Consider the following 113,103-nt stretch of genomic DNA (forward strand, 5'->3'; position numbering starts at 1 on the left):
TTCCCGACCCCATCTGGTTCAAGGACACCGAGGGCCGCTACCTGGGCGCCAACCACGCCTTCGCCGAATGCCTGGGGCTGCCGGCCGAGGACGTCATCGGGCGCAGCGACGCCCAGCTGTTCAGCGATGCCGCCAGCGCCGGCCGCGGCGAGCGCGACCGCCAGGCGCTGTCGGCCAGCCAGCCGTTCGCCAGCGAGGGCTGGGTGGTCTACCCGGACGGCCGGCGGGTGCTGTTCGACACCCTGCGCAGCGCCTTCCACGACGACCACGGCGGGTTGCTCGGGCTGGTCGGGGTGAGCCGCGACATCACCGCGCGCAAGGCCACCGAGGAGGCCCTGGCCCAGGCCCGCGACCTGGCCGAGCAGGCGGCGCGGCTGAAGAGCGAGTTCCTGGCCAACGTCAGCCACGAGATCCGCACGCCGCTGAACATCATCATCGGCCTTGCGCATCTGCTGGAGCAGACCGCCCTGGACCCGCAGCAGCGCGACTACCTGGGCAAGATCCAGGGCTCGGGCCAGTACCTGCTGGAGCTGATCAGCGACATCCTCGACCTGTCCAAGGTGGAGGCCGGCCGCCTGGAGTTCGAGCACCTGGACTTCGACCTGGAGCGCCTGCTCGGCGAGCTGGTCGACCTGCTGGCGATCCGCGCCGCGGGCAAGGGCCTGAGCCTGGAGTGCCACATCGACCCGCGGCTGCCCTCGCACCTGCTGGGCGACTCGCTGCGCCTGCGGCAGATCCTGATGAACTACGGCAACAACGCGCTCAAGTTCACCGAGCGCGGCGGGTTGCAGCTGGAGGTGCGCCTGGACATGCAGGCCGGCGACGAATACTGGCTGTACTTCGGCCTGCGCGACAGCGGCATCGGCATCAGCCAGGCGCAGCAGGAACGGCTGTTCGAGTCCTTCCGCCAGGCCGACAACTCCATCACCCGCCGCTACGGCGGCTCCGGCCTGGGCCTGGCGATCTGCAAGCGCCTGGCCGAGGCCATGGGCGGCGAGGTCGGGGTGGACAGCGCGCCGGACCAGGGCAGCCTGTTCTGGTGCCGCCTGCCCATGGGCCGGGTGGAGGACGCGCGGCCCATCGACCTGTCGCGCATCCTGCGCTCGCCCCCGGCGCCGCTGCTGCAGGCGCCGGAACCGGCGCCCGCGCAGGCCCGGGAGGAATTGCCGACGGAACAGCGCCAGCAGGCCGAGCAGGTGGTGCGCCGCCTGGCCCACCTGCTGGCCGCCGACGACCCTCGTGCCGGACGGCTGGTCGGCGAGCGCGCGGGCCTGCTGCGCAGTATCTTCAATGACGGGTACGACGACGTCGCGGCGAGCATCCGTCGCTTCGAGTTCGAGCGGGCCCTGGAAAAACTGCTGGTGTTGTCGCGCGAGCGCGACATCCGCATCTGACCGTAGAGGAGTGAGGCCATGGACAGCATGCTGGACCGGCCGGACCAGGAAGTGATCCTGGTGGTCGACGACCAACCCGACAACCTGATGCTCATGAGCGAGCTGCTCATGGGCCAGTACCAGGTGCGCGTCGCCGGCAGTGGCGCCAAGGCCCTGCGCCTGGCCGCCAGCGAGCCGCGGCCGGACCTGGTGCTGCTCGACATCATGATGCCGGAGATGGACGGCTACGAGGTCTGCCGCCAGCTCAAGGCCGACCCGCTGACCGCCGAGATCCCGGTGATCTTCCTCACCGGCATGGTCAGCACCGCCGACGAGCAGCGCGGCCTGGACCTGGGCGCGGTGGACTACATCACCAAGCCGATCAGCCCGCCGGTGACCCTGGCGCGCATCCGCGCGCACCTCAAGCTCAAGGCCAACGCCGACTTCCTGCGCGACAAGAGCGAATACCTGGAGCTGGAAGTGCGCCGCCGCAGCCGCGAGCTGCAGGCGGCCCAGGACGCCACCCTGGAGGCCATGGCCACCCTCTGCGACCTGCGCGACAACCCCCACAGCCGCCACCTGCTGCGCATCGAGCAGTACATGCGCCTGCTCGCCGACGCCCTGGCCCGCCGCGAGGGCGAGGCCGGCGGCCTGGACCTGGAGCAGATCGAGCTGCTGGCGCGCTCGGCGCAGCTGCACGACATCGGCAAGGTGGCGGTGCCCGACCGCGTGCTGCTCAACCCCGGCCAGCTCAGCCCCGAGGACCTGCTGCTGATGCAGAGCCACACGCGCATCGGCCACGACGCCCTGGCCGCCGCCGAGCGCCGCCTGGGCACCCCGGCGGAATTCCTGCGCTACGCCAAGGAGATCGCCTACGGCCACCACGAGCGCTGGGACGGCACTGGCTACCCGCGGGGCCTGCGCGGCGAGCAGATCCCGCTGTCGGCGCGCCTGCTGGCGCTGATCGACTGCTACGACGAGCTGACCAGCCGCCATCCCTACCACGCGACCTTGTCGCCGGATGAGGCCCGCCAGCAGATCCTCGCCGCCAGCGGCAGCCACTTCGACCCGCAGGTGGTGGAGGCCTTCGCCGAGGTTGCCGACGGCTTCGCCGCCATCGCCATCCGCTACGCCGACGACGACCAGGCCCTGGGCAGCGAGATCGAGCGCATGGCCGACGCCCTGGGGGAAAGCATCGAAATGACCACGACGCCACCATGATTCCGGCGGTCGGTGCTGGGCGCCACCCGGCGCATGTCGTATAAGGGGCGGCTGCGGCCGCTTGGGCCGGATATGAACGACGACGGAGCCTGATGAAGACACCCAAACGCATAGAGCCGCTGATCGAGGACGGCCTGGTCGACGAAGTGCTGCGCCCGCTGATGAGCGGCAAGGAAGCGGCGGTCTACGTGGTGCGCTGCGGCGAGCAGCTGCGCTGCGCCAAGGTCTACAAGGAGGCCAACAAGCGCAGCTTCCGCCAGGCCGCCGAATACCAGGAGGGCCGCAAGGTGCGCAACAGCCGCCAGGCCCGGGCCATGGCCAAGGGCTCGCGCTACGGCCGGCGCGAGCAGGAGGAGGCCTGGCAGAACGCCGAAGTGGCGGCGCTGTTCCGCCTCGCCGGCGCCGGCGTACGGGTGCCCAAGCCCTACGACTTCCTCGACGGCGTGCTGCTGATGGAGATGGTCGCCGACGAAGACGGTGACGCCGCGCCGCGCCTGAACGACGTGGTGCTGGAGCCGGAGCAGGCGCGCGAATACCACGACTTCCTCATCCGCCAGATCGTCATGATGCTCTGCGCCGGGCTGGTGCACGGCGACCTCTCGGAGTTCAACGTGCTGCTCGGCCCCGACGGCCCGGTGATCATCGACCTGCCCCAGGCGGTGGACGCGGCGGCCAACAACCACGCCTTCCGCATGCTCGAGCGCGACGTCGGCAACATGGCCGCCTACTTCGGCCAGTTCGCCCCGGAGCTCAAGGACACCCGCTACGCCAAGGAGATGTGGGCGCTGTTCGAAGACGGCAAGCTGCAGCCGGACACCCCGCTGACCGGCCACTTCGACGAGCCGGAGGAAGAAGCCGACGTCGACGCGGTGATGCGCGAGATCGCCGCTGCCCTGCGCGAACAGGAGCGCCGCGAGGCGGCCCGCGCCGAGCAGGATGGCCCGCCGCGCGCCGAGGAACCGCCACCGCCGCCGTGGTTGCAGTGACTCCGCAGGCGGCGCGCCTGATCGCGCTGCTCGCCGCCTGTCCGCAGCGCATGGGCCTGCTGCGCGCCCTGCGCGAATACGGCCCGCCCGGCGCCTGGATCGGCGCCGGCTTCGTGCGCAACGCCGTCTGGGACCACCTGCACGGCCTGGCGCCCGGCACCCTGGCGGACGTGGACGTGCTGTATTTCGACGGGGGTAGCCTGCAGGCCGAGGCCGACGAGGCTTTCGAGCGGCGCCTGGCCCGGGCCTGCCCGCAGGCGCCCTGGTCGGTGCGCAACCAGGCGCGCATGCACCTGCGCAACGGCGACGCACCCTATGCCGACGTCGCCGACGCCATGCGCCACTGGCCGGAAGTCTGCACCGCGGTGGCGGTGCGCCTGGCCGACGAGGGCCTGGAACTGCTGGCGCCGCTGGGCCTGGACGACCTGTTCGGCCTGCGCGTCCGCCCCACCGAACACTTCCGCGGCAAGCCCGAGGCCTACCGCGATCGCCTGCGCCGCAAGAACTGGCCGAGGCGCTGGCCGAAGCTGGAGGTAGAGCGGTTGTAGCGACGCTGTATGCGTTTTTTCCGCGGCAACTGTGTACATACACCCCGCAGCGGCCCTGCTAGCGTGGCACGATCCCACCCGGAACCACCGCCATGCCCTTGCCGCACATCCTCCTCGCCCTGCTGGTCACGCTGATCTGGGGCGTCAACTTCGTCATCATCAAGGTCGGCCTGCACGACTTCCCGCCGCTGCTGTTCTGCGCCCTGCGCTTCGCCCTGGCGGCGCTGCCGCTGGTGTTCCTGCGCGGGCCGCTGCCGGCGCCGTTCTGGCGCATCGTGCAGATCGGCGTGCTGCTCGGGGTGGTCAAGTTCGGCCTGCTGTTCGTCGGCATGCACCTGGGCATGCCTGCCGGGCTGTCGTCCCTGGTGTTGCAGAGCCAGGTGTTCTTCACCGTGCTGATCGCCGCCGCCTTCCTCGGCGAACGCCCCAGCCGCCGCGCCCTGGCGGGCCTCGCCGTGGCCGCCGCCGGGTTGCTGCTGATCGGCCTGGAACGCCCCCTGGGCGACAGCCTGCTGGCCTTCGCCCTGGTGATGGCCGCGGCCCTGGCCTGGGCCTTCTCCAACATCGCCACCAAGCGCTCCGGGGCCAGCGACATGCTGCGCCTGATCAGCTGGGTGAGCCTGATCCCGCCGTTGCCGCTGCTGGCCCTGTCGTGGGTCTTCGAAGGCCCGCAGGCCATCTCGGCGGCGCTGACCAGCATCAGTTGGGAAGGCATGGGCGCGCTGCTCTACATAGCCTTCCTCGCCACCACCGTGGGCTTCGGCCTGTGGAGCTTCCTGCTGCGCCGCTACCCGGCCAGCCAGGTCACCCCCTTCGCCCTGGCGGTGCCGGTCTCCGGCCTGCTGTCCGGCTGGCTGCTGCTGGGCGAACGACTCACCGCCCAGGACTGGCTGGCCTGCGCGCTGGTCTTCGTCGGCCTGGCGGTGACGGTGCTGCCGGCTTCGGTGTGGCGGCGTGGCGCGGTGGCGCAGGTTCGTGGCTGATTCCGCTCAGGCGGCCGCTGCGGCCCAGTCGTAGGGCGCATAACGCCAACGGCGTTATCCGCCGATGGCGGCGGATAAAGCGTTCCGCTTTATGCGCCCTACGGTGGAGTCCAGCCCAGTGACAGCGACTCTCTCGATTCCGGTCCTTTCGCTGGCCGGCAGCCGTAGTGGTTGCCGACGTGATGCATTTCCCTTCTCGGCACGGACTAGCCCCTCTCCCTTCAGGGAGAGGGTTGCGGACTCCGACGATGCTCCGGAGCCTGGCTTGACTCCGCACCCCCTCCCTAACCCTCCCCCGCAAGCGGGAGAGGGGACCGTTGGGCAGAATGAAGGGCCCTGGCGTCAGCCGGAGGCATCTGCGATCGATTCCGGGCCAACCGGCGAGCGACGAGCTGCCCGAGTGCTCCGAACGGCCCCCTCTCCCTTCAGGGAGAGGGCTGGGGAGAGGGTTGCGGACTTCGACGATGCTCCGGCGCGTGGCTTGACTCTGCACCCCCTCCCTAACCCTCCCCCGCAAGCGGGCGAGGGACCGTTGGGCAGAATGAAGGGCCATGGAGTCAGCCGGAGGCATCTGCGATCGATTCCGGGCCAATCGGCGAGCGACGAGCTGCCCGAGCGCTCCGAACGGCCCCCTCTCCCTTCAGGGAGAGGGCTGGGGAGAGGGTTGCGGACTTCGACGATACACCGGCGCTGGGCTTGGCTCCGTCCCCCACCCTAACCCTCCCCCGCAAGCGGGAGAGGGGACCGTTGGGCAGAACGAAGGGGCATGGAGTCAGCCGGAGGCATCCGTGATCGATTCCGGGCCAACCGGTGAGCGACGAGCTGCTCGAGCGCTGCGGACAGCTCCCTCTCCCGCTTGGGGAGAGGGTTGCGGACTTCGACGACACGCCGGCGCTGAGCTTGGCTCCGTCCCCCTCTCTAACCCTCCCCCGCAAGCGGGAGAGGGGACCGTTGGGCAGAACGAAAGGCACTGGCGTCAGATGGTAGGTCCGTTCGCGAGCAAGCTCGCTCCTACGAAAGACTCGCCGTGCCTCGATCCGTAGGGCGCATAACGCCAACGGCGTTATCCGCCGATGGCATCGCTCAGTGACAGCAGCTCCCCGACTCCAGGTCCCTGAGGATCGGGCAGTCCGGGCGGTGGTCGCCCTGGCAGTGGTCGTGGAGTTCCTGCAGGGTGTCGCGCAGGGCGGTGAGTTCGGCGATCTTGCGCTCCAGTTCGGCGATGTGCTGGCCGGTCAGCGCCTTGACGTCGGCGCTGGCGCGGCCGTGGTCCTGCCAGAGGGCGAGCAGGCGGCCGACTTCTTCCAGGGAGAAGCCGAAGTCCCGCGAGCGGCGGATGAACGCCAGGCGGTGCAGGTCCTGCTCGCTGTAGTGGCGGTAGCCGCTGGCGCTGCGCCCGGCGGGGGCGAGCAGGCCGATGGATTCGTAGTAGCGGATCATCTTCGCCGACAGGCCGCTCTTCTTCGCCGCTTCACCTATGTTCATCGTCGCCTCCGCTTGCGTTCGCGCCGTGCGCCGGCTTCCAGCGCTTGAGCAGCAGGGCGTTGCTCACCACGCTGACGCTGGAGGCGGCCATTGCGGCGCCGGCGACCATCGGGTTGAGCAGGCCGAAGGCGGCCAGGGGCACGCCGACCAGGTTGTAGATGAAGGCCCAGAACAGGTTCTGGCGGATCTTCGCGTAGGTGCGCCGGGCGATGTCCAGGGCCTCGGGGACCAGCCGCGGGTCGCCGCGCATCAGGGTGATGCCGGCGGCGTGCATGGCCACGTCGGTGCCGCCGCCCATGGCGATGCCGACGTCCGCCGCGGCCAGCGCCGGGGCGTCGTTGATGCCGTCGCCGACCATGGCCACCACCTTGCCGCCGGCCTTCAGCTGCGCCACCACCACGGCCTTGTCCGCCGGCAGCACTTCGGCGTGGACGTCGTCCAGGCCCAGGGCCTGGGCCACCACCCGTGCGCTGCCGCGGTTGTCGCCGGTGATCAGGTGGCTGTCGATGCCGCGTTCGTGCAGCGCCTGCACCGCCTCGGCGGCGCCGGGCTTCAAGCTGTCGCCGAAGGCGAACAGGCCGAGCAGGCGCGGCTGCGGCTGCAGTTCGAGCAGCCAGGACAGGGTGCGGCCCTGGCCCTCCCATTCGACGGCCTTGCCTTGCAGCTCGCCGGCGGCCAGGCCCTGCTCGTCGAGCAGGCGGCGGTTGCCCAGGGCCAGCAGGCGTTCGCCGACCTGGCCCTGGATGCCGCGCCCGGCCAGGGCCTGGCTGTGGCTCACGATGGGGACGCGCAGGTGCTGCTCGGCGCAGGCGCCGAGCACCGCCTTGGCCAGCGGGTGCTCGCTGCCGCGCTGCAGGGCGCCGGCCAGGGCCAGGGCGGCGTCGGGCTCGCCCTCGGCCACGGCGAAGTGCACCAGGCTGGGCGTGCCCGAGGTGAGGGTGCCGGTCTTGTCGAAGGCCACCGCGCTCACCGCGTGGGCCACCTCCAGGGCCTCGGCGTCCTTGATCAGGATGCCGTGGCGCGCGGCCACGCCGGTGCCGGCCATGATCGCCGTCGGCGTGGCCAGGCCCAGGGCGCAGGGGCAGGCGATGACCAGCACGGCCACCGCGTTGATCAGCGCGGTTTCCACCCCGGCGCCGGCCAGCAGCCAGCCGGCCAGGGTGAGCAGGGCGATGCCGATCACCACCGGGACGAAGACGTTGCTCACCTTGTCCACCAGCTTCTGGATCGGCGCCTTGGCCGCCTGGGCGTCTTCCACCAGGCGGATGATGCGCGCCAGCACGGTTTCCCCGCCCAGGGCGGTGGCGCGGATGGTCAGCAGGCCCTCGCCGTTGATGGCGCCGCCGGTCACCGCGTCGCCCGGGCCCTTGGGCACCGGCAGGCTTTCCCCGGTGATCAGCGCCTCGTCGGCGTGGCTGCGGCCGTCGAGTACCTTGCCGTCCACCGGGAAGCGTTCGCCCGGGCGCACCAGCAGTTCGTCGCCCAGGCTCAGTTCGGCGATGGCGACGTCTTCCTCGTGGCCGTCGCGGATGCGCGTGGCGCGTTCCGGGCGCAGCGCCTCCAGGGCGCGGATGGCCGCGGCGGTCTGGCGCTTGGCGCGGCTTTCCAGGTACTTGCCGAGGAGGACCAGGGCGATCACCACGGCGCTGGCCTCGAAGTACAGGTGCGGCATGGCGCCGGGGGCGGCGCTCAGCCACAGGTACAGGCTCAGGCCGTAGCCGGCGCTGGTGCCCAGGGCCACCAGCAGGTCCATGTTGCCGCTGCGGGCGCGCAGCGCCTTCCAGGCCGAGACGTAGAAGCGCGCGCCTATGACGAACTGCACCGGGGTCGCCAGGAGGAACTGTACCCAGGCCGGCAGCATCCAGTGCAGCCCGGCCCATTCGGCGAGCATCGGCAGCACCAGGGGCACGGCCAGGACGATGGCCGCCAGCAGGAACCAGCGCTCGCGGGCCAGGCGCGCCAGGGCCGGGTCTTCGGCGGGGCGCTCGGGTTGCAGCAGGCGGGCGTGGTAGCCGGCCTTCTCCACCGCGGCGATGAGCGTGGCCGGCTCGACCGGGCCGAGCAGGTCCAGGCGGGCGCGCTCGCTGGCCAGGTTGACGCTGGCCTCGCGCACCCCGGGGACCTTCTTCAGCGCGCGCTCCACGCGGCCCACGCAGCTGGCGCAGGTCATGCCGTCGATGGCCAGTTCCAGGCTGTGGCTGGGTACCTGGTAGCCGGCGTTCTCCACCGCGGCCACCAGGGCCGGCAGCTGTTCGGGCGAGTCGAGGCTCACCCGCGCCTGCTCGCTGGCCAGGTTGACGCTGGCCGCCAGCACCCCCGGTACCTTCTTCAGGGCCCGTTCGACGCGGCCGACGCAGGACGCGCAGGTCATGCCGGTCACCGGCAGGTCGAGTTCGATGGGGCTGTTCATGGACGCTCCTCCTGATGTCCGCGGCCCGGCTCCGGCGGGGCGGCGGTCACGATCCGACGATGCCCAGAGGATGAACCTTGCCACGAGGGCAAGGTCAAGCCCTGGTTCAGGGAAGGTTGACCGGCGTCAGGAACAGCCCGCCCTCGCGGTAGCCGATGCGGTAGCTGCGGATCTCCCCGGCGCGCAGGCGCAGCGTCTGCGTCTGCTGTTGCTGCATGCCGTCGCGGCAGGCGCCGGTGGAGGAGACGGCGAGGCGGATGGGCACCTCGCCGGGGGACAGGTTCAGCGCCACCGCGCCTTCGGGCTGCAGGCGCGTCAGCAGTTCGCCGCGCACGTAGAGGTCGATGTCGCAGGCGCTGCCGCTCTGCAGGCCCTGGCGGCTGATGTTGAGCACGGCGTAGCCGGGCGGTGGCGGTTCCTGCTGCGGCCAGGCCTGCACCATGGGCGGGTCGGCGGCCAGGGCCAGGGCGGGCCAGAGCAGGCAGGGCAGGGCGCGGAGCAGGCGGCGCATGGGGGGCTCCCGGTAGGGCTCGGATGCGCAGAGCTTGGCCGAGGGCGGCGCCGGGGGCAAGCCCGCGGCGCGGTGCCGCAGGGGGCTTGACCTTGCCACGGTGGCAAGGTCGACACTGCGCCCATCGTCAACCGAACCCGAGGAGTTCGACCATGCAAGCGTTCAGTGTGAAAGGCATGTCCTGCGGCCACTGCGTGCGGGCCATCACCCAGGCGATCCAGGCCCGCGACGGCGCCGCCGAGGTCCAGGTGGACCTGGCCGGCGGCGAGGTGCGGGTGGCCAGCCGCCTGGCGGCCGAAGAGGTGCTGGCGGCGATCCGCGAGGAAGGCTACGAGGCCGCGCTGGCCTGAGCCGCGCCGGCCTGGCTCCAGTCGCGGACCAGGCCGCGGAACAGCGGCTCGAAGAGCGACTCGGCGTCCTGCAGCGGGTCGAACAGCTGCGGGTCGCGCAGCCAGTCGTTGATCAACCCCAGGATCAGGCCGTGGACCGCCCGCGAGGCGGTCTTCGGCGTCACCCCGGGCAGCAGCCGCACCCGGCATTTGTCGCGGGCGAAGAGCTGCTCGCAGAGGTCGATGAACTGGCGGATGAAGGCGTTGTGGCGAAGGATCGCCTCGCGCAGCTCCTCGGTGAACTCGCAGCGCTGCAGCAGGATGGTCAGCACCCGGCGCTTCTGCGCGTTCTGCGCCAGGCTCTGCACCACCTCCACGCAGAGGTCGAACAGCGACTGCAGCGGGTCCACCCCGTCGCAGCCGGACAGGCGCAAGGCCAGTTGCTCCGGCGGCAGGCGCACCTGGGCGAGCAGCTCGTTGAACAGGTGGGCCTTGTTCTCGAAGTGCCAGTACACCGCGCCCCGCGTGACCCCGGCGTTGCGGGCGATCTCCTCGAGGCTGGTGCTGGAAACGCCGTTTTCCAGGAAAAGCGCCTCCGCCGAGTCGAGGATCGTCTGGCGGGTCCTTTCCGAATCTTCTTTAGTTCTTCTCATGGCGCGGCTTGCTATACGGGCTAGGCTCACTAAGTGTTCCCGCAGTTTACTGAAATTTCGAGTGGGAACCGTGAGTTACTGGCGGATGGCAGTTTTCCCCCGACAACCGTACCGAATCATCCCAGCCGACATTTCCATGGAGAGGTTCTATGCCGTTCACCCCGCGCGTGTCCGCCGCCCTGGCCCTGTGTGCCCTGGTTGCTGCGCAACCCGTACTGCCAGCCCTGGCGGATGAGGCGGGCGCGGCGCCACCGCCACCGGAGGTCACGGTGGAGGTGGCCAAAAGCGCCAGCCTGCCGCTGAGCCTGGAATACTCGGCGCGGGCGGCCGGCTACCGCGAGGTGGAGGTGCGCGCCCAGGTCAGCGGCATCCTGCAGAAACGCACCTATGAGGAAGGCCGGCCGGTGAAGCAGGGCCAGGTGCTGTTCCAGATCGACCCGCGCCCCTACCAGGCCGCCCTGGGCCAGGCCAAGGGCGCCCTGGCCCAGGCCCAGGCGCGCTACCGCCAGACCGACCGCGACCTCAAGCGCATCCGCGAGCTGCAGCGCAAGGGTTTCGCCAGTGCCAGCGAGCTGGACCGCTACACCTCCGACTACGAGCAGGCCAAGGCTGACGTCGAGGCGGCCAAGGCCAACGTCGATGCCAAGCAGATCGACCTGGACTACACCACGGTGAAGGCGCCCATCTCCGGCATGGCCAGCAAGGAGACCCGTTCCGAGGGCAGCCTGGTCACCGCCAGCGACCCCAACACCAGCCTGCTCACCGAACTGACCCAGCTCGACCCCATCTACGTCAACTTCGCCTATTCCGACACCGAGGCCGCGCGCCTGCGCGACGGCGTGCAGCAGGGCCGCCTGGTGCTGCCCGAGCACGGCAAGTTGCAGGCGCAGATCTTCTTCGGCGATGGCAGCCGCTACCCCATCGACGGCGTGGTGGATTTCACCGACAGCTTCGTCAACACCGGCACCGGCACCATCAACGCCCGCGCCGTGGTGCCCAACCCGGACACCCACCTGATCCCCGGCCAGTTCGTCCGCGTGGTGATCTCCGGCATCACCCGCAAGGCCGCGGTGACCGTGCCCGAGCGGGCCCTGGCCCAGGGCCCGCGGGGACCTTCGTCTACGTGGTGGACAAGGACGGCTTCGCCCGCGTGCGCCAGGTGTCGGCCTCGCAGATGGTCAACCAGCGCTGGGTGATCGATTCGGGCGTCGACGACGGCGACAGGGTGATAGTCGACGGCCTGCCCAAGGTCCGCCCGGACCAGCCGGTGAAGGCCGTCGAGGCGCCCGCCGCGCCGGCGCAGCAGGCCCCCGCCGCGCAAGCCCAGTCCTGAAGGAGCGGCCATCGTGATCTCGCGCTTCTTCATCGACCGCCCCGTGTTCGCCATGGTGATTTCCATCGTCATCCTGCTCGCCGGCCTCGCCGCCCTGCGCGCGCTGCCGGTGGCGCAGTACCCGGAGATCCTGCCGCCGCAGGTGTCGGTGACCGCTTCCTACCCCGGCGCCAGCTCCCAGGTGATCGCCGAGACCGTGGCAGCGCCCCTGGAGCAGGAAATCAACGGCGTCGAGGGCATGATCTACCAGCTGTCCAACTCCGACAGCAGCGGCGCCATGAGCCTGACCGTGTACTTCCAGGTGGGCACCGACCCGGACCAGGCCACCATCAACGTCAACAACAAGGTCCAGGCCGCCCTGGCCAAGCTGCCGGAGGAAGTGCGCCGGCAGGGCGTGAAGGTGCAGAAGAAGTCCTCCGACATCCTCCAGGTGGTGACGCTGTATTCCCCGGACGGCTCGCGCGACCCGGTGTTCATCAGCAACTACGCGCTGATCAACGTGATCGACGAGCTCAAGCGCATCCCCGGCGTCGGCGACGTCACCCAGTTCGGCTCCAAGGACTACGCCATGCGCATCTGGCTGCGCCCGGACAAGCTGGCGCAGTACAACCTCACCCCCAGCGACGTGGTCGACGCCATCCGCGAGCAGAACTCGCAGTTCGCCGCCGGCAACTTCGGCAAGGAGCCGCTGAACACCCCGCAGGACTTCACCTACACGGTGAGCACCCAGGGCCGCTTCACCGACCCGAAGGAGTTCGAGGGCGTCATCCTGCGCACCGACAGCACCGGCGCCAGCCTGCGCCTGAAGGACGTCGCGCGCATCGAGCTGGGCGCCCAGGACTACTCGATGAAGACCACGCTGAACGGGAAGCTCAACGCGTCCTTCGGCGTCTACCTGCAGCCGGGCGCCAACGCCCTGGACACCGCCGAGGCGGTGAAGAGCACCATGGCGCGGCTGGCCAAGCGCTTCCCCGAGGGCGTGGTGTACAAGATCCCCTACGACACCACCACCTTCGTCAAGGTGTCCATCGAGGAGGTGGTGCACACCTTCTTCGAGGCCCTGGTGCTGGTGATGTTGGTGGTCTACATCTTCCTGCAGAACCTGCGCGCCACCCTGATCCCGGTGCTGGCCATCCCGGTCTCCCTGGTCGGCACCTTCGCCGGCATGTACCTGCTGGGCTTCTCCATCAACCTGCTGACGCTGTTCGGCATGGTGCTGGCCATCGGTATCGTGGTGGACGACGCCATCGTGGTGCTGGAGAACGTCGAGCGGGTGATGCGCACCGAGAAGCTGCCGCCGCGGGAGGCGGCGATCAAGGCCATGGAGGAGGTGACCGGGCCGATCGTCGCCATCGTCCTGGTGCTCTGCGCGGTGTTCGTGCCGGTGGGTTTCCTCGGTGGCCTGGCCGGGCAGATGTACCAGCAGTTCGCGATCACCATCGCGGTCTCGGTGGTGATCTCCGGGATAGTCGCGCTGACGCTTTCGCCGGCGCTCTGCGCGCTCATCCTCAAGCCCGAGCACAAGGAGCCGGCGGCGCCGTTCCGCTGGTTCAACCGCATGTTCGACGCGGCCACCGCGGCCTACGGCGCCGGCGTGCAGTTCTTCCTCAAGCGCGTGCTCATCGGCCTGCTGGTGTTCGGCGGGATGATCGCGCTGATGGTGCTGCTGTTCGGCCGGGTGCCCGGCTCGCTGGTGCCCGACGAGGACCAGGGCTACGTGATCAACGCCTACCTGCTGCCGCCGGCGGCCTCGCTGTCGCGCACCTCGGCGCTGACCGACGCCGTCTCGCAGCAACTGGAGAAGCACCCGGCGGTGCAGGACGTGCTGACCTTCGCCGGCCTGAACATCCTGACCAACGCCAACACCACCAGCGCCGGGGTGTCCTTCGTCACCCTCAAGGACTGGAAGGAGCGCCAGGCCCCCGAGCTGGACGCGCGCAACCTGACGCGCACCTTCATGGCCATGGGCGCCAGGCAGCAGGATGGCCTGGTGATGAGCTTCAACCCGCCGCCGATCACCGGCATGAGCACCACCGGCGGCTTCGAGGCGTACATCCAGGACCGCAGCGGCGGCACCTCCGGGCAGCTGGAGCAGATGGTCCAGAAGTTCATGGCGGCGGCGGCCAAGCGCCCCGAGCTGGCCGGGGTGACCAGCACCTTCAACGCCAACGTGCCGCAGTACTTCATCAACCTCGACCGCACCAAGGCGCGCTCGCTGGGGGTGGCGATCAACGACGTGTTCACCGCCATGCAGGCGACCTTCGGCGCCTACTACGTCAACGACTTCACCCTCTACGGGCGCACCTGGAAGGTCAACCTGCAGTCCGAGGCGGACTTCCGCCGCAAGCCCGAGGACCTGACCCAGGTGTACGTGCGTTCCTCCACCGGCGACCTGGTGCCGCTGTCGGCCCTGGTCAGCGTGCAGCGCACCCTGGGGCCGGATTCCTACGCGCGCTTCAACGTGTTCCCCGCGGCCAAGCTGCTCGGCGGCCCGGCGCCGGGCTACAGCTCCGGCCAGGCCCTGGCGGCGATGCAGGCGGTGGCCGACCAGACCCTCGGCGACAGCTACTCGCTGGCCTGGATCGGCTCGGCCTACCAGGAACTGGAGACCCAGGGCTCGGGCAGCACCGCCTTTCTCTTCGGCCTGATCCTGGTGTTCCTCATCCTCGCCGCCCAGTACGAGCGCTGGACCCTGCCGCTGGCGGTGGTCACCGCGGTGCCCTTCGCGGTGTTCGGCGCCATACTCGCCATCTGGCTGCGCGGGCTGAGCAACGACGTGTACTTCCAGGTCGGCCTGGTGACGCTGATCGGCCTGGCGGCGAAGAACGCCATCCTGATCATCGAGTTCGCCGTGATGATCCGCGAGGAGCAGGGCCTGGGGCCGCTGCAGGCGGCGCTGGAGGCGGCCAAGCTGCGCTTCCGGCCGATCGTCATGACCTCCCTGGCGTTCATCCTCGGCTGCGTGCCGCTGGCCATCAGCAGCGGCGCGGGCTCGGCCAGCCGCCATTCGATCGGCACCGGGGTGATCGGCGGGATGCTCGCCGCCACCGTACTGGCGACCTTCCTCATCCCCATGTTCTACATGCTGGTGGAGTCGGCCGCCGACCGCCTGGGCAAGCGCAAGGCCAAGGCCCAGCCGGCCGCCGCAGCGGCCCAGGGCGAAGGCCCGGCGCACTGACGGGCAGCGGGCGCCGGCCGCCTGGCCGGTGCCCGCGCAGCCTGTCGAAGCCTCGTGGATTTTCTATTCGGCCCTGCCCCGGCGGCGGCGAATTGCTATGCTTGGCGGCGTTTCGTTAGCCTGCTTCCAATCAATCCGCCCGAACCTTCCAGGCCCCGTCCCGCACCGGCGGCGCCCACGGTGCTCCATGAACTTTCGCATCCTGCTGATCCTCGGCGCGCTGAGCGCCTTCGGCCCCATGGCCATCGACTTCTACCTGCCCAGCTTCCCGGCGTTGGCCGCGGCCTTCGGCACCGACGTCGAGCACGTGCAGATGAGCCTGTCGGCCTACTTCGCCGGCCTGGCCATCGGCCAGCTGCTCTACGGCCCGCTGGCCGACCGCTACGGCCGGCGCCTGCCGCTGGTGCTGGGGTGAGCATCTTCACCGCGGCCTCGCTGGCCTGCGCCTTCGCGCCGAACCTGGAATGGCTGATCGGCGCGCGTTTCGTCCAGGCCCTGGGCGGCTGCGCCGGCATGGTCATCTCGCGGGCGGTGGTGCGCGACCTGTGCGACCCGATAGCCGCGGCCAAGGCCTTCTCGCAGCTGATGCTGGTGATGGGCCTGGCGCCGATCCTCGCGCCCCTGGGCGGCGGTGCGCTGCTGGGGCTGTTCGGCTGGCAGTCGATCTTCCTCTGCCTGGTGGCGTTCAGCGCCGTGGCCGGCAGCGCCATCGCCCTGTGGCTGCCCGAGACCATCCCCGCCGGCCCGCGGCCGCCGCTGTCCGGCGCCCTGGGCGAGTACCGCCGGCTGTTCGGCGACCGTTCCTTCCTCTGCTATGCGCTGACCGGCGGCGTGGCCATCGCCGGGATGTTCGCCTACATCGCCGGCTCGCCCTTCGTCTTCATCCAGCTCTACCAGGTGCCGGCGGAGCACTACGGCTGGATCTTCGGCAGCAACGCCGCCGGCTTCATCCTCATGGCCCAGGTCAATGCGCGCCTGCTGCGCTACCGCGGGCCGGGGTTCTGGCTGCGCCGCGCGGTGTGGGTGTACTTCCTCTGCGGCCTGGCGCTGCTGGCGATCACCCTGTACCGCCCCGAGCACCTGCTGGCCCTGCTGGTGCCGCTGTTCGGCGCCATCGCCAGCCTGGGCTTCCTGCTGCCCAACTCCTCGGCCTGCGCCATGGCCGGGCAGGGCAGCCACGCCGGCAGCGCCTCGGCGCTGATGGGCAGCCTGCAGTTCACCGTGGCGGCGCTGGCCTCGGCCCTGGTCGGGGTGCTGCACGATGGCAGCGCGCTGCCCATGGCGGTGGTGATCACGGTATGCGGCGGCTGCGCGGCGCTGCTGGGCTGGTTCACCGGCCAGATCAGCGAGCGCACCGTCTGAACCGGCTCAGCCGGCCACTGGCTGCTCCGTGCGTGGCAGCGCGTGGGGCGCGCGCAGGCGGGCCTCCAGGGTGCTGACGAAGAGCCGCGCCTCCTGCTCGTTGCGGAAGTCCACGGCGAACTGATCGAGGCAGACCTGCCAGCGCTTGCCCTGGGCGCCGGCCGACGGACGAACGAGTATGTGCATGGCGCGACACCCGTGTCTGTGTTGGGGGGGAAGCTGAGTGTAGTTCCGCCTGCCACGCTGTCCGGGGCGAATCGACAATCGGCGCCGGGCCCTCAGGCGCCGCCGCGGCCCTCGCCCAGGCGGGCCCGGTAGGCGCTGGGCGACAACCCCATGACCTTGCTGAAAAGTCTTGAAAAATAATAGCTGTCGTCATACCCCAGGGCCTCGCTGACCTGGGCGACGCTGTGCCCGCTGCTGTCCAGCAACTGGCAGGCGTATTCGATCTTCAGGTGCAGGAAGTGCTGCACCGGCGTGCGCCCGGTGAGCGCGCGGTAGCGGTTGACGAAGTGGAACTTCGACAGGTTGCAGAAGGCCGCCAGCCGGGCCAGGTCCAGGCGCTGGTGCAGGTTCTCGCGCATGTAGGCGTGCAGGCCGTCCAGGTCCAGCCCGCCCTCGCGCAGCGGGCGCAGCAGCGGCAGCTGGCAGAGCAGGGCGCGCAGGCGGCTGGCGGCGAGCAGGAAGGGCTGGAAGCGGTAGCCGCTGTGGCGCGCCTCGAGCAACTGGGCGAAGCCGCCGAGCAGGGCATGCTGCACGCCCCAGTGGCGCACCGGCGAGGCCCCGTAGCCGGCGGCCTGGCGCAACCAGGCGGCGCCGTCGCCGCGCAGGTGCACCCAGGAGATGGTCCAGGGCTGCGCGGCGTCGGCGCGGTAGGCGTGGGCCATGCCCGGCGGCAGCCAGACCAGGTCGCCGCAGCCGATGGTCATGGCCTGGGGGCCGCCGGGGCCCTCCACCAGCAGGTGGCCGATGCCTTCGCTGCAGTAGATCAGCAGGTGGTCGTCGTGGCGGTCGCGGCTCATCTGGTGGTCGCGGGCGCGCCGGTAGTGGCCCAGGGACGTGGGGTAGAGGTCGCGGCTGAGCGGGTGCGCGGCCAGCTTGCCGAGCAGCGTGGGCGGCAGCAGCAGGCGCAGGCTGTCGGCGGGAAGCGGCCAGTCCGAGGTACGTGACATCTGGGTAGCGGGCTCAGCAATTTAATCCATCAAGACCACAATTTAGTCGATCTTGGCGCCTGCGTGCGGGTGATAGCTTTGCCCGGGAGGAAGGAGATGTGATGCCCTTCCGCAATAAAAGCCGGTTTGCCCCGCGGGCAGGCCGGTTCGGCCGAGGGGCGTGGTCTCGCAGGAAGGTCCCGCCGGCTTACGACCAAAGGTTGATGGCGGGCCCCCGCGGCCTGTCCATACTCGTTATTCGACCTCGATAAAAACAATTCAGAGGGTCAGATGATGAATTACCGGCAAACCTATGCCCGCTCCATTGCGGACCCTGCCGCCTTCTGGGCCGAACAGGCCGAGGCCGTGGCCTGGTACCAGCGCCCGCGCAGCATCCTCGAAACACTCCCCGACGGCAGCCACCGCTGGTTCGCCGATGGCCGCCTGAACAGTTGCTACCTGGCCCTGGACCGGCAGATCGCCCTGGGCCGCGGCGAGCAGGCGGCGCTGATCTACGACTCCCCGGTCACCGGCGTGCAGCAGCGCTTCAGCTTCCGCGAGCTGCGCGACGAGGTGGCGCGCCTGGCCGGCGCCCTGCGCGCCCTGGGCGTGGGCAAGGGCGACGGGGTGATCATCTACATGCCCATGGTGCCGCAGGCGGCCATGGCCATGCTGGCCTGCGCGCGCATCGGCGCGGTGCACTCGGTGGTGTTCGGCGGCTTCGCCCCCTACGAGCTGGCGCTGCGCATCGACGATGCCAAACCCAAGCTGATCCTCACCGCCTCCTGCGGGCTGGAGTTCGAGCGCGTCATCGAATACAAGCCGCTGGTGGACAAGGCCCTGGAACTGGCCCTGCACCAGCCGGCCCACGTGCTGGTCTGGCAGCGCCCGCAGGCGATGGCCGAGCTGCACGCCGGGCGCGACCTCGACTGGCGCGAGACGGTGGCCCACGCCGAGCCGGCCGACCCGGTGGAGGTGGCCAGCGGCGACCCCCTGTACATCATGTACACCTCCGGCACCACCGGTAAGCCCAAGGGCATAGTGCGCGACAACGGCGGCCACGCGGTGGCCCTGCACTATGCGCTGCCGACCATCTTCGGCATGCAGCCGGGCGACGTCTGGTGGGGCATCTCCGACGTCGGCTGGGTGGTCGGCCACTCGCTGATCGTCTACGGCCCGCTGATGAACGGCTGCACCACGGTGTTCTACGAGGGCAAGCCGGTGCGCACGCCGGACGCCGGCAGCTACTGGCGGGTGATCCAGGAGCACCAGGTCAACGCGCTGTTCTGCGCGCCCACGGCGATCCGCGCGATCCGCAAGGAAGACCCCAATGGCGAACTGCTCGGGCAATACGACCTGGGTTCGCTGCGCCAGCTGTTCCTGGCCGGCGAGAAGCTCGACAGCAGCACCCACCAGTGGCTGGAGGAACTGACCGGCAAGCCGGTGTTCGACCACTGGTGGCAGACCGAGACCGGCTGGCCGGTGACCGCGCCCTGCACCGGGCTGGGCTGCCAGGAGCAGCGCGCAGGTTCGAGCAACCTGGCGGTGCCCGGCTACGCCGTGCAGGTGGTGGACGAGGAGGGGCGCCTGCTGGCGCCGGGGCAGACCGGCTCGATCGTCATCGGCCTGCCGCTGCCGCCCGGTTGCGCGCAGACCCTGTGGAACGACCACCCGCGCTACCTCAGCGCCTACCTGCAGGCCTTCCCCGGCTACTACCACACCGGCGACGGCGGCTTCGTCGACGAGGATGGCTTCGTCCACATCATGGGCCGCACCGACGACGTGATAAACGTCTCCGGCCACCGCCTGTCCACCGGCGAGATGGAGGAGCTGCTGGCGCTGCACGAAGCGGTGGCCGAGTGCGCGGTGGTCGCCGTGCAGGACCCGCTCAAGGGCCACGTGCCGCTGGGCCTGGTGGTGCTCAAGGACGACGCGCGCATCAGCGAGGAACAACTGCAGCGCGAGCTGGTGGCGCTGGTCCGCGAGCGCATCGGCGCGCTGGCCTGCTTCCAGCGCGCGGTGGTGGTCAAGCGCCTGCCCAAGACGCGCTCGGGCAAGATCCTCCGCGCCGTGCTGCGCAAGATCGCCGACGGCGAGGACTACGCGCCGCCGTCCACCATCGACGACCCGGCCATCCTCGGCGAGATAGCCGCCCGGCTGCAGGCCGTGGGCCTCGCCCGGGCCAGCTGAACCCACGCGCCGGCCCGCGGGCCGGCTTTCCTCCAGGGCCGCGGTGCGGCCCTTTTTTTGTCCGTGGCGGACCTGTAGGAGCGGGCCCTGCCCGCGATTTCGCGCGCAGGGCGCGCTCCTACAGGGGAATGGTGTGGGTGGGGTGGCGGAGCGGATCTCATTCGCGAACCGCGCCGGAATGTCCGGCTATCGCGGACAAGGTCCTACGTCCGTGCTCGACCGTAGGGCGAATAACCGTTCGCGGTTATCCGCCGCCGGCCGGAACGCCGGTGCCCGACGGCGGCGGCGGATAACGCCGTAGGCGTTATGCGCCCTACGGCCGTGCTTCCCTGGAACCGTAGGAGCGGACTCCGTCCGCGATTTCGCGCGCAGGGCGCGCTCCTACGGGTCACCTTGGCGCGGCCAACGCATAGGCATGCCAACCCTCAGAAAACCGCGAACCCCGTTACCTTTCCGATGATTGGCGGATATTCCGGCTATGAATACGGAATCCGCTGTCGATACAGAAGAGGATGTTCCGTCGGAATATGTCGTATTTATCTGAGAATGCTGAATTATTTAGTGGCAAAACGCCGGGTTATGTAACAAATTCGGCTTCAAATAGCCCGGTCGAGCTACTAGGCTCGGCTACGACGTATCCCCAATAAGAGCTAGAGCAAAGAGCCAGGGCATGACCGATTTCTCGACGCTGCCACTCCCGCCGGAAACCGCCGGCCCGCCGGGTGGCAACCGCTTCTATCGCCCGCCGCTGCCCGCCGGCTACGTCAGCCGCGCGCGGCTGTGCCAGCGCATGGGCGCGGGCCTGGGCGGGCGCCTGCTGCTGCTCAGCGCCCCGGCCGGGTTCGGCAAGAGTTCCCTGGCCATCGAGTTCTGCGAATCCCTGGCGCCGCACTGGCGCAGCCTGTGGCTGGGCCTGAGCGCGCGGGACAGCGACCCGGGGCGCTTCCTCGAACGCCTGCTGGAAGGGCTGCGCCTGTACCTCCCGGGCCTGGGCGACGACGCCATGGCGGTGCTGAAGATGCGCCAGCGCCACCAGCCGTTCGCCTTCGAAGCTTGGCTCGACGACCTGCTCGACGAACTGGCCGAGCGCCTGTCCCCCGAGGCGCCGCTGCTGCTGGTGCTGGACGACTACCACCTGGCCCAGGGCGCGGTGCTCGACCGCTGCCTGCAATTCCTCCTCAACCACCAGCCGCCCGGCCTGGTGCTGCTGGTCACCAGCCGCCAGCGCCCGGACTGGCACCTGGCGCGCCTGCGCCTGTCGCGCCAGTTGCTGGAGCTCAGCGAGCAGGACCTGCGCCTGACCGCCGAGGAAACCGCCGCCCTGGTCTCGGCCAGCGGCACCCCGGCCAGCGAGGCGCTGGTCGAGCGCCTGATCGAACGCAGCGAAGGCTGGATCGCCGGCCTGCGCCTGTGGCTGCTGGCGCACCCCGAGGGCCTTGGCGGGCAGGCTGCCGACGCGCCGCTGAACGGCACCGAGGAACTGATCCGCGACTACCTGCTGGAAGAGGTGATCGACAAGCAGCCGCCCGAGGTCCAGGCCTTCCTGCTGCACACGGCGCGCTTCGAGCGCTTCTGCGGCGAGCTGTGCGACGCCCTGCGCGACAGCCACGACAGCGCCGCCATCCTGCGCCACCTGCAGCGGCACCAGGTGTTCCTGGTGCCGCTGGACGAGCAGGGCCAGTGGTTCCGCTACCACCACCTGTTCTCCGACCTGCTGCTGGCCCGCGAGCTGCCCGCCGACGGCCCCTCGGCGGGCTCGCTGCACCTGCGCGCCTGCCGCTGGTTCAGCTCCCGCGGGCTGCTCGACGAGGCGGTGGACCAGGCCCTGCGCGCCGGCCACCCGGAAGTGGCGGCGAGCCTGGTGCAGAGCCTGTCGGAAGAACAGCTGCTGGCCGAGCAGAACGTCGCCACCCTGCTGCGCTGGAAGATGGACCTGCCCGACAGCCTGCTGGCCAGCACGCCGCGGCTGATCGTGCTGTACAGCTGGGCCCTGGCCCTGGCCTGCCAACTGGACGCCGCCGAGGAACTGGGCGCCCAGCTGGCGCGCTTCCTGCCGGCCGCCGACGCCGCCACCCAGGCCGACCTGCTGGCCCAGTGGCAGGCCCTGGCCGGCATCATCGCCCGTGGCCGCGGCGACATCGAAGGCGCCGAACGGCATTGCGCCGAGGCCCTGGCGCACCTCCCGGCGGAACGCTCCGGGCCGCGCCTGATGTGCCTGTCGAGCCTGGCCAACCTGGCCATCGTCCGCGGCGACTCCTGGGGCGCCCGCGGCCTCAACCGCGAGGCCCTGGAGCTGGCGCAGCGCTTCGGCAACCCCTTGCTGGAAGCGCTGGTGCACTACGATCGCGCCCGCGGCCTGCAGGCCCGCGGCGAGGTGTTGCGCGCCAGCGAGGAACTGGAACAGGGCCTGGCGCGCCTGGCCGGGCAACCGGCGCACCGGCGCTACGCCGTGCGCGGCCGCCTGCTGATCTACCAGGGCTACCTGCGCGGCCTGGGCCTGCAGGCCGACGAGGCGCGGCAGAAGCTGCGCGCCGGCATCGAGGAGGCGCGCGCCTGCCGCGACGTCAGCCTGGTGATCGGCTACTGCGCGCTGGCCGGCCTGGAAGGGCGCCAGGGCAACTACACCCAGGCCTTCGCCCAACTGGCCGAGGCCGAGCGCCTGATGCACGTGTGGGACGTGCCGCCGGTGTACTACCTGTCGGTCATCACCCTGGTCAAATGCGAGCTGTGGCTGGCCCAGGGGCAGCTGGAGCTGGCCTCGGCCTGGCTGGAGCGCCTGAGCGAAACCTACTCCGGGGCCAACCCGGCGACGCCGCCGGAGTGCCACCCGCAGCTGCCGTACTACATCGAACTGCTGCAGGCGCAGCTGGCCCGCCGCGAGGAACGCGCGGGTGAAGCCGAGCGCCGCTTGCGCACGCTGATCGCCGCGGCCCAGCCGGCCGCGGCGCAGATGCCGGCGCGCCTGGCCCAGGCGCAGCTGGTCGGCCTGCTGCTGCAGCAAGGCCGCGAGCGCGAAGCCCGCGAGGCGCTGGACGCCTGCCTGCAGGGTGCCATCGGCGGGGCCCTGCTGCCCTTGCAGGAACTGCTCGTCCACGAACCGGACTGGCTGCGCGAGCAACTGGAACTGCGCGCGCCCTGTCCGCTGCAGCGCCTGTTGCTGCAACGCCTGCCGGCCCAGGCGGAACGCCCGGCGACCCTCGCCGACGGCCTCAGCGGCCGCGAGCTGGCGGTGCTGGAACTGATCGCCCAGGGCCTGTCCAACCAGGAAATCAGCGAGCGCCTGTTCATCTCGTTGCATACCGTGAAGAGCCACGCCCGGCACATCAACGACAAGCTCGGGGTCGAACGGCGTACCCAGGCGGTGGCCCGGGCGAAGGTGTTGGGGTTGTTGCGTTAGGGCGTTTCCCCGTCCTGTAGGAGCGGGCCCTGCCCGCGATTTCGCGCGCAGGGCGCGCTCCTAAAGGGGAACTGTGTGGTGGGGCGGCGTAGGAGCGGATCTCATCCGCGAATCGCGCTGGAACCGCCGGCGATCGCGGACAAGGTCCGCTCCTACAGGGGAGCACCGTCGTAGGATGGTGTTGAGCGAAGCGATACCCATCACCACGACCGCATGGGTTTCGCAGGCTCAACCCATCCTACGAAGAGCGCCTCGACCCCACGCTATTCCTTCGGCGCGCTCAGATCCAGCGCCTTCGGCGCCGGCGCACCCTTCGCCGGCTTGGCCAACTGGCGCTGCACGTCGGCCTGGATGGCCTGCAGCACCGGCAGCAGGTCGCGCATGTTCTCCCGCACTTCCGGGTAGGGATGCTTGTCGGCGAAGGCCTGCACCCGCGCCAGCAACTGGCCGCGGGTCTCGCCGAGCAGGTGGATGAACAGCTCCGGCAACTGCTTGGCCAGCTCGGCGCTGTACAGCACCAGGTCCTGGCGCTCGAACTGCGCGGTCAGGCCCAGGTAGTCCAGGGCGCTGCTGGTCAGCATGGCCGCGGCGGCCTTGGCCTCCTGCATGCCCTTCAGGCGCACCGGGTTGCGCTGCTCGCTCTGGGCCAGGGTCATCCAGAATTCCACCGTCAGGTTGAACAGGATGGCCTGCTCGCGCAGCGAGTAGCTCATCAGGCCCAGGGCCTCGGCGCCGTAGGGTTGCTTGGCGGCGCGGAAGTCGAAGTACAGGCGCATCAGCTCCTTGAGCTTGAACAGCACCTCGCGCGCCTCGTTCTGGCGCAGTTCCAGCGGCGCGTAGATGTTCATCTGCGGGCGGAAGTTCTCCTCGCTGACCATGCGCTGGTAGATCGGCCCGGTGAATTCGCCGCTGCGCCGCGGCAGGCTGTTGGCCTGGGTTTCCTCGATCTTCTTCAGGGCGTCGATCAGTTGCTGGTAGTCCTCGCTGGTCCAGGTGCGCTGGATGTCCGGGATGCGCTGGCCGAGGTAGTACAGCTCGTTGCCGGCGGCCGCGGCGGGGCGGCAGACGACCAGCAAAAGGATGGCCAGCGGCCACAGCAGGCGGCGTGTTAGGGTCGGCACGAACGGGCTTTCCTTGCGCGGGAGCGGTCGGCCTAGGTTAGCGACGGGCGGGGCCGGCGTCACCCCGCGCCTTGGTTGGGTGGAGGGGGCATGACGATCCAGGAATCCGGCGCGGTGCTGGCGGTGTTCGAGGACCTTGGCGGCTACGGCGCCCTGGCGCGCCAGGAGGGCAGCGGCGAGGGGCCGCTGGTCAACCACCTGCAGCGCGCCAACATCCAGCTGGCGAGCATCCCGGTGTTCGTCGCCAGGGGCCTGGCCGAGACCACGGTGAACGACCTGCTGGCGGCGGCCAAGGTCTCGCGGCGCACCTTCTACAAGTACTTCGACGGCAAGCTGGACGTGCTCGAGGGCATCTACCGCACCGCCGTGCAGTTGCTGCTGATGCGCTTCCGCGAGATGCGCACCGCCACCGGCAGCAGCGAGGCCTGGCTGCGCGCCATGGTCGCGCGCTTCTTCGACTACCACCAGGCGGTGGGGCCGATCATCCGCCTGATGCACGAGGAAGCGTTACGCTCCGACTCACCCCTGGCCGCGCACCGCCGCCAGGCACTGCACGAGTTGCAGGCGCTGCTGGAGGAGCGCTTCGTCGGCGAGGGCGTGCGGCACGCGCCGCTGACCTACCAGGCGCTGCTCTGGGCCCTGGAGGCGGCCTCCCACGAGCTGCTCGGCGCCGCCGTGCGGCCCGACCTGGAGGAGGTCAAGCGGGTGCTCGGCGACCTGCTGGTCGACAGCCTCTGCAAGCGCACTACCTAGGTTGGGCGCAACACGTTGGGGCGCTGTGCTCTGATCGGGCATCGACAACAACGCGCACCGGAGTGCCCCATGTCCGCAACCTACAGCTTGCAGCCGCCGCTGGCGGCCGGCTTCGCCCGCCTGGGCTTCGGCGCCCTGCCGCTGGAAGCCCTGATCGACCGCTACGCGCCTGCCGAGGCCGGTTCGCGCTTCATCGAGGTGGACGGCTTCCCGATCCACTACCGCGACGAGGGCGGCCGCGACAAGCCGGTGCTGGTGCTGGTGCACGGGGTGATGGCGTCGCTGCACACCTGGGACGGCTGGGTGGCCGAGATGGGCCGGCACTTCCGCATCGTCCGCCTCGACGTGCCCGGCTTCGGCCTCACCGGCGGCGGCCGCGACCGCGACTACAGCGGCGAGCGCCTGGTGAAGGTGTTCGGCCTGTTCCTCGAGCGCCTGGGGCTGGACAGGGTGTCCATCGCCGGCAACTCCCTGGGCGGCTACATCGCCTGGAACTACGCCCTGGCCCAGCCGCACAAGGTGGAGCGGCTGATCCTGGTCGACCCGGCCGGCTACCCGATGAAGAAGGTGCCGCTGATGATCGCCAGCGCCGCGCTGCCCGGCGCCGGCCTGCTGATGCCGGCCTGGATGCCGCGCGCCCTGGTGGCCCAGGGCATCCGGGAGGTCTACGGCAACCCGCAGCGCATCCAGCCCGGGGTGGTCGACCGCTACTACGACATCAGCCGCCGCCCGGGCAACCGCCGCGCCATGATCGACATCTTCCGCGTGCTGGTGAAGGCCAACCGCGAGGAACTGCCGGGCACCCCGGCGCGGGTGGCGCAGATCAAGGTGCCGACGCTGCTGATGTGGGGCGAGCGCGACCGCTGGATCTCGCCGAAGCATGTGCCGCTGTGGCAGCGCGACCTGCCGGGGCTGCAGGTGAAGACCTATCCCGGCGTGGGGCACATCCCCATGGAGGAGATCCCGCAGCAGACGGCGGCGGATGCGTTGCGGTTCCTGCATGCCTGATCGGGCGTTGCGATGAAAAAAGCCCCGGTTCGCCGGGGTTTTTTCATTGGGAGGCGGCTTTTCGTAGGAGCGAGCTTGCTCGCGAACAGTGGTTACCGGTGACGTAGGTGTTGGGTTCAAGAGCGCCCTCTCCCCAACCCTCGGCTGCGCGCCCCGCCCTGAAGGGAGAGAGGGCTGTCTGGAGCTGCCTGGAATTCCGGCATCATCCTTCCGCCTCGTCATTCCCGCGAACGCGGGAACCCAGTGCCGTTGTCGCCGGACTCCGGTGTTCCGGCCAACGGCGGATAACCGCGAACGGTTATTCGCCCTACGGTTGGGCTACACGAACGCCAGAAACACCAACGCCCCGGCGGCTGGGCGGGGCGTCGGTAGGGTAGGGGCTGGCTCAGCCCGCGTGGGCCATCGGCTGCGGATCGTATTCCTTGCGCACCTGGTACAGCAGGTCGAGGTTGTCGTGCTGCCAGGGGTGGAAGTCCTTGCGGAAGAAGTCGCGGTACTCGCGCAGCAGCGGGCGGAACACGCCTTCCTTGCCCCAGCTCCACTTCAGGCCGTCGCGCCACACGCGCCAGTTCCACAGCAGGCCGTCGCGCTTGAGCATGTGCACCAGGCCGCGGAAGGTGTCGAGGACGAAGAAGAAGGTCGCCATCACCATCGCCCGGCGCAGCAGGCGGCGGCTGCCGCAGACCTGGTTGTAGACGTCGAAGGCCACCGCCTTGTGCTCGGTCTCTTCCAGGGCGTGCCAGCGCCACAGGCGCTGCATCACCGGCTCGGCGCCCTCCAGGGTGCGCGGGTTGGTGAGCAGGCCGTTGGCCATGATCGCGGTGATGTGCTCCAGCGCCGCGGTGGCCGCCAGCTGGCGGCGGGTGCTGAATTTCTTCTGGGTGTAGCGGATGCGCGCCTGGGCCAGCTTCTCGATGCGCGTGATGTCGTAGCCGAGGTCCTTCAGGCGCTGGCTGTACACCAGATGCTCGCGGCTGTGGTGGCCTTCCTGGCCGATGAAGCCGCGGATCTGTTCCTTGAGCACCGGGTCGGCGATCTGCTCGCGGAAGTTTCGCACCGAGTCGATGAAGAAGCGCTCGCCATCGGGGAAGAGCACCGACATGGCGTCGAACAGGTGCGACTTGAAGGCGTCGCCACCATGCCAGTGGCGGGGCAGCGGGTCGGGCAGCTCGAAGTCCATGTGCCGTGGCTTGATTTCCAGTCCTGCGGGGGTCGTGCTGGCCATGACGGCTCCGTTAGTGTGGGTTTCCATGGAACCGATCTTGGGCTTGCGGGGGAAGGCTCACAAGGTTATCTTCTGCCAACTTTCCGGTCATATCCGGCCAGCGGTCAGAACAAGAAGAAGCCCATGAAACAACCGCTCAACTTCACCGCCGAGCTGGTCCCGGTGGCTTACGCCCAGGCCCTGCTCGACCTCGCCGAGGAGCTCGGCGTGCCGCGCCAGCGCCTGTTCGAACTGGCCCGGGTGCGCCCCGAGGTGCTGCACAGCCCGGCCGGGCGCCTGTCCTTCATCGACTTCAACCTGCTCGCCGGCGCCGCCCTGGCCAACTGCGGCGAGCCGGCCTTCGGCCTGCTGCTGGGCCAGCGCCTGAACGTGTCCACCCACGGCATCCTCGGCTACGCGGTGCTGTCCAGCGCCAACCTGGAAAAGGCCATCGACTTCGCCCTCAAGTACTACCGCGTGCTCGGCCTGGCCTACGACCTGGAGCGGGTCGAGGAGCAGGACCGCTCGCAGCTGCGCGCCAGCGAGTCGATCCCCCTGGGGCCCATGCAGCGCTTCGCCGGCGAAGGCCTGATGACCAGCCTGTACACCATCGCCCGCTTCCTCGTCGGCGAGCCGCTGCAGGGCGTGGAGGTCGGCTTCGCCTTCCCCGAGCCGCCCTATGCCGGGCGCTACACCGAGGTGTTCGGCGTGGCGGCGGCCTTCGACCAGCCGTTCCACTACATCAGCCTGCCGCGGGAATACCTGGGCCGCCCCATGGCCCTGGCCAACCCGGCCACGGTGCAGATGTGCGAGCAGCAGTGCGAGGCGCTGCTGGCCAGCCTGGACGTGCAGGAAGGCCTGCTTACCCGCATCCGCCGCCTGCTGCTGGCGCGGCCCGGCGAGTTCCCCGACCTGGACACCGCGGCGCGCGAGCTGCACACCAGCGGCCGCAGCCTGCGCCGGCACCTGTCGAGCCTGGGCACCACCTACCAGCAGGTGCTGGACGACGTGCGCAAGCGCCTGGCCCTGCAGTACCTCACCACCACCCACCTGCCGCTGTACGAGATCGCCCTGCTGCTGGGCTTCAACGACCCGTCGAACTTCCGCCGGGCGTTCCGCAAGTGGACCGGCAAGTTGCCCACCGACTACCGCAGCGACTGAGTGCGGGGAGTTGAAGCGCAGCGGCTTTGCCGTCACCCTTGGCGTTTGTCGAAACTTGCCAGGACATGCCCCATGGACGCCGCCCAGCCCGCGCTGATCCGCGAAACCTTCCCCGTCGGCCCCCTGCAGTGCAACTGCACCATCATCGGCGACCCGCTGACGAAGAAGGCCATCGTGGTCGACCCCGGCGGCGACCACGAGCTGATCCTGCAGCGCATCGACGCCCTGGGCCTGAAGGTGGTCAGCATCATCCACACCCACGCGCACCTGGACCACTTCCTCGCCTCCGGGCAGATGAAGGAGAAGACCGGCGCCACCCTGCACCTGCACCAGGGCGACCAGTTCCTCTGGGACAACCTGGAGATACAGTGCCGCATGTTCGGCGTGCCCTACCAGCCGGTGCCCTCGCCGGACCAGTGGCTGCAGGACGACGAGGAACTGGCTTGCGGCTGCGGCGTGGCGTTGCACACCCCGGGGCACACGCCCGGCTCGATGAGCTTCTGGTTCCCCGGCGCCAGGCTGCTGATCGCCGGCGACACCCTGTTCCGCCGCGGCATCGGCCGCACCGACCTGTGGGGCGGCGACTACGGCGCCATCGAGCGCTCGATCAAGACGCGACTGTACAGCCTGGACGAGGAGGCCACCGTGGTCACCGGCCACGGCCCGGATACCCGCCTGGGCGATGAAATGCGCGAGAATCCGTTCATCCGTGCTTAAGGTTGCTGTGGAATCTTTTGCACGTCCTGAGCTCTAACCTGCCGCCCGGGAAAGGGCATATCGCTATTCGAGGAGTCTTCCTTCATGTTCACCGCACGTCATCTGTCCATGGTCGCGGCCGTCACCGCCTTCGCTCTCATGGCCGGTTGCGCCTCGCAGAACCCCTATGACCCCAACACCCAGGTCCCGCCGGAAGGCGGCGTGAGCAAGACCGCCAAGTACGGTGGCCTGGGCGCGCTGGCCGGTGCCGTGGCCGGTGCCGCCATCAACCACGACAACCGTGGCAAGGGCGCGCTGATCGGCGCCGCGGTGGCCGGTGCGGCCGCCGCCGGCTACGGCTACTACGCCGACAAGCAGGAGGCCCAGCTGCGCCAGCAGATGCAGGGCACCGGCGTGCAGGTGCAGCGCCAGGGCGACGACATCAAACTGATCATGCCGGGCAACATCACCTTCGCCACCGACTCGGCGAACATCGCCCCGTCCTTCTACGCGCCGCTGAACAACCTGGCGAACTCCTTCAAGCAGTTCAACCAGAACAGCATCGAGATCGTCGGCTACACCGACAGCACCGGCAGCCGCCAGCACAACATGGACCTGTCGCAGCGTCGTGCGCAGAGCGTGGCCACCTACCTGACCTCGCAAGGCGTCGACGGCACCCGCGTGAGCACCCGCGGCATGGGCCCGGACCAGCCGATCGCGAGCAACTCCACGGTCGACGGCCGCGCGCAGAACCGCCGCGTCGAGGTCAACCTGAAGGCCCTGCCGGGCGCCCAGGGCACCGCGCCCCAGGGTGGGCAGCAGTACCAGTAAGTGTTGGTTGGATGAAAAAGCCCGCCGGTTGGCGTAATGCTGTTCACTTAAGCATTTGAGCCACGGCAGGTGTTCCCCAAGAATCCGGTGCCAGACTTCTGGCATCGGATTTTTTATGTCTTTCCAACAGCACCTGCTCGATCTGGGCGACCTGTTCAACTTCTCCGACCTGAGCACCTTCACCCAGAACATTCCAATCGAGTGGGTGGAGTCGGCACTGCATCTTTCCTCACAGGCCAGCATTCGGCGGCGGCGTCTGCCTACCGATCAGGTGCTCTGGCTGGTACTGGGCATGGCGTTGTTCCGCGATGAGCCCGTCCATGAAGTGGCCAGGCGCCTGAATATCTGCGCTCAGGGCCTGGCTTCCGACCACCTGCTGGCGAGAAGTGGTATCAGCCAAGCCCGTAAGCGGCTCGGCGCCGATCCGGTCGAGTGGTTGTTCCGCAAAACCGGCAAGCAGTGGGGGTGCGAACGCTATGACGGAGACAACTGGCAGGATCTGCGGGTCCTGGCGGTGGATGGCGCACTCCTGCGCACCCCGGACAGCACTGAACTGCGCAAGCATTTCGGTTCCGGCAACACCGCCACCGACCGCCAGACGCCGTTTCCCATGATGCGCCTGGTTGCGTTGATGAACGTACGCTCGCACGTGATCCTGGATGCCCAGTTGAGCCCCTACCGGCGCAGTGAAATGCGTTTGGCCGACGAGTTTCTTCAGCAAATCCCCGATCACTCGGTAACCCTGTTCGACAAGGGCTTCTGGAGTGCCGATTTGCTGTTGGGCGTCGCCACGACGGGGGCGAACCGCCACTGGTTGATCCCGGCTCGCAAGGGCCTGGTCGGTGAAGAACTGGTCCGTTACGGCAAGCGTGATCGCCTGCTGCGCATGAAGGTGTCGGCACAGGCTCGAAAGCGTAACCCGGCGCTGCCGGCCTACTGGGAGGTACGTGAAGTCAGCTACGAACGTCAGGGCAAGCTGAAAACCGTGCTGACCTCTCTGCCAGCCGAGCGCTACAGCGCCAAGGCCGTTGCCGATCTGTACCAGGAGCGCTGGGAGATCGAACTGGGCTTCCGAGATATCAAGAGTTCCCTGCAACAGAACGCGGTCACCCTGCGCAGCAAGAAGGTTGAGCTGATCTATCAGGAAGTCTGGGGGTTGCTGCTGAGCTACAACGTCATTCGCCGTGAGGCGAGCCAGGCGGCGGTAGCGTTCGGCCGTTCCGCATCCGAGATACGCTTCAAGCCGGTGGCTCATTACATCGCCGTTCAACTGATCGTGATGGCAGCAGCCAATCCAATTTCCGCCACTGGAAGGCGCCTGGCGGAGTTGCGGGCCGGGATCGGCGGGCTATTCCTGGATCGCCGCCCAAGGCCGGCAAGACCAAGGGCGGTGAAGATTTCGAAGACCCGCTATCCGGTGAACCGCAATGCTGCTCCGCTTAAGTGAACAGCATTACGCCGGTTGGCGGGCTTTCTTGTTGGGGCAGGGGTATTGGTCGTGCCACCGGGACGTCCGGCGTGGTCGGCGCCCTACGCCAGGTTTGGCCGTGACGTAGGGCGGATAACCGTTCGCGGTTATCCGCCGTTTCACCTTCACCACAACCCACGCCAAGGTCGAGCCCGAAGTCGCCCTACGGGTTTCCAGCGCCGCGGTCACCCTTCGCGGGCAAGCTCGCTCCTACAAATACGAAAAGCACACACCCTCAAGCCTTGGCCCCAGCCGGGTACTCGCGGTGCAGCTGCGCCAGCAACTGGTCCTTGCGCTCCCACAGCTGGTTCACCCAGCGCTGGAATTCGGCGCGGTAGTCCGCGTCCTGGTCGTAGCTCTTGCCGATGAACTGCCGCGGGATCTCCAGTTCCTCGAAGCGCACCACCACGCGCTTCAGGCGCCCGGACAGCAGGCACCAGAAGGTCGGGCTGCCGTCGGGGTAGTGGATGGTGACGTTGACCAGGGTGCGCAGCTGCTCGCCCATGGCGTCGAGGACGAAGGCGATGCCGCCGGCCTTGGGCTTGAGCAGGTGCTGGAAGGGCGAGCCTTGCTCGTCGTGCTTGGCGCGGGTGAAGCGGGTGCCTTCGAGGAAGTTGAAGATGGCCACCGGGATGCGCTTGAACTTGGCGCAGGCCTTGCGGGTGGTGGCCAGGTCCTGGCCCTGCTTCTCCGGGTGCCTGGCCAGGTAGGCCTTGCTGTAGCGCTTCATGAAGGGGAAATCCAGCGCCCACCAGCACAGGCCGATGACGGGCACCCAGATCAGCTGCTGCTTGAGGAAGAAACGCAGCAGCGGGAGGCGGCGGTTGAGCTGGTACTGCAGCACGAGGATGTCGACCCAGCTCTGGTGGTTGCTGGTGACCAGGTAGGAATGGTCGTACTCCAGGCCCTCCAGTCCTTCGACGTTCCAGCGGGTGCGCTGCACCAGGTTCATCCAGCCCTTGTTGCAGCTGATCCAGCCTTCGGCGATCAGCCCCATGATCCGCCGGCACAGCGCCTGGGCGGGGGCGAAGGGCAGCAGCAGCTTGAACAGCGTCATGCCGAACAGCGGGATGCACCAGCACAGGGTGCTGACGATCAGCAGCAGGCCGGCGAGCGAGCCGCGCAGGGCATGGGGAAGGAAGTTGAGCATTGGCGTTCCTTGTACATGGGCGACGCACGGGGCGGCGCGTGGTCGGGGTTCCGGCCCCGCTGTTGGCGGTGGCACCTTCCTGTGCCGGCGTTGGCCTGGGCCGCCCGCGGGCGGCCCTCCTGGTGTCAGGTCTGTTGCGTGTCGGCCTGGATCGCGGTGAGCGCGATGGTGTAGACGATGTCTTCCACCAGGGCGCCGCGCGACAGGTCGTTCACCGGCTTGCGCAAGCCTTGCAGCATGGGGCCGATGCTGATGCAGTCGGCGCTGCGCTGCACCGCCTTGTAGGTGGTGTTCCCGGTGTTCAGGTCGGGGAACACGTACACGGTGGCGCGGCCGGCCACCGGGCTGTCGGGGGCCTTCTGGCGGCCGACGCCGGCGACGGCGGCGGCATCATACTGCAAGGGCCCGTCGATCAACAGATCGGGGCGTTTTTCCTGCGCGATGCGCGTCGCTTCCCGCACTTTCTCGACATCCGCGCCGGTTCCCGAGTCCCCCGTGGAGTAGCTGATCATCGCCACCCGCGGGGTGATGCCGAAGGCCTGCGCCGAGTCGGCACTCTGCAGGGCGATTTCCGCCAGGTCACTGGCCGAAGGGTCGGGATTCACCGCGCAGTCGCCGTAGACCACCACCTGGTCGGGCAGCAGCATGAAGAACACCGAGGACACCAGGTTGTAGCCGGGCGCGGTCTTGATCAGCTGCAGCGCCGGGCGGATGGTGTTGGCGGTGGTGTGGATGGCCCCGGAGACCAGGCCGTCCACCTCGTCCAGGGCGAGCATCATGGTGCCCAGCACCACGTTGTCCTCCAGCTGCTGCTCGGCCATGGGCGCGTTGAGGTTCTTGCCCTTGCGCAGCGCCACCATGGGGTCGACGTAGCGGCTGCGGACCCGGTCCGGGTCGATGACCTCGAGGTCCGCGGGCAGGGCGATGCCGAGCATCTGCGCCACCGCCTGGACGTCGTCGGGCTTGGCCAGCAGCACGCAGCGGGCGATGCCGCGGGCGTGGCAGATCACCGCCGCCTGCACGGTGCGCGGCTCGCTGCCCTCGGGCAGGACGATGCGCTTGCCGGCGTGGGCGGCGCGCTGGGTCAGCTGGTAGCGGAACACCGGCGGCGACAGGCGCGGCTCGTGTGGCGCGCCGCAGCGCTCGCGCAGCCATTCGAAGTCGATGTGCCCGGCGACGTACTCGGTGACGCGCTCGGCGCGCTCGCGGTCGTCGATGGGGATCTCCTTGTTCATCCGCGTGAGGTCGCCGGCGGTGTCGAAGGAGCCGGTGTTCACCGTCAGCACCGGCAGCCCGCTCTGCAGGGCGCTGCGGCACAGCTCCATGATCCGCGCGTCCGGGGCCAGGCCGCTGCACAGCAGCAGGCCGGCCAGGGGCACGCCGTTCATGGCCGCCAGGCACGCGGCGAGGATGATGTCGTCGCGGTCGCCCGGCACCACCACCAGCACGCCGGGCTTGAGCAGGTGCACGGTGTTCGGCGCCGAGGGCGCGCAGAGGATGATCTTCTGCACGCGGCGCTGCTCGTAGTCGCCGGCGTTGAGCACGCTGGCGTCGAGCAGGTCGGCCACGTCGCGGGTGCGCGGGGCGTTGAGGTCGTCCTGCCAGGGGATGCAGCCAAGCAGGCGGAACTCGCCGCCGCGCATCAGCGCCGAATGCTCGCTCAGGCGCGAGGCGAAGCGCTGGGCGGCGGCCTCGCCTTCCAGCGGGCGGCCTTCGCCGTCGACGTCGCGGACCTTGTTGAGGATCACCCCGAGCAGTTTCGGGTCGTGGGCGCCGCCGAACAGCTGGGCCTGGATCTCCAGGCGGTCGCACAGCTCGTTGAGCGTCTCGTTCTCCGGCGCCGAGACCAGGATCACCTCGGCGTCGGTGCTCTTGGCCAGGTGGAAGTTGATGCGCGCGGCGTAGCTGACGTGGCGGGTGGGGACCATGCCCTCGATGATCATCACGTCCTGGCCCTCGGCGGCGGCCCGGTACTCGTGGATGATGCTTTCGAGCAGGTCGTCCAGCAGGCCGTCGCCGAGCATCCGCTCGACCTTGCCCAGGGGCAGCGGGGTGGGTGGCTTGAGGCCGTGGGTGCGGGCCACCAGCTCGCTGGAGCGTTCCGGGCCGTCGTCGCCGGGCTGCGGCTGGGCGATGGGTTTGTAGAAGCCGACCTTCAGGCCGGCGCGCTGCAGGGCGCGGATCAGGCCCAGGCTGATGGACGTGAGGCCCACGCCGAAGCCGGTGGGGGCGATGAAGAAGGTGTGCATCCGGGCTCCTTAAGCCGTTCGGTTTCGCTGCGGCCCTTGTGGGGCCGGAGTGACAATCTTCAGCCGAGCACGGCCAGGGTGTCGAGGGCGATCTGGCGTTCCTCGTTGGTCGGGATCACCAGCACCCGCGGGTGGCCCTGCGCGTGGATCGGCCCCTCGACGCCGCGCACGCAGCGGGCGTTGGCCTCGCCGTCGAGCTGCAGGTTCATCACGTGCAGGTGCTGCACCGTGAGGTTGCGCACCAGGGGCGAGTTCTCGCCGATGCCGCCGGTGAAGATCAGCCCGTCCAGGCGCGGCAGGGCGCAGCTCATGGCCGCCAGGGACTTGGCCAGGCGGTAGCAGAACACCTCGATGGCCAGGGCCGCGTTGGCGTGGCCCTGCTCGCGGGCGTGCTCCAGGGTGCGCATGTCGTTGGACAGCCCCGACAGGCCGAGCAGGCCGCTGTCGTGGTTGAGCATGTGGTCGATCTTCTCCAGGCTCCAGCCCAGGGTGCGCGCCAGGTGGCTGTGCAGGTTGGGGTCGACGTCGCCGCTGCGGGTGCCCATCACCAGGCCTTCCAGCGGCGTCAGGCCCATGCTGGTGTCGCGGCTCTGGCCCTCGGCGATGGCGCAGGTGGAGCTGCCGTTGCCCAGGTGCGCGCAGATCCAGTAGCTGTCGCCCAGGGCCAGGCCGCTGATCTCGGCGGCGCGGTGGCTGACGTAGCGGTGGCTGGTGCCGTGGAAGCCGTAGCGGCGCACGTGCTGCTCGCGGTACAGCGGCTCCGGCAGGGCGTAGCGGTAGGCGCGCGGCGGCAGGCTCTGGTGGAAGGCAGTGTCGAACACGGCGACGTGGGGCAACTGTGGATAAAGCGCCATGGCCGCCTCGATGCCCAGCAGGTTGGCCGGGTTGTGCAGCGGCGCCAGGGGCACGGTGTCGCGGATCGCCTGGAGCACCTCGGCGTCGATCCGGCAGGCCTGGGTGAAGCGCTCGCCGCCGTGCACCACGCGGTGGCCGATGGCGTGCAGCGGGCCCTTCACGGCCTGCTCCACCAGCGGCAGCAGGCGCGCCAGGGCCGCTTCGTGGCCGGCGCCGTCGCCCAGCTCCAGGCTGTCGCGCTGGCCGCCGCGGACCCAGCCGAGCACCGCCCCGGGCTCGCCCAGGCGCTCGGCCAGGCCGTGGAGGACGAAGCCCTCGCGGTCCTCGCTGGCCAGGGCGAACTTGATCGAGGAACTGCCGCAGTTGATTACCAGGATGTTGCGTGCCGCCATGCTTGTCAGTCCTTGTCGGGGTGGGATGCCCGCGCGCACCAGCCGCAGGCGAAGGGCCGGCCGAGCAGCGCCGCGCGCGCCTCGGCGTCCAGCACCCAGGGGCGCGACTGCCAGGGCGGCTGGTGGCGCAGGTGCTGGGTATGGCCGCAGGACAACACTGCCACCCAGTGGCCGTCCTCGTCCTGATGGAAGTCAAGCAGGCGTGGCGGCTCGCGCACGGGCCATCCGTCCGCCTTCGGGTCGCTTTCATCCCCGGCCCGGCGTAAACTTGCCCGCTCAATTTCTTTTTCCGAAAGGTTCTTCCCCATGCAGATCGCAGCCAACAAGGCGGTTTCCATCGACTATACCCTGACCAACGACGCAGGTGAGGTCATCGACAGTTCCGCCGGCGGCGCTCCGCTGGTTTACCTGCATGGTGCCGGCAACATCATTTCCGGCCTGGAGAAGGCCCTGGAAGGCAAGCAGGTCGGTGACGAGCTGGACGTCGCCATCGAGCCGGGCGAAGCCTACGGCGAATACAGCGCCGAACTGGTCGCCACCCTGAGCCGCGAGATGTTCGAAGGCGTCGACGAGCTGCAGGTCGGCATGCAGTTCCACGCTTCGGCGCCGGACGGCGGCATGCAGATCGTCACCATCCGCGACATCGACGGCGACGACGTGACCGTCGACGGCAACCACCCGCTGGCCGGCCAGCGCCTGAACTTCAAGGTCAAGGTGGTCAACGTGCGCGACGCTTCCGCCGAGGAAGTCGCCCACGGCCACATCCATGGCGAAGGCGGCCACCACCACTGAGGTGTTTCGTCGGGCCGATTGATGGCCCGGTGACACCCGGTCGGAGCTGCTAAGCTTGTACCCGTGAAAGGCGCCTGAGGGCGCCTTTCGCATGCACGGATGCTGGGCCTTTTTCCCGAACCGACTGGGATGCGCTGCGTGGACGACTTGTCCGGCCGGGCGCACGGCACTTCGTGTGCCTATTTCATTCAAGGAGTACTCCAATGAGCGCTTTTCACGATCTGACTCTGCGTGGCCTGGACGGCCAGGATCTGCCGCTCTCCCCATTGAAGGGCAAGGTGGTGCTGGTGGTGAACGTCGCCTCCAGGTGTGGTCTGACCCCGCAGTACGCCGGGCTGGAGAAGCTCTACCAGCAATACCGCGACCGCGGCTTCGTGGTCCTGGGCCTGCCCTGCAACCAGTTCGCCGGCCAGGAACCGGGCAGCGAGACGGAAATCCAGTCGTTCTGCTCGCTGAACTACGGCGTCAGCTTCCCGATGTCGGCCAAGCTCGAGGTCAACGGCTCCGAGCGCCATCCGCTGTACCGCCTGCTGGCGGGCGAGGGCGCCGAGTTCCCCGGCGACATCACCTGGAACTTCGAGAAGTTCCTGCTCGCCCCCGACGGCCGCGTGCTGGCCCGCTTCAGCCCGCGCACCACGCCGGACGATCCGGCCCTGGTGCAGGCCATCGAGAAGGCCCTGGGCTGAGCCCGCGCCCCGGCAGGTGAGGGCGCTTGCGCCAATCCTGCCGGCATTTCTCTCCTACGCCTGTGCGCGGCGCCGCTGGCCGGGTTTAATCCCCGGACCGACCGAGGACGCCGCCATGACCCGATTCGTCGCCGAAACCCCTGACCTTGCCTGCGGGCCGGCCGCCCTGCGCCAGCTCATCGAGCAGCGCCGCTCGGTGCGCCGCTTCACCGACGAGCCGGTGCCGGACGCGGTGCTGCGCGACTGCCTGGAGCTGGCGACCCTCGCGCCCAACTCCTGCAACCTGCAGCCCTGGAGCTTCCAGGTGATCCGCGAGCCGGCGCTGCGCCAGCGCCTGCACGAAGTCTGCCTGAACCAGAACGCCGCGCGCACCGCGCCGGTGCTGATAGCCGTGCTGGCGCGCCCGGACACCTGGCGCGAGGCCTGCCGCCAGGTGGTCGAGCAGTGGCCGGAGCCGCAGGTGCCGGAACAGGTGCGCAAGTTCTACGCGAAAGCCGCGCCCTTCCAGTACGACCAGGGCGCCTTCGGCCTGCGCGGCCTGTTCAAGCGTTGCCTGGTGCGCCTGGCCGGCCTGCGCCGGCCATTGATGCGCACGCCCAACAGCCATGGGCAGATGCGCCTGTGGGCGGTGAAGTCCACGGCCCTGGCGGCGCAGAACCTGATGCTCGCGGTGCAGAGCCACGGCTACGCCAGCTGCCCCATGGAGGGCTTCGACGAGGTGCGCCTGCGCCGCGTACTGGACATCCCGCCGCGGGCCGTGCCGATCATGCTGCTGGCGGTGGGCCGGGCCAGCGAGCGCGGGGTGTACAACCCGCGCCTGCGCTTCCCGCTGGAGCAGCACGTCAGCTGGCACTAGCCCGGCTGGGCGCCGATGCCCATGCGTCCGCCGCCGAACGACCAGTCCTCGCTGGCGCTGGTGCTGACCTGCACCATCACGTCCTCGGCGGCGATGCCGGGGCTTTCCCCGAGCAACTGCACCAGGCGCCGGTAGAACGCCTGCTTGGTCTGCGCATCGCGCGGTCGCCCGGCGGTGATGGCGATCAGCACGAAGCCGTCCGAGCGCGGGCCGCCCAGATAGTCGCGGTCGAAGAACAGCTCCCAGGGCTCGTGCTGGTGGATCATCTGGAAGCGGTCGTTGGCCGGCACGTCGAAGGCTTCGTGCATGGCGCGGTAGACGTTGTCCGACAGCTGGCGCAGGTACTCGGGCGACTTGCCCTTGAGCAGGGAGATGCGGGCGTAGGGCATGGTTCGGGTCTCCGGTGAGGTGGCTTGACGGGGTCAGAGTAGCGCGGCATTTTTGTTCGTAAAATCGGGAAATATTTCACCGATACTTCGATAAAGCAGGATGGTTGCCATGGCCCGGGTGAACTTCGATCTGGACGTGCTGCGCACCTTCGTCGCCGGCGTCGAGCTGGGCAGCTTCGCCCGCGCCGCCGAACGCCTGGGGCGCTCCACCTCGGCGGTGAGCGCGCAACTGAAGAAGCTGGAAGAGCAGGCCGGCACCCCGGTGCTGCGCCGCGAGGGCCGCGGCATGGCGCTGACCGACGCCGGCGAGACGCTGCTGGCCTATGCCCGCCGCCTGCTGGAGCTGAACGACGAGGCCGCCGGCGCGCTGCGTGGCGCCAGCCTCGAAGGGCAGGTGCGCCTGGGCCTGCAGGAGGACTTCGGCGAGACGCTGCTGCCGGCGGTGCTCGGCCGCTTCGCCCGCGCCCACCCGAAGGTGCGCATCGAAGTGCGCACCGCGCGCAACCAGGAGCTGATCCGTGGCGTGCGCAACGGCGAACTGGACCTCGCCCTGGCCTGGGACGCCGGCGAGCGCACGCCCCACCAGGAAACCCTGGGCGCCGTGCCGCAATGCTGGATCGGCGCCATCGGCGCGCCCGCGCCGGACCTCGGCCAGCCGCTGCCGCTGGCGGTGCTGGAGGCGCCCTGCCTGCTGCGCAGCGCCGCCACCGCGGCCCTCGACCGCGCCGGCATCGCCTGGCGCGTGGCCTTCACCAGCGCCGGGCTGTCCGGCATCTGGGCGGCGGTGGCCGCCGGGCTCGGCATCGGCCTGCGCACGCCGCTGGGCCTGCCGCCCAACGTCGAGCGCCTGGATGACGCGCGCAGCGGCCTGCCGCAACTGCCCCCGCTGGGCCTGTGCCTGCATCATGGCGAGGCCGATCCCGAGCCGGTGGCTGCGCGCCTGGCGGAACTGCTGCGCGGCGGGGTGGCGGAAACCCTGCAAGGCCTAGGCGAACGCTGACGGATTTCTGAAGGACGATCACCGCCATCAATAGTGCTGGGCAGGGCGAGACGACCGGTCATATCCTGCGCCCCATGAACACCAGCATCCGACTCGACAAGCGCGACCTCATCCTGGCCAAGGGCTCGGCGGTCATGACCCGCTGCGGCTACCACGGCACCGGGGTGCAGGACATCGTCCAGGCCGCGGGCATCCCCAAGGGTTCCTTCTACCACTACTTCGACAGCAAGGAAGACTTCGCCCTGCAGGCCCTGGAGCAGATCTACGGCCCGCGCCTGCAGCGCTACGCCGAGGCCCTGGGCAACCCGGCGCTGGGCCCGCGGGCGCGCATCCTCGACTACTACGCCGAGCTGATGGCGCACTTCGCCCGCCAGGAAAAGGCCGAGTACCACTGCTTCATCGGCAGCCTGAGCTTCGAGATGGCCGAACTGTCGCCGGCCATCGGCGCCAAGGTCGACGCCATCCTCCAGCGCGGCGCCGACATCCTCCGCGACTGCCTGGCCCAGGCGCAGCGCGCCGGCGAGCTGGCGGCGGACGAGGACTGCGAGAACCTCGCCGCCTTCATCGCCAACGCCTGGCAGGGCGTGCTGGGGCGGCTGAAGACCAGCGGCTCGCTGCAACCCATGGAAGCCTTCATCGCCCGCCTGGAGCGGGTGCTGGCGGCCTGAACATCGTGCAACCCACTGACGGGACGCCCGGCCACCCGGCCGTCCCTGGAGAACTTTCGTGAGCGCATCCGTAGAGAGCCTGTTCGAACCCTTCCGCCTCGGCAACCTGGAGCTGCCGACCCGCGTGGTCATGGCCCCGATGACCCGCAACTTCAGCCCGGGCGGCGTGCCCCACGCCCAGGTGGTGGAGTACTACCGCCGCCGCGCCGCCGCCGGCGTCGGGCTGATCGTCACCGAAGGCACCACCGTCGGCCACAAGGCCGCCAACGGCTACCCGAACGTGCCGCGCTTCTACGGCGAGGACGCCCTGGCCGGCTGGAAGCAGGTGGTCGACGCGGTGCACGCCGAAGGCGGCAAGATCGTCCCGCAGCTGTGGCACGTCGGTTCCGTGCGCCGCCTGGGCACCGAGCCGGACGCCAGCGTCCCCGGCTACGGCCCCAGCGGCAAGGTGAAGGACGGCCAGGAACTGGTCCACGAGATGACCAAAGAGGACATCCAGGAAGTCATCGCCGCCTTCGCCCAGGCCGCCCGCGACGCCAAGGCCATCGGCATGGACGGCGTGGAGATCCACGGCGCCCACGGCTACCTGATCGACCAGTTCTTCTGGGACGGCAGCAACAAGCGCACCGACGAATACGGCGGCAGCCTGGCCAACCGTTCGCGCTTCGCCATCGAGCTGATCCGCGCCGTGCGCGAGGCGGTGGGCCCGGACTACCCGATCATCTTCCGTTTCTCGCAGTGGAAGCAGCAGGACTACAGCGCGCGCCTGGTGCAGACCCCGGAAGAACTGGCGGCCTTCCTCAAGCCGCTGTCGGACGCCGGCGTGGACATCTTCCACTGCTCGACCCGCCGCTTCTGGATTCCCGAGTTCGAAGGCTCGGACCTCAACCTGGCCGGCTGGACGCGCCAGCTCACCGGCAAGCCGACCATCACCGTGGGCAACGTCGGCCTGGACGGCAGCGAGTTCCTCGCCTTTTTCGGCAAGACCGACGAAGTGGCCCAGCCCTCGGGCATCGAAGGCCTGCTGGAGCGCCTGGGCAAGCACGAGTTCGACCTGGTGGCGGTGGGCCGTGCGCTGCTGGTGGACCCGGACTGGGCGCTGAAGGTGCGCGACGGCCGCCTGGCCGACATCAAGCCGTTCAGCCGCGATGCGCTGATGTCTCTGGCCTGATCGCCACGGATCGACGAAACCGCCCGGGGACATCCCCGGGCGGTTTCTTTCGTCAGAGTCCTAAGGGCATTTCTGCCGTATTTACAAATCTTTTCCGAAGCAGGCCTTCCGATCTGCTGACTTGAATGTCGGAAACGGGCATTGTAGGGCCGCCAACACAACAATAGGCCGGCACACGGCCAAAGGAGCTAAGCCATGCGGATTGGCCTGGTGGTGGATGCGACCTGCGACCTGCCCCCGAATTCCTTGCCGCTAACAATATCCGCGTACTGCCCATCGGCATCCGGCTGGGCCAGCGCCGGATCATCGATGACCGCGACCCCGAGACCACCCTGCGCTTCTATTCCGAGGACCTGCCCAAGGTCGCCCCGGAGGACGGCAGCGAGCCGCTGACCGCCGCGGAAACCCAGGCCTGGTTCCTCGAACAGTTGGTCACCGACTTCGACTACGTCATCTGCCTGACCGTCAGCAGCGCGCGCAGCCCGATCTTCGACAATGCCACCCAGGCCTCCTTCGGCCTGCTGCAGAACTACCGCGAGCGCCGCGCCGCCGCCGGCATCAACGGCCCCTTCGCGCTGCGCGTGGTGGACAGCCAGACGGTGTTCGCCGGCCTGGCGGTGCTGGCTGCCGAAGGCGCGCGCCTGCTCGGCGAGGACCAGCACCCCAACGCCATCCGCACGCGCCTGGAGCAGTTGAGCCAGCAGATGAACACCTTCCTGGTCGCCAACGACCTGGGCCACGTGCGTCGCCGCGGCTTCCAGAAGGGCGACCGCAGCAGCATCGGCGACCGCCTGCGCGGCGCCTTCCTCGGCATCGGCTCGATGCTCGACATGAAGCCGGTGCTGAGCCTGGTGCAGGGCGAGGACAAGCCGGTGTCGGTGTCGCCGAACTACGAGAAATCCGCCGAGCGCCTGCTCAACTTCGCCCGCGCGCGGGTGGAGGCCGGCGAGCTGCTGGCCCCGCACGTCGGCCTGAGCTACGCCGGCGACCCATCGGCGCTGCGCGACCTGCCGGGCTTCGAGGCGCTGGAGAAGGCCTGCGGCGAACGCGGCATCGCCATGCACCTGGGCATGCTCAGCCCGACCGGGGGCATCAACCTCGGCTCCGGGGCCATGAGCCTGTCCTTCGCCGCCGAGCCCAAGCCCTTCGCCTGATCACTTGCGCACGGTATCGGCGCCCAGCGCGCCGCTGCCGTCGGCCGTCGCCGGCAGCGGCTGGCGGACGGCCTCCAGCAGGTAGCCCTCGAAGCGTTCGACGATGCCGCGCCATTCCAGGCGCCCGGCGTGCTGGCGGGCGTTCAGGCGCACCCGGCGCAGGTGCTCGCGGTCTTCCAGCAGCCAGCTGGCGGCATCGATGAAGGCGGCCTCGTCGCCGGGAATCGCCAGGGCGCCGTCGTGCCCGTGGCGAATGTGCTGGGCCGCGGCGGCCTGGTCGTAGGCGACCACCGCCAGGCCCGAGGCCAGGGCCTCCAGGACCACGTTGCCGAAGGTCTCGGAGAGGCTGGGGAAGAGGAACAGGTCGCCGCTGGCGTAGTGTCGGGCCAGCTCCTCGCCGCGCTGCAGGCCGCAGAACACCGCCCCGGGCAATTCGCGGGCGAGCTGCGCGCGCTGCGGGCCATCGCCGACTATCACCAGGCGCAGATTCAGTTGCGGATGGGCTGCTCGCAGTTGATTGAAAGCACGGCCGAGCAGGCCGAGGTTCTTCTCCGCGGCCAGGCGGCCGACGTGCAGCACGGCGATGTCCTGCTCGCCCAGGCCCCACTCGCGGCGCAAGGCGTCGTCGCGGCGGCCGGGCTGGAACAGCTGGCCGTCCACGCCGCGCGCCAACTGGGCGAGGTGGGCGAAGCCGCGGCGTTCCAGCTCCAGCGCCTGGCTGGCGCTGGGCACCAGGGTGCGCAGGGTGCGGTTGTGGAACCAGCGCAGGTAGGCGGTTACCAGGCGCGTCAGCGGGCCCAGGCCGTAGTGCGCGCCGTACTGCTGGAAATTGGTGTGGAAGCCGCTCAGGGCGGGGATCCGCAGGCGCCTGGCGGCGCGCAGGGCGGCCAGCCCGAGCGGGCCTTCGGTGGCGATGTAGAGCACGTCCGGGCGCAGCCGCCGCCAGTGCCGCAGCAGCTTGTGCAGGCACGACTGGCCCCATTGCAGGCCGGGGTAGCCGGGCAGCGGCCAGCCGCGGGTGAGCAGCAGCTCGTCGTCGCTGTGGCGGCCGTCGTCGACGCTCTGCCGCGGGCGCACCACCTGCACCCGGTGGCCGAGCTGCAGCAGCCCGGCGGCGAGGCGCCCGAGGGTGTTGGCCACACCGTTGATCTCCGGCGGGAAGGTTTCGCTGATCAGCGCGATGCGCAGGGGAGTCGTGCTCATGAACGGCAGTCTCCGCCCGGCCGGTGTAGCGGGTGTGACGCCTGGATTGCGGAAATGTGACGGGCGATTCGGGCGTTTCCCGCGGGAGCTTGGGAAATGCCTGTCATAGAGCCTTCGCCTGGCTGTCACACGGGGCTGCTAGAGTGCCGCGATTTCCGATAGCCGCGATTTCCGATAACAGGGAGCCGTCGATGAGCGACAAGCGCGATCAGAATCCCGGGCAGGACCTTGCCCAGCCACTGCCGGACGCCGGCCGCCGCCGCTTCCTCGGCGGTGCCGCGGCCCTGGGGCCGGGGCGGCGCTGGCCGGCCTGGTGGGCGAGGGTACGGCCCAGGCCGCCGAAGCCGTGCGCGAGCTGAGCGGCGCCGAACTGGACCGGGCGCTGCGCGAGCAGGTGAAGACCGTCGTGGTGATCTACGCCGAGAACCGCAGCTTCAACAACCTGTTCGGCGACTTCCCCGGCGTGGAGAAACCGCTGTCGTCGCTGCAGCCGGCCGACTACCGGCAGCGCGACCGCGACGGCAGCCTGCTGGACCAGCTGCCGCCGGTGTATGGCGGCGTGCTGCAGGTCGGCCAGAGCCTGGAAGGGGTGAGCTACGCCGAGGGCGTGCAGTACCAGGAGAACCTGGCCAACGCGCCCTTCGCGCTCAAGGGCCCGCAGGGCGAGGACCTGCCCCTGGGCCTGGTGACCCGCGACCTCTGGCACGTGTTCTACCAGAACCAGATGCAGATCAACGGCGGGCGCAACGACATGTTCGTCGCCTGGGCCGACTCCGGCGCGCTGCCCATGGGCTACTACGCGCAGAGCCCCTACAGCCTGCGCCTGTGGGACCTGGCCCGGGACTTCGTGCTGTGCGACAACTTCTTCCAGGGCGCCTTCGGTGGTTCCTTCCTCAACCACCAGTACCTGGTGGCGGCCACCCCGCCGGTGTACCCGGACGTGCAAGACTCGCCGGCCCGCACACAGATCGCCCAACTGATGAGCGACGACCCCGCCGACCCGCGCCTGCAACCCCTGGAGGATTCGCCGGCCAGCGTCAGCGGCGGCGCACCGAAGTTCGGCCCCAGCGCCCTGACCCCCGACGGCTACGGCGTCAACACCATGCTCCCGCCGTTCTGGCCGACCGTGCAGCGCGACCCCCAGCGCCCGGACTACGCGCTGCCCGGCCAGCCCAACGTGATGGTGCCGCAGCGCCACGAGCACATCGGCGACAAGCTGAGCAAGAAGGGCGTCGACTGGGCCTGGTACGCCGGCGCCTGGGAAGCCACCCTGGAGCAGTACAGGAACTCCGCTGGCATTCCCAGGATCCCCAACTTCCAGTACCACCACCAGCCGTTCAACTACTTCGTCCAGCAGGGCCCGGAACACCTCGAGGAACGCGCGAAGCGCCTGCGCGACGGCGGCCTGGGCGACGACCCGTCGAGCAACCGCTTCTTCGCCGACGCCCGCGCCGGCACGCTGCCGGCGGTGACCTTCTACAAGCCCCAGGGCAACCTCAACATGCACGCCGGCTACGCCGACGTGGCCAGCGGCGACCGCCACATCGTGCGCGCGGTGAAGCACCTGATGGAAAGCCCGCAATGGCCGAACATGGTGATCGTCATCAGCGTGGACGAGAACGGCGGCTGGTGGGACCACGTGGCGCCGCCCCAGGGCGACCGCTGGGGTCCCGGCTCGCGCATCCCGGCGCTGGTGGTGTCGCCCTTCGCGCGCCACGGCACGGTGGACCATACGGTCTACGACACCGGCTCCATCCTGCGCCTGATCACCCGGGTGTTCGACCTGGAGAAGCTCGACGGCCTGAAACTGCGCGACGACGCCATGCGCGCCCGCGGCCAGCAGCCCATGGGCGACCTGACCGCGGCACTGCGTTTCACCGCATGAAGAAAGAGCGCCCCGGTACGCGCCGGGGCCGATGCCGCTTTTAGCGCAAAACCCTACAGCCCAACAGGAAACGCCCGGCAGCCGATGCCCGGCACCAGCGAGTAATTCGTTGTGCTTCCCCCGCTCGCCGAACGGGGAAGGCCGAATCACCCGTTGGAGCACCCATGGGGCTGACCACCGCTCAACTGGACGAGCTGGGGCGTTCGCTGGACGCCAACCACCGCGAACTCCTGTTCCTCACCGTCGAACAGGCCAACCAACTGGCCCGCGATCATGCGACCAGTCATTTGCCCCCGGTCGGGGCGCCTGGCTTGTGCCAAGCCAACGGGCCGTTCGATGGCTCAGGGGCCTATCTTGACAGCCCGTTTCATTCGTTCGCGAGCACCCCCTGGGGCGTCCCGGTTGCGCTGGGTTCATTCGACACGGTGAACTTCGTCCGGCTGGTGCGGGACCTCGGAGGCCTCAATACTCGGATCAGATATACGTTCTACCAAGGCAGGCAGTACGTCGTCCTGTCCGGTTACCCGGGGCTGCGCCGGATACTGACTGGCACGCGCTATTCCGTCGACAATGCCAAGCTGGTCCAGATGGGCGTAGGACGTTACGGCATTCGCGGCAGCTCCCTCAGTGGCTTCAGGCTTTCCTGCTACGTGGCAGTGGGTCTGGAGGTCCTTGAGTGGTACTTCAACGACCAGTTGAGCATGTTGGATTTGCTTGGTGGCGTTGGCATCGAGTTGGTCAAGGCGGGGATCGCTTCGGCGGTTGGGTATGCGGTGGGGGCTGCTCTTGCCACAGGTTTCGGTTTGGTGGCTCTTCCGGTCATTGCTGGCGCTGTAACTGTGTTTGTTGTCAGCCTTGGATTGAATATGCTTGACAAGCAATTCGGTATAAAGACTCGTGTGAGAGACTCCCTGAACTATGCAGTGGACAATGTCTCCATGCTTACAGATAAATTCCAAAGACTGGACGAATTTGATATCCAGGGTCATGCTGAGAATATACTTGGTAAGTTGATCGAGTCTGCCATTGACGAAGCAATCCATGATGCCAAAGGCTGGCTGCTACGGCGTCTTCCGCCAGGCTCGTTGCCAAGGGTTCCGTTTCGCTTCCCTAATTCTAATGACTTTTAGGGGAGCTAAGCCACCTTATGAAAATGCCTGAGCAGGCGGTAATACCTGTACCTGAACACTGGCTTAGACCCTTGGGATTTTTACTCATTCTTATTGGAATGGCGCTGACCGGGGCTGGTGTAATAATTTGCTTGGACATGTTGTTTCCCATATACATACGACTCTGGCGACAGGCTCCTATCGTGGAAACTGCCTATCCGGTTTTCGGTGCAATCTCCGCGCTGCTCATCGGGCCGTTGGGATTATTGGGTGGCGTTCATCTCCTGATTTTCCGGCGACCGCTCACTTCGCAAAATCCGGTTTGGCTCAAGATTGCCGAGCGACTGCTGAAAGTCGCGTCGATAACGCTGCTGGTGGTGAGCCCACTGCTTGCAGTCGGAACTACTGCGGCGCTCCATGTCATGGATTATCAAGCCTGCAACAAGCTGCGAATCTCCGGCTCTGGCTGGCAGGTCTTCTGGGTGAAGAACGATGGTTTCTGTTTCCGTCCGGACAGCTACATCGAGGACAACTGGCCCTGCAAGGATATGGACGGCAAGACCTACTGCCTCAGGGCTGATGGGTTGTAGCGGCCGGCATCCCGCCGCCTGGGGGATGCCGGGAGGGCAGGGCGAACCCTGCCCCTGTACCCGCCGGCTCAGAAGTTGACCTTCAGGCCCAGGGTGAAGGCCTGGTCGCGGTAGCCGTTGTCGCCGTGCTGGCGGGCCACTTCGCCCCAGACGTTGACCCGGCTGTTGAGCTTGCTGGTGGCGCCCAGCTTGACCTCCAGGATGTCGTTGGCGCCGTCCATGTCGAAGCGGGTGTTGCCCATCTTCGCGCCGAAGTCGTCGGAGTTGTGGATCCAGTTGGCCTCCAGGTAGGGCTCGACGTCATAGGTGCTGGCGAAGCCCTGCGCGTCATTGCTGCGCAGTGCGGCGCGGGCGCCCAGGCGGGTCATGAGGTTGCCGTCGCCGCGCCCGGTGACGCGGGTGCCGTTGGCCTCGCGGTGGCTGTCGGCCTTGACGCCCATGTAGACCACTTGCGCCTGGGGTTGCACGTACACGCTGGCCTTCTCGGTGCGGGCTACGCGGAAGGTCTTGCCGGCCTCGACGGAGGCGGTGATGCCGTCGGAGTCGTAGTGCTCCTTGGCCAGTTGCTCGCCATGCACCTCGTTGTCGAAGCGGTTGTACAGCACCCAGGTGTCGACATAGGCGCCGTTCTCGTCGTCGCGGTCCTCGTACCAGGTGCCGTAGAGGCCGAGGCTGTAGCCATCGATCTCGCCCTTGGCGCTGTAGCCGGTGATCCGCGAGCGGCTGGTGGAGTTGCCGTTGGCGTAGCCGCCCAGTACCCCGAGCACCCAGTCGCCCTTGTCGTTGCTGTAGCGCAGCAGGTCACTGCCGAGCTGGATGACGTAGCGGTTGCTTTCGGTCTTCAGCTGGCCGGTGCTGTCGTTCCAGCGGCTGGCGCCGTCGACGCTGCGCAGCCACAGCATCGAGGTCCTGGCCTCGCCGGTGTCCGGATCGACGTAGGTCAGGTTGCCGGTGCGGTCGTGCAGGCGGTGCAGGAACAGGGTGTTGGCAGCAGCCAGGTTGGCGGTGTAGGCGCCGCCCTCCGGCTGGCGGATGCGGTCCTTGTCGCTGGGTGGAGCGGGCGGTGCCGGGGGCTCCGGGATGGGCGGGATGCCGGGATCGGGATCGGGCCCCGGTTCCGGCTGCGGTTCAGGTTCGGGCTCGGGTTCCGGTTTTGGGTCGACGGTGGGCTTGTAGGAGGTCAGGTACCAGTCCTTGTCCGAGCCGGTGGAACCGACGAAGGTACCGCCACGACGCAGCAGGTATTCGTAGCCGCCTTCGGTCACCCGGTCGGACTGGAACTCGCCGGCGGACAAGCCGGCCACCTCGATCATGCGGATGCCCTCGATGGTCTGCTCGCCCGTGCCGGTGGTGTTGTTCACCGTCACCCGGGTGTCGCCGGAGGTGTCGCCATTGACCACCAGGCGGTCGGTGGCCGAGTTGTCGTCGCCCAGGTGGGTGTTCATCACCAGGCGCCCACCGCCGGTGAAGTCGCCGTCCACGGTCAGGGTCTTGTACTGGTAGTCGCTCGCGTCCCCCTGGCGCAGGTAGGCCAGGGTGGCGCCGCTACCCAGGTTCAGCGAACTGAGATTGGAGTCGGCGCTCAGGTCCCAGCGGCTGGCGCCCTCGATGGCCAGGTGGATCTCCCCGGCGCTGGCGGTGGCGGTGCTGCCGTTGAAGTAGGAGCCGGCGGCCATCTTCAGGTCGATGACGCCGCCCTGGTCGGCGAGCAGCCTGGCCCCCAGGCGACCGTCTTGGTCGCTGGCCGCGCTGCTGTCGAGGTGGTAGATGGCGGCCTGGCCGCTGTTGATCCGCGAGCCGGCGCCGCTGGCGTAGAGGGCCCGGTTGCCGTCGGTCACGCTGACGCGGGTGTCGCCGTCGAGGTTGACCACGCCGCCACGGGGCCATTGGCATCGCTGAGTGTCTGGGCGTAGATGCCGTAGGCGTTGTTCTTCTCGGTGGCGATGCTGGTGTCGCCCAGGTTGATCACCCCGCCACGGTTGGCATAGACGGCATGGGCCGCGTTGCCCTTGGTGAGGATCACGCTGCCGTCGCCCAGGGTGACTTCGGCGTCACCCTTGTAGCTGCTCGCGCTCAGGTCACGGTTGCCGGCGTACACGGCGTAGCCGGTGCCGTCGAGCCAGTTGGAGGCGCCGCCATGGGTGGTGACGTGCGCATCCTTGCCGATCACGATCTGGTTCTTGCCGCCGTTCTTCGAGGTGTTGGCGCGCACGCCCATGCCCGTGCCTTCGGCGGTGATGGAGGCCCCGTCGCCGATGGTGACCGTCGAGTTGATCGCGTTCTCGGTGACATTGATGCCGTCCGCCGAGGAGCCCCTGGTGACGATGGTCAGCGAGTCGGCGCGGATGTTGTTGGTGCCGATGTTGGCCTGGATGGCGTCCGCGGTGGAGCCGGTGGTGGTGATCAGCAGGTTCTTCAGGTTGTAGGTCGAGCTGTTGCCGTAGATGCCGAAGCCGGCCAGGCCGGAGCTGCCGCCGGTGGAGCCGTTGGCGGTGGTGTTGATCACGACGTTGTCGTAGCCGGCGGGGTTGCCGAAGTACAAGGGCACGTCGCAGGTCAGGGTGCTGCTGGCGACATCGCCGGTGCAGCCGGCGTTGGCCCCCTGCATGGGCAATGACAGGGCCGCGGCCAAGGCGACGTGAAGCGCCAGGGCTGTCTTCTGGAATCGCATGGTTCACCTCCTTGCACCGCCGCTTCGCGGAAGGGCGGGGCTTGAGCCAACGCGCGTCAGGGCACGAGGAGAAGGAATGCGGCAGCTGCGGGCTGCCGATGCCGATCCGCCAGCGTTGGACGATGGGGCCTGGGTTTGCCAGGCAGGCTGGGTGCGCAGCTGTGCCGCGCCACCACGAGGCTTCTGGTGAGGCGGTGGTGTGGGAATATTCTTTGGAGCGAGGAGGAAAAAACCGATTGATATAAGTCAGCCGATTTTTTTGACCGTCCGGCTTGAAACCCGTCTTTTCGAAATTCTTTGATGAGGGGCAGTTTTATGGCGCCAGAAAAGCGTCGAGCACGAACGGAACGCGAAAGCGGCTGCGAATAAGTTGCGATTCAGCGCAAGGCGGCGCCACGAGGAGGGGAAGAAGTGGCAGGCATGGGCTGGGGAGGAAGGGGCATCCCGCAACGGGGGGCGCCGCTGCGGGATGAGAAGGGAAGGGCGATGCGCCCGGGTTATTTGACCAGCGCCTTCTCCCCCTCCTCGCGCACCCAGAACAGCACCGCGCCGGCCACGGCGGCGGGCATGGCGACCAGGTTGACCACCGGGATCAGCAGCGCGAGGTAGGTGATGCCGCCGAAGCCCATGCAGGCCCAGCGCTTGCTGCGTAGCCAGGCGAGCATCTCGTTCCAGCCCAGCTTGTGGTTGTCCGCCGGGTAGTCGATGTACTGCACGGCCATCATCCACACGCCGAACACCAGCCACAGCGGGGTGGCGATGATGTTCAGGCCGGGGATCAGGCTGAGGACGAACAGGGCGATGGCCCGTGGCAGGAAGTAGCCGAGCTTGCGCAGTTCGCGGGCGACGGTGCGCGGCACCATGGCGGCCAGTTCGGCCCAGTTGAAGGCCGGGAAGTCGTCCTGGCCGCGCACCACCACCTCGACCTTCTCGGCGAGGAAGCCGTTGAACGGCGAGGCGATCAGGTTGGCCACCAGGGTGAAGCTGAAGAACAGGATCAGCAGCACCAGCAGGACGAACAGCGGCCAGAGGATGTACTGGAGGAAGTCCAGCCACTGCGGCAGGCTGGGCATCAGCCAGTCGACCCAGTGGCTGAACTGGTTCACCGCGAAGCCGATCAGGCCGACGAACAGCAGCAGGTTGACCGTCAGGGGCAGCAGCACGAACAGGCGCAGCCCCGGGCGCATCATGAGTTTCAGGCCTTCGCCGAGGTATTGCGGGCCGCTCAGGGTGGACATGGAGCATCTCCGTAGGAAACCAGCTTGCGACCTTAGCAGGGCCGGCGCACGCTCGCGAGCCGTCTGTTTTGCCGGTTGTGTGGGGTTCAGGCGCGGTAGCGGCTGTAGTGGTTGCGCTGTTGCTTGGCGCGATACATGGCGCTGTCGGCGGCGTGGATCAGGCCTTCGGCGTCGCCGGCGTCGGCCGGATAGAGGGCGATGCCAATGCTGGCGGAGAGGAATTCCAGGCGCTGCTCGCCGGCGCGGTAGTCCTGGTTGAGGCTGGCCAGCAGGCGCCCGGCCAGGCGCTCGGCGCTGTCGCAGTCCACGCCTTCGAGGACCACCGCGAACTCGTCGCCGCCCAGGCGGAAGGCCATGTCCGGCTGGCGCAGGTTGCCGCGCAGGCGCTCGCCCACGGCGACCAGCACGGCGTCGCCGGCGGCATGGCCGAAGCGGTCGTTGACCGGCTTGAAGTGGTCCAGGTCGACGTACAGCAGGGCCACGCTGGTGCCTTGCGCGCAGCGCTGCAGGGCCAGGGGCAACTGTTCGCCGAAGGCCTTGCGGTTGCCCAGGCCGGTCAGCGCGTCGCGGTAGGCGAGGTCGAGCAGGCGCTGCTGGTAGGCGACCTGCAGGCTGATGTCGCGGAGGATGCCGCGGAAGCCGCGGAACTGCCCCTGGGCGTCGGTGATCGGCGAGACCTTCGTCTCGAAGATCACGCGCTGGCCGTCGCGGCGCTTGAAGGGCGCGGCGAAGGTGGTTTCCTGCTCGCCGTCGCGCACTTGCTGGTAGAGGCCGCGGGCGCGCGCCACGTCCTGTTCGTCGAGCAGTTCCCGGTAGGAGTGGCCTTCCACTTCCTCGGCCGTGTAGCCGAGCAGGCGGCAGAAGGCGGCGTTCACCGTGAGCACCAAGCCGTCGCCGTCCATCTCGAAGTAGCCGTCGCGGATGCTGTCGAGGATGGCGCGGTCGCGGGCCTCGCTGCGTTCCAGGCGTTCGAGCATCTGGTTGACTTCGCAGGCCAGTTGGCCGACTTCGTCGCGGCCCATGTCGGCCAGCCGGGCGGGGCCGGTGTCGGCGCCGATGTTCGCCACCCCGCGGTTGAGCCGCTGCACGCGGCGGATCACCCAGATCTCCAGGACCAGGTAGGCCAGCAGCAGGGCGGTGAGGCTGATCAGCAAGGTCATGCCGAGGAACAGGCGGATGGCCTCCTGGCCCTGCTGGTAGGCGACCCGCGACTTGCTGATGGCCAGGCTGAACTGCGGCGTGTCGGTGGCGTCCAGGAACAGCAGGGTGACCTGCTGGGTATCGGCGTCGAGCACCCGCCGCGGGCTCAGCAGGGTGCCGCCGTTGCGCCCCGGCAGGTGCAGGGTCCGCCAGCCGTCGCCGGGCGTCACCCCGGGTTGCACCTGCAGGCGCGCGTCCATCTGCTCCTGCAGGGCGCGCATGTGGCGCTGGTCGAGCAGGTAGCCGGCGACGATGGCGCCGACCGGCTCGGCGCGGCCCAGGTTGTCGCTGATCGGCTGGCTGAGCAGCAGCAGCGGGGTGCCGTCCACCAGCAGCCATTGCGCCAGGCTGCGCGACGGATCGCCCTGCAGGTCCAGCACGCCCAGCTCCAGGGCGCGGCGCAGCAGGTCCTGGCGCAGTCGCTCGGGGCTGGGCGCGCCGGCTATCGCCTGGGGCGCGGCGAGCCGTGCCTCGTCCCAGCGCTGGGTGACCACGCGGCCCCGGCGGTCGAGGTAGAGCGCGAAGTCGAAGCCCAGGTTGCCGAGCATGTCGATGTCCAGGTTCTCCCGCACGAACCCCGGCGTGGGGTGCGAGACGAAGCCGTAGCTGGCGTCCCACCAGGCATAGCTGCGCAGCAGGTCCAGGTGGCGCTGCTTCTCGAAGGCCAGGCGGTTGTCGAGCACGCGCACCTCGTCGTACAGGCGCTGGCGGTCGTCGCGGTCGAAGCGTTCGAGCAGGATGTGCTCGGACAGCAGCCAGATGCCCAGCAGGCTGAGGGCCAGCAGCGGCAGGAACAGCAGGAGCAGTCGTTTTCTCAGGGTCATGCCGGGCGCGCAGGTGGGAGAGGGGACGAATACTGAGTCTAGTTGGCCTGCCGCGGGGGATAGCCGGCCTCTATCGGGGGCATTGAGATTGGGCATTTCGTTCGCGGCGCGGCGGGCCTTACGCTGCGCGGCAATCCCCAGTCGCGAACGGATCGGCCGGCGAAGCGGAATGTCCCTGACTTATCTCAAAGTGACTTTGGGAAACGTCTGACAGACTTCAGGCCGTGGGTGACTCCACGGCAGCGCCGCTCGCTCCTGACGGCCCTGCCTTCCTCGCGATCTGTGCGTTCTGTGGGAGCTGCCGCGCCTCCCAACCTTCCCCCAGGTACCTTGGCAGCTCCCTTTTCTTGTTCGACGAGGAGTCAGCCATGCCTGAAGTTCGTCATGCCCGCGTCATCATCCTGGGTTCCGGCCCCGCCGGTTACTCGGCCGCCGTCTATGCCGCCCGCGCCAACCTCAAGCCGCTGCTGATCACCGGCCTGCAGGCCGGCGGCCAGTTGACCACCACCACCGAGGTGGACAACTGGCCCGGCGACCCCCATGGCCTCACCGGCCCTGCGCTGATGCAGCGCATGCAGGAGCACGCCGAGCGCTTCGAGACCGAGATCGTCTTCGACCACATCAACGCCGTGGACCTGGCCGGCAAGCCCCTGGTGCTCAAGGGCGACAGCGGCACCTACACGGCCGACGCGCTGATCATCGCCACCGGCGCCAGCGCCCGCTACCTGGGCCTGCCTTCGGAAGCGGCGTTCATGGGCAAGGGCGTTTCCGCCTGCGCCACCTGCGACGGCTTCTTCTACCGCAACCGCGAAGTGGCGGTGGTCGGTGGCGGCAACACGGCGGTGGAGGAGGCGCTGTACCTGGCCAACATCGCCAGCAAGGTGACCCTGGTGCACCGCCGCGAGACCTTCCGCGCCGAGAAGATCCTGCAGGACAAGCTGCGCGCCCGCATCGCCGAGGGCAGGATCGAGCTGAAGCTCAATGCCCAGGTGGAGGAAGTGCTGGGCGACGACATGGGCGTCACCGGCGTGCGCCTGCGCCATAACGACGGCGGCACCGAGGAACTGACGGTGGACGGCCTGTTCGTGGCCATCGGGCATACCCCGAACACCTCGCTGTTCGAGAACCAGCTGCAACTGAAGGACGGCTACCTGGTAGTCAATGGCGGCCGCGACGGCAACGCCACCGCCACCAACATCCCCGGCGTGTTCGCCGCCGGCGACGTGGCCGACCACGTCTATCGCCAGGCCATCACCTCGGCCGGCGCCGGCTGCATGGCGGCGCTGGACGTGGAGCGCTACCTGGATTCGCTGTAACGGCCCCAAGAGCCGGCGTGCAGGAAGAAGCCCCGCTGGTCGGGGCTTTTTCCTTTTTGACGGGGGCGCCGTGGTAGCCGTCCGCGATCATCCGTCGTTGAAAACGGCGGATAACGCCGTAGGCGTTATGCGCCCTACGTGGGAACCCGGGAGCTTCGGATTTCGCTTCACGCCGAACAGTCCCCTCTTCCGCTTGCGGGGGAGGGTTAGGGAGGGGGCCGAGTCAGGGTTCGCGAGCAAGCTCGCTCCTACGAAAAGCAGCGGCTCTTGTTCTGGTTTTGGGACTTCCAGAGAAACAACCGCGCGCACCGGAACGCCCCTTCAGAAGGCCGAGCGAAACCGGCGCTCAGGAGGTCATGCGACATGGATGTCGCTAGAGCCCCGACCAGTACAGGGACGTGCTGTCGGGGCGGGCCTCCGTGGCGGGGGAATTCGTGAGGGTAGCCCGGCTTCATCGGGCCCGTATGCGGGGCAAGCCTTTTTGGTTCCTTTTTGCGGGGGTGGCCTTCCACCGTTTGACAAAAGGGACTCGCCCGAGGGGGCGAAACAAGAAACATCAACGCACTCGGAGCGGCGCGCTACACCCAAACCCAATAGACAGTTGCTCCTACAGGGGAATGGCGTTGGGGCACCGTCGTAGGATGGTGTTGAGCGAAGCGATACCCATCGCCACGGCCGCATGGGTTCGCCGACGACCGTAGGGCGAATAACCGTTCGCGGTTATCCGCCGTTGGCAGTGCACCGAGGCCCGTGAACGACGGCGGATAACGCCGGAGGCGTTATGCGCCCCACGGTTTGCCTCGCTATTCACGGCGGCAAGAAAAAGCCCCGCGAGGCAGGCTGTGTGAAAACCTCAGGATCGGTCCCGCTGGTTAAAAAACAACCTGGATTTCGCGTTTCTACGCGGATTCTGGATTGGCTGAATAGCCAAGCCTCTTCAGATTTCACGTAGGAACGCTCTCTTCGAAGAGCCGCTCGGGTTTTCACACAGCCTGCAGGGCGGGGCTTCTGCATTGCGGGGGGATCAGCCGCGGCGCGACAGCGGCTGGCGCTCGAAGCGCACGCCGGCCAGGCCGGTGTTCTGCAGGGCGCGGATGTTGGCGTGGTCGGTGCCCTCGGGGGTGTCGCGCACCGCGCGGTAGTGTTCACCGAAGGCCAGCAGGGTTTCCTCCAGGCTCAGGCCCTCGAGGATGGCGAAGCCGAGGGTCTTGCAGGAGCCCTCGTTCTGCCCGGCCGGGTTTTCCACCGGGCCGTTGCTGAAGGCGCTGGGGCTGTAGCTGTAGTGCTCGGCGATGAACGCCAGGGTATCGGTGAACAGGTGCTGCTCGCTGCGCAGGCGCGCGCGGAAATCGGTGAGGGTCATCAAGGCGGGCTCGTCAGTGTTTCTTGGCGGTGTCGAAGGCGGCCTGCTGCTCGGGCGAGGCTTCCTTCTGGTATTTCGCCTTCCATTCGGCGTAAGGCATGCCGTAGATCTCCTCGCGGGCCTGTTCCGGGCTCAGTTCCAGGCCCATGTCGTCGGCCGCGGCCTTGTACCACTTGGACAGGCAGTTGCGGCAGAAGCCGGCGAGGTTCATCAGGTCGATGTTCTGCACGTCCTTGCGGGTGCGCAGGTGCTGCACCAGGGTGCGGAACGCCGCGGCCTCCAGCTCGGTGCGTTGTTCCTGGGTCAGGTCGAGGATGCTGTGTTCGGGCTTGCTCATGGTTCGGGCTCTCGCTTGGCGCGTCGTCGCGGGACGCCGGGGCAATTCGGGGCTGCGCAGATGATAAGAGCCGGGGCAGGCGCCAGCAATGGCCGCCGGCTCGAAGGCGCCGCCCGGTTCAGCGCCGGGCGGCCAGGGCGATGGACACCGACTCGGCGAAGCGCAGGGCGTGGGGCTTGTCCACTTCCACCTCGGCGTAGTGCACTGCCGGGTGGGCCATGACCAGGTCGAGGATTTCCTGGGTCAGGCGCTCCAGCAGGGCGAAGCGGTTCTCCTCGACGTGGGCGATGATCGCCTTGGTGATGGTGCGGTAGTTCAGCGCGTGCTCGATGTCGTTGACCTGCACCGCCTCCTGCGAGGGGTAGAGGATGGTCAGGTTGATCGTCACGTCCTGCTTGTTGAGGATTTCCTCTTCCTTGATGCCGATGTAGGTGCGCACGCGCAGGTCCTTCACGCGGATCCGCGCCATGCCCGGCTGCAGTTGCGTCATTGTCACTTGCTCCGTCCGATCAGTTGCAGGAATTCCTGGCGGGTGTTGCTGGAGTCGCGGAAGGCGCCGAGCATCACCGAGGTGAACATCTGCGAGTTCTGCTTCTCCACGCCGCGCATCATCATGCACATGTGCTGCGCCTCGATCACCACCGCCACGCCGGCGGCGCCGGTGATGCGCTCGATGGCCTCTGCGATCTGCCGCGTCAGGTTCTCCTGGATCTGCAGGCGCCGCGCGAACATGTCGACGATGCGCGCCACCTTCGACAGCCCCAGCACCCGTCCGGTGGGAATGTACGCCACATGGGCCTTGCCGATGAAGGGCAGCAGGTGGTGTTCGCACAGCGAATACAGCTCGATGTCGCGGACGATCACCATTTCGTCGTTGTCCGAGGCGAACAGCGCGCCGTTGACGATCTCCTCCAGGCTCAGCTCGTAGCCGTGGCACAGGTAGCGCATGGCCTTGGCGGCGCGCTTGGGGGTGTCGAGCAGGCCTTCGCGGTCGGGGTTCTCGCCCAGGCCCAGGAGTATCTCGCGGTAGTTCGCGGACAGGGAATCGGTCATTGCAGGGTTCCTCGCGCCACGGCGGGCGGTCATTTGAGGTGCCGGCCGCCGTTGACGGTCAAGGTGGTGCCGGTGACGTAGGGGGTGTCCAGCAGGTAGCGGATGGCCTGGTAGACGACGTCCGGCCCGGGTTCGATGCCCAGGGCGGATTTCGCCAGGGTGCGCGCGCGGTAGTCGGCGTCGTCCCCGGTGTTGAACATGACCAGCGCCGGGGCGATGGTGTTGACCTTGATGCGCGGCGCGAAGCGCGCGGCGAAGGACAGCGTCAGGCTGTCCAGCCCGGCCTTGCTGGCGCAGTAGGCGACGTGCTTGGCGCTGCCCCTGCGCACCACGTCGTCGCTGACGTGGATGATGTCGGCCGGCTGCGAGCGCTCCAGCAGCGGCGCGCAGTGCAGGTTGATCAGGTAGGGGGCGAGCATGTGCACGCTGAACAGCGCGCGGAAGGCCTCGGCCTCGTGGCCGGGCGTCTCGGCGAGCCAGGTGGAGGCGTTGTGGACGATGGCGCGCAGGCTGTCGGTGTGGGCCTTGAGCGCGTCGATGAAGGCGAGGATGCCGGCCTCGTCGGCGAAGTCGCCGTGCAGGCAGGTCGCGCCGCGCTCGCGCAGTTGCTGCAGCCCGGGCTTCTCGCTGCGGTAGCTGACGATCACCGGTTGGCCCGCGTCGAGCAGGCGCAGGGCGCAGTGCAGGCCGACGCGCTGGCTGGCGCCGGTGATCAGGATGGGGGCCGGGGATGCGCTCATGCGAGCCTCGTGGCAGGTGGACGACGGCCGGCGGAGGCATATCCGAGCGGCGCGGTGGGAAAAAACTATACCAGCCCGGCGGCGCCGGCGAACACCCGTGGCCGGCTTGCGGCATAATGGGCGTTTGTCGCATGAACCGGGAGTTTCCATGAAAGTCGCCATTCTGTCCGGATCGGTCTACGGCACCGCCGAGGAGGTCGCGCGCCATGCCAAGCGCCTGCTGGAGGCCGCGGGCCTGCAGACCTGGTTCGAGCCGCGCGCCGGCCTGGACGCGCTGGTCGAGGCCGCGCCCGACGCCTTCCTGACGGTCACCTCGACCACCGGCCTGGGCGAACTGCCGGACAACATCCAGCCGCTGTACTACGCCCTGCGCGACCGCCTGCCGAACTGGCGCGGCCTGCCCGGCGCGGTGATCGGCCTGGGCGACTCCAGCTACGGCGACACCTATTGCGGCGGTGGCGAGCAGGTGCGCGAGCTGTACGCCGAGCTGGGCCTGCGCGAGGTGCTGCCGATGCTGCGCCTGGACGCCAGCGAGACGGTCACCCCGGAGACCGACGCCGAGCCCTGGATCGCCGATTTCATCGCTGCGTTGAAAGGCTGATCCATCCCCCGGCGTTGGCTGTGGCCCCGGCGTATCGGCGGATAACCGCGAACGGTTATCCGCCGTTTGGCCGTGATCCTCGGCGGCTCCGGGGTTGACCTTGGCGTTGGCTATGGCCCCGGTGTATCGGCGGATAACCGCGAACGGTTATTCGCCCTACGACGCGGGTAGGCCTGGTGTAGGGCGAATAACGCCTACGGCGTTATCCGCCGTTTGGCCGTGATCCTCGGCGGCTCCGGGGTTGACCTTGGCTTTGGCTGTGGCCCCGGCGTATCGGCGGATAACCGCGAACGGTTATTCGCCCTACGACGCGGGTAGGCCTGGTGTAGGGCGAATAACGCCTACGGCGTTATCCGCCGTTTGGCCGTGATCCTCGGCGGCTCCGGGGTTGACCTTGGCGTTGGCTATGGCCCCGGTGTATCGGCGGATAACCGCGAACGGTTATTCGCCCTACGGATGCAGCGGAAACTCCTCCAGCAGCGCCAGCCAGGCCTTGGCCGCGTGGGACAGGTAGGCGTCGCGGCGCCAGATGAAGCAGATGTCCCAGCGCAGGTCCGGTTCGCTCAGCAGCACCCGTGCCACCCCTGGCCGTACCACTTCCTCGGCCACCGCCCGTGGCAACAGCACCACGCCCTGGCCGGCGGCGACCAGCGCGCCGAGGAAGTCGGCCTGGCCGCTGCGGCCGCCCTCGCGGGGTTCGAAGCCGGCCTCGTGGCAGGCGCGCAGCAGGCGGTCGTTGAGGGTGAAGCTCTGCTGGTAGAGCAGGAACGGGGTGTCGGCCAGCTCGGCCAGGGCGATGCGCTCGCGCCCGGCCAGCGGGTGTTCGGCCGGCAGCAGGGCGTCCAGCGGTTCGTTGCAGAACCGCTGCCAGTCGAAGCCGGGGTCGCTGGGGTGAGGGCGCCGGCCAGTTCCAGTTCGCCGGCATGCACCGCCTGCTCCAGGCTCTTGCTGCCGCCTTCCACCAGGTGCACCTGGATGTGCGGGTAGCGCTTGCGGTACTCGGCGAAGCGCCAGGCGAACAGGGCGTCGGCGCCCAGTAGCGGCAGGCCCAGGCGCAGCTCGCCGCGCTTCATCTGGCTGAGGTCGTCCAGTTCGGTCAGCAGTTCGCGGCGCAGGCGCAGCATGTCCTCGGCGCGGCGCAGCACCACTTCGCCGGCGGCGGTCAGGCGCACGTGCGGGCCGCTGCGCTCCAGCAACTGCACCTGCAGGCTCTGCTCCAGCTGGGCCACCTGCTTGCTCACGGCCGACTGGCTGGCATGCAGGCGTACCGCGGCCTGGGTGAAGCTGCCCTGGCGCACCACCTCGACGAAGCTGCGTAGCTGCTTGAATTCCATTCTGGAATGGCTCCGATTCGAACAATTCGCTTTGGGGATAGTACCCCCGGGCTTAACCTGAGCGCCATCCACTCCGCAGCGCCACGCAGGCACCCGAAATGACTCGCCGCATCCTCCGACTGGGCTTCGAACTCGCCGTCCTCATCGCCTTCTGGTGGTTCGGCGGCTGGCTGGCCAGGGCCACCGGCCTGCCGCTGCCCGGCGGGGTGGTGGGGCTCGGCCTGCTGCTGGCGCTGTTCGCCAGCGGGGCGGTGCGCCCGGCCCTGCTGCAGGGCGGCGCCGGGCTGCTGCTGGCGGAGATGCTGCTGTTCTTCATCCCCGCGCTGATGAGCCTGCTGGACTACGGCCCGCTGCTGCGCAGCGAGGGCTGGAAGATATTGCTGGTGATCATGTGCAGCACCCTGCTGGTGATGCTGGTCACCGCGCTGTCGGTGGAAGGCATGTACCGCTGGAGGTCGCGCCATGAGTCTCGATAAGCAAGCCCTGTTCTGGTTGGCCCTGACCCTCGGCGGCTACCTGTTCAGCCGCCAGTTGTACAAGCGCGTGCGCTGGTACGGCTTCGCGCCCATCGTGTTCGTCCCGGTGCTGCTGTTCGCCGTGGCCATCCCGCTGCACGCCCGCTACGCCGACTACGCCCGCGATACCAACTGGCTGGTGGCGCTGCTGGGCCCGGCCACCGTGGCCTTCGCCGTGCCCATCTGGCAGCAGCGGGCGCTGCTCGCCCGGCACTGGCCGGCGCTGCTGGTGGGCATGTGCGCCGGCTCCGCGGTGGCCATCGGCAGCTCCTGGGCGCTGGCCAATGCCCTGGCCCTGGACGGCCAGGTGGCGCTGTCGCTGGTGCCGCGCTCGATCACCACGCCGCTGGCCATGGAGATGTCCCACGACCTGGGCGGGGTGCCGGAGCTGACCGCGGCCTTCGTGATGATCACCGGGGTGTTCGGCGCCCTGGCCGGCGGCCTGCTGATGAAGCTGCTGCCGCTGCGCTCGACCCTCGCCCGCGGCGCCCTGCTGGGCGTCGGCGCCCACGGCGCGGGCACCAGCCGGGCCTACGAGTTCGGCGGCGAGGAGGGTTCCACCGCCGGGCTGCTGATGATCCTCACCGGGCTGTTCAACCTGTTGCTGGCGCCCGCCGTCGCACTGGTCCTGTAGGAGCGAGGTGTCTTTCGCAGGATGGGTTGAGTTTACGAAACCCGTGCGGTCGTGGTGATGGGTATCGCTTCGCTCCACCCATCCTACAAGGCTGGCAGAGTGCGGTTCGCGAGCAAGCTCGCTCCTACCATTCAACTCCTAAGATGCGACTGTCAGACCTCCGACAGTCGCGCCGCTCCCGGCTGACTAGACTGGCCCCATCGAACAACAACAACCGATGAGGACCGCCCCATGAACGCCGCCGCTCCCGCACCCTCCGTGAAAGACCAGGTCTCCGAGGCCGAATGGCAGACCCGCGTCGACCTCGCCGCCTGCTACCGGCTGATCGCCCTGCACGGCTGGGACGACCTGATCTTCACCCACATCTCGGCCAAGGTCCCGGGCACCGAGGACTTCCTCATCAACCCCTACGGCATGATGTTCCACGAGATCACCGCCTCCAGCCTGGTGAAGGTGGACCTGGCCGGCAGGAAGCTGATGGACAGCCCCTACGACATCAACCCGGCCGGCTACACCATCCACAGCGCCGTGCACGAGGTGCGCCACGACGTCGGTTGCGTGCTGCACATCCACACCCCCGCCGGCATCGCCGTGTCGGCGCAGAAGAACGGCCTGCTGCCGCTGTCGCAGCAATCGCTGTTCGTGCTCTCCAGCCTGGCCTACCACGGCTACGAGGGCGTGGCCCTGAACCACGACGAGAAGGCCCGCCTGCAGGCCGACCTGGGCGACAAGAACTTCATGATCCTGCCCAACCACGGCCTGCTGACCGCCTTCGGCACCGTCGCCGACGCCTTCCTCGGCATGTTCACCCTGCAGCGCGCCTGCGAGGCGCAGATCATGGCGCAGAGCGGCGGCGGCGAGCTGATCCACATCCCGCAGCAGATCCTCGACGGCGCCCGGGCGATGCTCGCCGGGGTGATGAAGACCTCCCAGGGCATGGGCGGGCAGCTGGCCTGGCCGGCGCTGCTGCGCAAGCTCGACCTGCAGAACCCCGGCTACCGCGACTGATGGCCGGCATCGCCATCCCCCTGCGCGACTGGCGCGCGCAGGGGCGCAGCTTCGACTTCCACGGCCACGCCATCCGTTACTGGGAGGCCGGCGCCGGCGAGCCTCTGCTGCTGATCCACGGCTTCCCCAGCGCCTCCTGGGACTGGAACAAGCTGTGGCAACCGCTGGCCGGGCGCTACCGGGTGATCGCCTGCGACATGCTCGGCTTCGGCGACTCGGCCAAGCCGCGCGGCCACGCCTACCGCATCCACGAGCAGGCCGACCTGCAGCAGGCGCTGCTGGCCCACCTGGAGCTGCGCGGGCCGCTGCACCTGCTGGTCCACGACTACGGCAACAGCGTCGGCCAGGAACTGCTGGCGCGGCACCTCGAAGGACGCATCCAGCTGGCCTCGGTGGTGTTCCTCAATGGCGGGCTGTTCCCCGAGACGCACCGCCCGGTGCTCTCGCAGAAGCTGCTGCTCAGCCCCCTGGGCGGCTTCTTCGGGCGCTTCTTCGACCGTGGCAAGCTGGCCGCCAACTTCGCCAAGGTGTTCGGCCCGCGCACCCGGCCGAGCGAGGAGGAACTGGACGCCTTCTGGAGCCTGATCGCCTGCAACGACGGGCCGAAGGTGATGCACCGGCTGATCCACTACATCCTCGACCGCCGCGAACACCGCGAGCGCTGGGTCGGCGCCATGCAGCGCGCCGGCGTGCCGCTGCGGCTGATCGACGGGCCGCTGGACCCGATCTCCGGCGCGCACATGGTCGAGCGCTACCGCCAGTTGATCCCGCAGCCGGACACGGTGATGCTCGACGGCATCGGCCACTACCCGCAGACCGAGGCGCCGGAGCAGGTGCTGGCGCACTACCTGGCGTTCCGCGCGCGCCTGGCCGGGCAGGTGCAGCCGGCGGCCTGAAGGGGCCGCCGGCATCATCCCCGGACCTTATCGGGGCATATTCAGCCCCGGCGTCTTGGTTGTGACCGTCAAACGTCTGTTTGACACTCCGTAGCCATCAACCTGCCTGGGAGTACCAACCATGAGTGATGCCGTTCGTTTCGACGACAAGGTCGTGATCGTCACCGGTGCCGGCGGCGGTCTCGGCCGTGCCCACGCCCTGTTGTTCGCCAGGCATGGCGCCAAGGTGGTGGTGAACGACCTGGGCGGCAGCACCCACGGCGAGGGCGCCAACGCTTCGGCGGCCGACCGCGTGGTGGCGGAGATCCGCGCCGCCGGCGGCACCGCCATCGCCAACCACGACTCGGTGACCGACGGCGAGAACATCGTGCGCCAGGCCGTGGAAGCCTTCGGCCGCGTCGACGTGGTGGTGAACAACGCCGGCATCCTGCGCGACAAGACCTTCCACAAGATGGAGGACGCCGACTGGGACCTGGTCTACAAGGTCCATGTCGAGGGCGCCTACAAGGTCACCCGCGCCGCCTGGCCGCTGATGCGCGAGCAGGGCTACGGGCGGGTGATCTTCACCGCCTCCACCTCGGGCATCTACGGCAACTTCGGGCAGAGCAACTACGGCATGGCCAAGCTCGGCCTCTACGGCCTGACCCGCACCCTGGCCCTGGAAGGCCGCAAGAACAACATCCTGGTCAACGCCATCGCCCCCACCGGCGGCACCCGCATGACCGAGGGGCTGATCCCGCCGCAGGTGTTCGAGCAGCTCAAGCCCGAGCTGGTCAGCCCGCTGGTGGTCTACCTGGGTAGCGAAGCCTGCCAGGACACCTCCGGCCTCTATGAAGTGGGCGGCGGCTGGATGGGCAAGGTGCGCTGGGAGCGCAGCCTGGGCTTCGGCTTCGACCCGCGCGAAGGCTTCGATGCCGAGGACGTGGCGGCGCACTGGCAGCAGATCAGCAGCTTCGAGAACGCGGTGCACCCGGCGGACAACGTCGAGGCCCTGCGCGAGATGATGGCCAACCTGCAGAAATACGTCGGCTGATCGCGACAGCCTGACGGGCGGAACGGCCAGGGTGCTGCTCCGCGCTCCGTGACGCAGTAAGGTGGAGGGCCGGCGCAAGTCGGCCTTCGTCCTTTCCGTCAGCCTGGAGTCCAGCATGAGCGTGATCGTCGAGCACAACGGCCCGGTAACCACCCTGATCATCGATCGTCCCGAGGCGCGCAACGCCGTCGACCGGCCCACCGCCGACGCCCTGGCCGAGGCCCTGCGCGCCTTCGAGGCCGACGAGCAGGCGAAGGTGGCGGTGCTCACCGGCGCCGGCGGCACCTTCTGCGCCGGCGCGGACCTCACTGCGGTGGCGCAGGACAGCGAACGGCGCAACCGCCTGGAAAACGAAGGCGACGCCCCCATGGGCCCCAGCCGCATGCAGCTGAACAAGCCACTGATCGCCGCCATCGAGGGCTACGCGGTGGCCGGCGGCCTGGAGCTGGCGCTGCTCGCCGACCTGCGGGTGATGGCCGAGGACGCGGTATGCGGGGTGTTCTGCCGGCGCTTCGGCGTGCCGCTGATCGACGGCGGCACCGTGCGCCTGCCGCGCATCATCGGCCAGGGCAGGGCGCTGGACCTGATCCTCACCGGCCGCCCGGTGGCCGCCCAGGAAGCCCTGGGCATGGGCCTGGCCAACCGCGTGGTGGCCAAGGGCGAGGCCCGCGCCGCCGCCGAGGACCTGGCCCGGCAGATCGCCGACTTCCCCCAGGCCTGCATGCTGGCCGACCGCGGCAGCGTCTACGCGCAGTGGAACCAGTCGTTCGACGTGGCCATGGCCAACGAATTCCAGGGAGGGCTGATGGTGATCCTCAGTGGCGAGACCCAGGCCGGGGCGCAACGCTTTGCGCGGGGCGAAGGGCGGCACGGGAAGTTTTGAGGGGTGGGGCGGGGTTGCTTTTCGTAGGAGCGAGCTTGCTCGCGAACGGTGTTTCCCGGCGGCTCTGGTGTGTTGGGTTGACTCCGTTCCCTCTCCCCAGCCCTCTCCCTGAAGGGAGAGGGGGCTAGTCCGTGCCGAGAGGAGGAGTGGTTTCAGCCGGTAATTATTGTGCTAGCCGGCTAACGCCGAGATATCAGCATCTGCCCAACGGTCCCCTCTCCCTTCAGGGAGAGGGTTAGGGAGAGGGAAAGGCGCTACCCTCATGCCGCGGCGTTCCAGGAAACACCATTCGCGAGCAGCCCCGTAGGGCGAATAACCGTTCGCGGTTATCCGCCGCCGGCCGGTGCGCCGGTGCCGAGGGCAATGGCGGATAACGCCGTAGGCGTTATGCGCCCTACGTGGCGAACCCTGGGAATCAGCGCTTGATGATCACGTACGTCTTGCGCACCGTCTCCTGGATGTCCCACACCCCCAGGCTGTTCTGCGGCAGCAGGAAGGCGTCGCCGGCCTGGAAGGCGATGGGCTCGCCGTCGTCCGGAGTGAAGGTGCCGCGGCCGCTGATGAAGTGGCAGAACTCCTGCTCGACGATCTGCCGGCGCCAGCGGCCCGGGGTGCATTCCCAGATGCCGGTGTCGACCTGGTCGGGGCGTTCCACTTCGGTCACGCGGGTGTGCGAGACGGGCTCGCCCAGGGGTACGGCGACCGGGTTGGCTTCGCCCAGGGGCGCGTTGGGGGTGTCCTTGAGGTGGGTGATCTTCATCGGGGCTCCAGGGTGTCGGTGGGAAAGGGGCGGCCGGCGTTTCAGCCGACCTTCCAGGTCATCAGGCCTTCCATGCTGGCGGCCAGCTTTTCCGCCAGCTGCCGGCGCCAGGCCGGGGTATGGGGGTTGGCCAGCACCTCGTCCTCGTGGACGAAGCTGCGGATGATCGCGTTGTAGCCCAGCCAGCGGCACGGCTCGGGCTCCCAGGCGCGCAGGGCGTCGGTCAGGGCGCGGTCGTGGATCACCCAGGGTTGGCGGGTTTCCGGGGTTTCCTGGCCGAGGATCAGGTCGGCCAGGGTGCGCCCGCCCAGGTTGGTGGCGCCCACGCCCTCGCCGCCGTAGCCGCCGGACAGGGCGATGCCGTTGCGGCGGTCGACCAGCATGTGCGGGTGGAAGCGCCGCGACATGCCCAGGTTGCCGCCCCAGGTGTGGGTGATCTTCACGTCCCTGAGCTGCGGGAAGAGTTCGCCGAACAGGTAGCGGCGCAGGCCGACCTCGTCGTCGGTGAGGCTGAAGTCGCTGCGCAGCTTGCCGCCGAAGCGGTAGCCGCCGCGGGCGCCGAAGGCCAGGCGGTTGTCCAGGGTGCGCTGGCCGTAGGTGACCTGGCGGCTGAACTCGCTGAAGGCCTGGCCGCGTTCCAGGCCGATCTCCGCCCATACCGATTCCGGCAGCGGTTCGGTGGCCACCAGCAGGCTCTGCACCGGCAACTGGTAGTTGCCCAGGGGGGGCAGGGCGGCGGCGTAGCCTTCCACCGCCGGCACTATCCACTGGGCCTTCACGCTGCCCTTGTCGGTGCGCAGCAGGCCGGGCTGCCAGTGGCTGACGCGGCTTTTCTCGAACAGTTGCACGCCCATGCGCTCCACGGCCCGGGCCAGGCCGCGGGCCAGCCTGGCCGGGTCGATGGTGGCGCAGTGCGGTGTGTAGATCGCACCCAGCGCGCTGGGGATGCGCAACTGCTCGGCCAGTTCGGCCTTCGACAGCCAGCGGTAGTCGTCCTCGCCCAGGCCTTCGTGGCGCAGGTCGGCCAGGTACTGGCGCAGGCGCCGTTCCTGCTCCGGGTAGCGCGCCGCGCAGTAGAGCGCGCCGCCCTTGCGGTAGTCGCAGTCGATGCCTTCGCGCGCCAGCACGCCGGCCACCTCGTCGGGGATGCCGTGCAGCAGGTCCCAGCTCTCGCGGCGGCGCGGCTCGGGCAGCTTGCCCACCAGGCGGTCCTCGCCCAGCAGCGCGCCCATCAGCCAGCCGCCGTTGCGCCCGGAGGCGCCGAAGCCGGCGGTCTCGGCCTCGAGAATGGCGACCTTCAGCTGCGGCGCGCGGCGCTTCAGGTAGTAGGCCGTCCACAGCCCGGTGTAGCCGGCGCCGACGATGGCCACGTCGACGTCCAGGGCGCCTTCCAGGGCCGGGCGCGCGATGAAGTCGTCATCCAGTTGGTTCATCCACAGGCTGATATGGCGCCATGCCGACATAGGGGCGACTCCGGGCAGAAGGGTGATGGGGAATGTGCGCAAGCCTAGAAGCGCCCGGCATTCCTGTCGTGCGCGCGGGTACGCGGGGAAAAGCCGGGGGCGTGGCGTTGTCAGGAGGATTGTAGGAGCGGGCCCTGCCCGCGATTCGCGCGCAGGGCGCGCTCCTACGAAGAGCGCCTCGGCGTTACGGGGTTTCCATGCGCTTGAGGTATTCCCGCGGCGACAGCCCGGTCTGCTGGCGGAAGCAGCGGTAGAAGGCCGACAGCGAGTTGAAGCCGGCGGAGAAGGCCAGCTCGTCGATGCGCGCCGAGGTGGCCGGGCGCAGTTGCTCCAGCAGGTGCTGCAGGCGCTTCTGGTTGACGTACTGGTAGAAGCTCAGGCCCATCACCTGGTTGAGCAGGTAGGAAATCTGGTTGCGCGTGTAGCCGGTGGCGCCGGCCACCTGGGACAGGTCCAGGTCCGGCGCCAGGTACGGCTGGGCCTTGTGGAAGTATTCTTCCAGGTCGCCGGCCAGTTGGCTGAGCTGGCGTGGCGACAGGCCCAGGCGGCTGGCCGGCGGGCGGCTGTCGGCGGCGGTGCGCCCGGCGCCCGGCGCGTCCTCGCGGACCAGGGTGGCGTATTCGTTGATGCGCCAGATCAGCCCGTCGCGCACGCTGATGGCTTCGCTGGAGTGGAACACCGCCAGGCGCCCGCTGAGGGTGATGGCGGTGCGGTACTGGATGAAGGCCGTGTCGCCGTCCACGCGGATGCGGTCGATGTGGTCGAGGAACTCGTCCGGGCGGCTGGGCATGGTCTGGCTGACGTACTCGCGCAGGTCCGCCAGGCCCATGCGGCGGTTCTGGAAGTAGTCGTTGTATTCCACCTCGGGATGGTAGAGCGCCAGCGCCGCGTCCAGGTCGCGGCGCTTCCAGCTGTCGTGGTAGCGCTGCACCACGTCGCGGGTGCTCGGGGTGAGGTGGCCGTCGGCCGGGGTCGGGTGGGTCGCTTGCATGGCGCACAGGATGCCGCAGAGCGGCGCGCTCGGGTAGGGGGGAGGGGGTGACGTCATCCAGCTGCCGCATGACGGGCCATGCCTGGCGTCAATGGTGGCCGCCCGGGGCCGTCGCAGAGGGGGGATTCACTCTTTCGGCTGAACGTGCAAATACCTCCTTGGTGCGCTTGGTCGCGCGGCACCCGGCTGAGTAGCGTGTAGCCGCCTAGACACCGTCAGGAGTGCCGAATGACAACAAAAACAAGGCGCGTATCGTTCCAACCGAAACTGCTGGCCGCCGCTGTAGCCCTGGGTTGCGCCACCCAGGCCGGGGCCGTCTCGTTCAACATCGGGGAAATCGAGGGACAGCTCGATTCGACGCTGTCCGTGGGGGCCAGCTGGGGGCTGCGCGACGCCGACTCGGAATACGTCGGCGCCCGCAACGGTGGCCGCGCCTCGTCGCAGACGTCCGACGACGGCCGCCTCAACTTCAAGAAGGGCGAGACCTTCTCGAAGATCTTCAAGGGCATCCATGACCTGGAGCTGAAGTACGGCGACACCGGCGTCTTCGTCCGGGGCAAGTACTGGTACGACTTCGAGCTGAAGGACGAGCACCGCGAGCTCTACGACATCAGCGACGAAGGCCGCAGCATGGGCGCGCGTTCCTCCGGCGCCGAGCTGCTCGACGCCTTCATCTACCACAAGTACAGCATCGGCGACCTACCCGGCACCGTGCGCCTGGGCAAGCAGGTGGTGAGCTGGGGCGAGAGCACCTTCATCCAGAACTCCATCAACAGCATCAACCCGGTCGACGTCGCCGCCTTCCGCCGACCCGGCGCGGAGATCAAGGAAGGCCTGATCCCGGTGAGCATGTTCTACATGTCCCAGGGCCTGACCGACAGCCTCACCGCCGAGGGCTTCTACCAGCTGAAGTGGGAGAAGACGGTGGTGGACAACTGCGGCACCTTCTTCTCCACCACCGACGTCGCCGCCAACGGCTGCAACAAGCTGGCCTTCGCCGGCAGCGACTTCGACCCCGACCCGGCCAGCGGCTACCGCTACCTGGCGCGCACCGGCGACAACACGCCGAGCGACGGCGGCCAGTGGGGCCTGGCCCTGCGCTGGTACGCGGCGGAGCTGAACGACACCGAGTTCGGCGCGTACGTGATGAACTACCACAGCCGCAACCCGGTCTTCAGCACCGTCGCCGGCCAGGGCCTGGCCACCGCCGACCCGGTCACCGGCGCGGCCAGCGCGCAGTACCTGATCGAGTACCCGGAAGACATCCGCCTCTACGGCCTGAGCTTCCAGACCAACATCGGCGGCACCTCGGTGGCCGGCGAGGTCAGCTACCGGCCGAACATGCCGCTGCAGCTCAACAGCACCGACCTGACCGTGGCCGCGCTCTACCCGACCACGCTGTTCGGCAACCCCATCTACTCCAGCGGCTTCGCCACGCCCAGCGCCGGCGAGGTGATCCACGGCTACGTGCGCAAGCCGGTGACCCAGGCACAGGTGACCGTGACGCAGTTCTTCGACCAGGTGCTGGCGGCCGACCGCCTGACCCTGGTGGGCGAGGTGGGCTACAACCACATCAGCGGCATCGACGACAGCGAGTTACGCTTCGGCCGCGACTCCATCTGGGGGATCGGCGAGTTGCCCAACAACTCCCTGTGCCAGGGCCTGCTGAACACCGCCAACCCCGGCGAGTGCAACAACAAGGGCTTCTACACCACCAGCAGCTGGGGCTACCGCCTGCGCGGCATCCTCGACTACCCCAACGTGATCGCCGGCATCAACCTCAAGCCGAACCTGGCCTGGTCCCACGACGTGCACGGCTACGGGCCGAACTTCAGCGAGGGCGCCAAGGCGGTCAGCGTCGGCCTGGATGCGGACTACCAGAACACCTATACCGCCAGCATCAGCTATACCGATTTCTTCGGTGGCGATTACAACCCGATCAACGATCGCGACTTCATCGCCGTCAGCTTCGGCGTGAACTTCTGATCGGCCAGTCAAGGACAGGAAAGATGAACAAGATACGAATCCTGCAATGCGGCGCCCTGGCCCTGAGCCTGCTTTCCGGTGCCGTGATGGCGGCGGTGTCGGCGGACGAGGCGGCCAAGCTCGGCACCAGCCTCACGCCCATGGGCGCGCAGAAGGAAGGCAATGCCGACGGCAGCATCCCGGCCTGGACCGGCGGCATCGACAAGAGCGCCGGCAGCGAGGACGCCCGCGGCTTCCTCAGCGACCCCTTCGCCGGCGAGAAGCCGCTGTTCACCATCACCGCGCAGAACGTCGACCAGTACAAGGACAAGCTCACCGATGGCCAGGTGGCGCTGTTCAAGCGCTACCCGGACACCTACCGCATCCCGGTGTACAAGACCCACCGCACCTTCTCGCAGCCGGCGGAAATCTACCAGGCGGTGAAGACCAGCGCGGTCAACGTGCAGCCGATCAACGACGGCAACGGCCTGGCCAACTTCGACAAGAGCCGCTACTACGCCTTCCCGCTGCCGAAGAACGGCGTCGAGGTGTTGTGGAACCACATCACCCGCTACCGCGGCGGCAACCTGGCGCGCACCGTGGTCCAGGTCACCCCGCAGACCAACGGCAGCTACACGCCGATCCGCTTCGAGGAGACCGTGGCCTTCCCGCAGAACATGGGTGACGTCGACCTCGCCAAGGTCAGTAACATCCTCCTGTACTTCAAGCAGTCGGTAACGGCGCCGGCACGCCTGGCCGGTAACGTGCTGCTGGTCCACGAGACCCTCGACCAGGTCAAGGAGCCGCGCCTGGCGTGGATCTACAACGCCGGCCAACGCCGCGTGCGGCGCGCCCCGCAGGTGGCCTACGACGGCCCCGGCACCGCCGCCGACGGCCTGCGCACCTCGGACAACTTCGACATGTTCTCCGGCGCCCCGGACCGTTACGACTGGAAACTGGTGGGCAAGAAGGAGCTGTACATCCCCTACAACAGCTACAAGCTGGGCCTGCCCACCTACAAGTACGACGACATCGTCAAGGCCGGCCACCTCAACCAGGACCTGACCCGCTACGAACTGCACCGCGTGTGGGAAGTGGTGGGCACCGTGAAGCCGGGCGAGCGGCACATCTACGCCAAGCGCCACATGTACATCGACGAGGACAGCTGGCAGATCGCCGAGGTCGACCACTACGACGGCCGTGGCCAGCTGTGGCGCGTCTCCGAAGGCCACCAGATGTTCAACTACGTGCACCAGGCCGGTGGCTACGTGCCGGAGGTGATCTACGACGTGATCGCCGGCCGCTACCTGGCCCTGGGCCTGTTCAACGAGGAGAAGAACGGCTACCGCTTCGGCATCAAGGCCAGCATGGCCGACTACACCCCGGCGGCGCTGCGCAACGAAGGCGTGCGCTGAGCCGGGCCATGGCCGGCGGCGGCGAGGGCTGCCGCCGGCCATGTACCCTTCTGTAATGCCAAAGGATGATATGTCGCTACATACATCCGGCTGATAGCCCTTCCCTGGGGGCGGCCCGCTGACTAGTCTCGAACGTCAGGATCGGTCGGACCCCTGCCCATGATCGACGCTGCCACCCCGCTCGCCTCGCTACCCCGTCTGCCACCGCAGCACCTGCCGCGCGCACGCCTGCGCCAGGCCCTGCTGCACGAGGAACATCGCCTGCGCCTGCTGCTCGCCCCCTGGGGCATGGCAAGACCGTGCTGCTGGGCGAGTGCGCCCGCGCCGCGCCGGCGGGCACCCGCGTCGCCTGGCTGGCGCTGGGCGGCGAGCCGCTCGACGCCGCGGCCCTGTGCCGGCGCCTGGGCGAGGCCCTGGGCCTGGGCGCGGCCGGCGAGGCCGAGGTGCTGGGCCGCCTGCGCGACTGCCGCGAGCCGCTGTGGATCATGCTCGACGACTACCCCCGCGAACCCGATGCCGCCCTGGACGCCTGCCTCGACCGGCTGCTGGCCCAGGCCTCGCCCTGGGTGTCCTGGTGGCTGGCCAGCCGGCGGCGCCCGGCGTGCAACCTGGCGCGCCTGCTGCTGGAGGGCGAACTGCTGGAACTGGGCGAGGCGGAACTGGGCTTCGATGCCGCCGAGCTGGAGGCCTTCCTGCTGCGCAACGGCCGCGACTGGCCGGAGGAACTGCGCCTGGCGCTGCTGGAACAGACCGATGGCTGGTGCGCCGGGGTACGCCTGCGCCTGCTCGGCTGGCCGGCCGAGGCGGGCACGCCCTCGTCCGGGCAACTGGCCGAGGCCGGCCGCCCGCTGCTGCGCGAATACCTGCAGCGGGAAATCCTCGACGCCCTGCCCACGCCGCAGGCGGAGGTGCTTTGCGACCTGGCACGGCTCACCCGCTGCTGCACCTCCCTGGCCGAATACCTCTTCGAGGAACAGCCCGGCATCCTCGACGCCCTGCTGGAGCGCGGTGTCGGCCTGCATCGGGAGGAGGGCGCCGGCGCCTGGTACCGCCTGCCGCCGCTGCTGGCCGGCGAACTCGCCGACATGGGCCACGGCTCGCCCTGCGGCCTGCACCGTCGGGCCTGCCAGTGGTACAGCCAGCAGGGCGACCTCCACGCCGCCTTCGAGCATGCGCTGCGCGCCGACCAGCCCGACGTCGCCGCCAGCCTGCTGCAGCGCCTGACCGAAGACCAGCTGCTGCAGGGGCACAACGTCGCCCGGGTGCTGCGCCTGCGCGAGGAACTGCCGGAAGAACTGCTGTCGAGCACGCCGCGCCTGCTGATCCTCAACACCTGGGCGCTGCTCTTCGCCGGGCGCCTGGACGAGGTGGAGACGCTGCTGGAACGCTTCGCCCGCTTCCTGCCGATGCCCAGCGCGGCCCGCCAGCGCACCCTGGTGGCGCAGTGGCTGGGCCTGGCCGGCATGCTCGCCCACGCCCGTGGCCAGCGCGAGGCCGCGCCGCTGCTGCAGGCGGCCCTGGACGACCTGCCGGACGAGGCCTGGTCGCAGCGCCTGCTCTGCCTGTCCGGCCTCGGCCAGGTGGCGCTGATCGACGGCCACCTGGACGCGGCGCGCCTGCTCAACCGCGACGCCCTCAAGCTGGCCCGCGCCCAGGGCAGCGCCATCTTCGAGGCCTACCTGGAGATCGACCACGCCTACCTGCTGGCCCAGCGCGGCGAGCTGCTGCGCGCCGAGACCCTGCTGCGCCGCGTGCTCGACACCCTGGCCGAGCAACGCCAGGCCGGTTGCCCGGTGGCCAGCCGCGCGCAATTGCGCCTGGGCTGGCTGTGCTACCACCAGGCGCGCCCGGCCGAGGCGCGCCAACTGCTGCAGGAGGGCCTGCGCGGCGCCCGCCGCAGCCTCGACTCCTGCGTCATCTACGGCTACATCGGCCTGGCGATGCTGGATGCGCGCCAGGGGCTGTTCGACAGCGCCTTCAACCGCCTGCTCGAAGCCGAGCGGCAGATGCAGCTGCAGCACGTGCCCGAGGCGGTCTACCGCGGCCCGCTGCTGCTGGCCAGCGGCACCCTGAGCCTGCGCCAGGGGCGCACCGCCCAGGCGCGGGAAATCTTCAGCCGGGTGCTGGGCCGCTACCGCGAGGATGGCCGCAGCGCACCGGCCTCGGCGGCGGACCTGCTGCTGCGGGTGGAGTGCCAGCTGGCCCTGGTCGATGCCCAGGACGGCCAGGTGCAGCGGGCGCTGGAGCGGCTTGGCGCGATGCTGACGGACATGCGCCGGCAGGGGCGCATGGCGCTGGTCTGCGAGATCCTCCTGGGGCTGGCGCTGGCCCACGCCGCCGCCGGCGCCGACGAGCAGGCGCGGGCCTGCTGGCAGGAGGGCCTGCACCTGGCCCGCCACCACGGGCTGGAAACGATACTGGACGACGCCCGCCGGCACCTGCCGGAACGCTTCGCCGAACAGGCCGGCGAGCGCTCCGCGCCGCTGCTCAGCCTGCGCGAACTGTCGGTGCTGGAACTCATCGCCCGCGGCTGCTCGAACCTGGAGATCGGCGAACGGCTGTTCATCTCCCTGCACACCGTGAAGACCCACGCCTGGCGCATCAACGGCAAGCTCGGCGTCGAACGCCGCACCCAGGCCGTGGCCCGGGCCAAGGAGCTGGGGCTGCTGAAGGCGTGAAGGGCGGATAACCGCGAACGGTTATTCTCTCTACGTCACGGGTGGGCCTGGCGTAGGGCGAATAACGCCTACGGCGTTATCCGCCGTTTGACCGTGACCCTCGGCGGCCCCGGGGTTGACCTGGGCATTGGCCGTGGCCCCGGCGCATCGGCGGATAACCGCGAACGGTTATTCGCCCTACGCCACGGGTGGGCCCGGCGTAGAGCGAATAACGCCTACGGCGTTATCCGCCGTTTGACCGTGACCCTCGGCGGCCCCGGGGTTGACCTGGGCATTGGCTATGGCCCCGGCGCATCGGCGGATAACCGCGAACGGTTATTCGCCCTACGTCACGGGTGGGCCCGGCGTAGAGCGAATAACGCCTACGGCGTTATCCGCCGTTTGACCGTGATCCTCGGCGGCCCCGGGGTTGACCTGGGCATTGGCCGTGGCCCCGGCGCATCGGCGGATAACCACGAACGGTTATTCGCCCTACGTCACGGGTGGGCCTGGCGTAGGGCGAATAACGCCTACGGCGTTATCCGCCGTTTGACCGTGACCCTCGGCGGCCCCGGGGTTGATCTGGGCATTGACTGTGGCCCCGGCGTATCGGCGGATAACCGCGAACGGTTATTCGCCCTACAACCCATGCGATTGCTTGCTTCAGTGCAACGCCTTCTTCTGCACCTCGATCGCCTCGATGCGCTGGCCCAGGCGCAGTTGCACGGCCGGGTCGTCGCTCAGCAGCAGGGCGCGCTCCAGGTCGTAGCGCTCGGCCTGGGGGCATTCCAGCTGGTGGTAGAGGTCTGCGCGGGCCAGGTGGTCGGCGGCGTTGGCCGCGCCCAGTTCCAGCACGCGCTGGGCGTCCTTCAGGGCGGCCAGGTGTTCGCCGGCGCTCTGGTGCAGCTGGCGCAGGTTGCGCGACAGGCGCTGGAGCATCTCGCGCGGCTCGGCGCTGCGCAGGAAGGCGGCGCTCAGCTCCACGTTCGGGCCCAGGTGGCGGGCCAGCAGGTCGCGGCAGTCGCGGGGGTAGAGGCGGCGGCCGGTGGTGGGGTCGAGCAGGTGGTCGGCGCCGGGCACGCGCAGCAGGAAGCGCGCGGGGAAGTTCACCCCCTGCAGGGCGATGCCCAGGCGGCGCGCCAGCTCCAGGGCGACCAGCGCCAGCGACAGCGGCTGCCCGCGGCGCCGCTGCAGGACCTGGGGCAGCAGGGCGGCGCGGGCCAGCAGGGGCACGTTGTCGTCCTCGGCGAAGCCCAGCTCGCTCAGCCGGCGCAACAGCAGCTGGGCCTGCTCGGTGTCGCTGGTGGCCACCGGCAGCGTCGCCTGCAGTTGCCGCTCCAGCTCGTCGAGCACGCGCAGGGACTGCGCGGGCGGCAGGTGCGGCTCGTGCTCGGCGGCTATCCACAGGGCCGCCTCGAACAGCGCTGGTGGCTCCAGGGCAAGGCAGGCGAGGCAGGCTTGGCGCGGGTCCATGGCGTTCTCCGGCTGATACTGCGTTTTACCCGCAGCGCCGGGGCGCCGTCCAGCGCCGCCGCGGCTGGTCGTCGGCGGCGCCGCTGGCCCGCGGCGCCTCTGCCTATACTGAGGGAGCCGGCCGCGGCAGGAGCCGCCGGCCGGCTTCCACGCGCCAGCAAGGGAGCACCGCCATGTTCGACATGATGGAAGCCACCCGGCTAGAGAAACTGCACCTCGCCTACGACCCGGCCACCGGGCTGCGGGCCGTCATCGCCATCCACAGCACCCGCCTGGGCCCGGCCTTGGGTGGCTGCCGCTACCTGCCCTATCCCAACGACGAGGCCGCGCTGCGCGACGCCGCGCGCCTGGCCCAGGGCATGAGCTACAAGGCGGCCCTGGCCGGCCTGCGCCAGGGCGGCGGCAAGGCGGTGATCCTGCGCGCGCCCCACGTGGACAACCGCGGCGCGCTGTTCGAAGCCTTCGGCCGCTTCATCGAGTCCCTCGGCGGGGCCTACGTCACCGCGGTGGACAGCGGCACTTCCAGCGCCGACATGGACTGCATCGCCCAGCACACCGAGCACGTCACCAGCACCACCCGCGGCGGCGACCCCTCGCCGCACACCGCGCTGGGCGTGTTCGCCGGCATCCGCGCCAGCGCCCAGGCGCGCCTGGGCAGCGACGACCTGGAGGACCTGCGCATCGCCGTGCAGGGGCTGGGCCACGTGGGCTTCGCGCTGTGCGAGCACCTGCACGCGGCCGGCGCCGAGCTGCTGGTCAGCGACCTGGACCCGGGCAAGGTGCAACTGGCCGTGGAACAGTTCGGCGCCCAGCCCATCGCCAACGAGGCGCTGCTGACCACGCCCTGCGACATACTCGCGCCCTGCGGCCTGGGCGGGGTGCTCAGCTCGCCGGTGGTGGCGCAGCTGCGTTGCGCGGTGGTGGCCGGCGCGGCGAACAACCAGCTGGCGCACCCGGACGTGGCCGACGAGCTGGAGGCCCGCGGCATCCTCTACGCGCCGGACTACGTGATCAATTCCGGCGGGCTGATCTACGTCGCCCTGCAGCACCAGGGCCAGGAACTGCCGGCGATCACCGCGCACCTGGCGCAGATCGGCAACCGCCTCACCGAGGTGTTCGCCCACGCCCAGGCCGACCACCGCTCGCCGGCGCGGGTGGCTGACATGCTTGCAGAGCGGATTCTCTACGGGCATGGGGGATGACCGGCTGCAGTAGGGGCATTGGGATAGACGCCCTGTAGGAGCGCGCCCTGCGCGCGATTTCGCGGGCAGGGCCCGCTCCTACAGGGGAATACCGAAGGTGGGGCGGCGTAGGAGCGGATTCATCCGCGATCCGGCCGGCAGGCCGGTGTGCGCCGGTGATCGCGGACGGAGTCCGCTCCTACGAAGGGCGTAGGGCGTATAACCGTTCGCGGTTATACGCCGATACGCCGGGGCCACAGCCAATGCCCAGGTCAACCTCGGAGCCGCCGGGGATCAATGGCCAAACGGCGGATAACGCTGACGCGTTATGCGCCCTACGAAAGGTCTTTCCGGGCGTGGCTCATTCCCCTTCCGCGAACAGTTCTCCGAGGGCGTCGGGCTGGTTCTTGAAGGCGCGGGCGAAGGTGTCGCGGTGGCGGGCCATGAAGATGCCGACTTCCTCCACCTGCTCCTCGTTCAGCGAGGGCACCGCCTTGTGCAGGACGGCGGCGAGGTTCTCCGCCAGTTCGAGCATCTTGTCGTGCCGGTCGGCTTCTGCCTTATCCATGAACAGGCGCTCCGGATCGCGGCTGCTGCGGTACACCACTTCGACGGCCATTCATCACCTCGTATGCCTTCTTGCTGTCTGGGGGGAATAAGTACTGTTTATTTATACAGTTAAGCATAAGGCAATCGCCCGGCTCCTGGGAAGAGGGGAATTGCAGAAGGCCAGTATGGCCGGCGAACCGCTTCGGGGCACGCGGGGCCATGGCAGGGCATGCGACAAGTTGGCGCGGGGTGGGAGGATGGCGCGGGGCGTCGGCGCCCGGCATGCTGGCCGGGCACGCAGGGGCAGGCTTCAGGAGGCGATGCGCAGGGTGCGGCCGGCGGTCATGTCCGCCAGCAGGCGCGGGGCGCTGTCGCCCTGCTCGATGGCGATACCGAAGCGGATGCTCTGGATCAGGCGTTGCAGCTGTTCCGCGTCCTGCAGCTGGGCATTGCGGATGAGCCGCTTGGCCGCCACGCCAGCCTCGGTCGAAAGCGTCAGGACGATGCTGCCGTCCGGCCGTTCGAGGCTGAAGTTGACCCGGAACTGGGCCTGGAATGCATCGGTGAGTACCTGGAACGGGCTTTCCATCTTCGATCCTGCCTGCGTGGTGGCGTGACCCTTCATGGACTGGAAGGCGTCAGCAAAGTTCGCATTCATATTGCCGCAGCCTCGGCAGGCTATTGCTGCCGGAGGTCAATGGCGTGTGTCTTGCACGTACCAAGCCAACAATCGCTTCAGCGAACCAGGAGTCGACGGATGAAACTGCAATGGGCCGAACGTATACGCCAGCACATGCACGGCACGGCCGAGTCGCTGGGCAACCTGCTGGTGGAGGGGTTCCACTACCTGGCGCTGTTCGCCATCGGCGGCACCGTGTTCTGGTCGGCCGCGGTGGCCTTCGTCGAGATGTTCGAGAAGGGCCACGCGAGCATCGACGACATCCTGCTGCTGTTCATCTACCTCGAACTGGGCGCCATGGTCGGCATCTACTTCAAGACCAACCACATGCCGGTGCGCTTCCTGATCTACGTGGCGATGACCGCGCTGACGCGCCTGATGATCGCCGACATCCAGCACAACCACGTGCCCGACGACGGCATCATCCTGGTCTCGGTGGCCCTGCTGCTGCTGGCCCTGGCCATCCTGGTGGTGCGCTACGCCTCCTCGCGCTTCCCCTCGGCGCCCTCGGGCAGGGGCGAGCAGGCGCTGCTGCAGGACGACGAGCGCTGACGGCGGTTCGAGCGGCAATGGCCCCTTGGCGGCCGCGATGCACTAACATCGGAATAATTCGCGCCGCCGAGGGAAGACCCGCACGATGAAGGGCTGGAAGCTGTTCGCACCCCTGCTGCTCCTGGTAATCATCTCCATCACCCTGTACCTGCGTCTGCACACCCAGCCCCTGCTGCTGCAGGGCGAGGCGGACGCCATCGAGGTCATAGTCGCCTCCAAGGCCAAGGGCCGCGTCGAGCACCTGCACGTGCGGCGTGGCGACGACGTGCAGAAGGGCCAGTTGCTCATCAGCCTCAGCAGCCCCGAATTGCAGGCCCAGCTGGACTCCCTGCGCGCCGCGCGCAGCCAGGTGCAGGCGCAGCTCGACGAGTCCCTGCACGGCACCCGCGAGGAAACCCTGCGCGCGCTCCAGGCCAGCCTGCTGCAGGCCCAGGCCGAGCTGCGCAATGCCGAGCTGGATTTCCAGCGCAACGAAGAGCTGGCAGGGCGCGGCTTCGTTTCCCAGGCCCAGCTCGACCTGACCCGCCGCGGCCGCGACGTGGCGCGCAATCGCGTGGCCGAGGCCCAGGCCAACCTCGACGAGGGTACCCAGGGCGACCGCGAGGAGCGCCGCCGCGCGCTGCAGGCCGCGGTGCGCCGCGCCGACGCGCAGATCGCCGAGCTGCAGGCGCAGACCGACGACCTGGCGGTGCTCGCCCCGGTGGATGGCGAAGTCGGGCCGATCCCCGCGGAGGAGGGCGAGCTGATCAACGCCTACAGCCCGCTGCTGACCCTGGTGCGGCTGTCCGACAGCTACCTGGTGTTCAACCTGCGCGAGGACATACTCGCCAAGGTGCGCAAGGGCGACAGGGTGAAGCTGCGCATCCCGGCGCTGGAGAACGCCGAGGTGGAGGCCGAGGTGCGCTACATCGCCCCGCTGGGCGACTTCGCCACCAAGCGCGCCACCCGCGCCACCGGCGACTTCGACCTGAAGACCTTCGAGGTCCGCCTGTACCCGCTGCAACCGGTGCAGGGCCTGCGCCCGGGGATGAGCGCGCTGTGGCAATGGCAGCAATAAGGCGCAACCTGCTGCGTTTCGCCCAGGCGTTCAACACCGAGACGCGCATCGCCGTACGCAGCTGGACCATCCACTGGCTCGGCTGGCTGTGGCCGCTGCTGCTGTTCACCCTGATCAGCGGCATCTACCAGGCCGGCACCCTGCTGGACATGCCGGTGGCCGTGGTCGACGGCGACCACAGCCACCTGTCGCGGCGCGTGGTGCGCGAGCTGGACGCCGGCTCCCATGCCCGGGTCGAGGTGCTCGGCGGCGGCCTGCAGGAAGGCCTGCGGCGCCTGCGCGCGGCCGACGACTACGCGCTGCTGTACATCCCCCGCGACTTCGAGGTCGACGCCCTGGCCGGGCGCCAGCCGCGCGCGGTGCTCTACTACAACTCGCTGTTCTATTCCGCAGGCTTCTACTCCACCCAGGATTTCAGCGGCCTGGTCAGCGGCGTCAACCAGGACCTGCGCCCCTACCTGGCCGCGGGCGCGGGTGCCCCGTTGCCGAAGCTGGCGAGCGTCAGCGTGGCCTACGAGAGCCTGTTCAACGCCAGCGGCAACTACATCTACTACCAGCAGTTCGCCGCCATCGTGCACCTGCTGCAGCTGTTCGTGATAGTCGCCACCGTCCACGTGCTGGCCCGCGAGGCGCCGGAACTGCGCGCTTCCTCGCCGCACATCCTGCGCGCCCGCGCCCTGGGCGTGCGCCTGCTGGGCAAGCTGGCGCCCTACACCCTGCTGTTCAGCGCGCTGCTGATACTGGAGCTGTTCCTGCTGGTGACGCTCAACGGCGCGAAGATCAACGGCAGCCCGCTGTGGATGCTGGCGATCACCGTGTGCTACGTGATGGCCGCGCAGAGCGTCGGCCTGGTGCTGTTCATCTTCACCGCCAACCGCTTCAGCGCCTACTCGCTGATCGGCCTGCTGATCGGCGTGGCGCAGACCTATTCCGGGGTGCTGCTGCCGGACCTGGCGATGCCCGAGATCGCCCGCTTCATCAGCCTGGCCGAGCCGCTGACGCACACCCTGCACGGCCTGTTCGACCAGTTCCTGCGCCAGGCCCCGCCGGAGTCCGGGCTGTACGCCTGCTGCCGGCTGCTGGTCTACCCGCTGCTGGCCTACATGATCGCCAAGCTGCGCCTGCGCCGGCGCCTCGACCTGAGCCCGGCCTGAGGAGGCGCCATGGAGAACTTCTGGAACGTCCTCAGGCAGACGCTGAAGAACATGCTCGGCAAGCCGCTGTGGCTGCTGACCGTGCTGTCGGTGGCGCTGACCACCTTGCCCTATGCCCACCGCACCATGGACGACCTGCCGGTGGCGGTGATCGACATGGACCACAGCGACGCCTCCCGCGAGCTGATCCGCCTGCTCGACGCCGCGCCCAAGATCGCCGTGCGCAGCTACAGCGAACTGCCCACGGCGCAGCACGACCTGGCCTGGCGCAAGCTGTTCGGCATCGTCATCCTCCCGGTGGATTTCGAGAAGCGCGTGCTGCGCGGCGAGGCGGTGAGCGTGCCGATCTTCGGCGACGCCACCAACCGCATGGCCAACGGGCAGATCCAGCAGGACATCAGCGCCACCTACAACGAGCTGACGCTGCGCTACAACGCCGCGCTGCTGCTGCGCAACGGCTTCACCGCGGGCCAGGCCGAGGTGCTGCTGAGCCCGGTGGTGGGCCAGCTCACCGACCTGTTCAACCCCGGCACCAGCTTCGCCGCCATCGTCCTGCCGGGGCTGGTGACGCTGATCCTGCAGCACAGCCTGCTGCTGTCCTGCACCCGGGTGAACCTCAACCTGCGCGGCGGCACCCCGCGCTCGCTGCGCCAGCCGCCGTCCACGCGCTTCGGCCGCTATGCCGCGCAACTGATGATCTGGACGGTGCTGGGCATGCTCTTCTACGTGATCTGGCCGTGGCTGATGGGCTACCGCCAGACCGCCTCCTTCTTCATGCTCATGGGCCTGGTGCTGCCCTTCCTGCTGGCGGTGATCGCCCTGAGCGAATTCCTCGCCGAGCTGCTGCCCTCGGAAGAGGCGGTGTACCTGACCATGACCTTCATCACCCTGCCGCTGTTCTACATGGCCGGCTTCACCTGGCCGCCCCAGGCCATGCCGGCCTGGGTGCAGTGGCTGGCCAACGGCATCCCCTCCACCTGGGCGATCCGCGCGGTGGTGGAGATGAACCAGATGAACCTGCCGCTCTCGGCGGTTGCCGACCGCATCCTCGTGCTGCTCGGCATGGCCGCCGCCTATGGCCTGCTGGGTACGCTGATCTACCAGTTCCGCAACTGGCGCTGGGACCAGCTCAAGGGTTGGTGAGCACCGGCGTTTTCCCGCACCTGTAGGAGCGGGCCCTGCCCGCGATTCGCGCGCAGGGCGCGCTCCTACAAGGGCGCGGTGCGTGGCCATGGTGATGGGTATCGCTTCGCTCAACCCATCCTGCGAGTCGACGCGGCTCGGGAATGCCTTTCCATCCATCGCCGCCCCTTGCCGGGATGACGCACTCATGGCATCTTTGCGCAAATGATAAGACTTCGCATTTGAGGGGTGTTCACAGGCGCACCCCCGGTGCAACGCGCCACCTGGCGCAGAGGGCTCCCGTGTCGTCCCCGTCCGCTTCCACCCATTCCCAGGTCGGCGAACTCTACGCCGGCCACCACCACTGGCTGCTGGGCTGGCTCTACCGCCGCCTGGAATGCCACCAGCAGGCCGCCGACCTGGCCCAGGATACCTTCGTCCGCCTGCTCGGCCGCCGCGAGCTGAAGGGCCTGCGCGAACCGCGCGCGTTCCTCGCCACCGTGGCCCGCGGCCTGGTGGTGGACCACTTCCGCCGACAGAGCCTGGAGCGCGCCTGGCTCGACAGCCTGGCGCAGCAGCCGGAGGCCGAGGCGCCCTCGGCCGAGGCGCGCGCCCTGGTGCTGGAGACGCTGGTGGAGATCGACCGCCTGCTCGACGGCCTCAGGCCCAAGGTACGCAGCGCCTTCCTGCTGTCGCAGCTGGACGGCCTGACGTACCCGCAGATCGCCGAGCAGCTGGGCGTGTCGCTCAGCTCGGTGCAGCAGTACATGACCCAGGCCTTCGCCCACTGCTACCAGGCGCTGTATTCATGAGCCGGGCGCAGCCGCTGGAACACTGCGTGGTCGAGCAGGCCATCGGCTGGCGCGTGCGCCTGGCCTCGGGGCTGGCCGGCGCCGACGAACAGGCCGCCTGCCAGCGCTGGCGCGCCGCCGACCCGAGCCACGAGCAGGCCTGGCAGCGCCTGGACTTCTTCGACGGGCGCCTGGCCGGCGTGGCGCCGGAAACTGCCAGCAGCGCCTTGCGCCAGGCCGCCTTCGACCCCACGCGGCGCCGCGCGCTGAAGAACCTGATGCTGCTGGCCGGCTGTGCCGCGGTGCTCGGCAGCGGCGCCTACGGCCTGCGCGACTCGCGCTGGCTGGCCCAGGCGCGCACCGGCGTCGGCGAGCGCCGGCGCATCGAGCTGCCCGATGGCGGCTGGCTGCAGCTGAACACCGACAGCGCCATCGACCTGGCCTTCGACGCCCACAGCCGGCGCATCCGCCTGCTGGCCGGGGAAATCCTCGTGCAGACCGGCCACGACGCCGCCGGCCGCGGCTTCTGGGTGGACACCGCCCAGGGCCGCCTGCAGGCCCTGGGCACGCGCTTCGCCGTGCGCCTGGAGAGCCACGATGCGCTGCTGGCGGTACAGCAGGGCGCGGTAGCCGTCTCGCCGGGCGATGGCGGACATGTCGCCGGGGTGGTCCAGGCCGGCCAGCAGGCCCGCTTCGACCGCCAGGGGCTGTATGGCGTCGATGACCTGGACGCCGACGCCCTGGCCTGGAGCGACGGTTACCTGGTGGCCCGGCAATGGACCCTCGGCCGTCTGTGCACGGAACTGTCGCGCTACCGGCCGGGCGTGCTGCGCTGCGACCCGGCGGTGGCCGGCCTGGCGATTTCCGGGGTGTTCCCGCTGGACCAGCCGGAGCAGGCCATCGCCGCCCTGCAGCGCAGCCTGCCGGTCCGCGCGCTGTACCGCACCCGCTACTGGGTGACGCTGGTGCCGGCCTAGGCAGCCCCGTCCGCGCCGCGCAAGCGTAGGGCGTATAGCCGTTCGCGGTTATACGCCGTTTGGCTGTAGCCGCCGGCTGGAACATCGGCGCCCGGCGATGGCGGCGGATAACGCCGTAGGCGTTATGCGCCCTACGGGGCTGGCCAACGACGCCACCTGAGCGTAGGGCGTATAACCGTTCGCGGTTATACGCCGTTTGACCTTGGCCGCAGGCCGCTGCGAAGGCGAACCCGAAGCGCCCGTCCGGGACGCTCCGCTCCTGATCGCGAAGCCCGGCATGGGGCGGTTTCCCGCGGCTGTCGTCCCTGCTTCAGACCAGCCCGGGCGCCGCGAAGTGCGGTCGGACTGCGTAGCCGTCGAGCAGCGCCTGCACCTTGTCCGCATCCAGTTCGCCGTTGAAGGGCAGGCCCAGGGCCTGGCGGTGGATGCCGGTGGCGGCCAGCCAGAGGGTGTCGATGCGCGCGGCCAGGGCGCCGGGCACGTCGGTCACCAGGGAATCGCCGACGAACAGGATGTTCTGCACCCCGCGGGCCTGCAGCTGCCGTTCGGCGATGCGGAAGGCCGCCGGGTCCGGCTTGCCGAACCAGCGCACCTCGCCGCCTTCCTCGGCGAAGGCCTCGGCCAGGCGGCCGGCGCCGAACACCGTGCGCCCGGCGGAGACCACCACGCGGTCCGGGTTGGCGCAGAGGAAGGGCAGCTCCAGGGCATGGCGCAGCGGTTCGAAGCGCGCCTCCAGCTCGTCCTGGGGGAAGCTGCCGACGCCGAGGATCGCCCTGGCCTTGTGGATATCCGCATCGAAGCGCTCGCGGATGTGCTTCGGCCAGGTTTCCAGGGCATCGCCCACGCCGGCGATGTAGATACCGCCGTCCTGCAGCCCTGCATCGTGCTCGATGGCGTCGATGGCCAACTGGCCGGAGGTGGTGATGCCGGTGTACAGCTCGCGCGGCACGCCCAGGCGCGCCAGGGTGTCGGCCATTTCCGCGACGCTGCGCGAGGCGTTGCTGAGGAACCACACCGGGCGGCCCTCGGCGGCGCGCCGGCGGAGCCAGGCGAGGGCGCCGGGGAAGACCTCGGCGCCGTCCATCAGCACGCCCCAGAGGTCGAGGATGAAGCCGTCGTAGCCGGCGCAGAAGGCATCCAGGCCGGCGTGGTCGATGAGGCGGGTGTGGGTGACGGCGCTGAAGCGTGGGGAGGTCATGGCAAGCCTGTCGCGGGGGAAAAGCCCCAGCCTAGCGCACCGCGGGCCGGCAGGTGAATGCTTTCAGCTGGCCGGATGGGCCTGGGCGACGCTCACTGGCGCCGGGGCCACCGGCACTTCCACCAGCCCGCGCAGGTGGCACAGGCTGAACGGGCTGGGGCTGCAGCGCCCCTCGGCCATGGCCTGGCGGATGGCGGCGACGTCGGCGTTCTGCACGTAGTGGATGGCGTCGGCCATGTCGTCGGCGCTGCCGAAGCCGCCTTCGCGCATTTCCCTGAGCGCGTCTTCCTTGCTCCAGCCCTGGACCACCGTGCGGTACATGGCGGAGAACAGCCCGGTGCGGTCGCTGCCGTGCTTGCAGTGCATCAGCACCGGGCCCTGCTGCTGGGCGGCCTGCAGCAGGTTGAGCACGCGGATCACGTCGGCGTCGTCGACGCGGTCGGCGTGGGTCGGGAAGCTCAGGACCTGCAGCGGCGCGGCGCCGGTCCAGGCCTTGTCGTCGTCCTTGATGAAGCTCAGCACCGTGTGCACGCCCAGCTGCTGCAGCAGCGGCAGGTCCTGGCCGTCGGGCAGGGCGCTGCGGTAGAGGGTGGGCGACATGCGGTAGAGGTTGAACGACTTGTCCACCGGCTGCGCCCAGTCGGCGGGGCGCTCGTCGGCGTGGGCCGCCCCGGCGACGAGGGCGAGGGCGAGCAGGCAGCGGCGCAGGGCCGGGAAGGGCAGGGCGGGGCGCATGGCGGCCTCCTGGCTGGCGGAGCGCAGACAGTAGGCGGCGGGCGATAAAGGCCGGATGAAAAGATTGTGAAAAAAACGTGAAGGCGCCCCGCGGCGATCAGCGGGGCAGGAAGCGCGCCTGCACCGGCGGGCGGAAGAACCACCAGGCGGCCAGCGGGTAGACCAGGTAGTTCACCAGGTACAGCAGCAGCGCGGCGTGGCTCGGCGGGTTGCGCCAGGCGGCCAGGGCCACCAGCGCCAGGTACAGCAGGGCCAGGCCGGCGGCGTAGAAGCCGAGCAGGCGCCAGCGCTCGCCGACGCTGGGCAGGCGGCCCACGCGACGGGCGAAGAAGAAGGCCATGCCGGCGCCGATGGCCAGCGCCACCAGCAGGTTCACCGGCACCAGGCCGTAGCGCATCAGGGTGCGCAGCAACACGTTGAGGACCATGGCGACGAGGATGCCGGTGAGGGCGTAGTAGCGGGTGCGGATGGGCATGGCTAGAGGCTCCCGTCCAGGCCGAAGCGTTTCTTCAGGGCCCTGTCCAGCAGGGCGGTGGGCAGCCAGCGGGCCAGCAGCGGCAGGGCGCGGCTGCCGTGGCCGACGCGCAGCAGGCGCGGGCGTGGCTGGCGCTGCACGGCGGCCAGCAGCTGGCGAGCCAGTTCGGCGGCCGGGGTGGGCTTGTCCTGGGAGGCGCCGGCGCGGGCGCGGATGAACTCGCGCAGCGGCCACCAGGGCGAGCCTTCGGCCACCAGGGCATCCAGGTTGCGGTTGGCGTTGGCGCCGAAGCGGGAGGCGATGGCGCCGGGCTGCACTTCCAGCACCCCGATGCCGAAGGGCGCCAGCTCCAGGCGCAGCGCTTCGTCGATGGCGTGCAGCGCGGCCTTGGAAGCGCAGTAGGCGCCGGCGAAGGGAGTGACCAGCACGCCGGACACGCTGCCGATGTTCACCACCAGCCCACGGCGCTCGCGCAGCAGCGGGAAGCAGGCGCGGGTCAGCTCGACCACGGCGAAGACATTGGTTTCGAACTGCCGGCGCAGGGCTTCGGCGCCGCCGTCCAGCAGCGGGCCCATGGCGCCGTAGCCGGCGTTGTTGACCAGCACGTCCAGGCCGCCAGCCTCGCGCCGCAGCTGCTCGGCCAGGCGGGTGATGGCGGCGCCGTCGTCGACGTCCAGCTGCACGCCGCGGAAACCGGCCTGGCCCAGGGCGGCCACGTCCTCGTCGCGCCGGGCCGTGGCCCAGACGCTGTAGCCGGCGCCCTGGAAGGCCTCGGCCAGGGCGCGGCCGATGCCGCTGGAGCAACCGGTGATCAGGGCGACGGGTTGGGGCATGGCGGCTTTCCTTGGCGTGCGCGGCGGCATGGGTGTTCGGCGCCTACCCTAACGGATTGCGCCGCGCGGGTGAACTCAATCGCCGAAGCGCCCCTCGATGCGCTCGGCGCGGAACTCCAGGGTGCTGGCGCGGTAGCCCGGGCGCAGCGCCGGCAGCGGCAGGCAGTCGCTCCAGGCGTCACCGCCGAGCAGCGCGCCGGGGGCGCGGTAGCGCGGCGCCTCGTAGAGGTTCTCGGCCAGGTCGGTGGTGTCGCCGGGGCGGTAGGCGGCGACCTTCCAGCGCAGCTCCAGCAGCGGCGCGTCGCTGCCGTTCTTCAGGTCGACGCGCAGCGGGCGGTCGGCCGGGCACAGCGTCGGCGCGTAGCGGATGCGCAGTTCCAGGCGCTCCAGGCGGCGCTGGTCGCGGCTGTCCTGCCAGATCGCCAGGGCCGCCACCAGGCCCAGGCCGACCAGGGCCGCGGCCGAGATCGGCAGGGCGCGGGCGGGGTAGCGCAGCAGGAGGATGATCCAGGTGACGATGAGGAGGATGCCGAAGAACATGGATACGTCCGGGGTGGGCCTGGGCAGCAGCCTAGCAAATCCGCCGGTCTTCGAACGACTTCGAGCCGCGCTAGCGACCTGGGTCAAGGTTGCGCGGATTTGGTGCGCCGGGCGCTGCCTTCTGCTTCGAAAAGCCGCATAATGCACATTTGAGCAGGCACGCGGCGGCATATTTCCCTTGGGAAGTGTGCATTCTGAACATCACTCGGTGTTCGTCATGCTCAAAGGTTTCCGCGTCGTTCCCCGTCGGCCTTTCCGGCCCGCTCCTTGCTCCAGGCCGACAGACATCCAACCACCTCGCGGAGACATCCATGAGTTCCCCCAGTGAATTCCCCCTGAGCGCCACGCCCAGGGAAGGGCGCAAAGGGCTGCTGCCCATCGCCATGGTCCTGTTCAGCTTCACCTTCTTCACCGGCACCATGTTCGCCGGCGGCAAGATCGGCATGGCCTTCGACTTCGTCGACATGCTCTGGGTCGCCGTCGTCGGCAACACGCTGCTGGCCGTCTACGCCGCCGCCCTGGGCCTGATCGCCTCGCGCAGCGGGCTGAACACCGTGCTCATGGGGCGCTTCTGCTTCGGCGAGCGCGGCAGCAAGCTGTCGGACTTCCTCCTGGGCTTCGCCGAGCTGGGCTGGTATGCCTGGGGCACCGCCACCGTGGCCATAGTGCTGGTGAAGATGCTGGCCCTGCCGGGTTGGCTGACCATTCCGCTGATGGTGCTGTTCGGCCTGGGCTTCAGCATCACCGCGATCATCGGCTTCAAGGGCCTGGACCTGCTCTCGCGGGTGTCGGTGCCGCTGATGTTCGTCCTGCTGGTGGCGTCCATGGTCATCGCCACCCACCAGGCCGGCGGCTGGGCCGGGCTGCTGGCGGTGCAGCCGGGCACCGGCATGACCTTCTCGGCGGCGGTGACCATGGTCTTCGGCACCTTCGCCAGCGGCGCCACCCAGGCCACCAACTGGACGCGCATGGCGCGCAGCGGGCGCATCGCAGTGGCCGCCAGCGTCATCAGCTTCCTGGTCGGCAACGGCCTGATGATAGTCGCCGGCGCCTGGTGCGCCATCGTCTACCAGAACGCCGACATCGTCGAAGTCATGGTCCTGCAGGGGCTGTCGTTCGCCGCGGTGGTCATGCTCTGCCTGAACCTGTGGACCATCCAGGGCCCGACCATCTACAACGTCTCCGCCGCGGCCTGCCACCTGGTGCGCAGCGAGCGCCGGCGCAGCATGACGCTGCTCGCCGCGGGGGTGGGCATCGTCCTGGCCATCGGCGGCATGTACGAGTGGCTGATTCCCTTCCTGGTGCTGCTGGGCTCGATCATCCCGCCGCTGGGCGGGGTGATCATGGCCGACTTCTGGCATCGCCACCGCGGCAACTACCCGGCGCTGGTCGGCCCGCACATCCCGGCGTTCAACGTCGCGGGCCTGGTGTCCTACGCGGTGGGCGCGGCGCTGGCCTACGCCTCGCCCTGGATCGCCCCGCTGGTGGGCATCGGCGCCTCGGCGGCCTGCTACATCGTGCTCGGCGAAATCGCCCGCGCCCGCGCCAGCGTGGCGGAGCCGCGCGCTTGAGCCTGAGCGTCGAGGAAATCCTCCGCCTGCCGGGGCTGGAGAGCCTGAGCCTGCGGGCCGGCGCGCGCAACCTGCGGCGCAGCGTGCGCTGGTCCTACGTGGCGGAGAACGAAGGCATCGCCGAGTGGGTGATGGGCGGCGAGCTGGTGTTCGTCACCGGCATCAACCACCCGCGCGACGAGGCCAACCTGCTGCGTCTGGCGCGCGAGGGCATCGCCTGCGGCATCGCCGGGCTGGTGATCCTCACCGGCGACGAATTTATCCAGCGTATCCCCGAAGCGCTGGTGGAACTGGCCGAGGCCGAGGGCCTGCCGCTGATCGAGCAGCCCTACGCGCTGAAGATGGTGATCGTCACCCACCTGATCGGCACGGCCCTGGTGCAGATGACCCAGGTGAAGCACTCGCGGCGCGACATCCTCGGCCAGTTGCTCAGCGGCGACTGCCCGAGCCTGGCCATCGTCCGCCGCCGCGCGGAGCACCTGCAGCTGCCGCTGGACGCGCCACGGCGCCTGGTGGCGCTGCGCCTGGCCGGCATCGACCGGCTGTTCCGCGAGCACGCCCCGGAGGAGGCCGAGCGCCGCCTGCAGCTGTACCGCCAGCAGTTGCTCGACCGCCTGGAGGACTGGCAGCGCAACCTGCCGGACGCGCTGCCGACCCTCGTCCAGGGCGACCTGTTCGTGCTGCTGCTGGCCGATTGCGAGCAGGCCTGCGGGCGCGACGCCCTGCAAGGGCTGGCGGCGACCCTGGCGCGGGAGCTGCCGTTGAGCGCCTACCTCGGCCTGTCGGCGCCCGCCGCGGACTGCGCCGACTTCCCCCGCGCGCTGCTGCAGGCGCGCCAGGCGCTGGAGGTGGCCGAAGGGCTGCGTCCGCCGGGTGGCCTCTGCGACTACCGCGAGCTGGGCGTGCTGCGCCTGCTGCGGGCCATTCCCGATCGCACGGTGATCGAGCAGTTCCTCCACGACACCCTCGGCGCCCTGCTGGCGCCGGGGCGCAAGCAGCCGCAACTGCTGGTCGACACCCTCGACGCCCTGCTCCAGGAGGGCGGCAACGCCCTGCGCGCCGCCCAGCGCCTGGGCATCCACCGCAACACCCTGAACCAGCGGATCGCACGTATCGAGTCGTTGAGCGGCCAGTCGCTCGACGACCCGCAGTTCCGCCTGAACGCATCCATGGCGCTGCTCATCCGCCGCATGTCCAGCGCCCAGCCCGAGGAGCCAAGACAATGAAGATCGTCAACGCCAAGCTGCGCAAGCAAGAAGGCCTGTTCACCATCCGCTGCGAGGGCGAGACCATCGCCGAGGTGCTGCCCCAGGCGGCCAGCGTCGCCGCCGCCGGCGAGGACCTCGACGCCGCCGGGCAACTGGTGGTCGCGCCCCTGGTGGAGCCGCACATCCACCTCGACGCCACCCTCACCGCCGGCGAGCCGGAGTGGAACATGAGCGGCACCCTGTTCGAGGGCATCGAGCGCTGGGCGCAGCGCAAGGAAACCATCACTTTTGATGACACCAAGGCCCGCGCCCACACCACCATCCGCATGCTCGCCGCCCACGGCATCCAGCACGTGCGCACCCACGTCGACGTCACCGATCCCTCGCTGGCGGCGCTCAAGGCCATGCTGGAGGTGAAGGAAGAGGCCAAGCACCTGGTGGACCTGCAGATCGTCGCCTTCCCGCAGGAGGGCATCGAGTCCTACGAGGGCGGCCGCGCGCTGATGGAAGAGGCTATCCGCCTGGGCGCCGACGTGGTCGGCGGCATCCCGCACTTCGAGAACACCCGCGAGCAGGGCGTCAGCTCGATCAGGTTCCTCATGGACCTGGCCGAGCGCACCGGCTGCCTGGTGGACGTGCACTGCGACGAGACCGACGACCCCAATTCGCGCTTCCTCGAAGTGCTCGCCGAAGAGGCGCGGGTGCGCGGCATGGGCGCGCGCGTCACCGCCAGCCATACCACGGCCATGGGCTCCTACGACAACGCCTACTGCTCCAAGCTGTTCCGCCTGCTCAAGCGCTCGGGCATCAGCTTCGTCTCCTGCCCGACCGAGAGCATCCACCTGCAGGGGCGCTTCGACAGCTTCCCGAAACGCCGCGGCGTGACCCGCGTGGCCGAGATCGACCGCGCCGGCATGAACGTCTGCTTCGGCCAGGATTCGATCAAGGACCCCTGGTACCCGCTGGGCAACGGCAACATCCTGCGCGTGCTCGACGCCGGCCTGCACATCTGCCACATGATGGGTTTCGAGGACCTGCAGCGCAGCCTCGACCTGGTCACCGACAACAGCGCCCGCGCGCTGAACCTGGGCGAGCGCTACGGCATCGCCGCCGGCCGTCCGGCCAACCTGCTGGTGCTGGGCGTGGACAGCGACTACGAGGCGGTGCGCCAGCAGACCAGGGCGCTGTATTCCATCCGCCACGGCCGCGTGTTGATGCGCCGCGCGCCGGAGAGTGTGGAGCTGCTCGAAAGTTGATGCCGGGATACCTGTAGGAGCGGGCCCTGCCCGCGATTCGCGCGCAGGGCGCGCTCCTACAGGGGAATGGCGTGGGTGGGGCGGCGTAGGAGCGGATCTCATCCGCGAATCGCGCCGGGGCCTGCGGCTATCGCGGACAAGGTCCGCTCCTACGACCGTGCTTCCCGGGAACTGTTGGCGTTATGCGCCCTGCGGGGGCCTGAGTTGTAGGAGCGGGCCTTGCCCGCGATTCGCGCGCAGGGCGCGCTCCTACGAAGAGCCCCGGCGTGGCCTGCAAGGCAGCCCCGTAGGATGGGTTGAGCGAAGCGATACCCATCGCCGCCCCACCCACGCCATTCCCCGCGCACAAAGAAAAACCCCCAGGCACTGGGCCTGGGGGCGATTGGCATCGATGGGGGAGACGCCGTCCTTCAACTAGCGAGCGGCCACCTGGGCACGGATGCCGCTCTCTTCGGTTCGACCGTAGACGTCCTCCAGACGTTCGATGTCGTCTTCGCCCAGGTAGCTGCCGGACTGCACTTCGATGATCTCCAGCGGGATCTTGCCGGGGTTGGCCAGGCGGTGCACCGAGGCGATGGGGATGTAGGTGGACTGGTTCTCGGTGAGCAGGAACACCTTGTCGTCGCAGGTCACCTGGGCGGTGCCGGAGACCACGATCCAGTGCTCGGCGCGGTGGTGGTGCATCTGCAGCGAGAGCTGCGCGCCGGGCTTGACGGTGATGTGCTTGACCTGGAAGCGGCCGCCCATGTCCACCGAGTCGTAGCTGCCCCAGGGGCGGTAGACGGCGCAGTGGTTCTGGGTTTCGCTGCGGCCGGCGGCGTCCAGTTCGTTGACCACCTTCTTCACGTCCTGCACGTGGTCGCGGTGGGCGATCATCATGGCGTCCTTGGTTTCCACCACCACGATGTCGTCCAGGCCGACCACCGAGACCAGCTTGCCGTTGCCGTGCACCAGGCAGTTGCGGCTGTCGTGCACCAGCACGTCGCCCTTGGTGACGTTGCCGTTGGCGTCCTTGTCGTGCACTTCCCAGATCGACGACCAGCTGCCGACGTCGTTCCAGCCGGCGGCCAGGGGCACCACGCAGGCGCGCTGGGTCTTCTCCATCACCGCGTAGTCGATGGAGTTGTCCGGGCAGCACTCGAAGGTGGCCGGGTCGATGTTGACCAGGTCGCCCTCGTGCTGGCTGCGCTCCAGGGCCAGCAGGCAGGTGTCGTAGATGTCGGCGTCGTGGCGCTTGAGTTCTTCCAGGAAGCGGCTGGCGCGGAACAGGAACATGCCGCTGTTCCAGAAGTGCCCGCCTTGCTCGACGAACTGGCGGGCGCGGGCCTCGTCGGGTTTCTCGATGAAGCGCTCGACCCGCGAGACGCCGCCGGGCAGCTTGTCGTCGGCGCTGGCGCGGATGTAGCCGTAGCCGGTTTCCGGGCGGCTGGCCGGCACGCCGAAGAGCACCATCTCGCCCTTCTCGGCGGCGACGGTGGCCAGGGCCAGGGCGCGCTGGAAGGCGCGGGGGTCTTCCAGCACGTGGTCGGCCGGGAGCACCAGCAGCAGTTCGTCGCGGCCTTCGGCGACCAGCTTCATGGCGGCGATGGCCACGGCCGGGGCGGTGTTGCGGCCGAAGGGTTCGAGCAGGATGCCCTGGGTCTTGAGCTTCAGCTGCTCCAGCTGTTCCTGGAGGATGAAGCGGTGTTCCTTGTTGCTCACCACCAGCGGCGGCTCCATGCCTTCGAAGGCCAGGCGCTCGAGGGTCTGCTGGAACAGCGTGTGCTCGCCGGCCAGGGCCAGGAACTGCTTGGGATACAGCTTGCGGGAAAGGGGCCAGAGTCGCGAGCCGCTACCACCGGAAAGAATGACGGGGATCATGTGGGGTTTCTCCTTAAAGCGTTCATGCGTTCTGTGGGGCGCCGGGCGCCGTTACCGTTTCGGGTGACCTCTCCGTGCGGGCCGTCTTGGCAGCTCGCTGATTTTTGGGTGCCGGTGTGGCCGGTCTTCTTGTGGTGTTCTTTTTGGTGATTTTTTGTGGGGGGGTGGTTAAGAGCCCCTCTCCCCAGCCCTCTCCCTGAAGGGAGAGGGAGTTGTTCGGCGTGAAGGGGCGCCACCTCGCTCGCCGGCTTGCGCGGAGCTTTCCGCTTGCACGGATAGCTCCCTCTCCCTTCAGGGAGAGGGCGGGGGAGAGGGCTAGGGCCTCGCGCCGGGGGGCATGGAGTGAGCCTCAGTCCGCCTTCACCGGCCGCTTGACCCACACCGGCGACAGCTTGCCGCCCTCGCCGGTGACGTACAGGCACACCACCTCGCCGCGCTCCAGGGTGACGGGCTTGAGGTCGCTGACCTTCTTGCCGCCCTCGAACAGCGCCAGGTTCACTTTCACCGGGTTGATCTCGCGGTCGCCGTGGCTCTGCGGGGCGACGTTGCCGACCACCTCGGTCTTGCCGTCGGCGGTCTTCAGGGTCAGCGCCTGGCCGCTGAGGTTCTGCACGCGCACCAGGGCCTTCTGCTTGTTCTTGAAGGGCGGCTCGGGCACCAGCCTGGGCTGGCCGCCGGGCTGGCTGACCAGGGTGTAGTAGGCGTCCGGGTCGAGTTTCACCGGCAGGCTCTGGCTGCCGACCTTGGCGGTGTAGTTGCCCGGCGGCAGGAACTTGAAGTCGCTGGAGCCCAGGGGCGAGACGTCATTGAGCTGGGCGTTGCCGACGCTCACCGAGAGTTCGCCGCTGCCGGCGTTGTAGGCCCGCACGAAGGCCGAGCCCTTGGGCGCCTGCGGGCCGTAGAGGGCGGCTTCGCCGGCGTGGGCGCCGAAGGCGGCCAGGCCCAGGGCCAGTGCCAGGGCGGGGGATTTCCAGCCGAGGGTCTTGGAACGAGTCATGGGGTGTACCTCCGTCTTCACTGTTTTCATGGGGCGCGCTGGCGCCCTGTGCGTGGCGCTCAATGCGCCGCGGTCAGGCCCGGCGGGTTGGCCGCCAGGCGTTCGTCACGGTTGCCGGCCGCGCGCAGCTGGGCCAGCCAGTCGGCATCGAACTGGCTGAGGTCGCTGTGCATCGGCAGGTAGCGTTCGGGGAATTCCCACACCAGCAGGCGCGGCGGCTTCTGCTGGAAGCCCGGGTCCTTGAGCAGCTCGAGCATGGGTTCGAGGGGCCCTTGCCTTCCTTGGCGTAGTTGATCAGGTCGGTGGACAGCGCCTGCTTGAGCGCGCCGGCGAAGTTCCAGTGGGGGTTGGCGCTGTAGCTGGTGCCCACCAGGGCCACCTGCGGCTCGGCGCCGTCGCCGAACAGGTCGCCGCCGGCCGCGGCGTCTTCGGCCGGGTGGGTCTGGCGCGCCTGCAGCTGGTCCGGCGCCGGCAGCAGGTCGCTGAACAGCGGGTCCAGGGGCAGGAAGGTCAGCAGGTCGCCCTTGTGCGGCGCGGCCTTGCTGGCGTCGGTGATGAAGGTCTGCTGCGGCAGGTCGAGGTTCTGCCCCTCGCGGATGCTCTGGGCCAGGCGCTGGGCCACGGCCTCGGCGCCCAGCGGCGTCCAGTGGGTGTCGGTGCGCAGGAACACCTGGCCGTTGTCCTTGGCCTGCCCCAGGGTGTCCAGCAGCTTGGGCGCGGCCATGCCGGCCTGGCGGGCGCGCTGCAGGAACTCGTCGTAGAGGCCGACGTGCAGCTGCGCCGGCTGCTCCTTGCCGAGGTACTCGGGGTAGATGCGCGCCTTGGCCGGGATGATCGCCAGCACCAGCTTCACGCCGCGGCGCTCCAGCTCCTGCTGCACGCCGCGCACCAGGGCCCAGTTGTCGTCCAGCTGGGTCAGGCTGGGCGCCGGCTTGAACTCTTCGTCGGTATACAGCCAGCCGTCCTTGCCGATCACCACGCCCGGGCGGCCTTCGTCGAACAGGGCGTAGTCCAGCGCGGCCCAGAGGTTGGTGCCCAGGCGCTTGATGGGGAACTGCTCGTCGTAGTGGCCTTCGAAGGCGTGGGCCAGCTTGCCATTGAGCACGCTGGTGCCTTCGGCGGCGGCGAAGCTCGGGAAGGCCTTCAGCGACCCGCCGGCCAGGCCGACCAGCAGAGCGCCGAAGGCGGCGACGTAGGCGTATTGCAGAGGTCTGGAGATAGTCGGTTGCATGGTCCGGCCTCGCTCAGAACTGGAAGTAGAGGAAGGGCGAGTAGCTCTGCGCGGAGAGCTTCAGCACCGAGGCGGCGAACAGCGCCAGCAGTGCCGCGCGGGTGGCCAGCACGGGCAGCTGGGTGAGCCAGTGCGGGCGGTACACCGCGGCGCCGCTGCGCGAGTAGGCGATGGCCGCCGGGTCGCCCTCGGCGTCCTGCGGGCTGCGCGGCTGGGCGCTGGCCGGGCCGTCGGCGGCGACTTCGTCGGCCTTGGCCGCGGCCTTCGGCGCCTTGGCCTGCAGCGGCTGGTTGTAGAACTGGCGCAGGCCGAAGATGGCCAGCACCACGTAGGCCACCACCAGGGTGCCGACCTGCAGGCCGGTGAGGCTGGCGCGGCTCTGCTCGGACAGGCTCCAGTCGCCGAAGCTGAACATGGCTTCGTACATGCGCCAGGCCACGTGCAGGTTCTCGGCGCGGAAGATCACCCAGCCGACGATCACCAGCAGGAAGGTGCAGGCCCACTTCAGCGGGTTGAGCGCGCGCGGCGCGGCGTTCACCCCCAGGGCGCGCTCGATGGCCAGCCACACGCCGTGCCAGGCGCCCCAGATGACGTAGGTGACGTTGGCGCCGTGCCACAGGCCGCCCAGCAGCATGGTCAGGATCAGGTTGCGGTAGGTCTGGAAGGTGCTGCCGCGGTTGCCGCCCAGGCTGATGTACAGGTAGTCGCGCAGCCAGGTGGACAGGCTGATGTGCCAGCGCCGCCAGAACTCGGTGATGGACTGGCTGATGTAGGGCTGGTTGAAGTTCTCCATGAAGCGGAAGCCCATCATCAGGCCCAGGCCGATGGCCATGTCGCTGTAGCCGGAGAAGTCGAAGTACAGCTGCGCGGTGTAGGCCAGCGCGCCCAGCCAGGCGTCGCCGGTGGTCGGGTCCTGCAGGGCGAAGCAGTGGTCGGCCAGGGCCGCCAGGGTATCGGCGATGAACACCTTCTTGACGAAGCCCTGCATGAAGCGGGTGCAGCCTTCGGCGAACTTGTCGAGGGTGTGGGTGCGGTGGTTGAACTGGTCGACCAGGTCCTTGAAGCGCAGCACGGGGCCGGCGATCAGGTGCGGGAAGATCGCCACGAAGGCGGCGAAGTCGATGAGGTTGCGCGTGGCCGGGGTGTCGCCGCGGTACACGTCGATGATGTAGCTGATCGACTCGAAGGTGTAGAAGCTGATGCCGATGGGCAGCAGGATGTGGGTGAGCACGAAGGGCTGCAGGCCGAACGAGGTGATGATCTGGTTGAGGCTGTCGACGCCGAAGTTGGCGTACTTGAAGTAGCCCAGCACGGCCAGGTCGACTACCACGCCGAGGATCAGCCAGCGTTTGGCCGCCAGGGTGCGCACGCCGGCCGCGCCGATGCGCAGGCCGATCCAGTAGTTGAACAGCGTCACCCCGGCGAACAGGGCGAGGAAGTCCACGCGCCACCAGGCGTAGAAGATGTAGCTGGCCACCAGCAGCAACAGGTTGCGGTAGCGGTTCCCGCTCAGGTAGTACAGGCCGAGGAAGATCGGCAGGAACAGGAACAGGAACACGTTGGAAGAAAAGACCATTGCCCGTCTCGCTCTGGAGCTTCGTACCCTGGGTGGCTCCAGCCCTTCCGGCGCCGCTTGGCGCGCAAGGAAAAGGCCGGTGTCACCCGCCAGTTCCTCCCCGTTGTGTCGCTAAGGTGGTGCGCCCGCCCGGCGTCTTGTGCGCTTGGGTCGGGGTATCGCTGGGCCCCGCGTGTGCGGGAAGGGCGGTCAGGCGGCGGATAACGCGGAGCGTTATTCGCCCTACGCCAGGGGGCAGTCCGAACGTAGGGCGAATAACCGTTCGCGGTTATCCGCCGTTGCCTCAGCTGCCGTTGCCGCGGTTGAACACCTTGGTTACGTCGCCGCCGAGGCGGAAGCTGTTGAACGGCTCCATCTTCCTGCGCCAGTCCTGGGTCTTCGGCGCGCAGCTGTAGAGGGCGCAGTAGGGCTCCAGCCAGGCGAACTTGCTGTTTTCCTTCAGGTCGGTCATGTCCTGGTCGTTGCCGGTCTGGCGGTCGAAGTCCTGCTGGTCGTTCACGCCCTGCATCACCCGTTCGGCCAGGCGCTGCAGCGCGCCGCCGTTCTCCTGGCGCAGGTCCACGCCGTTGACCTGGGCGAAGGCGGCGATCATCGCCAGCGGCGGCAGGCTGTAGTTGTGGTAGGACAGGGCGCGCTGGCGGCGCTTGAGTTCGTTGGGCAGGTAGCCCTGGGCGTCGACCTGGCTGGCCGCCACCTTGAATTCGCGCACCGACCAGTCGAACAGGTCGCGGCGGTTGGTCACCACGGCGGTGGACATCACCGACCAGGCCGCCCAGTAGCTGTGGTTGTTGATCTTCTTCAGCGGCAGGTTGCTCCAGTCGCTGACCACCTGGGTGCCGAGCTTGCCGAACCACTGTTCGATCTGCGCCGCCTGCTGCGGGTAGGCCGCCAGCGGGCGGCTGCTGGAGAACTTCAGGCGCAGGTAGGACGAGGACAGGCTGCCCAGGGCCCATTTGCGCATGGACTTGCCGGTGTGGTTGAAGTCGCCGCTCTCCAGGGCGTCGGCCCGGGCCCAGGTGGTCAGCCAGTTCAGCGCGCAGTCCAGGTCGCCCTTGTGGCCGCTGCGCATGTACTGGGTGATCAGCTTGGTGGTGCCGCGCTCCATCTCGGTGATGTCCTTGATCTGGTCGCGGAACTTGCCCTCGGCGGCGACATTGAGGGTGGCGCGCGCCGAGTCGGAGCCCTCGTACTTGCTGGTGAACTGCAGCGAGCCGGTGTAGGGCGCGGGCACCGCCGGGCAGCTGTCGGCGTCGCCCTTGCGCTCGCCGACCGCGGCGAAGTAGCCCGGCGGCGGCACCAGGTCGGCGGCCTGGCTGCTCTGGCCGTACAGGCTGGCCAGGCTGCCCAGGGCCATGGCCGGCCAGAGCAGGCGCAGGGTCTTGCTGCGGGAAAGTCGCTGGATGGACATGGTTCTACCTCCCGGCCACGCGGCTGTCGGTGGCCTTGATCTGCGGCGTCTGGCACAGCTTCGCCTCGACCTCGAGGCCGGCCGGCATGTCGTCGGGCGCCTCGATTTCCAGGGAGAGGAACTGCTGGTCCGGCCAGTCCTCGTCGTTGCGCAGCTCGAAGACGTAGCGACCGCCGGTGTCCACGGCCTTGGACTGCTCGATCTTCAGCTGCTCGCGGCGGCCGTTCATGTACCAGACGGTGTTCTTCAGTTCGTGGATGCCCGGGTCGCTGTAGGTGACGTCGGCGGTGTAGCTGCCGCTGCGGATCGGCAGCGCGCCACTGTTGAGCAGCACCTCGTTGCGCCCGGCGTGCAGCTTGACCTTGCGGCTGAGCACGGCCTTCTGCTCGGCGCAGCCGTTGGCCACCAGGGGCATGGCCTGGCGGTAGAAGCTCTTCTGCGCCATGTCGTAGTGGGTGGCGAATTCCCAGACCAGGATCTTCGGCGGCTTGTCGTGGAATTCCTTGCTGGTCAGGTAGGCCAGCAGCGAGCTGTCGAAGCCGCCGCCGGAGACCGCGTTGTTGAGGATGTCGACCTTGCCGTACTGCTCCAGGAAGCCGACGAAGTTGTACGCCGGGCCGCTGTTGGAGGTGCCGACCACCGCCACCTGCGGGTCGCCGCCGTCGCCGAACAGGTCGCCGCCGCCGCTGTCGCCCACCGGCTCGGTCTCGAAGCGGTCGACGTACTGCGGCGCGTAGCTGCTGCCGCACAGCTGGGCGGCGGCCTTGTGGAAGGTGCCGAGCTTGGACAGCAGGCCCACGCGCTTGCTCTCGAATTCCTTCTTCGGGATGTCCGCATAGGCGGGCATCTCTTTCAGGGTTTCGGCGGCGATCTTCGCGCTGCGCATGGCGCCGTAGGGCGTCCAGTGGTGGTCGCCCTTGAAGTAGTAGGGGTGCGCTTCCTTCTCGTCGAACAGCGGCGAGAAGTCCGGGGTGTAGATGCCGGCCTCGCGGAACCTGGCGATGGTCGCCAGGTAGTTCTTCTTCGCCAGCTCGTAGTTGAAGCCGGCCTTCTCTTCGGGGCTGAGCTTCTCGCGGTTGATGAGGCCGCGGGTGGGCTGGTAGACCACCATCAGCTCGACGCCGCGGCGCTTGAGCGCCTCGTTCAGCGCCTTGAGCTCGCGCCAGCCCTCGGGCGTGGTGCCGAAGTCGGTACGCAGGTCGTAGGTGGTGCGGAACAGCCAGTCTTCCTGGGCCGGCACCAGGTGGGTGAAGAAGCCCAGGTACTTGGTGTTGTAGGCCTTGTCGTCGGCCGCGGCCGGGCACAGGCCGGCGGCCGGCAGGGCGCTGTAGGTCGGCGCGCCGGCGTCGGCGGCGAGAGCACCGTGGGCCAGCAGCAGGCCGGCGGCGAGGCTCGACAGGCGCAGCAGATGATGGGGGCGGATGGTCATGGTACGGGTCCTCAATTCTGCAGTTCGGCCTGGCTTTCCACGGGGTCGATCAGCACGGCGCGCTGCTGGCGCACGAGCAGGTCGAGGATCTGGTCCTGCTTCTCGCCGAGCACGCCGTTGAAGCTGATGCCGGAGGATTTGGTCGGGCCGAGCATGGCCACCTTGTACAGTTCCAGGGACAGCGGCGAGTCCACCGACAGCGGGCCGGAGCCGTTGCCGACCAGCTTGCCGCCGACCACGATGAGCGACACCTTGGTGTCGAAGGGGTCGAGGTCGATGTTGCGGTCGGTGTTGGACAGGTCCTTGATGTGCCCGTACACGCCCAGCAGCTGGTTGCCGGCGGCGAGGTTCTCGTACAGGCGGATGTTCACGCTGTTGCGGATGCGGATGCCGTGGCGGCGGTTGCCCAGCACCTGGTTGGCGTAGATGAGGTTGTCGCCGCTCTCGTACAGGGTGATGCCGTCGGAGTGGTTGCGGTACACCTCGTTGTAGGCCACCAGGTTACGTTCGGAGTTACGGTCCAGGACGATGCCGGAGAGGTGGTTGTCGTAGGTCTTGTTGTGGAAGATCCAGCTGTCGTTGACCTCGCGGGAGACGATGATGCCGTGCTTCTTCTTCGTCCCGTGCACGGTGTTCTCGGCGATGATCAGGCGGTGCGAGCGGTCGTGCGGGTCGATGCCGTAGATGACGTTGTCGCGGTAGGTGTTGCCGCGCACCACCAGGTCGTCGGCCTCGTAGCAGTAGAAGCCGTACCAGTTGTCGACGAAGGTGGAGCCGATCACCCAGCCCTTGGGCCGCGGGCGCTTCATGGTCTTGTCCATGCCCGGGCTGTACTGCGAGATGGAGATGCCGTAGGCCTTGGAGGCGTTGTAGCCGAAGCTTTGGAAGGTGCTGTCGACCAGGTACGCCTCGGCGCCGCCCCAGGAGATCAGGAAGGGGCGGAACTCGTTGGGGCTCTTGAACCAGGCCGGCTCGCCCCTGGCCTCGTTCCAGGCGGTGACCTTGGTGTTGCGCACGAACAGCTTGCCGTCGTTGACCAGGAAGGCGCCGCGGTCCTGGGACAGGCGCAGTTCCTTGACCTTGCCGTCGATCTCCAGGGTCGCGCCCTGGCTGACCACGATCGGCAGGCGGGCGACGAACACGCCGGGCTCGACCTGTTCCAGCGCCTTGCCGAGCTTGCCGGCGAGCTGCGCGAGGTTGACGTAGCCGCCCTCGATGAAGATGGCCTGGGGCATCTGCCGCTGGCGCTTGACCCACTCGGCCAGGCGGTTCTGGCCGCCGGTGAATTCCTTCAGCGGTTGCTGCTGCACCATGCGCTGCACCACGGCCTTGCCGCCGGGCTTGCGCACGATCTTCTGCTCCACCGCCGCGGCGGTGTAGCCGGAAAGGTCCGGCAGCTTCGGCGGCTCCAGGTGCAGCGGGCCCTCGGGCAGCGCGGTCACGGTGTAGTTGCCGGTTTCCTTCAGGCCCTGGACGTGGCCGGGCTGGTTGGCCGGCGAGGGTTGCTCGCTGGCCTCGTGGTCCTTGGCGTTGGCCGCCGGGGTGGAGGCCCAGGCGGGGCCCGTGGCGACCAGCAGGCCGCCGAGCAGCAGGGCTGCCAGGGGCAGCGGGGGGCGGTTCATGGTGGGTTCTCCCTGTGGGCGTGGAGCCGGAAGGCGCTGGGCTTCCGCGTGCGCGGGAGTGACGGTCGCCGGGCGGGGGATACGAACCCCCGCGCTCCCCGTGCCCGTTCGCACGCGGGAGGGTTGTTCCGTCATCCCCGCGAATGCGGGGAACCAGTGACTGCCAGCTCGCATCGCCCTGATCCTCAGAAGCGCCAGATGAAATCGACGAAGGCGTGGTGCATCGTCGAGTCGACGTGGCTGCCGTAGGCGTCGCCGGGCTTGAAGACGCCGCCGCGGAAGCGCACCAGGGCCGAGGGCTCGTCGATGTACTGGCTCATCGAGGCGGGCAGCAGGCCCTGCTTGAAGTACTTGGTGACCACCAGGTCGACTTCCTGGCCGATGTCCTTGGAGTTGTTCTCCAGCGGCGCGCTGATGCCGCTGTTGCCGATGTCCGAGTCGCCGTCCACGCGCCAGAACTTGTGGTACACGACGCTGGCGTCGTAGTCGTCGCGCAGCTGCCAGGCGCCGAACAGGGTGGCGTCCTGGAGGTTGGAAAGCTCGCCGCGGAAGGCCTCGCCGAAGCGGTGCACGCGGGCGCGGGTGCCGGTGAAGTTGGAGCGGTTGCTCTGCAGGCCGGTCTGCTCGTACTGGTCCTCGCCGTCGTGGCCGCCGCCGCTGCCGCGGGCGTAGCCGACGCCGGCGCGCCATTGCTCGTCGATGTTCCAGCGCAGGCCCAGGTCGATGCCGTAGGCGTTGACGTCGCCGCTCTGCTTGCCGGTAGCCACGCGCTCGCCGTCCACCGCGGCGCTGGTCAGGCGGTCGCGGTTGCCGGTCAGCCAGGTGGCGCTGGCCCAGTAGTTCAGCGGCATCTGCGAGCGGTAGTTGTAGCCGTCGCCATTGGCCTCGACGCCGACCCAGGTGAGGTCGCCGGTGGAGCGCTTGTCCAGCGAGTCGATGGTCTCGCCCGGGTCCGGCAGGTTGCCGCTGTCGTCGCTGTGGTGCAGGCGCAGGCCCACCCAGTGGTGCGGCGCCCACTGCGTGGAGATGTCGCCGAACAGGTGGGTGCGGTCCTCGTCTTCCGGCGCCAGGTCGGTGATGTCGGTGCGGTACTCGGAGAAGCGCTGGGCGGCGCCCAGGTGGGCGCGCAGCAGGGTGGTGTCGAAGGTCCAGTTCAGCGCCTCGATGTTGGTGTCCTGCCACATGCCGCTGTCGTCGCGCAGGCGCTGGCGGCCGAAGCGCAGGTGCTCGCCGGGGTACTGGGTGAGGCCGGCGTAGTCCACCCAGAACTCGCGCAGGGCGAGGTAGGCGTCGTCCGGTTCGCGCTTGTTGTCGCTGCTGTCGCGGCCGCTGGCGTCGACCTCGTCGGACTGCAGGGTGTCGGTCTGGATGGTGTCGGTGGCGGCCACCGCCTGGCCCATCACGTAGGCGCTCCACTGCCCCCACTGGCCGAAGGCCCAGGGCCGCAGGTCGATGCCGATGCCGTTGAGGTCGCCGCCGTGGGCGGTGCCCAGGTCGCGGTCGTCCTCGGACTCGGCGGTGATCTTGATGTCGATGCCGTAGTTCTTCGGCGGCGTGTCGTCGGCCCAGGCGCCGGTGGCCAGCAGGGTGCCGGCCAGGCTCATGCCGGCGCCGAGCATCGCCGGGAACAGCCGGGCGCGGCGGATGGCGCGGGCCAGGCGGATCGGTTGGAACAGCGGGGCGGAGGTCGGGTCGGGGCGCTTCATAGGCTTTCTTGTTCCTGTTCGTTCTGCATGAGGCTGACGGTGGCCTGCCAGTTGGCGCCGCGGGCCTGTTCCTCGCGCTTGAGCAGCTGCTGCGCCTGGCTCAGTTCAGCCGGCTGCAGCTGGGGTTGCAGTTCGCTCATCAGGTCGCCGGCCTGGGGTATCTGCTGGCGCTGCGCCAGGGTGCCGAAGACGTAGGCGTTGACGCGGTTGGGCTGCACGCCGCGGCCCTGGGACCAGAGCTGCGCCAGGGCCATGTCGGCGCTGGCCTGGCCGGCGCGGGCGGCGATCAGCAGGTGGTCGGCGGCCTTCTGCGGGTAGACCTTGCCGAGGAAGCCGCGGCGGTAGATCTGCCCCAGGTAGTAGTGCGCCTGGGGTTCGCTGGCGGCGGCCTTGAGCAGGTGCTGCTCGGCCTTCTGCGGGTCCTGGGGCATCCACTTGCCGTCGTAGTACAGGCGCCCCAGCAGCAGTTCGGCGCGTGGCTGGGCGGCGTCCTGGCCCTTCTTCAGGTAGTCGAGCATCTGGTCGACGTCACCCAGCTCGGGGTAGTCGTACTGCAGCTTGGCGAGGTCGACCCAGGCCGCGGGATAGCTCGGCGCCAGTTCGCTGAGCAGCGCCTGGGCGGTCTGCGGGTCGGGCTTGCCGAGGTCGGCGTCGGCCAGCACCTGGGCCACCGATTCCACGCGCTCGGGCGGCACCCGGCCGGCCTTGTGCGCGGCGCGCAGGCGGTCGAGGTGGGCCTTCTGCTTGTCCACGTCGCCCTGCACCTGGTAGACCGTGGCCAGCTCCATCCAGCACACGTCCATGCGCGTCAGCCAGCGCTGGCAGACCTGCTCGATCTCGCCCAGGTGCTGGTTGTAGGTGCCCTGGGTGCGGTACAGGATGATCTGCGCCAGGTCCGCCTGGGGCAGGCCCTGGGCGCGCCACTGGTCGATGCGTTGCTGCGGGTTGACCCCCGGCCAGGCCTGTGGGTACTGCAGGTAGAGCACGATCAGCGGCACCAGGGCGCTGTCCTCGCCCTCGTCGAAGGCGCGGTTGAGGAGTTGCTCGGCCTCGCGGTGCTCGGCGTCGCTGGCGCCGGGCTTGGCCGCCAGCCACTTGCCCAGGCGCGCGCGGGCCCGTGGCGAGGTCTCGGCCGCGTCGCGGTAGAGCTTCTCGGCCTTGGCCTGGGCGGCGCTGTCGCCGCTGGCGGCCTGCATGTCGGCCAGGCCGATCTGCGCGTCGGTGTAGCCGAGGGTGGCCAGGGCCTGGTAGTTGGCCTGGGCGGTGGCGATGTCGCCGCGGGCCATGGCCTCGTCGGCCAGGCGCTGGTCCGGCAGGCCGGCGCAGCCGGCGGCCAGGCCGATGGCCAGGGCTAGGGCGGCGCCGCGCAGCGGATGGTGGGCGATGGCGTTCATGCTTGGGTCCTCAGCGCGCGGTGGCCATGGCCATGGCCTTGTTCAGCAGGGTGCGGCCGGGCAGGCCGCCGATGCTGACTTCCGCCGGACGCCCGGCGAGCTGGCTGTCCAGCGGCTGCTCGGGCTGGATCTGCGCGCGGATTTCCGAAGACAGGTCGCCGTCCACCGGCGCGGTGCGCAGGATGCGGCCGCTGCGCACCTCGCTGTCGCCGGCGACCTGGAAGTGCACCAGGGTGCCCGGCGAGAGCTCGGCGGCGTTGCGGTAGGCGAAGCGCGCCTCGACGGTGGCGCTGGCCTCGCGCGGGGCCAGGGTGAAGATCACGTCGCCCTTGTTGGCGTACTGGCCGTTGGCGACGCGCTGCTCGATCACCCGGCAGTCGCAGGGGCTGGTGAGGGTGCCCTTGAGCTGGTGGCCGAAGAGCTTCTCGATGTTGCCGGGGTTGAGCTGCTCGTCGGACAGGTTGCCCTTGAGCAGGTCCAGCAGGCTGGTGGAGAAGGTGGCGATGGGCGCGCCCTTGGCCACCTCGGCGTCCAGCTGCACCAGGCTGTCCACGGTGCCCTCGCGGGGCATGGTGATCTGCTGGGCGGGGATGTTGACCACGCCGGAGTCGGCATGGGTGACGAAGTACAGGTTGTACAGTTGGTTGAGGATGAAGGCGAAGGCGCCGACGCCGACCACGAAGATGGCGGTGCTCAGGGTCACCGCGCGGACGCGGCCGAAGAAGCCCATGCCGCCGCCGGCGCCGCCGTGCTTGCGGGCCTTGGTGAAGTTCTCGCGCTGCAGGGTGTTGAGCATGTCGCCGACGCTGACCACCTCGCCGGCCAGGTACGCGGTGATCAGGTAGCGCAGGGCGGCGACCTCGCGCGGCTTCAGGTGCTGGAACTCGCAGCCGGTGCGGCGGCTGTCCGGGTCGAAGGAGCGCACCTGGAACTCCACCTCCAGGGCGAAGCTGATGCTGTCGATCTGGAACAGCAGCTTGCCCTTGTGGATGTCGCCGACCTGGATCGGCGCGCCGCTGGCGGTGAAGGCGAAGCCGCCGGCGGAAAGGTCCAGCAGCCTTGCGTCGACGCCCTCGCGGTTGGCGCCGATGTAGCGGATGCGCGCGGGCAGCTTGACCCGCGCGTGCTGGCGCTGGGCTTCGGATTCGTGCACGACGTTGACGTTGACGGCGGTATTCATGAAGTCGGTCCTATGTTCGAAACGGGTCGGATCGGCCGCGGGCCGGTTGCTCAAGGGGTCATACGATCGTCAGGAGTACGGCGACGAACACACTGGCGGCAGAGAAGGTCATGGCGCGCGAGGACCAGGTGTTGAACCAGCGCTGGTAGCTGTTCAGGCCGCGCTCGAGCTTGGTGCTCTGGCGCGTCCAGGACTGCTGGTCGAGGCGGAAGAACACGTAGATCTTCACCAGGGCGCCGACGATCTGGTTGTAATAGAGGATCAGCGGGTAGGCCGGGCCGATCGGGTGGCCGGACAGCGACAGCAGCAGGGTGAGGATCAGGCGGGTGATGCCGATCCACAGCAGGTACACCAGCAGGAAGGTGATGCTGTACTTGATGCTGGCGATGATCGCCGCCACCAGGCCGAGCAGGCAGGTCCACATGGACAGGCGCTGGTCGAACAGCACCACGGTGGTGAACCAGCCCAGGCGCTGCGGGCCCAGGGCCAGGGCGCGGGAGTTCTGCCGCAGGTTGTTGCCGTACCAGCGGAACATCAGCTTGCGGCTGGCCTTGACGAAGCTCTTCTCCGGCGGGTGCTCGACGGTGTTGATGGCCGCGTCCGGCACGTAGAAGGTGTCGTAGCCCAGGCGCATCAGGCTGTACCAGCTGGACTTGTCGTCGCCGGTGAGGAACTGGAAGCGCCCCAGGCGCCAGTGGTCCAGGTGGTCGGCCTCGACGTCGGCGATGAAGTCGGGGTCGGTGACCACCGCGGCGCGGAACACCGACATGCGCCCGGTCATGGTCAGCACGCGCTTGGACAGGGCCATGGAGCACATGTTGATGTGGCGCTGGGCGAAGCGCAGCTTGTGCCACTGGCTCATCACGTAGCCGCCCTGCACCTCGCAGAATTCGTTGGTGGTCAGGCCGCCGACGCGGGGGAACAGCTTGAACCAGCGCACCGTGGCCTTGACCACGCCGGGTTCGAGCACGGTGTCGCCGTCGATCACCGCCACCACCGAGCCTTCGTCGGGCATGTGCCGGGAGATGGCGCGGAAGCCGTGGGCCAGGCCGTCGCGCTTGCCGGTGCCGGGGATGCGCACGAAGTCCAGCTTCACGTGGGCCGGCGGGTTGAGCTTGTGCCACTGCTGCTTGATCAGCACCTGGTCGGACATCTCGACGATGGAGCAGACCACGGTGGTCGGGTAGCCGCAGGCGATGGCCTCCTGGATCACCGAGCGGTAGACCATGGAGGTGGTCATGGCGTCGATGCGGAAGCTGGTGACCATCAGGTAGACGTGGGACGGGCCCGCCGCCTTGCCGAGCTTGCGCAGGCGCCGCTTGTAGTGCGGGTAGACGACGTGCAGGAAGAGCATGCCGCGCAGGAAGTGCAGGCCGCCCATGGAGTAGCGCCAGATGCCCACCGCGCCGATGATCAGCAGGAAGTCGCGGGCATTGGGGTCGAACACCGTCGGCGGCACGACCAGCGCCAGGCCCATCAGCAGGCAGAGGAAGGCCAGCCAGCCGGTGGCTTCGCCGAGGGCTCGTTTGTATGCGTCCATGATGAGGTCCGTCGTTGCGTGCGTCGAAGGGGCGGGTGGCTCCCGTAGGAGCGAGCTTGCTCGCGAACCGCCCCGGCTCCGGTTGTCGCCGGGGAACAGCGTTCGCGAGCAAGCTCGCTCCTACGAAGAGCCGGTGGCGCTTACCAGCAGATGCCTTCGGCGCGCTCGTCGGAGCCGTGGGCCATGAAGCCGATCAGGTCGACCACCTTCTTGCCCTCGGGCGCCTTGTTCACCACGTCGACGAACAGCTCGTCGCCGTTGCCCAGCACCAGCACGTCGGAGGTCTTCACCACCTGGTCGAGGTCGGAGACCAGCAGCGAGGAGACGTGGGGATCTTCGACTCGATGTACTCCTTGTTCGCGCCGTGGACGCGGGCGTACTCGACGTTGCGGTCGAAGATCTGCAGCTCGTAGCCCTTGCCGATGAGCATCTCGGCCAGTTCCACCAGCGGGCTCTCGCGCAGGTCGTCGGTGCCGGACTTGAACGACAGGCCGAGCAGGCCGACCTTGCGGCTGCCGTGGGCGGTGATGATGTCGAAGGCCTTCTGCACCTGGTAGGCGTTGCTGCGCATGATCGAGCCGATCATCGGGTGCTCGACGTCCAGCTGGCCGGCGCGGTAGGTGAGGGCGCGCACGTCCTTGGGCAGGCAGGAGCCGCCGAAGGCGAAGCCGGGCTTCATGTAGTAGCGCGACAGGTTCAGCTTGCGGTCCTGGCAGACCACGTCCATCACCTCGCGGCCATCGACGCCGACGGCCTTGGCGATGTTGCCGATCTCGTTGGCGAAGGTGACCTTGGCCGCGTGCCAGACGTTGCAGGTGTACTTGATCATTTCCGCGACCTCGATGGACTTGCGGATGATCGGCGCGTCCAGCTCGCGGTAGATTTCCTCCAGCAGGTCGCCGGTCTGGGCGTCCAGCTCGCCGATGACGGTCATGGGCGGGAAGTCGTAGTCCTTGATCGCGGTGCTCTCGCGGAGGAATTCCGGGTTGGTGCCGACGCCGAAGTCGACGCCGGCCTGCTTGCCCGAGCAGTCCTCGATGATCGGGATCACCACGTTCTTCACGGTGCCCGGCAGCACGGTGCTGCGCACCACCACGGTGTGGCGGCCGGCCTTCTCGCGGATGGCGTAGCCGATCTCGCGGCACACGCTCTCGATGTAGCCCAGGTCCAGGTCGCCGTTCTTCTTGCTCGGGGTGCCGACGCAGATGAAGGAGACGTCGCTGTCCAGCACCGCCTGCTTGAAGTCGGTGGTGCCCGACAGCCGCGAGGTGCGGATGCCCTGTTCCAGCAGGGGCTCCAGCCCCGGTTCGACGATGGGCGACTTGCCGCGGTTGATCAGGTCGATCTTGGTGGTGGAAACGTCCACGCCGATCACTTCGTGACCACGGGCGGACAGGCAACCGGCGCATACTGCACCGACGTAGCCAAGACCAAAGATGCTGATACGCATCGTATTCACCTCTGCTTTGTCGAGCTGTTAAAAGTTGGCCGTCTGGCCAATTCCCTTTTGTCGCGGCGCCCCTTTCAGGCGCGCCGCTTCAGGCAGTCCGTGAGTGACTCGAATTTTCTGCACTCAATTCGGGCAGAGTTCCGCGGCATGCACTTTAATGTTTCAGGAGGATTGCAAAGTTAGAATTAATTGCACTCTTCTGATGCACTAAAGTTTGCTTTGGAGTTCTGCATTAATTTCATAAGCCATTGAAATTATTCAGGTTGAACGAGGCCGTCGAGCGCCGCTCGATGCGTTTTCGAAAAACCTGTTATGGGCAACAAACCCATGATTGGGCGTTGCGGAAGTAGGATGTTCGACGCCGCTCGATAGTTCCTGCCACCCATCCTGTGAGGCCGTCGGAATTAAATATCCATTGGCCATCAAAGAGCGCGCTTTTGATATCAGCTTGTAACGCGAACGTCGTTTTCGGCAGGATTGCAAAATGCAACGGCTGGGAAAAGTTCCGCAGTGATTCAGTCGTTTTACACTTCGTTCAGCTACCGTTCAGGATGCCCGGGAGGGTGTTTCAAGGTATTTCGTGCAACTTGCAATCTTGAATTGCATGTAATGGCGGGATGCTTTTAATGGCCAATGGATTACATCCGCGATGGCAAAACTGGCGCTTTTTCACGGCGGTGATGGCGCGTGGGGGCGAGAAAAATTTTTTCAAAGTCCCCACGGTTACCGACGAACGGTAGCCTTGACCATTTTCGCCGTGTGGGTAATTCGACGGCGCGGGGCGCCCGGAAGGGGATCGACGGTAGCGCGGGGAGGGTGTGGCGGCCGTTTGGCCGCCACTTTCGGGGGCGAATCAGGCGTCGGGCTGGTCGCGCAGGAACACCAGGCGGTCGGCGGAGGACGCCTCGGCGGCGAAGCGGTAGCCGGCGTAGTCGAAGTCCTTCAGGCTCTCGGGGTCGGTCAGGCGCTCCTTGATCACGTAGCGGGCCATCAGGCCGCGGGCCTTCTTGGCGTAGAAGCTGATGATCTTGTACTGGCCGTTCTTCAGGTCCTTGAACTCGGTGTCGATGATGCGGGCGTCCAGCGCCTTGCGCTTCACCGCGCCGAAGTATTCGTTGGAGGCCAGGTTGAGCAGCACGGCATCGCCCTGCTCGGCGAGGTCCTGGCCGAGCCAGGCGCTGATGCGCTCGCCCCAGAACTCGTAGAGGTTGGCGCCGCGGGCGTTGGCCAGCCTGGTGCCCATCTCCAGGCGGTAGGGCTGCATCAGGTCCAGCGGCCGCAGCACGCCGTACAGGCCGGACAGCATGCGCAGGTGGCGCTGGGCGAAGTCGAAGTCGGCGTCGTCGAAGTCCTCGGCGGCAAGGCCGGTGTAGACGTCGCCCTTGAAGGCCAGCAGCGCCTGCCTGGCGTTGGCCGGGGTGAAGTCGGGGTGCCAGCTGGCGTAGCGCGCGGCGTTCAGGCCGGCGAGCTTGTCCGACAGGCTCATCAGGCTGCCGATCTGCGCCGGGGTCATCTCGCGCAGCACGCCGATCAGCTCCTGGGCATCGTCCAGGTGCAGCGGCAGGGTGTGGCGGTCGGTGACCGGCGGGGTCTCGTAGTCCAGGGTCTTGGCGGGGGAAATCACCATCAGCATCGTGCGGTCTCCTCGAAGCGTCGGGCGATTGTAGGGAGTCGCGGGCGTCGGCTCCAGCTATGGGGACGATAGGAGGCGCTGTTCCACCGGCACCTGTTCCATGCGCTTGAGCAGTTCGCCGAGGAAGCAGCGCTCGGCCTGGGTGTGTTTCTGCTCGCGGTTCCACAGCAGGTGGATGTCCACGTCGGCCACGCCGTCCTCCGGCGGCAGCGCCCAGAGGCGGCCCCGGGCCAGGTCGTCGGCGACTATGTGCCGGGGCAGGCAGCCGATGCCGAAACCGCAGTGCACCAGGCGGCGGACTTCCTCCAGGCTGGGCGAGGAGGCCACCAGCTTGCCGGTGAAGCCCTGCTGGTCGCGGAAGATGGTCAGCGGCGAGAGCACCTCGCCGATCTGGTCGCTGGTGAAGGTCACGTAGTTCTCGCCCTGCAGGTCGGCCAGGCGCAGGTCGCGGCGCCCGAAGAACGGATGGTGGCGGCCGCAGAGGAACACGTAGCGCTGGCGCAGGAAGGCGCGCTGCTCCAGGCGCGGCGAGGGCTGGCGGCACAGGGCCAGGCCGAGGGTGGCGGTCTTCTGCTGCAGCGCGCTGAGCACGTCGGCGCTGCGCATCACCTCGATGTCCAGTTCCACGCCGGGGTGGGCGCGGTGGAAGTCGGCGAGGAAGCCGTCGTAGAAGTCCGACTGGATCCGGCTGATGCTCAGCAGGCGGACCTTGCCCACCACCTGGTCGGCCGGTTGCTCCAGGGCGGCGGCCAGGCGCGAGACGTTGCCGTTGACGTCGCCGGCGATGCGCAGGATCTCCTCGCCCAGCGCCGTGACCTCGAAGCGCGGCCCGCGCCGCTGCACCAGGGCGGCGCCGAGTTGTTCCTCCAGGCGGCGCAGGGCCTGGCTGACCGCCGGCTGGGTCAGGTGCAGGCGCGCGGCGGCGCGGCTGATGCTGCGTTCCTGGCCGATCACCAGCCAGGTGCGCAGCAGGTTCCAGTCCAGGCGGTCGTTGAGGTGGCGGCCGAGTTCCATCGCGAGGCTCCGTGGGGCAATCCACTGATTATAAGCAGCAATTATTCTTTGAATAATGATTAGAAAATTGACTGATTATCCAGCCGGGGGCGATAACGTCCACAGGCGCCGCAGAGCGCCAAGCCCTACCGCCGCTGCCCAGAACAAACCACAAGATCGGGAGCCTGACATGTCCCAACCCGCGCCACAGCCGGTCCGTGCCGCCACGGCCGCCTTCATCGGTACCATGATCGAGTGGTACGACTTCTATATCTACGCCACCGCCGCCGCCCTGGTGTTCGGCACCCTGTTCTTCCCCTCGCAAAGCCAGTTCCTCAGCACCATGGCCGCCTTCGGCACCTTCGCCGTGGGCTTCTTCGCGCGTCCGCTGGGCGGGCTGATCTTCGGCCACCTGGGCGACCGCATCGGGCGCAAGAAGGCGCTGCTGGTCACCCTGGTGATGATGGGCGTGGCCACCGTGTGCATCGGCCTGCTGCCGACCTACGGGCAGGTCGGCCTGCTGGCGCCGGTGCTGCTGGTGGCGCTGCGCATCGTCCAGGGCATCGCCGTGGGCGGCGAGTGGGGCGGGGCGGTGCTGATGGCCGGAGAGCACGCGCCCAGCGGCCGGCGCACCTTCTTCGCCTCCTTCGCCCAGCTGGGCAGCCCGGCCGGGCTGATCCTCTCGCTGCTGGCATTCAAGGCCGTCACCAGCCTGGACGGCGCGGCCTTCCTCGACTGGGGCTGGCGCCTGCCGTTCCTGGCCAGCTCGGCGCTGCTGCTGGTGGGCCTGGCGATTCGCCTGGGCGTCAACGAATCCCCCGAGTTCGCCCGGGTGAAGCAGCAGGCCCGGCAGCACAAGCTGCCGGCACTGGAAGTGCTGCGCAACGCCTGGCGGCCACTGCTGCTGTGCATCGGCGCCAACACCATCGGCATCGCCGGCGTCTACTTCACCAACACCTTCATGATTTCCTACACCACGCAGAACCTCGCCATCGACCGAGCGCTGATCCTCGACTGCCTGTTCTACGTGGCGGTCATCCAGCTCTGCGTGCAGCCGCTGGCCGCGCGGCTGGCCGAAGTCATGGGCGCGGCGCGCTTCCTCAAGCTGGCCGCGCTGCTGGCGGTGGCCTCGCCCTATCCGATGTTCCTGCTGGTCAGCCAGGGCCATGCGCTGGCGATCATCCTCGGTATCGCGACCGCCGTGGTGTGCATGGCCAGCTTCTATTCGGTGATCGCCGGGTTCGTCAGCGAGGTGTTCGACACCCGCGTGCGCTATTCGGCGATCTCCATCGCCTACCAGGTCTGCGGCGCCATCGCCGGCGGGCTCACCCCGCT

The 113,103-nt window shown here is 68.8% G+C and carries 93 protein-coding genes and 7 pseudogenes (2 of these 100 cut by a window edge); 50 read left to right on the top strand and 50 right to left on the bottom strand.

Annotated elements, in window-relative coordinates; genetic code table 11:
• The 5 genes from PKO50_RS02390 to PKO50_RS02410 form a co-directional block, all read left to right on the top strand.
• Window positions 1–1,394, top strand: the 3' portion of a protein-coding gene (locus tag PKO50_RS02390) for a transporter substrate-binding domain-containing protein (protein ID WP_275628702.1). The gene continues 967 nt to the left of window position 1, outside the view; only the last 1,394 of its 2,361 coding nucleotides appear in the window; the start codon falls outside the window, past its left edge; it ends in the stop codon at window positions 1,392–1,394.
• An 18-nt stretch (window positions 1,395–1,412) separates the two neighbouring features.
• Complete coding sequence (locus PKO50_RS02395) at window positions 1,413–2,594, top strand: two-component system response regulator (protein WP_275628703.1); 1,182 nt, start codon at window positions 1,413–1,415, stop codon at window positions 2,592–2,594.
• Window positions 2,595–2,686: 92 nt separating this feature from the next.
• Entirely contained in the window at window positions 2,687–3,580 is an 894-nt protein-coding gene (locus PKO50_RS02400; protein ID WP_089389654.1) for a PA4780 family RIO1-like protein kinase, read from the top strand.
• A gap of 50 nt (window positions 3,581–3,630) precedes the next feature.
• Window positions 3,631–4,128, top strand: coding sequence for a nucleotidyltransferase family protein (locus PKO50_RS02405; protein ID WP_109934668.1), 498 nt, complete (start codon window positions 3,631–3,633; stop codon window positions 4,126–4,128).
• 92 nt (window positions 4,129–4,220) lie between these two features.
• Window positions 4,221–5,111, top strand: a complete 891-nt coding sequence (locus PKO50_RS02410; RefSeq protein WP_275628704.1) for an EamA family transporter — start codon at window positions 4,221–4,223, stop codon at window positions 5,109–5,111.
• A 1,083-nt stretch (window positions 5,112–6,194) separates the two neighbouring features.
• On the opposite strand, the gene cueR is transcribed toward PKO50_RS02410, so the two are convergent.
• The 3 genes from cueR to PKO50_RS02425 form a co-directional block, all read right to left on the bottom strand.
• Window positions 6,195–6,596, bottom strand: a complete 402-nt coding sequence (gene cueR, locus PKO50_RS02415; protein WP_275628705.1) for a Cu(I)-responsive transcriptional regulator — start codon at window positions 6,594–6,596, stop codon at window positions 6,195–6,197.
• Window positions 6,583–9,006, bottom strand: coding sequence for a heavy metal translocating P-type ATPase (locus PKO50_RS02420; RefSeq protein ID WP_275628706.1), 2,424 nt, complete (start codon window positions 9,004–9,006; stop codon window positions 6,583–6,585). The genes cueR and PKO50_RS02420 overlap by 14 nt, the downstream gene beginning before the upstream one ends.
• Before the next feature lie 106 nt (window positions 9,007–9,112).
• Window positions 9,113–9,517, bottom strand: coding sequence for a hypothetical protein (locus PKO50_RS02425; protein WP_275628707.1), 405 nt, complete (start codon window positions 9,515–9,517; stop codon window positions 9,113–9,115).
• 152 nt (window positions 9,518–9,669) lie between these two features.
• Between PKO50_RS02425 and PKO50_RS02430 the strand changes: the two genes are divergently transcribed.
• Window positions 9,670–9,867, top strand: coding sequence for a cation transporter (locus PKO50_RS02430; protein WP_009616013.1), 198 nt, complete (start codon window positions 9,670–9,672; stop codon window positions 9,865–9,867).
• Here PKO50_RS02430 and PKO50_RS02435 read toward each other — a convergent pair.
• On the bottom strand, window positions 9,846–10,499 hold the full coding sequence (locus PKO50_RS02435) for a TetR family transcriptional regulator (protein WP_109934185.1): 654 nt from the start codon (window positions 10,497–10,499) through the stop codon (window positions 9,846–9,848). The genes PKO50_RS02430 and PKO50_RS02435 overlap by 22 nt on opposite strands.
• A 149-nt stretch (window positions 10,500–10,648) precedes the next feature.
• On the opposite strand from PKO50_RS02435, the gene PKO50_RS02440 reads away from it, so the two are divergent.
• The 4 genes and pseudogenes from PKO50_RS02440 (at window position 10,649) to PKO50_RS02450 (ending at window position 16,372) form a co-directional block, all read left to right on the top strand.
• Window positions 10,649–11,695 (top strand): efflux RND transporter periplasmic adaptor subunit, encoded by a 1,047-nt coding sequence (locus PKO50_RS02440; RefSeq protein WP_346770486.1) that lies wholly within the window; start codon window positions 10,649–10,651, stop codon window positions 11,693–11,695.
• Window positions 11,650–11,832, top strand: a complete 183-nt coding sequence (locus tag PKO50_RS34050; RefSeq protein WP_346770487.1) for a hypothetical protein — start codon at window positions 11,650–11,652, stop codon at window positions 11,830–11,832. The genes PKO50_RS02440 and PKO50_RS34050 overlap by 46 nt, the downstream gene beginning before the upstream one ends.
• A gap of 13 nt (window positions 11,833–11,845) precedes the next feature.
• Window positions 11,846–15,010, top strand: a complete 3,165-nt coding sequence (locus PKO50_RS02445; RefSeq protein WP_275628708.1) for an efflux RND transporter permease subunit — start codon at window positions 11,846–11,848, stop codon at window positions 15,008–15,010.
• 187 nt (window positions 15,011–15,197) lie between these two features.
• Window positions 15,198–16,372: pseudogene (locus tag PKO50_RS02450) on the top strand (multidrug effflux MFS transporter).
• Between the two features lie 6 nt (window positions 16,373–16,378).
• Here the strand turns inward: PKO50_RS02450 and PKO50_RS02455 are convergent.
• Together PKO50_RS02455 and PKO50_RS02460 are read right to left on the bottom strand one after the other, a co-directional pair.
• The gene (locus tag PKO50_RS02455; RefSeq protein WP_109934182.1) at window positions 16,379–16,558 is read right to left on the bottom strand and encodes a hypothetical protein; all 180 of its coding nucleotides are present in this window, start codon (window positions 16,556–16,558) and stop codon (window positions 16,379–16,381) included.
• A gap of 92 nt (window positions 16,559–16,650) precedes the next feature.
• The gene (locus tag PKO50_RS02460; RefSeq protein ID WP_109934181.1) at window positions 16,651–17,544 is read right to left on the bottom strand and encodes an AraC family transcriptional regulator; all 894 of its coding nucleotides are present in this window, start codon (window positions 17,542–17,544) and stop codon (window positions 16,651–16,653) included.
• A 273-nt stretch (window positions 17,545–17,817) separates the two neighbouring features.
• Here PKO50_RS02460 and PKO50_RS02465 point away from each other — a divergent pair, with 273 nt between their 5' ends.
• Both PKO50_RS02465 and PKO50_RS02470 read left to right on the top strand, forming a co-directional pair.
• Window positions 17,818–19,713: a propionyl-CoA synthetase gene (locus PKO50_RS02465; protein WP_275628709.1), complete on the top strand. Its 1,896-nt coding sequence runs from the start codon at window positions 17,818–17,820 to the stop codon at window positions 19,711–19,713.
• A 670-nt stretch (window positions 19,714–20,383) separates the two neighbouring features.
• Window positions 20,384–23,110: a LuxR C-terminal-related transcriptional regulator gene (locus tag PKO50_RS02470; RefSeq protein ID WP_275628710.1), complete on the top strand. Its 2,727-nt coding sequence runs from the start codon at window positions 20,384–20,386 to the stop codon at window positions 23,108–23,110.
• Window positions 23,111–23,373: 263 nt separating this feature from the next.
• Here the strand turns inward: PKO50_RS02470 and PKO50_RS02475 are convergent, their stop codons facing one another.
• Entirely contained in the window at window positions 23,374–24,231 is an 858-nt protein-coding gene (locus tag PKO50_RS02475) for a hypothetical protein (protein ID WP_275628711.1), read from the bottom strand.
• A 90-nt stretch (window positions 24,232–24,321) separates the two neighbouring features.
• On the opposite strand from PKO50_RS02475, the gene PKO50_RS02480 reads away from it, so the two are divergent.
• On the top strand, window positions 24,322–24,984 hold the full coding sequence (locus PKO50_RS02480) for a TetR/AcrR family transcriptional regulator (protein ID WP_109934178.1): 663 nt from the start codon (window positions 24,322–24,324) through the stop codon (window positions 24,982–24,984).
• A gap of 69 nt (window positions 24,985–25,053) precedes the next feature.
• Entirely contained in the window at window positions 25,054–25,992 is a 939-nt protein-coding gene (locus PKO50_RS02485; protein WP_109934177.1) for an alpha/beta hydrolase, read from the top strand.
• A gap of 385 nt (window positions 25,993–26,377) precedes the next feature.
• Here the strand turns inward: PKO50_RS02485 and PKO50_RS02490 are convergent, their stop codons facing one another.
• Window positions 26,378–27,217, bottom strand: a complete 840-nt coding sequence (locus tag PKO50_RS02490; RefSeq protein ID WP_109934176.1) for a metal-dependent hydrolase — start codon at window positions 27,215–27,217, stop codon at window positions 26,378–26,380.
• A gap of 123 nt (window positions 27,218–27,340) precedes the next feature.
• Here PKO50_RS02490 and PKO50_RS02495 point away from each other — a divergent pair, with 123 nt between their 5' ends.
• From PKO50_RS02495 to PKO50_RS02510, 4 genes are all read left to right on the top strand, one after another.
• A complete protein-coding gene (locus PKO50_RS02495) occupies window positions 27,341–28,357 on the top strand; it encodes an AraC family transcriptional regulator (RefSeq protein ID WP_109934175.1) in 1,017 nt (338 codons plus the stop codon).
• A 72-nt stretch (window positions 28,358–28,429) separates the two neighbouring features.
• Window positions 28,430–29,074, top strand: a complete 645-nt coding sequence (locus PKO50_RS02500) for an MBL fold metallo-hydrolase (protein WP_275628712.1) — start codon at window positions 28,430–28,432, stop codon at window positions 29,072–29,074.
• Between the two features lie 84 nt (window positions 29,075–29,158).
• Window positions 29,159–29,884 (top strand): OmpA family protein, encoded by a 726-nt coding sequence (locus PKO50_RS02505; RefSeq protein WP_275628713.1) that lies wholly within the window; start codon window positions 29,159–29,161, stop codon window positions 29,882–29,884.
• Between the two features lie 115 nt (window positions 29,885–29,999).
• Window positions 30,000–31,331, top strand: a complete 1,332-nt coding sequence (locus PKO50_RS02510) for an IS4 family transposase (RefSeq protein ID WP_109932575.1) — start codon at window positions 30,000–30,002, stop codon at window positions 31,329–31,331.
• 256 nt (window positions 31,332–31,587) lie between these two features.
• Here the strand turns inward: PKO50_RS02510 and PKO50_RS02515 are convergent, their stop codons facing one another.
• The 4 genes from PKO50_RS02515 to PKO50_RS02530 form a co-directional block, all read right to left on the bottom strand.
• Window positions 31,588–32,502 carry an acyltransferase gene (locus PKO50_RS02515; RefSeq protein WP_109934172.1) on the bottom strand — a complete coding sequence of 305 codons (915 nt, stop codon included), beginning with the start codon at window positions 32,500–32,502 and terminating at the stop codon, window positions 31,588–31,590.
• A 125-nt stretch (window positions 32,503–32,627) separates the two neighbouring features.
• Window positions 32,628–34,751, bottom strand: a complete 2,124-nt coding sequence (gene pta / locus PKO50_RS02520; RefSeq protein ID WP_275628714.1) for a phosphate acetyltransferase — start codon at window positions 34,749–34,751, stop codon at window positions 32,628–32,630.
• A 59-nt stretch (window positions 34,752–34,810) separates the two neighbouring features.
• Entirely contained in the window at window positions 34,811–35,998 is a 1,188-nt protein-coding gene (locus PKO50_RS02525) for an acetate kinase (protein ID WP_275628715.1), read from the bottom strand.
• A gap of 5 nt (window positions 35,999–36,003) precedes the next feature.
• Window positions 36,004–36,336 carry a DUF3565 domain-containing protein gene (locus PKO50_RS02530; RefSeq protein ID WP_275628716.1) on the bottom strand — a complete coding sequence of 111 codons (333 nt, stop codon included), beginning with the start codon at window positions 36,334–36,336 and terminating at the stop codon, window positions 36,004–36,006.
• Between PKO50_RS02530 and PKO50_RS02535 the strand changes: the two genes are divergently transcribed.
• The 3 genes from PKO50_RS02535 (at window position 36,305) to PKO50_RS02545 (ending at window position 38,332) form a co-directional block, all read left to right on the top strand.
• Complete coding sequence (locus tag PKO50_RS02535; RefSeq protein ID WP_109934169.1) at window positions 36,305–36,790, top strand: peptidylprolyl isomerase; 486 nt, start codon at window positions 36,305–36,307, stop codon at window positions 36,788–36,790. The two genes, PKO50_RS02530 and PKO50_RS02535, sit on opposite strands and share 32 nt — an antisense overlap.
• A 203-nt stretch (window positions 36,791–36,993) precedes the next feature.
• Complete coding sequence (locus tag PKO50_RS02540; RefSeq protein WP_089389632.1) at window positions 36,994–37,476, top strand: glutathione peroxidase; 483 nt, start codon at window positions 36,994–36,996, stop codon at window positions 37,474–37,476.
• Between the two features lie 115 nt (window positions 37,477–37,591).
• Window positions 37,592–38,332 carry a nitroreductase family protein gene (locus PKO50_RS02545; RefSeq protein ID WP_109934168.1) on the top strand — a complete coding sequence of 247 codons (741 nt, stop codon included), beginning with the start codon at window positions 37,592–37,594 and terminating at the stop codon, window positions 38,330–38,332.
• Here PKO50_RS02545 and PKO50_RS02550 read toward each other — a convergent pair.
• The gene (locus PKO50_RS02550) at window positions 38,329–38,721 is read right to left on the bottom strand and encodes a tautomerase family protein (RefSeq protein ID WP_275628717.1); all 393 of its coding nucleotides are present in this window, start codon (window positions 38,719–38,721) and stop codon (window positions 38,329–38,331) included. The genes PKO50_RS02545 and PKO50_RS02550 overlap by 4 nt on opposite strands.
• 109 nt (window positions 38,722–38,830) lie before the next feature.
• Here PKO50_RS02550 and PKO50_RS02555 point away from each other — a divergent pair, with 109 nt between their 5' ends.
• From PKO50_RS02555 to PKO50_RS02570, 4 genes and pseudogenes are all read left to right on the top strand, one after another.
• A complete protein-coding gene (locus PKO50_RS02555; protein WP_275628718.1) occupies window positions 38,831–39,721 on the top strand; it encodes a LysR substrate-binding domain-containing protein in 891 nt (296 codons plus the stop codon).
• 74 nt (window positions 39,722–39,795) lie between these two features.
• On the top strand, window positions 39,796–40,389 hold the full coding sequence (locus PKO50_RS02560; protein ID WP_275628719.1) for a TetR/AcrR family transcriptional regulator: 594 nt from the start codon (window positions 39,796–39,798) through the stop codon (window positions 40,387–40,389).
• 58 nt (window positions 40,390–40,447) lie between these two features.
• Window positions 40,448–41,560 carry an NADH:flavin oxidoreductase gene (locus tag PKO50_RS02565; RefSeq protein ID WP_275628720.1) on the top strand — a complete coding sequence of 371 codons (1,113 nt, stop codon included), beginning with the start codon at window positions 40,448–40,450 and terminating at the stop codon, window positions 41,558–41,560.
• A 195-nt stretch (window positions 41,561–41,755) separates the two neighbouring features.
• Window positions 41,756–42,714: pseudogene (locus PKO50_RS02570) on the top strand (DegV family protein).
• Here PKO50_RS02570 and PKO50_RS02575 read toward each other — a convergent pair.
• Complete coding sequence (locus PKO50_RS02575; protein ID WP_275628721.1) at window positions 42,715–43,917, bottom strand: glycosyltransferase family 1 protein; 1,203 nt, start codon at window positions 43,915–43,917, stop codon at window positions 42,715–42,717.
• A gap of 191 nt (window positions 43,918–44,108) precedes the next feature.
• Between PKO50_RS02575 and acpA the strand changes: the two are divergent.
• The 3 genes and pseudogenes from acpA (at window position 44,109) to PKO50_RS02590 (ending at window position 47,501) form a co-directional block, all read left to right on the top strand.
• Window positions 44,109–45,802 (top strand): annotated as a pseudogene (gene acpA / locus PKO50_RS02580) (acid phosphatase).
• A 164-nt stretch (window positions 45,803–45,966) separates the two neighbouring features.
• Window positions 45,967–46,932 (top strand): hypothetical protein, encoded by a 966-nt coding sequence (locus tag PKO50_RS02585; RefSeq protein WP_275628722.1) that lies wholly within the window; start codon window positions 45,967–45,969, stop codon window positions 46,930–46,932.
• A gap of 182 nt (window positions 46,933–47,114) precedes the next feature.
• Entirely contained in the window at window positions 47,115–47,501 is a 387-nt protein-coding gene (locus PKO50_RS02590) for a hypothetical protein (RefSeq protein WP_275628723.1), read from the top strand.
• A 68-nt stretch (window positions 47,502–47,569) separates the two neighbouring features.
• On the opposite strand, the gene PKO50_RS02595 is transcribed toward PKO50_RS02590, so the two are convergent.
• The 4 genes from PKO50_RS02595 to PKO50_RS02610 form a co-directional block, all read right to left on the bottom strand.
• A complete protein-coding gene (locus tag PKO50_RS02595) occupies window positions 47,570–49,372 on the bottom strand; it encodes an autotransporter outer membrane beta-barrel domain-containing protein (RefSeq protein ID WP_275628724.1) in 1,803 nt (600 codons plus the stop codon).
• On the bottom strand, window positions 49,336–50,172 hold the full coding sequence (locus PKO50_RS02600; protein ID WP_275628725.1) for a hypothetical protein: 837 nt from the start codon (window positions 50,170–50,172) through the stop codon (window positions 49,336–49,338). The genes PKO50_RS02595 and PKO50_RS02600 overlap by 37 nt, the downstream gene beginning before the upstream one ends.
• Window positions 50,173–50,669: 497 nt before the next feature.
• Window positions 50,670–51,410, bottom strand: coding sequence for a sulfate transporter CysZ (gene cysZ / locus PKO50_RS02605; RefSeq protein ID WP_109934158.1), 741 nt, complete (start codon window positions 51,408–51,410; stop codon window positions 50,670–50,672).
• 86 nt (window positions 51,411–51,496) lie between these two features.
• Window positions 51,497–53,434 (bottom strand): diguanylate cyclase, encoded by a 1,938-nt coding sequence (locus PKO50_RS02610; protein ID WP_275628726.1) that lies wholly within the window; start codon window positions 53,432–53,434, stop codon window positions 51,497–51,499.
• A 368-nt stretch (window positions 53,435–53,802) separates the two neighbouring features.
• Between PKO50_RS02610 and trxB the strand changes: the two genes are divergently transcribed.
• Window positions 53,803–54,750 carry a thioredoxin-disulfide reductase gene (trxB, locus tag PKO50_RS02615; protein WP_275628727.1) on the top strand — a complete coding sequence of 316 codons (948 nt, stop codon included), beginning with the start codon at window positions 53,803–53,805 and terminating at the stop codon, window positions 54,748–54,750.
• A 1,024-nt stretch (window positions 54,751–55,774) separates the two neighbouring features.
• Here trxB and PKO50_RS02620 read toward each other — a convergent pair.
• From PKO50_RS02620 to folM, 5 genes are all read right to left on the bottom strand, one after another.
• Window positions 55,775–56,113, bottom strand: coding sequence for a HopJ type III effector protein (locus PKO50_RS02620; RefSeq protein ID WP_009616043.1), 339 nt, complete (start codon window positions 56,111–56,113; stop codon window positions 55,775–55,777).
• A 13-nt stretch (window positions 56,114–56,126) separates the two neighbouring features.
• Complete coding sequence (locus PKO50_RS02625; protein WP_109932163.1) at window positions 56,127–56,450, bottom strand: DUF1244 domain-containing protein; 324 nt, start codon at window positions 56,448–56,450, stop codon at window positions 56,127–56,129.
• 118 nt (window positions 56,451–56,568) lie between these two features.
• Window positions 56,569–56,940: a dihydroneopterin triphosphate 2'-epimerase gene (gene folX, locus PKO50_RS02630; protein ID WP_275628728.1), complete on the bottom strand. Its 372-nt coding sequence runs from the start codon at window positions 56,938–56,940 to the stop codon at window positions 56,569–56,571.
• A gap of 2 nt (window positions 56,941–56,942) precedes the next feature.
• A complete protein-coding gene (gene folE / locus PKO50_RS02635; RefSeq protein ID WP_208604337.1) occupies window positions 56,943–57,503 on the bottom strand; it encodes a GTP cyclohydrolase I FolE in 561 nt (186 codons plus the stop codon).
• Between the two features lie 29 nt (window positions 57,504–57,532).
• Entirely contained in the window at window positions 57,533–58,243 is a 711-nt protein-coding gene (gene folM / locus PKO50_RS02640; RefSeq protein WP_109932167.1) for a dihydromonapterin reductase, read from the bottom strand.
• Between the two features lie 148 nt (window positions 58,244–58,391).
• Between folM and PKO50_RS02645 the strand changes: the two genes are divergently transcribed.
• Window positions 58,392–58,844 carry a flavodoxin gene (locus PKO50_RS02645; RefSeq protein ID WP_275628729.1) on the top strand — a complete coding sequence of 151 codons (453 nt, stop codon included), beginning with the start codon at window positions 58,392–58,394 and terminating at the stop codon, window positions 58,842–58,844.
• A 450-nt stretch (window positions 58,845–59,294) separates the two neighbouring features.
• Here PKO50_RS02645 and PKO50_RS02650 read toward each other — a convergent pair whose 3' ends face one another.
• On the bottom strand, window positions 59,295–59,690 hold the full coding sequence (locus PKO50_RS02650) for a LysR substrate-binding domain-containing protein (RefSeq protein WP_275630417.1): 396 nt from the start codon (window positions 59,688–59,690) through the stop codon (window positions 59,295–59,297).
• Between the two features lie 26 nt (window positions 59,691–59,716).
• Window positions 59,717–60,178, bottom strand: a pseudogene (locus PKO50_RS02655) (LysR family transcriptional regulator); the annotation flags it as partial.
• A gap of 98 nt (window positions 60,179–60,276) precedes the next feature.
• Between PKO50_RS02655 and PKO50_RS02660 the strand changes: the two are divergent.
• The 6 genes from PKO50_RS02660 to PKO50_RS02685 all read left to right on the top strand — a co-directional run bounded on the left by PKO50_RS02660 (window position 60,277) and on the right by PKO50_RS02685 (window position 65,147).
• Window positions 60,277–60,654, top strand: coding sequence for a CidA/LrgA family protein (locus PKO50_RS02660; protein ID WP_089389616.1), 378 nt, complete (start codon window positions 60,277–60,279; stop codon window positions 60,652–60,654).
• A complete protein-coding gene (locus tag PKO50_RS02665; RefSeq protein WP_275628730.1) occupies window positions 60,641–61,327 on the top strand; it encodes an LrgB family protein in 687 nt (228 codons plus the stop codon). The genes PKO50_RS02660 and PKO50_RS02665 overlap by 14 nt, the downstream gene beginning before the upstream one ends.
• Window positions 61,328–61,558: 231 nt before the next feature.
• A complete protein-coding gene (locus PKO50_RS02670) occupies window positions 61,559–62,335 on the top strand; it encodes a class II aldolase/adducin family protein (protein WP_109932174.1) in 777 nt (258 codons plus the stop codon).
• On the top strand, window positions 62,335–63,231 hold the full coding sequence (locus PKO50_RS02675) for an alpha/beta hydrolase (RefSeq protein WP_109932176.1): 897 nt from the start codon (window positions 62,335–62,337) through the stop codon (window positions 63,229–63,231). Before PKO50_RS02670 ends, PKO50_RS02675 begins: the two co-directional genes overlap by 1 nt.
• Before the next feature lie 121 nt (window positions 63,232–63,352).
• On the top strand, window positions 63,353–64,264 hold the full coding sequence (locus tag PKO50_RS02680) for an SDR family oxidoreductase (RefSeq protein WP_109932178.1): 912 nt from the start codon (window positions 63,353–63,355) through the stop codon (window positions 64,262–64,264).
• Window positions 64,265–64,379: 115 nt separating this feature from the next.
• Window positions 64,380–65,147, top strand: coding sequence for a crotonase/enoyl-CoA hydratase family protein (locus PKO50_RS02685; protein ID WP_275628731.1), 768 nt, complete (start codon window positions 64,380–64,382; stop codon window positions 65,145–65,147).
• A gap of 415 nt (window positions 65,148–65,562) precedes the next feature.
• Here PKO50_RS02685 and PKO50_RS02690 read toward each other — a convergent pair whose 3' ends face one another.
• The 3 genes from PKO50_RS02690 to PKO50_RS02700 form a co-directional block, all read right to left on the bottom strand.
• Window positions 65,563–65,907, bottom strand: coding sequence for a cupin domain-containing protein (locus tag PKO50_RS02690; RefSeq protein ID WP_275628732.1), 345 nt, complete (start codon window positions 65,905–65,907; stop codon window positions 65,563–65,565).
• 41 nt (window positions 65,908–65,948) lie between these two features.
• Window positions 65,949–67,370 carry an FAD-binding oxidoreductase gene (locus PKO50_RS02695; protein WP_275628733.1) on the bottom strand — a complete coding sequence of 474 codons (1,422 nt, stop codon included), beginning with the start codon at window positions 67,368–67,370 and terminating at the stop codon, window positions 65,949–65,951.
• A 184-nt stretch (window positions 67,371–67,554) separates the two neighbouring features.
• Window positions 67,555–68,361, bottom strand: coding sequence for a nuclear transport factor 2 family protein (locus PKO50_RS02700; RefSeq protein WP_256595932.1), 807 nt, complete (start codon window positions 68,359–68,361; stop codon window positions 67,555–67,557).
• A gap of 228 nt (window positions 68,362–68,589) precedes the next feature.
• Here PKO50_RS02700 and PKO50_RS02705 point away from each other — a divergent pair, with 228 nt between their 5' ends.
• The 3 genes and pseudogenes from PKO50_RS02705 (at window position 68,590) to PKO50_RS02715 (ending at window position 74,419) form a co-directional block, all read left to right on the top strand.
• Complete coding sequence (locus tag PKO50_RS02705; RefSeq protein WP_109933330.1) at window positions 68,590–70,347, top strand: DUF1302 domain-containing protein; 1,758 nt, start codon at window positions 68,590–68,592, stop codon at window positions 70,345–70,347.
• Window positions 70,348–70,370: 23 nt separating this feature from the next.
• Window positions 70,371–71,741, top strand: a complete 1,371-nt coding sequence (locus tag PKO50_RS02710; protein ID WP_275628734.1) for a DUF1329 domain-containing protein — start codon at window positions 70,371–70,373, stop codon at window positions 71,739–71,741.
• A gap of 159 nt (window positions 71,742–71,900) precedes the next feature.
• Window positions 71,901–74,419, top strand: a pseudogene (locus tag PKO50_RS02715) (LuxR C-terminal-related transcriptional regulator).
• Between the two features lie 642 nt (window positions 74,420–75,061).
• On the opposite strand, the gene PKO50_RS02720 reads toward PKO50_RS02715, so the two are convergent.
• Window positions 75,062–75,871: a transglutaminase family protein gene (locus PKO50_RS02720; RefSeq protein WP_275628736.1), complete on the bottom strand. Its 810-nt coding sequence runs from the start codon at window positions 75,869–75,871 to the stop codon at window positions 75,062–75,064.
• Window positions 75,872–76,044: 173 nt separating this feature from the next.
• Here PKO50_RS02720 and PKO50_RS02725 point away from each other — a divergent pair, with 173 nt between their 5' ends.
• Window positions 76,045–77,073: a Glu/Leu/Phe/Val dehydrogenase dimerization domain-containing protein gene (locus PKO50_RS02725; protein ID WP_089389836.1), complete on the top strand. Its 1,029-nt coding sequence runs from the start codon at window positions 76,045–76,047 to the stop codon at window positions 77,071–77,073.
• Between the two features lie 340 nt (window positions 77,074–77,413).
• Here PKO50_RS02725 and PKO50_RS02730 read toward each other — a convergent pair whose 3' ends face one another.
• Window positions 77,414–77,671 (bottom strand): YebG family protein, encoded by a 258-nt coding sequence (locus PKO50_RS02730; RefSeq protein ID WP_009616064.1) that lies wholly within the window; start codon window positions 77,669–77,671, stop codon window positions 77,414–77,416.
• Between the two features lie 240 nt (window positions 77,672–77,911).
• On the bottom strand, window positions 77,912–78,190 hold the full coding sequence (locus tag PKO50_RS02735; protein ID WP_275628737.1) for a DUF3509 domain-containing protein: 279 nt from the start codon (window positions 78,188–78,190) through the stop codon (window positions 77,912–77,914).
• Window positions 78,191–78,358: 168 nt separating this feature from the next.
• On the opposite strand from PKO50_RS02735, the gene PKO50_RS02740 reads away from it, so the two are divergent.
• The 6 genes from PKO50_RS02740 to PKO50_RS02765 all read left to right on the top strand — a co-directional run bounded on the left by PKO50_RS02740 (window position 78,359) and on the right by PKO50_RS02765 (window position 83,933).
• Window positions 78,359–78,832 carry a phosphate-starvation-inducible PsiE family protein gene (locus tag PKO50_RS02740; RefSeq protein WP_109933324.1) on the top strand — a complete coding sequence of 158 codons (474 nt, stop codon included), beginning with the start codon at window positions 78,359–78,361 and terminating at the stop codon, window positions 78,830–78,832.
• An 85-nt stretch (window positions 78,833–78,917) separates the two neighbouring features.
• Window positions 78,918–79,889: an efflux RND transporter periplasmic adaptor subunit gene (locus tag PKO50_RS02745; RefSeq protein ID WP_275628738.1), complete on the top strand. Its 972-nt coding sequence runs from the start codon at window positions 78,918–78,920 to the stop codon at window positions 79,887–79,889.
• Window positions 79,871–81,043, top strand: coding sequence for an ABC transporter permease (locus tag PKO50_RS02750; RefSeq protein WP_275628739.1), 1,173 nt, complete (start codon window positions 79,871–79,873; stop codon window positions 81,041–81,043). Before PKO50_RS02745 ends, PKO50_RS02750 begins: the two co-directional genes overlap by 19 nt.
• 9 nt (window positions 81,044–81,052) lie before the next feature.
• Window positions 81,053–82,186 (top strand): ABC transporter permease, encoded by a 1,134-nt coding sequence (locus PKO50_RS02755; RefSeq protein WP_109933321.1) that lies wholly within the window; start codon window positions 81,053–81,055, stop codon window positions 82,184–82,186.
• A 281-nt stretch (window positions 82,187–82,467) separates the two neighbouring features.
• Window positions 82,468–82,977 carry a sigma-70 family RNA polymerase sigma factor gene (locus PKO50_RS02760; RefSeq protein ID WP_275628740.1) on the top strand — a complete coding sequence of 170 codons (510 nt, stop codon included), beginning with the start codon at window positions 82,468–82,470 and terminating at the stop codon, window positions 82,975–82,977.
• Complete coding sequence (locus PKO50_RS02765) at window positions 82,974–83,933, top strand: FecR domain-containing protein (protein WP_275628741.1); 960 nt, start codon at window positions 82,974–82,976, stop codon at window positions 83,931–83,933. The genes PKO50_RS02760 and PKO50_RS02765 overlap by 4 nt, the downstream gene beginning before the upstream one ends.
• Window positions 83,934–84,243: 310 nt before the next feature.
• Here the strand turns inward: PKO50_RS02765 and PKO50_RS02770 are convergent, their stop codons facing one another.
• The 5 genes from PKO50_RS02770 to PKO50_RS02790 all read right to left on the bottom strand — a co-directional run bounded on the left by PKO50_RS02770 (window position 84,244) and on the right by PKO50_RS02790 (window position 87,714).
• Window positions 84,244–85,131, bottom strand: a complete 888-nt coding sequence (locus tag PKO50_RS02770) for a TIGR01459 family HAD-type hydrolase (protein ID WP_275628742.1) — start codon at window positions 85,129–85,131, stop codon at window positions 84,244–84,246.
• Between the two features lie 63 nt (window positions 85,132–85,194).
• Window positions 85,195–85,866: a tyrosine-protein phosphatase gene (locus PKO50_RS02775; protein WP_275628743.1), complete on the bottom strand. Its 672-nt coding sequence runs from the start codon at window positions 85,864–85,866 to the stop codon at window positions 85,195–85,197.
• A 97-nt stretch (window positions 85,867–85,963) separates the two neighbouring features.
• A complete protein-coding gene (locus PKO50_RS02780) occupies window positions 85,964–86,341 on the bottom strand; it encodes a hypothetical protein (protein WP_275628744.1) in 378 nt (125 codons plus the stop codon).
• Window positions 86,342–86,343: 2 nt separating this feature from the next.
• The gene (locus tag PKO50_RS02785) at window positions 86,344–87,174 is read right to left on the bottom strand and encodes an SDR family oxidoreductase (RefSeq protein WP_275628745.1); all 831 of its coding nucleotides are present in this window, start codon (window positions 87,172–87,174) and stop codon (window positions 86,344–86,346) included.
• A 75-nt stretch (window positions 87,175–87,249) separates the two neighbouring features.
• Window positions 87,250–87,714: a multidrug transporter gene (locus PKO50_RS02790; RefSeq protein ID WP_275628746.1), complete on the bottom strand. Its 465-nt coding sequence runs from the start codon at window positions 87,712–87,714 to the stop codon at window positions 87,250–87,252.
• 311 nt (window positions 87,715–88,025) lie between these two features.
• Here PKO50_RS02790 and codB point away from each other — a divergent pair, with 311 nt between their 5' ends.
• The 3 genes from codB to codA are packed head-to-tail and all read left to right on the top strand — an operon-like array spanning window position 88,026 to window position 91,749.
• On the top strand, window positions 88,026–89,285 hold the full coding sequence (gene codB / locus PKO50_RS02795; RefSeq protein WP_275628747.1) for a cytosine permease: 1,260 nt from the start codon (window positions 88,026–88,028) through the stop codon (window positions 89,283–89,285).
• Window positions 89,282–90,511, top strand: a complete 1,230-nt coding sequence (locus PKO50_RS02800; protein ID WP_275628748.1) for a PucR family transcriptional regulator — start codon at window positions 89,282–89,284, stop codon at window positions 90,509–90,511. The genes codB and PKO50_RS02800 overlap by 4 nt, the downstream gene beginning before the upstream one ends.
• Window positions 90,508–91,749, top strand: coding sequence for a cytosine deaminase (codA, locus tag PKO50_RS02805; RefSeq protein ID WP_275628749.1), 1,242 nt, complete (start codon window positions 90,508–90,510; stop codon window positions 91,747–91,749). Before PKO50_RS02800 ends, codA begins: the two co-directional genes overlap by 4 nt.
• A 414-nt stretch (window positions 91,750–92,163) precedes the next feature.
• On the opposite strand, the gene PKO50_RS02810 is transcribed toward codA, so the two are convergent.
• From PKO50_RS02810 to PKO50_RS02875, 14 genes and pseudogenes are all read right to left on the bottom strand, one after another.
• Window positions 92,164–93,609 carry a mannose-1-phosphate guanylyltransferase/mannose-6-phosphate isomerase gene (locus PKO50_RS02810; RefSeq protein ID WP_109932280.1) on the bottom strand — a complete coding sequence of 482 codons (1,446 nt, stop codon included), beginning with the start codon at window positions 93,607–93,609 and terminating at the stop codon, window positions 92,164–92,166.
• Window positions 93,610–93,958: 349 nt separating this feature from the next.
• Complete coding sequence (gene algF, locus PKO50_RS02815) at window positions 93,959–94,636, bottom strand: alginate O-acetyltransferase AlgF (protein ID WP_109932278.1); 678 nt, start codon at window positions 94,634–94,636, stop codon at window positions 93,959–93,961.
• Between the two features lie 29 nt (window positions 94,637–94,665).
• Window positions 94,666–95,837, bottom strand: a pseudogene (locus PKO50_RS02820) (alginate O-acetyltransferase).
• A 13-nt stretch (window positions 95,838–95,850) separates the two neighbouring features.
• A complete protein-coding gene (locus PKO50_RS02825) occupies window positions 95,851–97,413 on the bottom strand; it encodes an MBOAT family protein (RefSeq protein ID WP_275628750.1) in 1,563 nt (520 codons plus the stop codon).
• A 283-nt stretch (window positions 97,414–97,696) separates the two neighbouring features.
• Window positions 97,697–98,821: a mannuronate-specific alginate lyase gene (locus PKO50_RS02830; protein WP_275628751.1), complete on the bottom strand. Its 1,125-nt coding sequence runs from the start codon at window positions 98,819–98,821 to the stop codon at window positions 97,697–97,699.
• Between the two features lie 4 nt (window positions 98,822–98,825).
• On the bottom strand, window positions 98,826–100,250 hold the full coding sequence (locus tag PKO50_RS02835) for an alginate O-acetyltransferase (RefSeq protein ID WP_275628752.1): 1,425 nt from the start codon (window positions 100,248–100,250) through the stop codon (window positions 98,826–98,828).
• 11 nt (window positions 100,251–100,261) lie between these two features.
• On the bottom strand, window positions 100,262–101,872 hold the full coding sequence (gene algG / locus PKO50_RS02840) for a mannuronan 5-epimerase AlgG (protein ID WP_275628753.1): 1,611 nt from the start codon (window positions 101,870–101,872) through the stop codon (window positions 100,262–100,264).
• Between the two features lie 185 nt (window positions 101,873–102,057).
• A complete protein-coding gene (locus PKO50_RS02845; protein ID WP_275630418.1) occupies window positions 102,058–103,476 on the bottom strand; it encodes an alginate export family protein in 1,419 nt (472 codons plus the stop codon).
• A gap of 98 nt (window positions 103,477–103,574) precedes the next feature.
• Window positions 103,575–104,972: an alginate biosynthesis TPR repeat lipoprotein AlgK gene (gene algK / locus PKO50_RS02850; protein WP_275628754.1), complete on the bottom strand. Its 1,398-nt coding sequence runs from the start codon at window positions 104,970–104,972 to the stop codon at window positions 103,575–103,577.
• Window positions 104,973–104,982: 10 nt separating this feature from the next.
• Window positions 104,983–106,152 carry an alginate biosynthesis protein Alg44 gene (locus PKO50_RS02855; RefSeq protein WP_109932265.1) on the bottom strand — a complete coding sequence of 390 codons (1,170 nt, stop codon included), beginning with the start codon at window positions 106,150–106,152 and terminating at the stop codon, window positions 104,983–104,985.
• A 58-nt stretch (window positions 106,153–106,210) separates the two neighbouring features.
• Window positions 106,211–107,695 (bottom strand): mannuronan synthase, encoded by a 1,485-nt coding sequence (alg8, locus tag PKO50_RS02860; RefSeq protein WP_275630419.1) that lies wholly within the window; start codon window positions 107,693–107,695, stop codon window positions 106,211–106,213.
• 137 nt (window positions 107,696–107,832) lie between these two features.
• Window positions 107,833–109,142, bottom strand: a pseudogene (algD, locus tag PKO50_RS02865) (GDP-mannose 6-dehydrogenase).
• Window positions 109,143–109,995: 853 nt separating this feature from the next.
• Window positions 109,996–110,775, bottom strand: a complete 780-nt coding sequence (gene yaaA / locus PKO50_RS02870) for a peroxide stress protein YaaA (RefSeq protein ID WP_109932262.1) — start codon at window positions 110,773–110,775, stop codon at window positions 109,996–109,998.
• A 57-nt stretch (window positions 110,776–110,832) separates the two neighbouring features.
• A complete protein-coding gene (locus tag PKO50_RS02875) occupies window positions 110,833–111,789 on the bottom strand; it encodes a LysR family transcriptional regulator (protein WP_109932260.1) in 957 nt (318 codons plus the stop codon).
• 169 nt (window positions 111,790–111,958) lie between these two features.
• Between PKO50_RS02875 and PKO50_RS02880 the strand changes: the two genes are divergently transcribed.
• Window positions 111,959–113,103, top strand: the 5' portion of a protein-coding gene (locus tag PKO50_RS02880) for an MFS transporter (protein WP_109932258.1). Its footprint extends 145 nt past the window's final position; the window shows 1,145 of its 1,290 coding nt (coding positions 1–1,145); the start codon lies at window positions 111,959–111,961; its stop codon lies off the right edge, out of view.

This window comes from Pseudomonas sp. 273 (assembly GCF_029201425.1).
Lineage (GTDB): Bacteria > Pseudomonadota > Gammaproteobacteria > Pseudomonadales > Pseudomonadaceae > Pseudomonas > Pseudomonas delhiensis.

Bases quoted from the DNA above. Each gene is read 5' to 3' on its own strand.
- PKO50_RS02435 (WP_109934185.1), bottom strand. From the start codon at position 10,499: ATGAGAAGAACTAAAGAAGATTCGGAAAGGACCCGCCAGACGATCCTC.
- PKO50_RS02705 (WP_109933330.1), top strand. From the start codon at position 68,590: ATGACAACAAAAACAAGGCGCGTATCGTTCCAACCGAAACTGCTGGCC.
- PKO50_RS02695 (WP_275628733.1), bottom strand. From the start codon at position 67,370: ATGTCGGCATGGCGCCATATCAGCCTGTGGATGAACCAACTGGATGAC.
- PKO50_RS02400 (WP_089389654.1), top strand. From the start codon at position 2,687: ATGAAGACACCCAAACGCATAGAGCCGCTGATCGAGGACGGCCTGGTC.
- yaaA (WP_109932262.1), bottom strand. From the start codon at position 110,775: ATGCTGATGGTGATTTCCCCCGCCAAGACCCTGGACTACGAGACCCCG.
- PKO50_RS02680 (WP_109932178.1), top strand. From the start codon at position 63,353: ATGAGTGATGCCGTTCGTTTCGACGACAAGGTCGTGATCGTCACCGGT.
- trxB (WP_275628727.1), top strand. From the start codon at position 53,803: ATGCCTGAAGTTCGTCATGCCCGCGTCATCATCCTGGGTTCCGGCCCC.
- PKO50_RS02645 (WP_275628729.1), top strand. From the start codon at position 58,392: ATGAAAGTCGCCATTCTGTCCGGATCGGTCTACGGCACCGCCGAGGAG.
- PKO50_RS02745 (WP_275628738.1), top strand. From the start codon at position 78,918: ATGAAGGGCTGGAAGCTGTTCGCACCCCTGCTGCTCCTGGTAATCATC.
- folE (WP_208604337.1), bottom strand. From the start codon at position 57,503: ATGACCGATTCCCTGTCCGCGAACTACCGCGAGATACTCCTGGGCCTG.
- PKO50_RS02460 (WP_109934181.1), bottom strand. From the start codon at position 17,544: ATGTCACGTACCTCGGACTGGCCGCTTCCCGCCGACAGCCTGCGCCTG.
- PKO50_RS02610 (WP_275628726.1), bottom strand. From the start codon at position 53,434: ATGACCCTGAGAAAACGACTGCTCCTGCTGTTCCTGCCGCTGCTGGCC.
- PKO50_RS02685 (WP_275628731.1), top strand. From the start codon at position 64,380: ATGAGCGTGATCGTCGAGCACAACGGCCCGGTAACCACCCTGATCATC.
- PKO50_RS02585 (WP_275628722.1), top strand. From the start codon at position 45,967: ATGGGGCTGACCACCGCTCAACTGGACGAGCTGGGGCGTTCGCTGGAC.
- PKO50_RS02780 (WP_275628744.1), bottom strand. From the start codon at position 86,341: ATGCCCATCCGCACCCGCTACTACGCCCTCACCGGCATCCTCGTCGCC.
- PKO50_RS02455 (WP_109934182.1), bottom strand. From the start codon at position 16,558: ATGCACATACTCGTTCGTCCGTCGGCCGGCGCCCAGGGCAAGCGCTGG.
- PKO50_RS02845 (WP_275630418.1), bottom strand. From the start codon at position 103,476: ATGAGCCTGGCCGGCACCCTGCTGGCCACCGGCGCCTGGGCCGACGAC.
- PKO50_RS02825 (WP_275628750.1), bottom strand. From the start codon at position 97,413: ATGGTCTTTTCTTCCAACGTGTTCCTGTTCCTGTTCCTGCCGATCTTC.
- algK (WP_275628754.1), bottom strand. From the start codon at position 104,972: ATGAACGCCATCGCCCACCATCCGCTGCGCGGCGCCGCCCTAGCCCTG.
- PKO50_RS02540 (WP_089389632.1), top strand. From the start codon at position 36,994: ATGAGCGCTTTTCACGATCTGACTCTGCGTGGCCTGGACGGCCAGGAT.
- PKO50_RS02620 (WP_009616043.1), bottom strand. From the start codon at position 56,113: ATGACCCTCACCGATTTCCGCGCGCGCCTGCGCAGCGAGCAGCACCTG.
- PKO50_RS02395 (WP_275628703.1), top strand. From the start codon at position 1,413: ATGGACAGCATGCTGGACCGGCCGGACCAGGAAGTGATCCTGGTGGTC.
- PKO50_RS02675 (WP_109932176.1), top strand. From the start codon at position 62,335: ATGGCCGGCATCGCCATCCCCCTGCGCGACTGGCGCGCGCAGGGGCGC.
- PKO50_RS02810 (WP_109932280.1), bottom strand. From the start codon at position 93,609: ATGATCCCCGTCATTCTTTCCGGTGGTAGCGGCTCGCGACTCTGGCCC.
- algG (WP_275628753.1), bottom strand. From the start codon at position 101,872: ATGAACCGCCCCCCGCTGCCCCTGGCAGCCCTGCTGCTCGGCGGCCTG.
- PKO50_RS02575 (WP_275628721.1), bottom strand. From the start codon at position 43,917: ATGAGCACGACTCCCCTGCGCATCGCGCTGATCAGCGAAACCTTCCCG.
- PKO50_RS02505 (WP_275628713.1), top strand. From the start codon at position 29,159: ATGTTCACCGCACGTCATCTGTCCATGGTCGCGGCCGTCACCGCCTTC.
- PKO50_RS02510 (WP_109932575.1), top strand. From the start codon at position 30,000: ATGTCTTTCCAACAGCACCTGCTCGATCTGGGCGACCTGTTCAACTTC.
- PKO50_RS02550 (WP_275628717.1), bottom strand. From the start codon at position 38,721: ATGCCCTACGCCCGCATCTCCCTGCTCAAGGGCAAGTCGCCCGAGTAC.
- PKO50_RS02755 (WP_109933321.1), top strand. From the start codon at position 81,053: ATGGAGAACTTCTGGAACGTCCTCAGGCAGACGCTGAAGAACATGCTC.
- cysZ (WP_109934158.1), bottom strand. From the start codon at position 51,410: ATGTCCACCCTGAGCGGCCCGCAATACCTCGGCGAAGGCCTGAAACTC.
- PKO50_RS02665 (WP_275628730.1), top strand. From the start codon at position 60,641: ATGAGTCTCGATAAGCAAGCCCTGTTCTGGTTGGCCCTGACCCTCGGC.
- PKO50_RS02555 (WP_275628718.1), top strand. From the start codon at position 38,831: ATGGCCCGGGTGAACTTCGATCTGGACGTGCTGCGCACCTTCGTCGCC.
- PKO50_RS02405 (WP_109934668.1), top strand. From the start codon at position 3,631: ATGGGCCTGCTGCGCGCCCTGCGCGAATACGGCCCGCCCGGCGCCTGG.
- PKO50_RS02855 (WP_109932265.1), bottom strand. From the start codon at position 106,152: ATGAATACCGCCGTCAACGTCAACGTCGTGCACGAATCCGAAGCCCAG.
- PKO50_RS02875 (WP_109932260.1), bottom strand. From the start codon at position 111,789: ATGGAACTCGGCCGCCACCTCAACGACCGCCTGGACTGGAACCTGCTG.
- PKO50_RS02770 (WP_275628742.1), bottom strand. From the start codon at position 85,131: ATGACCTCCCCACGCTTCAGCGCCGTCACCCACACCCGCCTCATCGAC.
- PKO50_RS02535 (WP_109934169.1), top strand. From the start codon at position 36,305: ATGCAGATCGCAGCCAACAAGGCGGTTTCCATCGACTATACCCTGACC.
- PKO50_RS02710 (WP_275628734.1), top strand. From the start codon at position 70,371: ATGAACAAGATACGAATCCTGCAATGCGGCGCCCTGGCCCTGAGCCTG.
- PKO50_RS02525 (WP_275628715.1), bottom strand. From the start codon at position 35,998: ATGGCGGCACGCAACATCCTGGTAATCAACTGCGGCAGTTCCTCGATC.
- PKO50_RS02485 (WP_109934177.1), top strand. From the start codon at position 25,054: ATGTCCGCAACCTACAGCTTGCAGCCGCCGCTGGCGGCCGGCTTCGCC.
- PKO50_RS02830 (WP_275628751.1), bottom strand. From the start codon at position 98,821: ATGTCCATCCAGCGACTTTCCCGCAGCAAGACCCTGCGCCTGCTCTGG.
- folM (WP_109932167.1), bottom strand. From the start codon at position 58,243: ATGAGCGCATCCCCGGCCCCCATCCTGATCACCGGCGCCAGCCAGCGC.
- codA (WP_275628749.1), top strand. From the start codon at position 90,508: ATGAAGATCGTCAACGCCAAGCTGCGCAAGCAAGAAGGCCTGTTCACC.
- PKO50_RS02490 (WP_109934176.1), bottom strand. From the start codon at position 27,217: ATGGCCAGCACGACCCCCGCAGGACTGGAAATCAAGCCACGGCACATG.
- PKO50_RS02700 (WP_256595932.1), bottom strand. From the start codon at position 68,361: ATGCAAGCGACCCACCCGACCCCGGCCGACGGCCACCTCACCCCGAGC.
- PKO50_RS02425 (WP_275628707.1), bottom strand. From the start codon at position 9,517: ATGCGCCGCCTGCTCCGCGCCCTGCCCTGCCTGCTCTGGCCCGCCCTG.
- PKO50_RS02625 (WP_109932163.1), bottom strand. From the start codon at position 56,450: ATGAGCAAGCCCGAACACAGCATCCTCGACCTGACCCAGGAACAACGC.
- PKO50_RS02720 (WP_275628736.1), bottom strand. From the start codon at position 75,871: ATGGACCCGCGCCAAGCCTGCCTCGCCTGCCTTGCCCTGGAGCCACCA.
- PKO50_RS02670 (WP_109932174.1), top strand. From the start codon at position 61,559: ATGAACGCCGCCGCTCCCGCACCCTCCGTGAAAGACCAGGTCTCCGAG.
- PKO50_RS02430 (WP_009616013.1), top strand. From the start codon at position 9,670: ATGCAAGCGTTCAGTGTGAAAGGCATGTCCTGCGGCCACTGCGTGCGG.
- PKO50_RS02765 (WP_275628741.1), top strand. From the start codon at position 82,974: ATGAGCCGGGCGCAGCCGCTGGAACACTGCGTGGTCGAGCAGGCCATC.
- PKO50_RS02730 (WP_009616064.1), bottom strand. From the start codon at position 77,671: ATGGCCGTCGAAGTGGTGTACCGCAGCAGCCGCGATCCGGAGCGCCTG.
- codB (WP_275628747.1), top strand. From the start codon at position 88,026: ATGAGTTCCCCCAGTGAATTCCCCCTGAGCGCCACGCCCAGGGAAGGG.
- pta (WP_275628714.1), bottom strand. From the start codon at position 34,751: ATGCACACCTTCTTCATCGCCCCCACCGGCTTCGGCGTGGGCCTCACG.
- PKO50_RS02725 (WP_089389836.1), top strand. From the start codon at position 76,045: ATGTTCGACATGATGGAAGCCACCCGGCTAGAGAAACTGCACCTCGCC.
- PKO50_RS02560 (WP_275628719.1), top strand. From the start codon at position 39,796: ATGAACACCAGCATCCGACTCGACAAGCGCGACCTCATCCTGGCCAAG.
- PKO50_RS02410 (WP_275628704.1), top strand. From the start codon at position 4,221: ATGCCCTTGCCGCACATCCTCCTCGCCCTGCTGGTCACGCTGATCTGG.
- PKO50_RS02775 (WP_275628743.1), bottom strand. From the start codon at position 85,866: ATGCGCCCCGCCCTGCCCTTCCCGGCCCTGCGCCGCTGCCTGCTCGCC.
- PKO50_RS02690 (WP_275628732.1), bottom strand. From the start codon at position 65,907: ATGAAGATCACCCACCTCAAGGACACCCCCAACGCGCCCCTGGGCGAA.
- PKO50_RS02465 (WP_275628709.1), top strand. From the start codon at position 17,818: ATGAATTACCGGCAAACCTATGCCCGCTCCATTGCGGACCCTGCCGCC.
- PKO50_RS02495 (WP_109934175.1), top strand. From the start codon at position 27,341: ATGAAACAACCGCTCAACTTCACCGCCGAGCTGGTCCCGGTGGCTTAC.
- PKO50_RS02500 (WP_275628712.1), top strand. From the start codon at position 28,430: ATGGACGCCGCCCAGCCCGCGCTGATCCGCGAAACCTTCCCCGTCGGC.
- PKO50_RS02660 (WP_089389616.1), top strand. From the start codon at position 60,277: ATGACTCGCCGCATCCTCCGACTGGGCTTCGAACTCGCCGTCCTCATC.
- PKO50_RS02420 (WP_275628706.1), bottom strand. From the start codon at position 9,006: ATGAACAGCCCCATCGAACTCGACCTGCCGGTGACCGGCATGACCTGC.
- PKO50_RS02740 (WP_109933324.1), top strand. From the start codon at position 78,359: ATGAAACTGCAATGGGCCGAACGTATACGCCAGCACATGCACGGCACG.
- PKO50_RS02480 (WP_109934178.1), top strand. From the start codon at position 24,322: ATGACGATCCAGGAATCCGGCGCGGTGCTGGCGGTGTTCGAGGACCTT.
- PKO50_RS02735 (WP_275628737.1), bottom strand. From the start codon at position 78,190: ATGGAAAGCCCGTTCCAGGTACTCACCGATGCATTCCAGGCCCAGTTC.
- PKO50_RS02790 (WP_275628746.1), bottom strand. From the start codon at position 87,714: ATGTTCTTCGGCATCCTCCTCATCGTCACCTGGATCATCCTCCTGCTG.
- PKO50_RS02835 (WP_275628752.1), bottom strand. From the start codon at position 100,250: ATGACCATCCGCCCCCATCATCTGCTGCGCCTGTCGAGCCTCGCCGCC.
- folX (WP_275628728.1), bottom strand. From the start codon at position 56,940: ATGACGCAACTGCAGCCGGGCATGGCGCGGATCCGCGTGAAGGACCTG.
- cueR (WP_275628705.1), bottom strand. From the start codon at position 6,596: ATGAACATAGGTGAAGCGGCGAAGAAGAGCGGCCTGTCGGCGAAGATG.
- PKO50_RS02515 (WP_109934172.1), bottom strand. From the start codon at position 32,502: ATGCTCAACTTCCTTCCCCATGCCCTGCGCGGCTCGCTCGCCGGCCTG.
- PKO50_RS02545 (WP_109934168.1), top strand. From the start codon at position 37,592: ATGACCCGATTCGTCGCCGAAACCCCTGACCTTGCCTGCGGGCCGGCC.
- PKO50_RS02470 (WP_275628710.1), top strand. From the start codon at position 20,384: ATGACCGATTTCTCGACGCTGCCACTCCCGCCGGAAACCGCCGGCCCG.
- PKO50_RS02785 (WP_275628745.1), bottom strand. From the start codon at position 87,174: ATGCCCCAACCCGTCGCCCTGATCACCGGTTGCTCCAGCGGCATCGGC.
- algF (WP_109932278.1), bottom strand. From the start codon at position 94,636: ATGAAAACAGTGAAGACGGAGGTACACCCCATGACTCGTTCCAAGACC.
- PKO50_RS02530 (WP_275628716.1), bottom strand. From the start codon at position 36,336: ATGGAAACCGCCTTGTTGGCTGCGATCTGCATGGGGAAGAACCTTTCG.
- PKO50_RS02440 (WP_346770486.1), top strand. From the start codon at position 10,649: ATGCCGTTCACCCCGCGCGTGTCCGCCGCCCTGGCCCTGTGTGCCCTG.
- PKO50_RS02600 (WP_275628725.1), bottom strand. From the start codon at position 50,172: ATGCGATTCCAGAAGACAGCCCTGGCGCTTCACGTCGCCTTGGCCGCG.